This is a genomic window from Pseudomonas sp. JY-Q (genome assembly GCF_001655295.1).
Classification (GTDB): domain Bacteria; phylum Pseudomonadota; class Gammaproteobacteria; order Pseudomonadales; family Pseudomonadaceae; genus Aquipseudomonas; species Aquipseudomonas alloputida.
This window is the reverse complement of record NZ_CP011525.1, coordinates 282,913-398,255: the sequence shown is the minus strand read 5'-3', so window position 1 is coordinate 398,255 and position 115,343 is coordinate 282,913. Positions and strand designations below refer to the sequence as shown.

The 115,343-nt window shown below is 62.5% G+C and carries 94 protein-coding genes and 3 pseudogenes (2 of these 97 only partly in view); 48 read left to right on the top strand and 49 right to left on the bottom strand.

What is annotated here, in order from left to right; all coding sequences use genetic code 11:
• Window positions 1–1,020, bottom strand: partial view of a tRNA uracil 4-sulfurtransferase ThiI gene (gene thiI / locus AA098_RS01750; protein ID WP_003249221.1) — the 5' portion only. It extends 435 nt beyond the left edge of the window; only the first 1,020 of its 1,455 coding nucleotides appear in the window; its start codon is at window positions 1,018–1,020; the stop codon falls past the left edge of the window.
• 450 nt (window positions 1,021–1,470) lie between these two features.
• Here thiI and glnA point away from each other — a divergent pair, with 450 nt between their 5' ends.
• The 3 genes from glnA to ntrC all read left to right on the top strand — a co-directional run bounded on the left by glnA (window position 1,471) and on the right by ntrC (window position 5,761).
• Window positions 1,471–2,877 (top strand): type I glutamate--ammonia ligase, encoded by a 1,407-nt coding sequence (glnA, locus tag AA098_RS01745; protein WP_003249219.1) that lies wholly within the window; start codon window positions 1,471–1,473, stop codon window positions 2,875–2,877.
• Window positions 2,878–3,242: 365 nt separating this feature from the next.
• Entirely contained in the window at window positions 3,243–4,328 is a 1,086-nt protein-coding gene (glnL, locus tag AA098_RS01740; protein WP_003249215.1) for a nitrogen regulation protein NR(II), read from the top strand.
• Window positions 4,325–5,761, top strand: coding sequence for a nitrogen regulation protein NR(I) (gene ntrC / locus AA098_RS01735; RefSeq protein ID WP_003249213.1), 1,437 nt, complete (start codon window positions 4,325–4,327; stop codon window positions 5,759–5,761). Before glnL ends, ntrC begins: the two co-directional genes overlap by 4 nt.
• Window positions 5,762–6,351: 590 nt before the next feature.
• On the opposite strand, the gene AA098_RS01730 is transcribed toward ntrC, so the two are convergent.
• Window positions 6,352–6,789 carry a hypothetical protein gene (locus tag AA098_RS01730; RefSeq protein ID WP_064613764.1) on the bottom strand — a complete coding sequence of 146 codons (438 nt, stop codon included), beginning with the start codon at window positions 6,787–6,789 and terminating at the stop codon, window positions 6,352–6,354.
• On the opposite strand from AA098_RS01730, the gene trmL reads away from it, so the two are divergent.
• Window positions 6,788–7,249: a tRNA (uridine(34)/cytosine(34)/5-carboxymethylaminomethyluridine(34)-2'-O)-methyltransferase TrmL gene (gene trmL, locus AA098_RS01725; RefSeq protein WP_003249209.1), complete on the top strand. Its 462-nt coding sequence runs from the start codon at window positions 6,788–6,790 to the stop codon at window positions 7,247–7,249. The two genes, AA098_RS01730 and trmL, sit on opposite strands and share 2 nt — an antisense overlap.
• Window positions 7,250–7,404: 155 nt before the next feature.
• On the opposite strand, the gene secB is transcribed toward trmL, so the two are convergent.
• From secB to AA098_RS01710, 3 genes are read right to left on the bottom strand one after another with little or no spacing between them, the layout of a single operon-like run.
• Entirely contained in the window at window positions 7,405–7,890 is a 486-nt protein-coding gene (gene secB, locus AA098_RS01720) for a protein-export chaperone SecB (protein WP_003249206.1), read from the bottom strand.
• A gap of 39 nt (window positions 7,891–7,929) precedes the next feature.
• A complete protein-coding gene (grxC, locus tag AA098_RS01715; RefSeq protein WP_003249204.1) occupies window positions 7,930–8,184 on the bottom strand; it encodes a glutaredoxin 3 in 255 nt (84 codons plus the stop codon).
• A 1-nt stretch (window position 8,185) separates the two neighbouring features.
• Entirely contained in the window at window positions 8,186–8,599 is a 414-nt protein-coding gene (locus tag AA098_RS01710; protein ID WP_003249200.1) for a rhodanese-like domain-containing protein, read from the bottom strand.
• A 207-nt stretch (window positions 8,600–8,806) separates the two neighbouring features.
• Between AA098_RS01710 and gpmI the strand changes: the two genes are divergently transcribed.
• The 4 genes from gpmI (at window position 8,807) to AA098_RS01690 (ending at window position 13,979) form a co-directional block, all read left to right on the top strand.
• Window positions 8,807–10,342: a 2,3-bisphosphoglycerate-independent phosphoglycerate mutase gene (gene gpmI, locus AA098_RS01705; RefSeq protein WP_060544918.1), complete on the top strand. Its 1,536-nt coding sequence runs from the start codon at window positions 8,807–8,809 to the stop codon at window positions 10,340–10,342.
• 140 nt (window positions 10,343–10,482) lie between these two features.
• Window positions 10,483–11,808 (top strand): murein hydrolase activator EnvC, encoded by a 1,326-nt coding sequence (locus AA098_RS01700; RefSeq protein ID WP_064613763.1) that lies wholly within the window; start codon window positions 10,483–10,485, stop codon window positions 11,806–11,808.
• A 78-nt stretch (window positions 11,809–11,886) separates the two neighbouring features.
• Complete coding sequence (locus AA098_RS01695) at window positions 11,887–13,203, top strand: S41 family peptidase (RefSeq protein ID WP_003249193.1); 1,317 nt, start codon at window positions 11,887–11,889, stop codon at window positions 13,201–13,203.
• A gap of 8 nt (window positions 13,204–13,211) precedes the next feature.
• Entirely contained in the window at window positions 13,212–13,979 is a 768-nt protein-coding gene (locus AA098_RS01690) for a divergent polysaccharide deacetylase family protein (RefSeq protein WP_003249191.1), read from the top strand.
• 39 nt (window positions 13,980–14,018) lie between these two features.
• Here the strand turns inward: AA098_RS01690 and AA098_RS01685 are convergent, their stop codons facing one another.
• From AA098_RS01685 to AA098_RS01680, 3 genes and pseudogenes are all read right to left on the bottom strand, one after another.
• Window positions 14,019–18,704 carry a dermonecrotic toxin domain-containing protein gene (locus tag AA098_RS01685; RefSeq protein ID WP_064613762.1) on the bottom strand — a complete coding sequence of 1,562 codons (4,686 nt, stop codon included), beginning with the start codon at window positions 18,702–18,704 and terminating at the stop codon, window positions 14,019–14,021.
• 117 nt (window positions 18,705–18,821) lie between these two features.
• Entirely contained in the window at window positions 18,822–19,286 is a 465-nt protein-coding gene (locus tag AA098_RS29420) for a hypothetical protein (RefSeq protein ID WP_177331254.1), read from the bottom strand.
• A pseudogene (locus AA098_RS01680) lies at window positions 19,234–20,774 on the bottom strand (BCCT family transporter). Before AA098_RS01680 ends, AA098_RS29420 begins: the two are co-directional and overlap by 53 nt.
• A 532-nt stretch (window positions 20,775–21,306) precedes the next feature.
• Between AA098_RS01680 and betI the strand changes: the two are divergent.
• The 3 genes from betI (at window position 21,307) to betA (ending at window position 25,250) form a co-directional block, all read left to right on the top strand.
• A complete protein-coding gene (betI, locus tag AA098_RS01675) occupies window positions 21,307–21,963 on the top strand; it encodes a transcriptional regulator BetI (protein WP_003249185.1) in 657 nt (218 codons plus the stop codon).
• A 39-nt stretch (window positions 21,964–22,002) separates the two neighbouring features.
• Complete coding sequence (gene betB, locus AA098_RS01670) at window positions 22,003–23,475, top strand: betaine-aldehyde dehydrogenase (RefSeq protein ID WP_003249182.1); 1,473 nt, start codon at window positions 22,003–22,005, stop codon at window positions 23,473–23,475.
• A 77-nt stretch (window positions 23,476–23,552) separates the two neighbouring features.
• Window positions 23,553–25,250 carry a choline dehydrogenase gene (gene betA / locus AA098_RS01665; RefSeq protein ID WP_047603594.1) on the top strand — a complete coding sequence of 566 codons (1,698 nt, stop codon included), beginning with the start codon at window positions 23,553–23,555 and terminating at the stop codon, window positions 25,248–25,250.
• A 42-nt stretch (window positions 25,251–25,292) separates the two neighbouring features.
• Here the strand turns inward: betA and AA098_RS01660 are convergent, their stop codons facing one another.
• A complete protein-coding gene (locus AA098_RS01660; RefSeq protein WP_064613760.1) occupies window positions 25,293–27,443 on the bottom strand; it encodes a dermonecrotic toxin domain-containing protein in 2,151 nt (716 codons plus the stop codon).
• A gap of 177 nt (window positions 27,444–27,620) precedes the next feature.
• On the opposite strand from AA098_RS01660, the gene AA098_RS01655 reads away from it, so the two are divergent.
• The 4 genes from AA098_RS01655 (at window position 27,621) to trxC (ending at window position 34,880) form a co-directional block, all read left to right on the top strand.
• Window positions 27,621–29,363 carry a potassium/proton antiporter gene (locus AA098_RS01655; RefSeq protein WP_003249176.1) on the top strand — a complete coding sequence of 581 codons (1,743 nt, stop codon included), beginning with the start codon at window positions 27,621–27,623 and terminating at the stop codon, window positions 29,361–29,363.
• A gap of 35 nt (window positions 29,364–29,398) precedes the next feature.
• Window positions 29,399–32,707 (top strand): mechanosensitive channel MscK, encoded by a 3,309-nt coding sequence (mscK, locus tag AA098_RS01650; RefSeq protein ID WP_060544915.1) that lies wholly within the window; start codon window positions 29,399–29,401, stop codon window positions 32,705–32,707.
• A gap of 162 nt (window positions 32,708–32,869) precedes the next feature.
• Window positions 32,870–34,330 (top strand): protein adenylyltransferase SelO, encoded by a 1,461-nt coding sequence (selO, locus tag AA098_RS01645; RefSeq protein WP_064613759.1) that lies wholly within the window; start codon window positions 32,870–32,872, stop codon window positions 34,328–34,330.
• A 115-nt stretch (window positions 34,331–34,445) separates the two neighbouring features.
• Window positions 34,446–34,880, top strand: coding sequence for a thioredoxin TrxC (gene trxC / locus AA098_RS01640; RefSeq protein WP_064613758.1), 435 nt, complete (start codon window positions 34,446–34,448; stop codon window positions 34,878–34,880).
• Here trxC and AA098_RS01635 read toward each other — a convergent pair.
• Together AA098_RS01635 and AA098_RS01630 are read right to left on the bottom strand one after the other, a co-directional pair.
• Complete coding sequence (locus tag AA098_RS01635) at window positions 34,877–35,650, bottom strand: ParA family protein (protein WP_003249168.1); 774 nt, start codon at window positions 35,648–35,650, stop codon at window positions 34,877–34,879. The two genes, trxC and AA098_RS01635, sit on opposite strands and share 4 nt — an antisense overlap.
• A gap of 77 nt (window positions 35,651–35,727) precedes the next feature.
• Complete coding sequence (locus tag AA098_RS01630) at window positions 35,728–36,627, bottom strand: LysR family transcriptional regulator (RefSeq protein WP_003249165.1); 900 nt, start codon at window positions 36,625–36,627, stop codon at window positions 35,728–35,730.
• Window positions 36,628–36,793: 166 nt separating this feature from the next.
• On the opposite strand from AA098_RS01630, the gene AA098_RS01625 reads away from it, so the two are divergent.
• Window positions 36,794–37,981: an MFS transporter gene (locus AA098_RS01625; RefSeq protein WP_227743112.1), complete on the top strand. Its 1,188-nt coding sequence runs from the start codon at window positions 36,794–36,796 to the stop codon at window positions 37,979–37,981.
• Between the two features lie 67 nt (window positions 37,982–38,048).
• On the opposite strand, the gene AA098_RS01620 is transcribed toward AA098_RS01625, so the two are convergent.
• The 11 genes from AA098_RS01620 to pilM form a co-directional block, all read right to left on the bottom strand.
• On the bottom strand, window positions 38,049–38,396 hold the full coding sequence (locus tag AA098_RS01620) for a YgiW/YdeI family stress tolerance OB fold protein (RefSeq protein ID WP_064613757.1): 348 nt from the start codon (window positions 38,394–38,396) through the stop codon (window positions 38,049–38,051).
• A 118-nt stretch (window positions 38,397–38,514) separates the two neighbouring features.
• A complete protein-coding gene (hemE, locus tag AA098_RS01615) occupies window positions 38,515–39,579 on the bottom strand; it encodes a uroporphyrinogen decarboxylase (protein ID WP_003249158.1) in 1,065 nt (354 codons plus the stop codon).
• 194 nt (window positions 39,580–39,773) lie between these two features.
• Window positions 39,774–41,192, bottom strand: coding sequence for an FAD-dependent oxidoreductase (locus AA098_RS01610; RefSeq protein WP_003249156.1), 1,419 nt, complete (start codon window positions 41,190–41,192; stop codon window positions 39,774–39,776).
• A 123-nt stretch (window positions 41,193–41,315) separates the two neighbouring features.
• Complete coding sequence (gene gltB / locus AA098_RS01605) at window positions 41,316–45,761, bottom strand: glutamate synthase large subunit (RefSeq protein ID WP_004575494.1); 4,446 nt, start codon at window positions 45,759–45,761, stop codon at window positions 41,316–41,318.
• A gap of 373 nt (window positions 45,762–46,134) precedes the next feature.
• Window positions 46,135–47,736, bottom strand: a complete 1,602-nt coding sequence (locus tag AA098_RS01600; protein WP_003249151.1) for an SPOR domain-containing protein — start codon at window positions 47,734–47,736, stop codon at window positions 46,135–46,137.
• A 15-nt stretch (window positions 47,737–47,751) separates the two neighbouring features.
• Window positions 47,752–48,849 (bottom strand): 3-dehydroquinate synthase, encoded by a 1,098-nt coding sequence (gene aroB, locus AA098_RS01595; protein WP_003249149.1) that lies wholly within the window; start codon window positions 48,847–48,849, stop codon window positions 47,752–47,754.
• Between the two features lie 96 nt (window positions 48,850–48,945).
• Window positions 48,946–49,464: a shikimate kinase AroK gene (aroK, locus tag AA098_RS01590; protein WP_003249147.1), complete on the bottom strand. Its 519-nt coding sequence runs from the start codon at window positions 49,462–49,464 to the stop codon at window positions 48,946–48,948.
• 4 nt (window positions 49,465–49,468) lie between these two features.
• Entirely contained in the window at window positions 49,469–50,731 is a 1,263-nt protein-coding gene (locus AA098_RS01585; protein ID WP_082423665.1) for a type IV pilus secretin PilQ, read from the bottom strand.
• A complete protein-coding gene (locus AA098_RS01580) occupies window positions 50,655–51,656 on the bottom strand; it encodes a pilus assembly protein PilP (RefSeq protein WP_004575491.1) in 1,002 nt (333 codons plus the stop codon). Before AA098_RS01580 ends, AA098_RS01585 begins: the two co-directional genes overlap by 77 nt.
• 11 nt (window positions 51,657–51,667) lie before the next feature.
• Entirely contained in the window at window positions 51,668–52,204 is a 537-nt protein-coding gene (locus tag AA098_RS01575) for a PilN domain-containing protein (protein WP_004575490.1), read from the bottom strand.
• The gene (pilM, locus tag AA098_RS01570; protein ID WP_064613756.1) at window positions 52,201–53,082 is read right to left on the bottom strand and encodes a type IV pilus biogenesis protein PilM; all 882 of its coding nucleotides are present in this window, start codon (window positions 53,080–53,082) and stop codon (window positions 52,201–52,203) included. The genes AA098_RS01575 and pilM overlap by 4 nt, the downstream gene beginning before the upstream one ends.
• A 206-nt stretch (window positions 53,083–53,288) precedes the next feature.
• Here pilM and AA098_RS01565 point away from each other — a divergent pair, with 206 nt between their 5' ends.
• Window positions 53,289–55,739, top strand: coding sequence for a penicillin-binding protein 1A (locus tag AA098_RS01565; protein WP_371914699.1), 2,451 nt, complete (start codon window positions 53,289–53,291; stop codon window positions 55,737–55,739).
• A gap of 164 nt (window positions 55,740–55,903) precedes the next feature.
• Window positions 55,904–56,032, top strand: a complete 129-nt coding sequence (locus AA098_RS29670; RefSeq protein ID WP_254913526.1) for a hypothetical protein — start codon at window positions 55,904–55,906, stop codon at window positions 56,030–56,032.
• A 111-nt stretch (window positions 56,033–56,143) separates the two neighbouring features.
• Here the strand turns inward: AA098_RS29670 and AA098_RS01560 are convergent, their stop codons facing one another.
• From AA098_RS01560 to rpmE, 3 genes are all read right to left on the bottom strand, one after another.
• Window positions 56,144–57,412, bottom strand: coding sequence for a malic enzyme-like NAD(P)-binding protein (locus AA098_RS01560; protein WP_004575488.1), 1,269 nt, complete (start codon window positions 57,410–57,412; stop codon window positions 56,144–56,146).
• A gap of 178 nt (window positions 57,413–57,590) precedes the next feature.
• The gene (locus AA098_RS01555) at window positions 57,591–58,412 is read right to left on the bottom strand and encodes a thermonuclease family protein (RefSeq protein WP_054888585.1); all 822 of its coding nucleotides are present in this window, start codon (window positions 58,410–58,412) and stop codon (window positions 57,591–57,593) included.
• Window positions 58,413–58,414: 2 nt separating this feature from the next.
• Window positions 58,415–58,630: a 50S ribosomal protein L31 gene (gene rpmE, locus AA098_RS01550; protein ID WP_003249127.1), complete on the bottom strand. Its 216-nt coding sequence runs from the start codon at window positions 58,628–58,630 to the stop codon at window positions 58,415–58,417.
• 167 nt (window positions 58,631–58,797) lie between these two features.
• Between rpmE and AA098_RS01545 the strand changes: the two genes are divergently transcribed.
• The 3 genes from AA098_RS01545 to AA098_RS01535 all read left to right on the top strand — a co-directional run bounded on the left by AA098_RS01545 (window position 58,798) and on the right by AA098_RS01535 (window position 63,641).
• Window positions 58,798–61,017 carry a primosomal protein N' gene (locus AA098_RS01545; protein WP_004575486.1) on the top strand — a complete coding sequence of 740 codons (2,220 nt, stop codon included), beginning with the start codon at window positions 58,798–58,800 and terminating at the stop codon, window positions 61,015–61,017.
• Between the two features lie 187 nt (window positions 61,018–61,204).
• Window positions 61,205–62,941, top strand: coding sequence for an arginine--tRNA ligase (gene argS / locus AA098_RS01540; protein ID WP_003249124.1), 1,737 nt, complete (start codon window positions 61,205–61,207; stop codon window positions 62,939–62,941).
• A gap of 1 nt (window position 62,942) precedes the next feature.
• Window positions 62,943–63,641 carry an SPOR domain-containing protein gene (locus tag AA098_RS01535; protein ID WP_003249122.1) on the top strand — a complete coding sequence of 233 codons (699 nt, stop codon included), beginning with the start codon at window positions 62,943–62,945 and terminating at the stop codon, window positions 63,639–63,641.
• A gap of 91 nt (window positions 63,642–63,732) precedes the next feature.
• Here the strand turns inward: AA098_RS01535 and AA098_RS01530 are convergent, their stop codons facing one another.
• Window positions 63,733–64,152 carry a TM2 domain-containing protein gene (locus AA098_RS01530; RefSeq protein ID WP_003249120.1) on the bottom strand — a complete coding sequence of 140 codons (420 nt, stop codon included), beginning with the start codon at window positions 64,150–64,152 and terminating at the stop codon, window positions 63,733–63,735.
• Window positions 64,153–64,318: 166 nt separating this feature from the next.
• Between AA098_RS01530 and AA098_RS01525 the strand changes: the two genes are divergently transcribed.
• The gene (locus AA098_RS01525; RefSeq protein ID WP_003249118.1) at window positions 64,319–64,945 is read left to right on the top strand and encodes a C40 family peptidase; all 627 of its coding nucleotides are present in this window, start codon (window positions 64,319–64,321) and stop codon (window positions 64,943–64,945) included.
• 127 nt (window positions 64,946–65,072) lie between these two features.
• On the opposite strand, the gene AA098_RS01520 is transcribed toward AA098_RS01525, so the two are convergent.
• On the bottom strand, window positions 65,073–66,071 hold the full coding sequence (locus tag AA098_RS01520; RefSeq protein ID WP_060538891.1) for a type IV pilus twitching motility protein PilT: 999 nt from the start codon (window positions 66,069–66,071) through the stop codon (window positions 65,073–65,075).
• 65 nt (window positions 66,072–66,136) lie between these two features.
• On the opposite strand from AA098_RS01520, the gene AA098_RS01515 reads away from it, so the two are divergent.
• From AA098_RS01515 to AA098_RS01475, 9 genes are all read left to right on the top strand, one after another.
• Window positions 66,137–66,823: a YggS family pyridoxal phosphate-dependent enzyme gene (locus AA098_RS01515; protein WP_004575484.1), complete on the top strand. Its 687-nt coding sequence runs from the start codon at window positions 66,137–66,139 to the stop codon at window positions 66,821–66,823.
• Between the two features lie 38 nt (window positions 66,824–66,861).
• Complete coding sequence (gene proC, locus AA098_RS01510) at window positions 66,862–67,680, top strand: pyrroline-5-carboxylate reductase (protein ID WP_004575483.1); 819 nt, start codon at window positions 66,862–66,864, stop codon at window positions 67,678–67,680.
• A gap of 10 nt (window positions 67,681–67,690) precedes the next feature.
• The gene (locus tag AA098_RS01505; RefSeq protein ID WP_012053960.1) at window positions 67,691–68,281 is read left to right on the top strand and encodes a YggT family protein; all 591 of its coding nucleotides are present in this window, start codon (window positions 67,691–67,693) and stop codon (window positions 68,279–68,281) included.
• Between the two features lie 99 nt (window positions 68,282–68,380).
• Complete coding sequence (locus tag AA098_RS01500; RefSeq protein ID WP_003249108.1) at window positions 68,381–69,520, top strand: homoserine O-acetyltransferase; 1,140 nt, start codon at window positions 68,381–68,383, stop codon at window positions 69,518–69,520.
• 7 nt (window positions 69,521–69,527) lie between these two features.
• A complete protein-coding gene (gene metW / locus AA098_RS01495) occupies window positions 69,528–70,148 on the top strand; it encodes a methionine biosynthesis protein MetW (protein WP_003249106.1) in 621 nt (206 codons plus the stop codon).
• A gap of 22 nt (window positions 70,149–70,170) precedes the next feature.
• Window positions 70,171–70,605: a DUF4426 domain-containing protein gene (locus AA098_RS01490; protein WP_064613754.1), complete on the top strand. Its 435-nt coding sequence runs from the start codon at window positions 70,171–70,173 to the stop codon at window positions 70,603–70,605.
• Window positions 70,602–71,198, top strand: a complete 597-nt coding sequence (gene rdgB / locus AA098_RS01485; RefSeq protein ID WP_003249101.1) for an RdgB/HAM1 family non-canonical purine NTP pyrophosphatase — start codon at window positions 70,602–70,604, stop codon at window positions 71,196–71,198. Before AA098_RS01490 ends, rdgB begins: the two co-directional genes overlap by 4 nt.
• The gene (gene hemW, locus AA098_RS01480; protein WP_003249098.1) at window positions 71,195–72,370 is read left to right on the top strand and encodes a radical SAM family heme chaperone HemW; all 1,176 of its coding nucleotides are present in this window, start codon (window positions 71,195–71,197) and stop codon (window positions 72,368–72,370) included. The genes rdgB and hemW overlap by 4 nt, the downstream gene beginning before the upstream one ends.
• A gap of 9 nt (window positions 72,371–72,379) precedes the next feature.
• Window positions 72,380–72,706, top strand: a complete 327-nt coding sequence (locus AA098_RS01475) for a DUF3392 domain-containing protein (protein ID WP_003249095.1) — start codon at window positions 72,380–72,382, stop codon at window positions 72,704–72,706.
• A 208-nt stretch (window positions 72,707–72,914) separates the two neighbouring features.
• Here the strand turns inward: AA098_RS01475 and trmB are convergent, their stop codons facing one another.
• The 4 genes from trmB to AA098_RS01455 form a co-directional block, all read right to left on the bottom strand.
• Entirely contained in the window at window positions 72,915–73,637 is a 723-nt protein-coding gene (trmB, locus tag AA098_RS01470) for a tRNA (guanosine(46)-N7)-methyltransferase TrmB (protein ID WP_004575478.1), read from the bottom strand.
• A gap of 9 nt (window positions 73,638–73,646) precedes the next feature.
• The gene (locus tag AA098_RS01465) at window positions 73,647–74,459 is read right to left on the bottom strand and encodes a thiazole synthase (protein WP_003249091.1); all 813 of its coding nucleotides are present in this window, start codon (window positions 74,457–74,459) and stop codon (window positions 73,647–73,649) included.
• A gap of 54 nt (window positions 74,460–74,513) precedes the next feature.
• Entirely contained in the window at window positions 74,514–74,714 is a 201-nt protein-coding gene (gene thiS / locus AA098_RS01460; RefSeq protein ID WP_003249090.1) for a sulfur carrier protein ThiS, read from the bottom strand.
• 102 nt (window positions 74,715–74,816) lie between these two features.
• Window positions 74,817–75,188, bottom strand: coding sequence for a DUF423 domain-containing protein (locus tag AA098_RS01455; RefSeq protein WP_010955645.1), 372 nt, complete (start codon window positions 75,186–75,188; stop codon window positions 74,817–74,819).
• A 29-nt stretch (window positions 75,189–75,217) separates the two neighbouring features.
• Here AA098_RS01455 and mtgA point away from each other — a divergent pair.
• Window positions 75,218–75,963 (top strand): annotated as a pseudogene (gene mtgA, locus AA098_RS01450) (monofunctional biosynthetic peptidoglycan transglycosylase).
• Between the two features lie 293 nt (window positions 75,964–76,256).
• Here the strand turns inward: mtgA and rpoH are convergent.
• The 4 genes from rpoH to ftsY all read right to left on the bottom strand — a co-directional run bounded on the left by rpoH (window position 76,257) and on the right by ftsY (window position 80,403).
• Window positions 76,257–77,111: an RNA polymerase sigma factor RpoH gene (gene rpoH / locus AA098_RS01445; protein ID WP_003249083.1), complete on the bottom strand. Its 855-nt coding sequence runs from the start codon at window positions 77,109–77,111 to the stop codon at window positions 76,257–76,259.
• A gap of 111 nt (window positions 77,112–77,222) precedes the next feature.
• Window positions 77,223–78,248, bottom strand: a complete 1,026-nt coding sequence (gene ftsX, locus AA098_RS01440; RefSeq protein ID WP_003249081.1) for a permease-like cell division protein FtsX — start codon at window positions 78,246–78,248, stop codon at window positions 77,223–77,225.
• The gene (gene ftsE, locus AA098_RS01435) at window positions 78,245–78,916 is read right to left on the bottom strand and encodes a cell division ATP-binding protein FtsE (protein WP_003249079.1); all 672 of its coding nucleotides are present in this window, start codon (window positions 78,914–78,916) and stop codon (window positions 78,245–78,247) included. Before ftsE ends, ftsX begins: the two co-directional genes overlap by 4 nt.
• A gap of 2 nt (window positions 78,917–78,918) precedes the next feature.
• On the bottom strand, window positions 78,919–80,403 hold the full coding sequence (gene ftsY / locus AA098_RS01430; protein WP_004575477.1) for a signal recognition particle-docking protein FtsY: 1,485 nt from the start codon (window positions 80,401–80,403) through the stop codon (window positions 78,919–78,921).
• A 231-nt stretch (window positions 80,404–80,634) separates the two neighbouring features.
• Between ftsY and AA098_RS01425 the strand changes: the two genes are divergently transcribed.
• The 4 genes and pseudogenes from AA098_RS01425 (at window position 80,635) to AA098_RS01410 (ending at window position 85,209) form a co-directional block, all read left to right on the top strand.
• Window positions 80,635–81,990 carry a pitrilysin family protein gene (locus AA098_RS01425; protein ID WP_064613753.1) on the top strand — a complete coding sequence of 452 codons (1,356 nt, stop codon included), beginning with the start codon at window positions 80,635–80,637 and terminating at the stop codon, window positions 81,988–81,990.
• 130 nt (window positions 81,991–82,120) lie between these two features.
• A pseudogene (locus AA098_RS01420) lies at window positions 82,121–83,473 on the top strand (M16 family metallopeptidase); the annotation flags it as partial.
• Complete coding sequence (gene rsmD / locus AA098_RS01415) at window positions 83,473–84,075, top strand: 16S rRNA (guanine(966)-N(2))-methyltransferase RsmD (protein WP_003249075.1); 603 nt, start codon at window positions 83,473–83,475, stop codon at window positions 84,073–84,075. The pseudogene AA098_RS01420 and the gene rsmD, both read left to right, overlap by 1 nt.
• Before the next feature lie 141 nt (window positions 84,076–84,216).
• Window positions 84,217–85,209 carry a hydrolase gene (locus AA098_RS01410; protein WP_003249073.1) on the top strand — a complete coding sequence of 331 codons (993 nt, stop codon included), beginning with the start codon at window positions 84,217–84,219 and terminating at the stop codon, window positions 85,207–85,209.
• A gap of 52 nt (window positions 85,210–85,261) precedes the next feature.
• Here the strand turns inward: AA098_RS01410 and AA098_RS01405 are convergent, their stop codons facing one another.
• Together AA098_RS01405 and AA098_RS01400 are read right to left on the bottom strand one after the other, a co-directional pair.
• Entirely contained in the window at window positions 85,262–86,116 is an 855-nt protein-coding gene (locus AA098_RS01405) for a sulfurtransferase (protein ID WP_054888582.1), read from the bottom strand.
• A gap of 35 nt (window positions 86,117–86,151) precedes the next feature.
• Window positions 86,152–86,817, bottom strand: a complete 666-nt coding sequence (locus tag AA098_RS01400) for a TetR/AcrR family transcriptional regulator (protein WP_003249070.1) — start codon at window positions 86,815–86,817, stop codon at window positions 86,152–86,154.
• 151 nt (window positions 86,818–86,968) lie between these two features.
• Between AA098_RS01400 and AA098_RS01395 the strand changes: the two genes are divergently transcribed.
• The 5 genes from AA098_RS01395 to AA098_RS01375 all read left to right on the top strand — a co-directional run bounded on the left by AA098_RS01395 (window position 86,969) and on the right by AA098_RS01375 (window position 91,465).
• Window positions 86,969–88,399: a coniferyl aldehyde dehydrogenase gene (locus AA098_RS01395; protein WP_004575474.1), complete on the top strand. Its 1,431-nt coding sequence runs from the start codon at window positions 86,969–86,971 to the stop codon at window positions 88,397–88,399.
• A gap of 10 nt (window positions 88,400–88,409) precedes the next feature.
• The gene (locus AA098_RS01390) at window positions 88,410–88,895 is read left to right on the top strand and encodes a hypothetical protein (RefSeq protein WP_003249068.1); all 486 of its coding nucleotides are present in this window, start codon (window positions 88,410–88,412) and stop codon (window positions 88,893–88,895) included.
• A 20-nt stretch (window positions 88,896–88,915) separates the two neighbouring features.
• The gene (locus AA098_RS01385) at window positions 88,916–90,514 is read left to right on the top strand and encodes a GMC family oxidoreductase (protein ID WP_060544908.1); all 1,599 of its coding nucleotides are present in this window, start codon (window positions 88,916–88,918) and stop codon (window positions 90,512–90,514) included.
• 112 nt (window positions 90,515–90,626) lie between these two features.
• Window positions 90,627–91,106: a pantetheine-phosphate adenylyltransferase gene (gene coaD / locus AA098_RS01380; protein WP_003249065.1), complete on the top strand. Its 480-nt coding sequence runs from the start codon at window positions 90,627–90,629 to the stop codon at window positions 91,104–91,106.
• Window positions 91,107–91,213: 107 nt separating this feature from the next.
• Window positions 91,214–91,465 (top strand): YfhL family 4Fe-4S dicluster ferredoxin, encoded by a 252-nt coding sequence (locus AA098_RS01375; RefSeq protein WP_003249063.1) that lies wholly within the window; start codon window positions 91,214–91,216, stop codon window positions 91,463–91,465.
• A 141-nt stretch (window positions 91,466–91,606) separates the two neighbouring features.
• On the opposite strand, the gene AA098_RS27750 is transcribed toward AA098_RS01375, so the two are convergent.
• The 3 genes from AA098_RS27750 to AA098_RS01355 all read right to left on the bottom strand — a co-directional run bounded on the left by AA098_RS27750 (window position 91,607) and on the right by AA098_RS01355 (window position 94,695).
• Window positions 91,607–92,961 (bottom strand): IS3 family transposase gene (locus AA098_RS27750; RefSeq protein ID WP_085983016.1). Its coding sequence is split into 2 segments (ribosomal slippage): window positions 91,607–92,485 and window positions 92,488–92,961, totalling 1,353 coding nucleotides; the frame shifts between segments, so codons are not numbered across the junction.
• 99 nt (window positions 92,962–93,060) lie between these two features.
• Complete coding sequence (gene mutM, locus AA098_RS01360; RefSeq protein WP_004575471.1) at window positions 93,061–93,873, bottom strand: bifunctional DNA-formamidopyrimidine glycosylase/DNA-(apurinic or apyrimidinic site) lyase; 813 nt, start codon at window positions 93,871–93,873, stop codon at window positions 93,061–93,063.
• 3 nt (window positions 93,874–93,876) lie between these two features.
• Entirely contained in the window at window positions 93,877–94,695 is an 819-nt protein-coding gene (locus tag AA098_RS01355; RefSeq protein ID WP_173881454.1) for an HDOD domain-containing protein, read from the bottom strand.
• 175 nt (window positions 94,696–94,870) lie between these two features.
• Between AA098_RS01355 and AA098_RS01350 the strand changes: the two genes are divergently transcribed.
• Together AA098_RS01350 and ilvD are read left to right on the top strand one after the other, a co-directional pair.
• Window positions 94,871–96,067, top strand: a complete 1,197-nt coding sequence (locus tag AA098_RS01350) for a class I SAM-dependent rRNA methyltransferase (RefSeq protein ID WP_004575470.1) — start codon at window positions 94,871–94,873, stop codon at window positions 96,065–96,067.
• Between the two features lie 270 nt (window positions 96,068–96,337).
• Window positions 96,338–98,179 (top strand): dihydroxy-acid dehydratase, encoded by a 1,842-nt coding sequence (gene ilvD, locus AA098_RS01345; protein ID WP_003249056.1) that lies wholly within the window; start codon window positions 96,338–96,340, stop codon window positions 98,177–98,179.
• Window positions 98,180–98,249: 70 nt separating this feature from the next.
• Here ilvD and AA098_RS01340 read toward each other — a convergent pair whose 3' ends face one another.
• Window positions 98,250–99,140 carry a LysR family transcriptional regulator gene (locus AA098_RS01340; protein ID WP_003249054.1) on the bottom strand — a complete coding sequence of 297 codons (891 nt, stop codon included), beginning with the start codon at window positions 99,138–99,140 and terminating at the stop codon, window positions 98,250–98,252.
• A 102-nt stretch (window positions 99,141–99,242) separates the two neighbouring features.
• Here AA098_RS01340 and AA098_RS01335 point away from each other — a divergent pair, with 102 nt between their 5' ends.
• Window positions 99,243–99,911, top strand: a complete 669-nt coding sequence (locus AA098_RS01335) for an FMN-dependent NADH-azoreductase (RefSeq protein WP_082916825.1) — start codon at window positions 99,243–99,245, stop codon at window positions 99,909–99,911.
• A gap of 8 nt (window positions 99,912–99,919) precedes the next feature.
• Here the strand turns inward: AA098_RS01335 and AA098_RS01330 are convergent, their stop codons facing one another.
• Window positions 99,920–100,975, bottom strand: coding sequence for a phosphorylcholine phosphatase (locus AA098_RS01330; protein ID WP_003249051.1), 1,056 nt, complete (start codon window positions 100,973–100,975; stop codon window positions 99,920–99,922).
• A gap of 244 nt (window positions 100,976–101,219) precedes the next feature.
• Between AA098_RS01330 and AA098_RS01325 the strand changes: the two genes are divergently transcribed.
• Entirely contained in the window at window positions 101,220–102,611 is a 1,392-nt protein-coding gene (locus AA098_RS01325; RefSeq protein WP_003249050.1) for an L-cystine transporter, read from the top strand.
• Between the two features lie 563 nt (window positions 102,612–103,174).
• Here AA098_RS01325 and AA098_RS01320 read toward each other — a convergent pair.
• Entirely contained in the window at window positions 103,175–103,690 is a 516-nt protein-coding gene (locus AA098_RS01320) for a dihydrofolate reductase (RefSeq protein ID WP_003249048.1), read from the bottom strand.
• Window positions 103,691–103,744: 54 nt separating this feature from the next.
• Here AA098_RS01320 and AA098_RS01315 point away from each other — a divergent pair, with 54 nt between their 5' ends.
• Both AA098_RS01315 and AA098_RS01310 read left to right on the top strand, forming a co-directional pair.
• A complete protein-coding gene (locus AA098_RS01315; protein ID WP_014861704.1) occupies window positions 103,745–105,136 on the top strand; it encodes a DUF2868 domain-containing protein in 1,392 nt (463 codons plus the stop codon).
• Window positions 105,129–106,493 carry a GTPase/DUF3482 domain-containing protein gene (locus AA098_RS01310; protein WP_004577212.1) on the top strand — a complete coding sequence of 455 codons (1,365 nt, stop codon included), beginning with the start codon at window positions 105,129–105,131 and terminating at the stop codon, window positions 106,491–106,493. The genes AA098_RS01315 and AA098_RS01310 overlap by 8 nt, the downstream gene beginning before the upstream one ends.
• 276 nt (window positions 106,494–106,769) lie before the next feature.
• On the opposite strand, the gene AA098_RS01305 is transcribed toward AA098_RS01310, so the two are convergent.
• The 5 genes from AA098_RS01305 to AA098_RS01285 all read right to left on the bottom strand — a co-directional run bounded on the left by AA098_RS01305 (window position 106,770) and on the right by AA098_RS01285 (window position 113,961).
• The gene (locus AA098_RS01305; RefSeq protein ID WP_064613751.1) at window positions 106,770–107,795 is read right to left on the bottom strand and encodes a putative 2-aminoethylphosphonate ABC transporter substrate-binding protein; all 1,026 of its coding nucleotides are present in this window, start codon (window positions 107,793–107,795) and stop codon (window positions 106,770–106,772) included.
• Between the two features lie 18 nt (window positions 107,796–107,813).
• On the bottom strand, window positions 107,814–109,538 hold the full coding sequence (locus tag AA098_RS01300) for a putative 2-aminoethylphosphonate ABC transporter permease subunit (protein WP_004575857.1): 1,725 nt from the start codon (window positions 109,536–109,538) through the stop codon (window positions 107,814–107,816).
• Between the two features lies 1 nt (window position 109,539).
• Window positions 109,540–110,598, bottom strand: a complete 1,059-nt coding sequence (locus tag AA098_RS01295) for a putative 2-aminoethylphosphonate ABC transporter ATP-binding protein (RefSeq protein WP_003249040.1) — start codon at window positions 110,596–110,598, stop codon at window positions 109,540–109,542.
• A 231-nt stretch (window positions 110,599–110,829) separates the two neighbouring features.
• A complete protein-coding gene (locus AA098_RS01290; RefSeq protein WP_003249038.1) occupies window positions 110,830–111,699 on the bottom strand; it encodes a LysR family transcriptional regulator in 870 nt (289 codons plus the stop codon).
• A 9-nt stretch (window positions 111,700–111,708) separates the two neighbouring features.
• Complete coding sequence (locus AA098_RS01285) at window positions 111,709–113,961, bottom strand: heavy metal translocating P-type ATPase (RefSeq protein ID WP_064613750.1); 2,253 nt, start codon at window positions 113,959–113,961, stop codon at window positions 111,709–111,711.
• Window positions 113,962–114,044: 83 nt separating this feature from the next.
• Between AA098_RS01285 and cadR the strand changes: the two genes are divergently transcribed.
• Window positions 114,045–114,488, top strand: a complete 444-nt coding sequence (gene cadR, locus AA098_RS01280; protein ID WP_003249034.1) for a cadmium resistance transcriptional regulator CadR — start codon at window positions 114,045–114,047, stop codon at window positions 114,486–114,488.
• Window positions 114,489–114,544: 56 nt separating this feature from the next.
• Here the strand turns inward: cadR and AA098_RS01275 are convergent, their stop codons facing one another.
• Window positions 114,545–115,343, bottom strand: partial view of a thymidylate synthase gene (locus tag AA098_RS01275; protein WP_003249029.1) — the 3' portion only. It continues 173 nt past the right edge of the window; only the last 799 of its 972 coding nucleotides appear in the window; the start codon falls outside the window, past its right edge; it ends in the stop codon at window positions 114,545–114,547.

Genomic DNA, 115,343 nt, shown 5'->3' with positions numbered 1-115,343 from the left:
CTTGGCAAAGTCCGCGGTGCCGATTTCGGTGGCCTGGTCGATGATGTCCTGCTTGTGGCTGGCCAGCAGCGGGCGCAGCACCAGCTTGTCGGTGGCCGAGTCGATGATCGACAGGTTCGGCAGGGTCTGGCTGGACACCTGGGAAATCGCTTCGCCAGTCACCAGCGCGTCGATCTGCAGGCGGTCGGCCATATGGGCGGCGCCGCGCAGCATCATGCGCTTGAGGGTCACGCCCATGTAGCTGTTGTCGACCTTGTTGAGGATCTCGCCAACCACTTCTTCGAACGGCACGCTGATGAACAGTACGCGCTGGCTGCTGCCGTATTTTTTCCACAGGTAATGGGCCACTTCCATTACGCCCAGCTCGTGGGCACGGCCGCCGAGGTTGAAGAAGCAGAAGTGGGTCATCAGGCCGCGGCGCATCATCTGGTAGGCCGCAACGGTGGAGTCGAAACCACCGGACATCAGCACCAGGGTCTGCTCCAGGGCACCCAGCGGATAACCGCCGATGCCGTTGTGCTGGTTGTGGATCACGTACAGGCGCTGGTCGCGGATTTCGATGCGCACCAGCACTTCAGGCTTTTTCAGCTCGATCCCGGCGGCGCCACACTGCTGGCGCAGCTGGCTGCCGACGTAACGGTCGACGTCCATCGAGGTGAAGTCATGGTGGCCACCGCGCTTGCAGCGCACGGCGAAGTGCTTGCCGGCCAGCAGGTGGCCGAAGTGGTGCTTGCACTTGGCGACGATGTCGTCGAAGTCACCCAGCGGGTATTCCTCTACCTGCAGGAAGTGGGTGATACCCGGGGTGCAGGTGAGGCGTTCGATCATCTCGCGCTGGACTTTTTCGTCTTCGACGCGGGTGACCACCTCGAGATTGTCCCAGACACCATCGACCGCGAGCTCAGGGTCGAGATCCTTGAGCACGTTGCGGATGTTCTTACCAAGCTGGCGGATGAAGCGCTTGCGCACCGGCCGGCTTTTGATGGTGATTTCTGGGAAGACTTTGACGATAAGTTTCATTGGTTAACAGCGCGCGCAGGGCCTGCCGAAAATGAGGGGCGCGAATTATATCGGAAATTGCTCAGGATTTGACCAACTTTTGATCAGAAGCTTTGAGATAAATGCAGAGGCCAGGTTTTGCAGTGCCTGTTCCGGCCCTTTCGCGGGTAAACCCGCCCGTAGGAGCGGGTTTACCCGCGAAGAGGCCCTAGAAGCTAGCACACTACTCACGCCACGCACCCAATTGGTGCGAGACGATCAAAAAACGCATCGTAAGGGTGCACTTTTACCCGCCAACCCAACGCCAAATGCCCGCAAACGCCCCCTTTTATCCCACCCTCGCCATTTTCGGGCACTGGCATGCAATTTGCTCCCTTGTGAGGCAGGTAAGCTTGGCCGACTATCCGCGCCCGGCAACACCCTTTTTCCAGGGCAGCGGCCCACCGCGCTCTAGACCATCCGGAGGACAACATGTCGAAGTCGGTTCAACTCATCAAAGATCATGACGTCAAGTGGATTGATCTGCGTTTCACGGACACCAAAGGCATTCAGCACCACGTGACCATGCCGTCGCGTGATGCGCTGGACGAAGACTTCTTCGAAGTCGGCAAGATGTTCGACGGTTCCTCCATCGCTGGCTGGAAAGGCATCGAAGCTTCCGACATGATCCTGATGCCGGTCGACGAAACCGCCGTTCTGGACCCGTTCACCGAAGAACCAACCCTGATCATCACCTGCGACATCGTCGACCCGTCGAGCATGCAGGGCTACGATCGCGACCCACGCGCCATCGCCAAGCGCGCTGAAGAGTACCTGAAGAGCACCGGCATCGGTGACACCGTATTCGCCGGCCCAGAGCCTGAGTTCTTCATCTTCGACGAAGTGAAGTTCCACTCGGACATCTCCGGTTCGATGTTCAAGATCTTCTCCGAGCAGGGCTCGTGGATGACCGGCGCTGACGTGGAAGGCGGCAACAAAGGCCACCGTCCAGGCGTGAAAGGCGGCTACTTCCCGGTTCCGCCGTTCGACCACGACCACGAAATCCGTACTGCCATGTGCAACGCCCTGGAAGAAATGGGCCAGACCGTTGAAGTTCACCACCACGAAGTGGCGACTGCCGGCCAGAACGAAATCGGCGTCAAGTTCAACACCCTGGTGAAGAAGGCTGACGAAGTACAGGCGCTGAAATACGTCGTGCACAACGTTGCCGACGCTTACGGCCGTACCGCCACCTTCATGCCGAAGCCACTGTACGGCGACAACGGCTCGGGCATGCACGTGCACATGTCGATCTGGAAAGACGGCAAGAACACCTTCTCGGGTGAAGGCTATGCCGGCCTGTCCGACACCGCCCTGTACTTCATCGGCGGTATCATCAAGCACGGTAAGGCCCTGAACGGCTTCACCAACCCGTCGACCAACTCGTACAAGCGTCTGGTCCCAGGCTTCGAAGCCCCGGTAATGCTGGCCTACTCGGCTCGCAACCGTTCCGCCTCGATCCGTATTCCTTACGTTGGCAGCCCGAAAGCCCGCCGTATCGAAGCACGCTTCCCGGACCCATCGGCCAACCCGTACCTGGCGTTCGCGGCCCTGCTGATGGCTGGCCTGGACGGCATCCAGAACAAGATCCACCCAGGCGACGCGGCCGACAAGAACCTGTACGACCTGCCGCCAGAAGAAGCCAAGAACATCCCGCAAGTGTGCGGCAGCCTGAAAGAAGCTCTGGAAGAGCTGGATAAAGGCCGTGCGTTCCTGACCAAGGGCGGCGTGTTCTCCGATGACTTCATCGACGCCTTCATCGAACTGAAGAGCGAAGAAGAAATCAAGGTCCGTACCTTCGTACACCCGCTGGAATACGAGCTGTACTACAGCTGCTGATCTGATTGGCGCCTCGCGCCGATGACATGATCACAACGGCCTCCCTCGGGAGGCCGTTTTTGTTTCTGCGCACCTTGCAGAAGCACCACTGATTCGCCTGCCACGCTATGCTCTATCTTGGTGCACTAATTCACGCCATGCCCTCAATTGCTCCCCAATCTGGTTCAGATTAAACGTTTCACCAAGACTTTCTGATCCGAATTTGCGCAGATTCAGGCCTTTATCGGTAAATCCCGCTTCTTTTCGGAGCTTTGGTTTGTTTCTTGCATTTTCTTATCCAGAGTCTCGCATCAGTGGATCCACCCCGCGTCCGGCCCTGACCAAAGCAGTGCCAGGCAAGCGCCAAACGAGGTCAACGACGCCTTATGACCATCAGCGATGCACAGCACCGTCTGCTTCTGGACAACCTGACCACCGCCACGTTGCTGCTCAACGCCGAGCTGCGCCTGGAGTACATGAACCCGGCCGCAGAAATGCTACTGGCCGTCAGCGGCCAGCGCAGCCATGGGCAGTTCATCAGCGAGCTGTTCACCGAATCGACCGAGGCGCTCAGTTCGCTGCGCCAGGCGGTCGAGCAGGCGCACCCGTTCACCAAGCGTGAAGCGCAGCTTACATCGCTGACCGGGCAGACCATCACCGTCGACTACGCGGTAACGCCGATACTGCATCAAGGCCAGACCCTGCTGTTGCTCGAGGTGCATCCGCGGGACCGTCTGCTGCGCATCACCAAGGAAGAGGCCCAACTGAGCAAGCAGGAAACCACCAAGATGCTGGTGCGCGGCCTGGCCCACGAAATCAAGAACCCCCTTGGCGGCATCCGCGGAGCGGCCCAGCTACTGGCCCGCGAACTGCCCGAGGAAGGGCTGCGCGACTACACCAATGTGATCATCGAAGAGGCCGACCGCTTGCGTAACCTGGTCGACCGCATGCTCGGCTCGAACAAGCTGCCGTCGCTGGCCATGACCAATATTCACGAAGTGCTGGAGCGGGTGTGCAGCCTGGTCGATGCCGAAAGCCAGGGGTGCATCACTTTGGTGCGCGATTACGACCCAAGCCTGCCGGACGTGCTGATCGACCGAGAACAGATGATTCAGGCCGTACTCAACATCGTGCGCAACGCCATGCAGGCGATCAGCTCGCAGAATGAGCTGCGCCTGGGTCGCATCACCTTGCGCAGCCGTGCCCTTCGCCAGTTCACCATCGGCCACGTGCGTCACCGCCTGGTAGCGCGGGTAGAAATCATCGACAACGGCCCGGGCATCCCGCCGGAACTGCAGGACACCCTCTTCTATCCCATGGTCAGTGGCCGCCCGGACGGTACCGGGCTGGGCCTGGCCATTACCCAGAACATCATCAGCCAGCACCAGGGCCTGATCGAGTGTGAAAGCCACGCTGGCCATACCGCCTTCTCGATTTACCTGCCTCTGGAACAAGGAGCCACCGCCTCATGAGCCGAAGTGAAACCGTATGGATCGTCGACGATGATCGTTCCATCCGCTGGGTCCTGGAAAAAGCCCTGCAACAGGAAGGCATGACCACCCAGAGCTTCGACAGCGCAGACGGTGTCATGGGACGCCTGGCACGCCAGCAACCCGACGTGATCATTTCCGACATTCGCATGCCTGGCACCAGCGGCCTCGACCTGCTGGCGCAGATCCGCGAGCAGCACCCGCGCCTGCCGGTCATCATCATGACCGCCCACTCCGACCTGGACAGCGCCGTGGCCTCGTACCAAGGCGGTGCCTTCGAGTACCTGCCCAAGCCATTCGACGTCGACGAAGCGGTATCACTGGTCAAGCGCGCCAACCAGCACGCCCAGGAGCAGCAAGGCCTGGATGTGCCACAGAACCTGGCGCGCACCCCGGAAATCATTGGTGAAGCCCCGGCGATGCAGGAGGTGTTCCGCGCCATCGGCCGCCTCAGCCACTCCAACATCACCGTGCTGATCAATGGCGAGTCCGGCACCGGCAAAGAACTGGTGGCCCACGCCCTGCACCGGCACAGCCCACGCGCAGCATCGCCGTTCATTGCCCTGAACATGGCCGCCATCCCCAAGGACTTGATGGAGTCGGAGCTGTTCGGCCATGAGAAAGGCGCCTTCACAGGTGCTGCCAACTTGCGTCGCGGCCGTTTCGAGCAGGCCGATGGTGGCACGCTGTTCCTCGACGAAATCGGGGACATGCCTGCCGACACCCAGACCCGCCTGCTGCGTGTGCTGGCCGATGGCGAGTTCTACCGCGTGGGCGGCCATGTGCCGGTCAAGGTCGACGTGCGCATCATCGCCGCCACCCACCAGAACCTGGAGTCACTGGTGCAGGCCGGCAAGTTTCGTGAGGACTTGTTCCACCGCCTGAACGTGATCCGCATCCATATTCCGCGCCTGGCCGACCGCCGCGAGGATATCCCCGCCCTCGCCCGCCACTTCCTTGCCCGGGCGGCCCAAGAGCTGGCAGTCGAGCCGAAGATCCTCAAGCCGGAGACTGAAGAGTTCATCCGCAACCTGCCATGGCCGGGCAATGTGCGGCAGATGGAGAACACCTGCCGCTGGATCACCGTGATGGCCTCCAGCCGCGAAGTGCTGATCGGCGACCTGCCACCCGAACTGCTGAACCTGCCACAAGACGCCGCGCCGGTAACCAACTGGGAGCAGGCCCTGCGCCAGTGGGCCGACCAGGCATTGGCGCGCGGGCAGACCAGCCTGCTGGACAGTGCAGTGCCGAGCTTTGAACGGATCATGATCGAAACGGCACTCAAGCACACCGCCGGCCGCCGTCGCGATGCCGCGCTGTTGCTGGGTTGGGGGCGCAATACCCTGACGCGCAAGATCAAGGAGCTGGGGATGAATGTGGCCGGGGGGGATGATGAGGAAGGTGATGACCACTGAGCTCTGAATTAGCTTTTTAGATTGCTGGGGCTGCTTTGCAGCCCATCGCGACACAAGGCCGCTCCCACAGGATCACCTCTGCCCCCAAGGCTGATGCGATGGACACACATCGCGGTCGTCGTAGGAGCGGGTTCACCCGCGAAGAGGCCGGGCCTGCTGGCCAATCTCCACCTGCCGTTCAGCGTTGCCACCACCACCGTATTCGCGGGTAAACCCGCTCCTACCACGATCCTGTGGGAGCGGCCTTGTGTCGCGATGGGGCGCAAAGCGGCCCCAGTCATTTCAGCCTTCTGAATGCACCGTTCCTGTGCCGGCTGCACCTCTCGAAGGCACAAATCCCCTCAAAATCCGGCCAAATCACCCGCAAAGCCCAGTATTCACGGCTTTTGCAAAACTGGCACGCCCCCTGCAATAAGCAATACATCTCCAGTTTCGGGGGCCCTGGTACAGGCAGGCCGGGTGAACCCCTCTTTTATTTGCAGCACCGCCGCTTTTGGGGACCTCGGTACAGGCAGGCCGGGACATCCCCCCTTTATACGCAGCACCCCTTTTGGGGACCCTGGTACAGGCAGGCCGGGATATCCCCTCTTTTATTCGTGCAGTTTCACTTGCACCCGCCAGCGTCCAGCGTCCTCTGCACCGGCCCATTCGCCGCGCAGGGGGCGCGCGGCCACCACCGTCAACAACAAACCTTCCTTGCTGTGCTGTACCCGCCAGCTCACCGGCTTGCCCTGCAGGCTGAGCTGCCCTTGCTGAGTCTTGCCCTGGGCCTGAAACAGCAACGCCACCGTCCCTTCCACGTTCTCGCCATGCAGCTTGGGCTCTTCGTTGAACCACAGCTCCAGGCCATCCTGCGTCGCTTGCACCTGCTGCAGCTCACGCTCGTCCGGCGTAGTCAGGCGACCGATCATCAGCCCTACCATCAAGCCAACGATCGCCAATGACAGCATCACCCGTGGGAAGGCCTTCGAACGCACGTCCGGTTCAGGGGTAGAATGCCCGTCATCTTCACGTTTGGAGCCGTGCATGTTTCACGTCATCCTTTTTCAACCAGAAATTCCGCCGAATACCGGCAACATCATTCGTCTATGCGCCAACAGCGGCTGTGCCCTGCACCTGATCGAACCCATCAGCTTCGAACTGGATGACAAGCGCCTGCGCCGCGCAGGGCTGGACTACCACGAGTATGCCACGCTCAAGCGCCACGAGAGCCTGGCCGGATGCCTGGAAAGCCTTGGCAACCCACGGTTGTTCGCCTTTACCACCAAGGGCTCGCACCCGTTCCACGAAGTGGCCTTCCAGCCGGGCGACGCCTTCCTGTTCGGGCCAGAGAGCCGCGGGTTGCCGGCCGAGGTGCTGGACAGCCTGCCGGCCGAGCATCGCCTGCGCCTGCCGATGCGGCCAGGGTGCCGTAGCCTGAACCTGTCCAATACCGTGGCGGTGACGGTGTATGAGGCGTGGCGACAGAACGGGTTTGCCGGCAGCTGATGTGTTGCCTGTACGGGCCTCTTCGCGGGTAAACCCGCTCCTACGCAGGCCGAGAGAACGGCGCAATCCCCTGTAGGCGCGGGTTTACCCGCGAAGAGGCCCGCGCCGGCAACAAAAAAGCGCCCCGAGAGGCGCTTTCTTGATACCGGCAGTAATTACTGCACAGTAGGCGCTTCACCCGCTTCCTGCATACGCTGCATTTCTTGCGCGTACAGGGCGTCGAAGTTGACCGGCGACAGCATCAGCGCCGGGAACGAACCGCGGGTCACCAGGCTGTCCAGGGCCTCACGGGCATAAGGGAACAGGATGTTCGGGCAGAACGCACCCAGGGTGTGGCTCATCGAAGGCGCATCGAGGTTGGCGATCAGGAAGATACCGGCCTGCTGCACTTCAGCAATGAAGGCCACTTCATCACCGTTCTTGACGGTAACCGACAGGGTCAGCACGACCTCGTGGAAGTCACCTTCCAGGGATTTCTGCTTGGTGTTCAGGTCCAGGGCAACGCTCGGTTCCCAGGTCTGACGGAAGATCTGTGGGCTTTTCGGGGCCTCGAACGACAGGTCGCGCACATAGATGCGCTGCAGGGAGAACTGAGGGCTGTTGTCTTCTGCAGCAGCGCCGTTGGTCTGTTGGTCAGTCATGTCAGATCCTTATCCTAATGTTTTTGAATGCAGTGCAAATCAGGCCGCCAGCAACGCGTCGAGCTTGCCCGCGCGCTCCAGGGCATAGAGGTCATCGCATCCACCGACATGGGTACTGCCGATCCAGATCTGCGGCACCGACGTACGGCCGGCTTTCTGACTCATCTCGGCGCGAACCTGCGGTTTGCCGTCGACCTTGATTTCCTCGAAGGCCACGCCCTTGCTCTCGAGCAGGTACTTGGCACGCATGCAGTAGGGGCAGTAGTCGCTGGAATAGACGATGACAGGCTTCATATCACTTCACCAGGGGCAGGTTATCGGCTTTCCAGCTGGAAACGCCACCGCTCAGTTTGGCGGCGTTGTAACCAGCTTTGAGCAGCTCGCGGCAAATGGTGCCGGACTGCTGGCCCATCGCGTCGACGACGATCAAGGTCTTTTCTTTATGCTTGTCCAGCTCGGTCATGCGGTTGGCCAGCTTGTCCTGCGGGATGTTCACCGCGCCGACGATGTGACCGGCGGAGTATTCCTTGGCCGGGCGAATATCGATCACCAGGGCCTTCTCGGCATTGACCAGGGCTGTCAGTTGGCCATTAGTCAGGCTCTGGCCACCACGACGGATTTCATTGACGAGCAGCAGGACCAGCAGAATGAGGAAGATCGCAACCAGGATGTAGTGATCTGTCGCGAATTGAATCAGGTGAGCAACCATCAGCGGTGTTCCAGGCGATTGAAAATGCCGGCCAGTATACACAGCCCCTTGGTGCCACCAAAGCCCGACGGGCCGGCCACAAAACCACCTTCATGTTGCTACCACAGGTGCGCCGGTCGGTGGAATGGGACGAATATTCGCCGCAGGTGGCGTATTTGCCCTAAAATGCGTGTCTTTATCATCTTTGAACAACCGTGAGTTTGATTGATGACGAGCACGCCCAAACCCCTGGTCCTGATTATCCTGGATGGCTTCGGCCATAGTGATATCCCCGAACACAACGCCATCTTTGCCGCCGATAAACCGGTCTATGACCGCCTGTGCGCCACCCAGCCGCATGGCCTCATTTCCGGCTCGGGCATGGATGTCGGCCTGCCGGACGGGCAGATGGGCAACTCCGAAGTCGGTCATATGAACCTCGGCGCAGGTCGTGTCGTCTATCAGGACTTCACCCGGGTGACCAAGGCCATCCGCGACGGCGAGTTCTTCGAAAACCCGGTACTGACAGGTGCTGTGGACAAGGCAGTCGGTGCTGGCAAGGCCGTGCACATCCTCGGCCTGCTGTCCGATGGTGGCGTACACAGCCACCAGGAGCACTTGGTGGCCATGGCCGAACTGGCCGCCCAGCGTGGCGCTGAAAAGATCTACCTGCACGCCTTCCTCGATGGCCGGGACACCCCGCCACGCAGCGCGCAGTCGCCCATCGAACTGCTCGACGCCACCTTCGCCAAACTGGGCAAGGGCCGCATTGCCAGCCTGATCGGCCGCTACTACGCCATGGACCGCGACAATCGCTGGGACCGCGTCAGCGCCGCCTACAACCTCATCGTCGACAGCACTGCCGAGTACACCGCTGACACGGCCCTGGCAGGCCTTGAAGCGGCTTACGCCCGCGACGAAAGCGACGAGTTCGTCAAGGCCACGCGCATTGGCGAAGCCGTCAAGGTCGAAGATGGCGATGCCGTGATTTTCATGAACTTCCGCGCCGACCGCGCTCGCGAACTGTCGCGTGCATTCGTAGAGCCAGACTTTACGGAATTCGCCCGTGCGCGCCTGCCGAAGATGGCGGCGTACATCGGCCTGACCCAGTATTCGGCGAAGATCCCGGCACCGGCAGCCTTTGCCCCGTCCAGCCTGAACAACGTGCTGGGCGAATACCTGGCGAAAAACGGCAAGACCCAGCTGCGCATCGCCGAAACCGAGAAATACGCCCACGTCACCTTCTTCTTCTCGGGTGGCCGTGAAGAGCCGTTCGAAGGCGAAGAACGCATCCTGATCCCGTCGCCGAAGGTCGCCACCTATGACCTGCAACCGGAAATGAGCGCACCAGAGGTGACCGATCGCATCGTCGAAGCCATCGAACAGCAGCGCTTCGACGTCATCGTGGTCAACTACGCCAACGGCGACATGGTCGGCCACACCGGCGTGTTCGAGGCGGCGGTCAAGGCCGTCGAAGCACTGGATACCTGTGTAGGGCGCATTGTCGATGCACTGGACAAGGTCGGCGGCGAGGCCCTGATCACCGCTGACCACGGCAACGTCGAGCAAATGGAAGACGAGTGCACCGGCCAGGCGCACACCGCGCACACGACCGAGCCGGTACCGTTCATCTATGTGGGCAAGCGCAACGTGAAAGTGCGTGAAGGCGGCGTGCTGGCAGACGTGGCGCCGACCATGCTGAAGCTGCTTGGGCTGGAAAAGCCGGTGGAAATGACCGGTACCTCGATTCTGGTCGACGCCTGAATGTCGAAAGGGGCTGCGTTGCAGCCCCAATTGCACATGAATTCCAGACAAACGCCCCCCTGCATCCGCAGCGAGGCGTTTTTTTTGCCTGCCCAGGCGGGCATACTAGGCCAGTCTCCATCCTTGGTACGCCAAACCCCATGCTTCGCGCCCTGATCCTCCTAGCCCTGTCTTGCCTGCTCAGCCCGGCCTTCGCCGATGAGCGTGCGCAGACCCAGCAGCAACTGGACGCCACCCGCCAGGACATTGCCGAGCTCAAGAAAACGCTGAGCAAGCTCCAGGAAGAAAAGGCCGGTGTGCAAAAAGACCTCAAAGCCACCGAAACCGACATCGGCAACCTCGAAAAGCAGGTGGAGGCCCTGCAGCAAGAACTAAAAAAGACTGAAGGCGAGCTGGAGCGCCTTGATACCGAGAAAAAAAAACTCCAGAGCGCCCGCGTTGAACAACAACGACTGATCGCCATTCAGGCCCGTTCGGCCTACCAGAACAACGGTCGCGAGGAATACCTCAAGCTGCTGCTCAACCAGCAGAACCCCGAGAAATTCGCCCGCACCCTCACCTATTACGACTACCTGAGCAAGGCGCGCCTGGAGCAATTGCGCACCTTCAACGAGACCTTGCGCCAACTGGCCAACGTCGAACAGGCAATTTCCAGCCAGCAACAACAACTGCTGGCCCAGCGCACCGACCTCGATAGCCGCCGCCAGGCCCTGGAAACCGAGCGCGCCAAGCGCCAGCAGGTACTGGCAAAGCTCAACAGCGATGTAAAAGACCGCGATCAGAAGCTGCAAGCGCGCGAACAGGACCAGGCCGACCTGGCCAAAGTCCTGAAGACCATCGAGGAAACCCTCGCCCGCCAGGCGCGTGAAGCTGAAGAGGCACGCAAGAAGGCCCTGCTGGCACAGCAGGAAGCAGAAAAACGCCGCCAGCAGGAAGCGCTGGCCGCCGCCGCTGCCCGCGACCGGGCCCGTGAGCCCGCAGAGCCCGCAGAGCCAGTGGAACCGCCGAAAAAGGCCCGCACCACCCTCGGGCCGATGGTTTCCAGCGATGGCGCGAACTACGGCGGCGCATTTTCTGCTGCGCGGGGCAAACTTCCATGGCCAGTCAATGGTCGATTGCTGGCACGCTTCGGTGATGCCCGCGGTAGCGACGCTCGTGCCAAGTGGGACGGGGTTATGATCAGCGCCAACCCAGGCACCCAGGTACGTGCCGTACACGGCGGGCGTGTGGTATTCGCGGACTGGTTGCGCGGCGCCGGGCTTCTGGTCATTCTCGACCATGGCAACGGTTACCTGAGCCTGTACGGCCACAACCAGAGCCTGCTCAAGAATGCCGGTGATATCGTCAAGGCCGGTGAAGCCATTTCCACCGTTGGCGACAGCGGTGGCCAGGACGCGGCAGGCTTGTATTTCGCTATCCGCCAGCAAGGCCGGCCTGCCGACCCTTCGCAGTGGTGCCGTGGCTAGTCAAATTTCTACGGCGCAGCCTGAGTGCTGCGCCGATGCTCCCCAGGGAGCGCTTACAGGATCAGGAGTTCGTTCGACATGCTGCACTCGCCTCGTCTCACCCAGCTGGCCCTGTCCATCGCCCTGGCGGTCGGCGCGCCCCTGGCCACCGCCGCAGAGCCGGCCAAGGCCGCCGCAGTGCCAGCCACCGAGGTGACCGCCAAGGCGCCACTGCCGCTGGAAGAACTGCGCACCTTCGCCGAGGTCCTGGACCGCATCAAGGCCGCCTACGTCGAACCGGTTGACGACAAGACTCTGCTGGAAAACGCCATCAAGGGCATGCTCAGCAACCTTGACCCGCATTCGGCCTACCTTGGCCCCGAGGACTTCCAGGAGCTGCAGGAAAGCACCAGCGGCGAGTTCGGCGGGCTGGGTATTGAAGTAGGCCAGGAAGACGGCTTCATCAAGGTGGTTTCGCCAATCGACGACACCCCAGCCTCGCGGGCCGGCGTGCAGGCCGGTGACTTGATCGTCAAGATCAACGGCGCCCCGACCCGCGGCCAGACCATGACCGAAGCGGTCGACAAGATGCGCGGCAAGGTCGGCGAGAAAATCACCCTGACCTTGGTGCGCGACGGCGGCAACCCGTTCGACGTGAACCTGACCCGTGCAGTCATTCAGGTCAAGAGCGTGAAGAGCCAGCTGCTGGAGAACGATTACGGCTACATCCGTATCACCCAGTTCCAGGTCAAGACCGGAGACGAAGTGGGCAAGGCCCTGGCCAAGCTGCGCAAGGACAACGGCAAGAAGCTGCGCGGGGTGGTGCTGGACCTGCGCAACAACCCAGGCGGCGTGTTGCAGTCGGCAGTGGAAGTGGCCGACCACTTCCTGACCAAAGGTCTGATCGTCTACACCAAGGGCCGCATCGCCAACTCCGAGCTGCGTTTCTCGGCCGACCCGGCCGATGCCAGCGCAGGCGTGCCGCTGGTGGTACTGATCAACGGTGGCAGTGCATCGGCATCGGAAATTGTCGCCGGCGCCCTGCAGGACCAGAAGCGCGCCGTGCTGATGGGCACCGACAGCTTCGGCAAAGGCTCGGTGCAGACCGTGCTGCCACTGGCCAACGACCGCGCCCTGAAGCTCACCACTGCGCTGTACTACACCCCCAACGGCCGCTCGATCCAGGCGCAGGGCATCGTCCCGGACATCGAGGTGCGTCCGGCCAAGCTCACCGCCGAAGCCGACACCGACAACTTCAAGGAAGCCGACCTGCAGGGCCACCTGGGCAACGGCAACGGCGGCGCCGACCGCCCGACCGGCAGCAGCAAGCGCAAGGAGCGACCGCAGGATGACGACTTCCAGCTGAGCCAGGCACTGAGCCTGCTCAAGGGCCTGAACATCACCAAGGGCGACTGATCCACCCTATGCGTTATCTGCTGTGTCTGTTGTTTTGCCTGATGGCCGGAATCGCGCAAGCGGCGCCGGCCAACAAGGCCTACATGAGCATCATCATCGACGACCTGGGCCAGAGCCCCGAGCGTGACAGCCGTACCCTGGCCCTGCCCGGGCCGGTGACCATGGCGATCATGCCCGACACTCCACATGCCACCGACTTTGCCCGCCAGGCGCACAAGGCCGGCAAGACGGTGATCCTGCACATGCCCATGGACCCGGCCACCGGGCCCTATGCCTGGCACCCGGGCATCGCCATCGAAGAGCTGGCGCGGCGCCTGGACGCGGCATTGGTCAAGGTGCCCTACGCTGCCGGCATCAACAACCACATGGGCAGCCGCATGACCGCACAGCGTGAACCCATGGCGTGGTTGATGGGCGAGCTGCAGCGGCGCCATCTGTTCTTTGTCGACAGCCGCACCAGTGCCGCCACGGTCGCCGCAGCCGAGGCTCAAGCACATGATGTCGCGCATGTGTCACGGGATGTATTTCTGGATGACGTGCGCACGCCGGAAGCCATCGACGCTCAGCTGCAACAGGGTATTGCACTGGCCCGCAAGCAAGGCTCGGCCGTACTGATCGGCCACCCCTACCCGCAGACGCTAGCGGTACTGGAAAGTCAAATTCCACGGCTCAAGCAATTGGGGATCGAACTGGTCACGTTGCAACAGATGATCGCCACACGTGGCAACCAGGCCATGCCTGCACACGGCAAGCATGGCCGTTACAGCAACCGCTAACATTCGCTGATCGCGGCGCTGGGCCACCCGGGCGAAGGTTCAGAGGTTGAACGGAATGACATCCTTGGCCTGTGCGTAGGTCAGGTTACCCCGATAAATGCTCAGTACCTGCCCCTCGCTCGCCGCCTTCATTTGCTCGCGATACCCCATCTTTCGCTGGCTCCACAGCTTGAGATGGCCTTTGCCAAACGCCGTCGGCGCCGCCTGCGAGTCGGCAAAATGGAAATGTGCGGCCCACAAGGGTTTACCTCGACCCTCACCGGGAGCACGCAACAGGCTGATCCGGTACTCGTCCAGATAGCCATCGGAGACCACCTGCCGAGGCCCGACATATTCCACGGCGAGCAACCCCTGTTGATGGAGAAAATTGAGCCCTCTGGAACCTGGATAGCGCGTCTTGCTGTAAAGCGCTACCAAACAGTCGCGGCGGGCCTGACGCAACTGAATCAACGCATCGTCCATGCCCGCCAGCAGCGCGTGCTCGGCGTCGGCATCGCTGAGCTGTTCACGCAGCTCGGCCACTTCGTTGATCTGGCCATCCAGCATCGACATCAGGCCCATGTCGTCAGCATCCTTGGCAACCAGGGCTCTGGCTTGAGCGATGACATTTTCGTTCTGTGCCAGCATGGCCTCGGCCAGCTCCCGGTTGTTCCTTTCGGACTCCGGCGTAGAAGTCCGCGATGGCTGTTCCGGTTCGCCCGAGGCTACCTCTTCAACCCAGGTGTTTCCCTGTTTCTGGAAGCGATGCAGCGCGCTCTTGTTGAAAGCCGCTACAACTTGCAGCACAGCCTGCCCCTCGACCACCGATTCGCTGCCAATGACTATCTGACCAGCCCGCGTATGGGCCACCTGCAGGCTCTTTCGTGAATAAACCGCACGACGTGTGCCACGGACCTGCCCGTCCGCCTGCTCGCGCATGGCCTCGACCAACGCCTCACCGGCCATGGTTTTCAGTTCCACCATCTGTTGCTTGTAGGCCTCAAGGCGCTGGACATCGATGAGCTTGCTGCCGAGTGTCTTGATCCGTTCGGCGTTGAGAATCGCCGCGAGGTATTCGTCCCACGCACTTTGCAGCACCTCGATTCGTTCGGCGACAGGCAAGTCACAGAACATCAGCAGATGATGCGTTTGTGCGGCCACCCGCAGACGCTGACTGGCGAGCGCATGGCGGAAGATCATGTAGTGCTGGGTAGGCGTGCCTTTGTGCCACTGCAGGGCCAGCTCGACCAGGCCCATGGCCTGGAAAAACCGGATGTTGATCGTGGTCGTCTTACGGCTCGCGATAATGCTCGAGACGGTCAGCGTGGAATTGATGTAAGGCACTTGCATGTCGATATCGGTGATGGCCAACAGGCGATCCAGCTGGCTGGAGACATTGATGATCCTGGGCTGCTCTTCAAGCAACTTCTCCAACATCGTCCGGAACCTGACATACAACTCGGCCTGTTTCTCTGGCGGTGCGTCATTGAGCGCATTGGTGAGTTGGTCGTATTCCCTGAACCCACCCAAGGCCAGGAGCTCATCAATGAAGAACATGCCAAAGCTGATCAGGTTCTTGCGGACCTGGCCCAAGAGTATCCGTTGATCTCTCACGCTGCCGACGTGCGTCGAGGCGCTCGACTTGTCAAGCACGTAGGTAATGTTGCGTTCGGCCTCGAGATAACCAAGGAACAATCTCTCGTTCAAGGGCAGGCGCTGGTTGCGCAGCGTATTCGTCTGCTCTTGCAACTGCTGGAACTTGAGCTTGAACAACGCGGTAGCCTGCTCGAATTGCGCACGTTCGTCTGGGTCGGTGGGTGGCGCCTTTTGCAACCGATCCTCGACTTTTCTTACCGGATCACGCAAACCGACAATCTGCTCGCTCAACGCGTTGAAATCCTTCGTGGCAGCCTCCGCGGTCAAGATAAGCCGCTCTATCTCGGCCTGAGCCTTGGCAATCGGCCCGCCAAGCTTCTTGCGCAGTCGCTCGCGGGCCAACTCGCCGGAGCGATCATTGCCACCGTACAAGCGCGAATTATTGAGGTGCCAGACATCGCCGTCGCGCATCAGGTATGGCCCAACCGTGCCGTCCGGACCGATGATGCGAAACGCTGCGTTATCAAGGCTGACTCGGTAGACATTACCGCCCAGAGACACATAGAAATCATCCCCAATCCGCACCAGCCCCGCAGCCACGCCCTGCGTCTGCGGTTCACGCCCCTCCAGCGAAACGCTGGCCGCCAACGCCCGCATTTGGCCGCGCTGGGCACTCGACAGGCCGTTGAGCCCCCCAGCCCCACGCCAGGAAAAGTCGAGGTGGGTGTTGGCCATCGCCTGCAGGCTGTCGACCGAGACGCTGGGCTCCCGCGTCGCGGTGGAAAGGTTCGCCAACTCGATCCCATTGCCTGCAGCAGGCCCCTGGAGCAGCGATGGCGGCAGGTCGCCAGAGACGGGCGGCGCTGCCAGTTTCGGCGTCTGCAGGTGTATCAGTGCCAGCAAGGTGTTGTTCAGCACATCGACCATCGCCTGGATGCGCTCGTCGAAATGCGAACTGGCCAGGCCATGCACATCGTTGATCAAGCTGCGCATGCCGATGTAGAGCCAGGCAACCGAGGTGAGCGGCCCCGGTAACACTGGAAACACGACATTCAGCAGTTCCCAGGAAAATGCCGTGACCAGCCGCCAGCGCACCTCGCTGTTGCTCATGGCGCTGCGATCCGCCAGCTCCAGCAACATCCGGCCCTTGGCTTCGAACATCTGCCGATCCACGTCCCGCGCCCAGAATTGCAGCGCCAACTGAACAGGCTGCGGTTTCTCCGGGAGGGTGTAAGGGTCGAGCAGCCATTGGGGCAGGTGCGGCTCCCGGAAGCCGCCATTATCGTAGACTGCGCGCTGAGCTTGCTCGATCCACAGCAGCACGCTGTCCTGCAGCGCCCCCGGGCGGCTGATCGCATCCAACAGTGCCTGAGCGCTGCCGAACTGAATCAGCGCCTTTTCGGTGTACAGCGGGCAGTACAACAGATAAACACCCAACTCGATGATTTCGATCACGTAGAAACCATGCGCCACGTCGACCCTCTCTGATGTCGGCGAGCGTTTGAACGCCAGCGGTGCAATCCGCACAGCGGCTGCACCTTCTTGGCCGCTACGGCAGAATTCTGCCAGGGCGCCGTAGGCGAACTTGTCGAGCCGTTTGACGGCACGCGCCCGCGCAGCATCGAACATCAGGGTGATACGCCAGCGTATGGCAAATGCCGAGATGTGTTCGGCCCGGCTCGCTGAGCGATCGATCATCGACTGTACATGACGTGGATAACTGCCGCCGATGTCGACTCGCTGTACCAGCTCACGGACGTAATCAATGGTCATCCACTTCATGATCAGCTGGTTTTCACGGTGCGCGATGTGTGTCACCACCCCTCCTGCGGTGGCATCCAGGCGGCCGATCGCCAACTGCGTCAAAGTCAGCTTCTTGTCGCCGGTCTTCTGGCCGAAGCCCAGCCCGTGACCGTCACTGACAAAGGTCTCGACAGTGAGGATAAGGTCATCAGGAAAGTAATTGGCGTCTACCGGGTGGTCATGCAGCATCTCCTCGCGCAGGCGCGTCGCCGCATAGGTGTGCAAGTCCGGCAGACCGTCCTGAATGCCCTGGGCTGGGGTGCGCTGTTGCAGTAGCGACAAGTCGAGCATGGCTTGCAGGTAGGCGGTCTGGCTATCCGTATCGGCTCGCGACAGGCCCTTGGGGAGCGCCAAGCCCAGCCCACCGGAGCCATAGTCACTGAACTCGGCAAAAAAGGACGCGGGGTCGCAGGCCAAATGGCAGTAATGCTCCAGTTGGTCGACGCTGTCGATCGCACTCCAGCGCAGGCGGGCCACGCGCTCGAGCAAGATTTCCAGCAACAAGGCGCTGTACAGGGCGAAAGCGTCGCCCTCCACCGTCAGGCCTTGCCAGCTCAACTCATCAAACCGGTAACGTCCCGCCATCTGCATTTGCAACGCCGCGCCGAACGCAGCCTGGGCGTCGAAACTGCGGACCAGGCCTTCGGGAGAACACCAGAGTGTCAGTTCGCGAACTTCACTGGAGGCGGTAATCAGCAAACCGGGCAACAGTTCATGGAACGTGTCTTCGCCCTCACGTAACGCTACCCGCACCAGCTGCACATCGAGCCCGGTACGGTTGCCCATCATCAGGTCACGCAGCAGCTTGCGTTGTTCGTCGTCCAGCGCTTCGTCCTTCAGGCCATCGAGCAGGTTGGCGCGCAACAACTGCTGCAACCACAGGTCCCGGTCGATCGTGGCGTCGCCGTTCCAATAGCCGATCTGCGCTTGCTGGAAGTGCCAAAGCAGTATCGGCAGCAACGCGTTGAGGCCATCGGTCAGGCGCGCGGGCTCGATCAAATCGCCCTCAGCAGTTTCGAAGCTCGACTCGATGGCGAAAAAGCGCCGAGGCGGGTTCAGGCTAAGGCGGTAGTCACTTGCTGGGGTGAGGTCCAGTGGTTTAGCCGCAAGCAGGGCCTGCAGCACAACATCCACCAGCGGCTGAGGGTGCCAGACACCATCCGGCTGCAGGGACATCAGGTATAGCGGTGCAGCCGAGGTCATTTCAGGGCGATGCACGCCAACCAGAGGATAGTGCTCCAGAATCACCTTCATGATCTGTTCACCTGCGACCTGCCGGAATGTAGGACGGCTGGCGAACTGGGCAGCGACTGCGTGATTGAGGTTGTGCGCGTGAGTGGCGGGCATGACCAGGACTCGTTGTGGAATGAACCACAAAGCGTCCTGGAGATGTTATCGAATGAGGTGCTACATATTGCTGCTGGCAAGCCGCCACACCTGGCAGTGCGGCGGCCTGCCGGGAAGTCAGCTATAGACGCGGCCAAGCACCTGGCGATGGCTCTCGAACTGATCGAGCACATCACGCACGATCTGGTCTGGGGCAAAGCCCATCAGGTCGTACTCCTGACTGCCGTCATGCAGGTAGACCTCGGCGCGGTAAAAGCGCTGGCGCAGTTCAGGCTCACCCTCGACCGGCGGCTCGCTCGACGCGGCCATATAGCCGTCAAGGCTCACTTCGTAGACGAAAGGGTTGCCTTCTTCCATCATCACCCGCAAGCCCATCAGGTTGCGCGACTGGCCAACGCGGGTTTCCACCTCGAAGCCCTGCGTCTGCAGCTGTGCAGCGGCTTCTTTCAACGCCGGGCTGACCTGCTTGTCCATGAAGCGCTGTACCACGGCCTGGGTCGGCTGCAGTTCCAGCTGGGTCAGGCGCTCGCTAAAGCCGCGACGGCCACGGGCGGCCAGTTCGGCGCGCTCCTGCTCGATCACCACGTCCTGCTTCATGGCCTTGTACAGGCCGAACATGAACAGCACCAGCACCAGCACCACCGAGAATGGCAGGCCCGCCAGCACGACCATGGTCTGCATGGCTTCGAAGTTACCGGCAAACAGCAGGCCGATCGTGACCAGGGTGATCACCACGGACCAGAACACCACCATCCAGTGCGGGGCATCCTCGTCGACCTTGCCGCCTGTGCACGACAGGTTGGCCATCATCACCGCGCCGGAGTCGGCCGGTGTGAGGAACAGCACGAAACCGACGAACACTGCCACACCAATGACGATCTTGGCTGCCGGGAAGTATTCCAGCAGCTGGTAGATCGACATCGATGGCTGTTCCAGCGCAGTCTTGCCCAGCTCCACGGCGCCCTGGTTGATCACCAGGTCCAGTGCGGTGTTGCCGAAGATCGACAGCCAGGCCAGGGTGAAGCCCAGCGGGATCAGCAGCACACCCATCACCAGTTGGCGCACGGTGCGGCCCTTGGAAATACGCGCAATGAACATGCCGACGAACGGGCCCCAGGAGATCCACCAGGCCCAGTAGAACACGGTCCACAGGCCCAGCCAGCGCTCCGACTTGCCGGCTTCGCCTTCATACACATAGAGGTCGAAGGTTTTCAGCACGATGCCGTTGAGGTAGTCGCCGACGTTCTGCACGAAGCCGTTGAGCAGGTGCAGGGTTTCGCCGCCCAGCAGCACGAAGATCAACAGGCCACTGAACAGCATGATGTTCAGGTTGGACAGGCGGCGAATGCCGTTTTCCACACCCGATACCGCTGCCACGGTAGCCACGCCAGCCATGACCAGGATCACCACCAGCAGGTTGGTCTTGCTGTGGTCCATGCCGAACAGGTATTCCAGGCCGGACGACACCTGCATCGAGCCGATGCCCAAGTTGGTCACCAGGCCCAGCAGGGTGACGAACATGCCGAAGATGTCGACGGCGTTGCCGGCAGCGCCCTTGACCCAACGCTCGCCCACCAGCGGGTACAGCGCCGAACGCAGTGCCAGCGGCTGGTTGTGGCGGTAAGCGAAGTAACCCACGGCCAGGCCGACCAGGGCATAGATCGCCCAGCCGTGCAGGCCCCAGTGCAGGAAGGTCAGCTGCAGGCCCTGGCGCGCGGCCTCGAGGCTGGCCGGGGTGCCCTCCGGTGGGTTGAAGTAGTGGTCCAGGGGCTCGGAGGCGCCGAAGTACAGCAGCGAAATACCGATACCGGACGAGAACAGCATGCCGGCCCAGGCGCCGTAGCTGAAGTCAGGCTGGTCGTCCTTGCCACCCAGCTTGAGGCTGCCGTAGTCGGAGAAAGCCAGGTAGACGACGAACAGCAGGTATCCGCAGATGACCAGCATGTAGTACCAGCCAAAGGTGCGCGTCAGCCACTTCTGGGCCACGCCCAGCACCTGGCCGGCAGTTTCGGGTACAGCGATCAGCAAGGCAGTCAGAACAAGGATCATCAGCGCGGAGGTGAAGAACACCACGCGGTTGACCCGTACCCTCTCGGCGGGGGGCTTGGTAAGTGAGGCAGAACTCATTGCACGAATGCTCCGGGCAGTGCGGCTGTGGAGGCTAATCAGTCTTTCCCGAGCAATTGGTGGAATATCCCCACTGCATCAGGTGTTATAAAAGAACCCTGGAAACCGTGATCCCGAATCGATACGTTGCCAAAAACAGACAGGTGGCCTGCTGAAAATGCCACGCCTCAACGGAGGTGTGCGCATTCGTCACAGGTCACCCCGCCCGCTCCAAGGGCCTGTCGCAGGGCCAATGGCCGTACGGCAGAATCTGCATTTCGCATCGCTCATGCCCGTCAACACCTTGTATTCCGGGGGTTACGCGATTTCCTGGGGTGTCAATCCGTGCCGTCTCGACCGCCTGAAAAACTGTCAATGGCACAAATTGTCGCAGAGCTTATTCTTTATTGATTGAACGTTCAATCAAAACAAAATAGACTGGCCTTCGCCGAGTCAGCCGCCTGTCGTCTGCTCGCAGGCCTGAGGAGATAGCAAGATGCCCAAGGTCGGTATGCAACCCATCCGGCGCCAGCAGTTGATCGAAGCCACATTGCAGGCGGTCGATCAGGTCGGACTGGGGGACGCCAGCATTGCGCTGATTGCCCGTTTGGCCGGTGTGTCGAACGGCATCATCAGTCACTACTTTCGGGACAAGAACGGCCTGATCGCAGCGACGATGGGTTACATCATGAGCATGCTCAACGAAGGCGTCAGAGCACGTCGCCAGGCCCTGAAAGACGACAGCCCGCGCGCTCACCTGAAAGTGATCATCGAGGGCAACTTCGATGCCAGCCAGGTAAACGGCCCGGCAATGAAAACCTGGTTGGCCTTCTGGGCTTCCAGCATGCACCAGCCCGATTTGCACAGGTTGCAGCGGATCAACGACCACCGCTTGTATTCCAACCTGTGCTGCCAGTTCCGCCGCGCCCTGCCGCTTTACCATGCGCGCAAGGCAGCCCGCGGCCTGGCAGCCCTGATCGACGGTTTGTGGCTGCGTGGTGCCCTGTCGGGTGATGCATTCGACACCGACCAGGCGATACGGATTGCTTACGAATACATGGATCTACAACTGGCTAAGCAGCACACCCTGGGCACCAACGACCAGGCCGCTGAACAAGCGCGCACGGCACTTGCCAACCCGGCAGGAGCGTGACGCGCAAGCCAAACCACACACTGCACTTGCGAGGACACTATGGCCCGTTTCGGAACGCAAAAACTCTACATTGATGGCGCTTACGTCGACGCTGGCAGCGATGCCACTTTCGAGGCCATCAACCCGGCCACCGGCGAAGTCCTCGCCCACGTGCAACGTGCTACCGAGGCTGACGTCGAGAAGGCCGTGGAAAGCGCCGAGCGTGGCCAGAAAGTCTGGGCTGCGATGACTGCCATGCAGCGTTCGCGCATCCTGCGCCGCGCCGTCGACATCCTGCGCGAGCGCAACGACGAGCTGGCCATGCTGGAAACCCTGGACACCGGCAAGTCGTACTCCGAAACCCGCTACGTCGACATCGTCACCGGCGCCGACGTCCTGGAATACTACGCAGGCCTGGTACCGGCCATCGAAGGCGAGCAGATCCCGCTGCGCGAATCGTCCTTCGTTTACACCCGCCGCGAGCCGCTGGGCGTAACCGTGGGTATCGGTGCCTGGAACTACCCGATCCAGATCGCCCTGTGGAAATCTGCCCCGGCCCTGGCCGCTGGCAACGCGATGATCTTCAAACCGTCGGAAGTCACTTCGCTGACCACCCTGAAACTGGCCGAGATCTACACCGAAGCCGGCCTGCCAAACGGCGTGTTCAACGTTCTGACCGGCAGCGGCCGCGAAGTCGGCACCTGGCTGACCGAGCACCCGCGCATCGAAAAAGTGTCTTTCACCGGCGGCACCACCACCGGCAAGAAAGTCATGGCCAGCGCCTCCAGCTCTTCGCTGAAGGAAGTGACCATGGAACTGGGCGGCAAGTCGCCTCTGATCATCTGTGCCGACGCCGATCTGGACAAGGCCGCTGATATCGCCATGATGGCCAACTTCTACAGCTCGGGCCAGGTGTGCACCAACGGCACCCGCGTGTTCATCCCGGCTGAAATGAAGGCGGCCTTCGAAGCCAAGATCGCCGAGCGCGTTGCCCGCATCCGCGTTGGCAACCCGGAAGACGAAAACACCAACTTCGGCCCGCTGGTCAGCTTCCAGCACATGGAAAGCGTGCTGGGCTACATCGCCAAGGGCAAGGAAGAAGGTGCCCGCGTGCTGTGCGGTGGCGAGCGCCTGACTGCCGGTGACTTCGCCAAAGGTGCCTTCGTTGCGCCGACCGTGTTCACCGACTGCACCGACGACATGACCATCGTCAAGGAAGAGATCTTCGGCCCGGTGATGAGCATCCTCACCTACGAAACCGAAGAAGAAGTGATCCGCCGTGCCAACGACACCGACTACGGCCTGGCCGCCGGCGTCTGCACCAACGACATCACCCGCGCCCACCGCATCATCCACAAGCTCGAAGCCGGTATCTGCTGGATCAACGCCTGGGGTGAATCGCCAGCCGAAATGCCGGTAGGTGGCTACAAGCAGTCGGGCGTCGGCCGTGAAAACGGCGTCAGCTCGCTGGCTCAATACACTCGCATCAAGTCGGTCCAGGTCGAGCTGGGCGGCTACAACTCGGTTTTCTAAACCCTGTCTAGCCCCGCCCGTGCCACCGCGCACGGGCGTACCCGCTCCCCGATCACCGCCAACACGAGGGTACTTTCATGTCCCAAGAATTCGATTACATCATCGTCGGTGCCGGCTCGGCCGGTAACACCCTGGCGACCCGCCTGACCGAAGATGCCGGCGTCACCGTATTGCTGCTGGAAGCCGGTGGTCCCGACTACCGCTTCGACTTCCGCACCCAGATGCCAGCCGCCCTGGCCTTCCCGCTGCAAGGCCGCCGCTACAACTGGGCCTACGAGACCGACCCGGAGCCGTACATGGACGGCCGCCGCATGGAATGTGGCCGTGGCAAGGGCCTGGGTGGCTCGTCGCTGATCAACGGCATGTGCTACATCCGCGGCAACGCCATGGACTTCGACGGCTGGGCAGAACTGCCAGGCCTGGACGACTGGACCTACCTCGACTGCCTGCCGTACTTCCGCAAAGCCGAAACCCGTGATATCGGCCCTAACGACTACCACGGTGGTGACGGCCCGGTCAGTGTGGCCACGCCAAAGGCTGGCAACAACCCGCTGTTCCACGCCATGGTTGAAGCAGGTGTGCAAGCCGGTTACCCGCGTACCGAAGACCTCAACGGCTACCAACAGGAAGGCTTCGGCCCGATGGACCGTTCGGTGACCAAGAACGGCCGCCGCTCCAGCACCGCCCGTGGCTACCTGGACCAGGCCAAGAAACGCCCGAACCTGACCATCGTCACCCACGCCCTGACCGACCGCGTGCTGTTCGACGGCAAGCGCGCCGTAGGCGTAACCTACCTGGTCGGCGACAGCGAAGAACGCGTTGAAGCCCGCGCCCGCAAGGAAGTGATCGTCAGCTCTGGCGCCATCGCTTCGCCGCAGCTGCTGCAGCGCTCCGGCGTCGGCCCGCGCGCCCTGCTGGAAAGCCTCGACATCCCGGTTGTGCACGACCTTCCGGGCGTTGGTGAAAACCTTCAGGACCACCTGGAGCTGTACCTGCAGTACGCCTGCACCCAGCCGGTATCGCTGTACCCATCGCTGCTGTGGTGGAACCAGCCGGCCATCGGTGCCGAGTGGTTGTTCAATGGCACCGGCATCGGCGCCAGCAACCAGTTCGAGGCCGGTGGTTTCATTCGTACCCGCCCGGAGTTCAAGTGGCCGAACATCCAGTACCACTTCCTGCCGGTTGCGATTAACTACAACGGCTCCAATGGCGTGAAGGAACATGGCTTCCAGGCGCACATGGGCTCCATGCGCTCGCCTGCCCGTGGCCGCATCCAGGCCAAGTCGAAAGACCCGCGCCAGCACCCGAGCATCCTGTTCAACTACATGTCCACCGAGCAGGACTGGCAGGAATTCCGTGACGGCATTCGCCTGACCCGTGAAATCATGGCCCAGCCGGCGCTGGACCCGTACCGTGGCCGCGAAATCAGCCCGGGCGCCGACGTGCAAACCGACGAGCAGTTGGACAAGTTCATCCGCGAGCACGCCGAAACTGCCTTCCACCCGTCCTGCTCGTGCAAGATGGGTACCGACGACATGGCAGTGGTCGATGGCGAAGGCCGCGTGCACGGCATGAAGGGCCTGCGTGTGGTCGATGCGTCGATCATGCCACTGATCATCACCGGCAACCTCAATGCCACCACGATCATGATTGCCGAAAAGATTTCGGACAAAATCCGTGGTCGCAAGCCACTGCCGCGCAGCACTGCCAAGTACTACGTGGCGGGCGATGCGCCAGTGAAAGGCAAGCCGATGCGTGAAGTGAAGCAGGGCTGAGGCCTTGATCAGGGGCCGCTCAGCGGCCCCTTTCACGTGCGCTCAGGAGGGCAGCGCAAAGAATGTGCGCATCAACGAATCATCCTCCGTGCCCAGCCGCATCGCCAGTGCCTGGCGATCGAACAGCTTGCCTGTGCGCATATCACGCACTGCCTTCCCGCTTGGCGCCTGCGCCAGCGCCTTCAGGCACACCTCGGTAAAGCGATAATTGTGCCCTTGAACGGCCGTCACCTTTTCCACTTGCAGGTAGCGCCCGGGCATCATCAAAGACTCCGCCTCATCCGGTCGCCTTGAGAAGGGCCCGATAGGCGTCGCCTGCATATCCTCGCCCGGCTCCAACACATAAACCAACGCGTTTTCATCAAAAACATCCCTGCCACTGATTTGAGCCTGCGGGTCGTTGAAAACCTCCCAGAGGGCATAGGGGTTTTCAGTGAATGACGTGAAGTCGGTGGTCACCAGCACGTCACCCACTTCAACGGCGCCCTCACCAACTGCCTGAAAACCCGTGCCCCGCAGGCTGGAGGCAGCCCGATACAGCCTCACTTGATTAGTCACGCCGATTTGCCCAAGTGCGTGAGAAAGCGCATGGCTGCGCTGGATATGCGCGGCGCGCGTGCCCTCTAGCGGCATACCCCGCCACAGGTTGTTGTAACGCTCCGGCGAGCTGGTGTACTCGGCAATGGCGGGCGAGCCAAAGCCGTGCTCATCGCGAAACACGGGGTAGGGTTCACTGAAGGCATCCAGATACTCGCCATTGGGCCCCAAGGCATCGAGATCAGCCCACGGTACCGCGCCCAACAGAGCTTGCTGGCGGGCCAGCGCCTGATCCGACAACGCCAGCAATTCATCCGCCGCCGGGGCCATGTAAAGCCCCCAGTCGACCTTGGCGGCAGAGGCTTGCGCCTGACCAGCCACCCGCGGGGGGACGTGACCATCGGTAAACAGCTCGCTGGCTCGCAGCATGGCTATATCAAGCAGGATGAACAGGATATCCGTCAGTACTGACCACCATGCTGCTGTGCGCCAGCCCTGCTTGCCATTGATTGCCCGGTCCAGATGCAGCGCCAGGCTGGCGGTGCCTAGACCGAGCGATGCCAATATCACTGGCCAGCCAAACGGCGCCATCGGTGCTATCACGAAGCTCGCCGCTTGCACGCCCGCCAGCCACTCGGCCTTTCGCAGCTGGGCATTGGTGGTCAGCCGTTCGTGAGCGTCGCGGGTCAGATCATCCATCACCGCATCACGTAGACGAACGAACAGGTCCCCTTCAATGGACTGCCCCAAGATGGCGGTGTCACCTCGCGACTGTGCGAGCAACTTGAAGTAATTGCGTAGTCGCGGGCGTAGCGACTGCGCCAGTACCCCGTCCCCGACGAACAGCCTGACCAGCCGCTCTCGCCCCACCGTCGTGGCGGCCTGGTCAGCCATCCACTCCTGAAACGCATGACGATCGTCGAACACCTGCACCACAGCCTGAACATCGGCAAGGTAGAGGCACAACCTGCCAGTCTTCAGCTTGCGCAAGAACATCAGCTTGGCGCTGATACCGCCGATGACAAGCGCGTTCCACCCAGATTGAGCACTCGCTTGCCGGGCGAGTCGCAAGGCTTTTACGGTAGTCGGCAGTGCGGGTGCAGCGAGCGTCACCCCCATTAGCTCCTGGCGCTCATGTTCGCTCAACCCAGATTGGCCCACAGCAGCCATGAAGCGGGCACGGGCCAGCACACAGTAGTCTTCGCCATGCCGTGCTCGAAACGTGCCCAGCGCCTCGGTGTAGCGCCCTGCAAAGTCCAACCGCCAGAACGCCGTCAGTACTTGCTGAGGGTCGAGCCGCACTTCGTTGCGTTCGTCGTAAACTGCGTGGCTGGCATCCACCCGGTAGAAGCCACCATAAATACTCAACTCGTCAGCACTGGCCTGCTGCTGCGGGCTAAATCGCTGGATGACCAGTTCGGTAAGGCTCAAAGAGCGTCGTGGCGGCCCACTGTGGCGCCAGCCGGTGAAGCTCAACGAACTGCTGGCCGCCGACTGGAACTCGTGCCAATAGAGCCCGTCCGGATCCAGCCAGTACCCCAGTTGGCGGCGAAGCACATGGCCCGCCGCCTGGCGCGCCAAACTGTGCAAATCAGGAAATTGCCCGAGCAGGCGCTGGGCCACCTGGGCGAGAGAAATGGTTTCTTTGACATTCATGTCACTTGGCTGCCTGACAGTGGGCAAACCATTACAGCCGCAAGCCGCAGCGACGATGCGGTATCGCTTTACAGCCTGCGTCGGCCTCAGGTTAGAATCGATTGGCACGCGACCTGCTAGCTTTTGCTGGAAAATGCGCTACCACGTCCCTTCCCCGCTGTCTCGGAGTACCTGCCTTTGGATGCAAGCACCATCAACAGCCTGTTCCTGATCGGCGCATTGCTGGTGGGTGCAAGTATCCTGGTCAGCTCGCTATCGTCGCGCCTGGGCATCCCTATTCTGGTCATCATCCTCGCCGTCGGCATGGTCGCCGGTGTCGATGGTGGCGGCATCATCTTCAACAATTACCCAACCGCCTACCTGGTGGGCAACCTGGCACTGGCCGTCATCCTGCTTGACGGTGGCCTGCGTACGCGGGTGGCAAGCTTCCGCGTGGCGCTGTGGCCGGCGCTGTCGCTGGCCACGGTCGGGGTGATGATCACCACCGCCCTCACCGGCCTGGTTGCCGCCTGGCTGTTCAACCTGAGCCTGATTCAGGGCTTGCTGATCGGTGCGATCGTCGGCTCCACCGACGCCGCTGCAGTGTTCTCGCTGCTCGGCGGCAAAGGCCTGAACGAGCGGGTTACGGCTACCCTCGAGATCGAGTCGGGCAGCAACGACCCGATGGCGGTGTTCCTCACTGTCACCTTGATCGACATGATTGCCAGCGGCCAGACCGGGCTGCACTGGGGCCTGCTGGGCCACTTGTTGCGTGAGTTCGGTATCGGCGGGCTGCTGGGCTTGGGCGGTGGCTGGCTGATGCTGCAACTGGTCAACCGCATCAACCTGGCCGGCGGCCTTTACCCCATTCTGGTAGTGGCCGGCGGCCTGGTGGTGTTCTCGCTGACCAACGCCCTGCATGGTAGCGGCTTCCTCGCCGTTTACCTGTGCGGCCTGGTGCTGGGCAACAAGCCTATCCGCAGCCGCCACGGCATCCTGCACATGCTCGACGGCATGGCCTGGCTGGCGCAGATCGGCATGTTCCTGGTGCTGGGGTTGCTGGTCACGCCGCACGACCTGCTGCCCATCGCCCTGCCGGCACTGGGCCTGGCGCTGTGGATGATCCTGGTGGCGCGGCCACTGTCGGTGGTCGCGGCCCTGCTGCCGTTCAAGGCTTTTCACGGCCGCGAAAAGGGCTTCATTTCGTGGGTCGGCCTGCGCGGCGCGGTACCGATCATTCTGGCGGTGTTCCCGCTGATGGCGGGCCTGCCAGACGCCCAGCTGTTCTTCAACCTGGCGTTCTTCATCGTGCTGGTGTCACTGCTGGTGCAGGGCACCAGCCTGCCGTGGATGGCCAAGCTGCTGAAAGTGACCGTACCGCCAGACCCGGCGCCGATTTCCCGCTCCGCCCTGGAAGTGCACATCACCAGCGAGTGGGAAATGTTCGTCTACCGCCTGGGCGCCGAAAAGTGGTGCATCGGTGCCGCCCTGCGCGAGCTGAAAATGCCCGAAGGCACACGGATTGCCGCGCTGTTCCGTGGCGAGCAACTGCTGCACCCGTCGGGCAGCACCGTGCTGGAAGTGGGCGACATGCTCTGCGTGATCGGCCACGAGCACAACCTGCCGGCCCTCGGCAAATTGTTCAGCCAAGCGCCACAGCGTGGCCTGGACCTGCGTTTCTTCGGCGACTTCGTGCTCGAAGGCGATGCCGAACTGGGGGCGGTGGCAGCGTTGTATGGCCTGAAGCTCGATGGCCTCGACGCGAAAATGCCGCTGGCGCAGTTCATCCGACAGAAGGTCGGAGGCGCTCCAGTAGTGGGGGACCAGGTCGAATGGCATGGCACGATCTGGACCGTGGCGACCATGGACGGGAACAAGATCCAGAAAGTAGGCGTCAGATTCCCCGAAGGAACGCGACCCGGACCAGGATTGTTCCTCTAAACTTCGTTTCAGCCGGATCCACAAGTAGTCTGCCTATGTCCCTGCGCGTGTACCTTCGCACAGCCCTGCTCGGGTTGTGCTTGTCCCTTTCTTTTGCCGCTAGCGCGGCAGAAGCCCCGACCACCGCCAGTATCCAGAACAGCCTCGACAAGATCGCCGAGCGCAAGCTGCCCGAGGCAGACCAGAAGGCGCTGCAGCAGGTGCTCGAACAAACGTTGAGCCTGCTTGCTGCCAAGGAAGACAACGAAAAGAAACTGGCTGCACTCAAGCAGCAGCTGAGCAGTGCCCCCAAGGAGACCAGCGACAGCCAGAAGGAGTTGGCCAGGCTCAAGGAAACCAGGGCACAACCGGTGGCACAGCGCTACGCCAACCTCACCGTGCCACAGCTTGAACAGATGCTCAGCGAACGCAACACGCTGCAGGGCGAGCTGCAAAAGGCGTTGTCTGAAGCCAACAGCCTGATCATCAACTCGCAAACCCGCCCCGAGCGTGCCCAGGCGGAGATCAGCAGCAGCCAGACCCGCACCCAGCAGATCAACAACATACTCAAAACCGGCAAGGACGGTGGCAAAGCCATCAATGCCGACCAGCGCAATCAGCTCAACGCCGAGTTGGCCTCGCTCAACGCGCTGACCCTGCTGCGCCGCCAGGAACTGGCCGGCAACAGCCTGCTGCAAGACCTCGGCAATGCGCGTCACGACCTGCTGGTCGAGCGCGCTGCGCGCCTGGAGCAGGAAATCCAGGACCTGCAGACGCTGATCAACGCCAAACGCCTGGCCCAGTCCCAGGAAGCCGTCACCCAGCAGTCGATTGAGGCTCAGAAGGCCGGCGGCAGCAGCCTGCTGGCCACTGAAAGCGCGATCAACCTCAAGCTTTCCGACTACCTGCTCAAGAGCACCGACCGCCTTAACGAACTGACCCAGCAGAACCTGCGCACCAAGCAGCAACTCGACAGCCTGACCCAGGCCGACCAGGCGCTTGACGAGCAGATCAACGTGCTCAAGGGAAGCCTGCTGCTGTCGAAGATTCTCTACAAGCAGAAGCAGACCCTGCCGCACCTGAAGGTCGACCGCGACCTGGCCGACCAGATCGCCGACACCCGCCTGTACCAGTTCGAAGTCAACCAGCAGCGCGAGCAGATGAGCAGCCCGGTCACCTACGTCGACAAGCTGCTGGCGGCGCAACCGCAGGAAGATGTGACCCCGCAGCTGCGCAAGGCCCTGCTGGAAGTGGCCATCACCCGCAGCGACCTGTTGGAGCGGCTGAACCGCGAGCTGTCGGCGCTGCTCAACGAATCGATCACCCTGCAGCTCAACCAGAAGCAGCTACTGGGCACCGCGCAGAGCCTGCGCACCACCCTCGACGAGCAAATGTTCTGGATCCCCAGCAACAAGCCGCTGGACTGGGACTGGCTGCAATACGTGCCGGAGCGCCTGGCCGACCAGGTCGCCAACCTGCCGTGGGGCTCCAGCCTGAAAGAGCTGGCCGATGGCCTGAGCCAGCGCCCGTTGCTGTTCCTGCCGCTGCTGTTGGTGATCGGCGCGCTGTTGTGGCGGCGCAAATACCTTTACCAACGATTAGGCAAAGTGCACCAGGATATCGGCCACTTCCGCCGTGACAGCCAATGGCACACGCCCCAGGCAATCCTAATCAACATTCTGCTGGCGATGCCGGTCAGCCTTGGTCTGGCGCTGTGCAGCTACGCCCTGCAGATCGACGCCCGCGGGCAGAATGCCAACCTGGGCGCCGCACTCTGGCAGCTGGCCCAGGCCTGGCTGGTGTTCTATACCGCCTACCGTATCCTCGCACCCGGTGGCGTGGCGGAAGTCCACTTCCGCTGGCACAAACCGCAGGTCGAGTTCCTGCGCGGCTGGGTTCGCCGCCTGGGCACCGTGGTGCTGGCACTGGTCGGCGTGGTGGCGGTGGCCGAGCACCAGCCTTCGGCATTGGCAGACGACGTGTTGGGCATCGGCGTGGTGCTGACCTGCTATGCGCTGATGGCCTGGCTGCTCAGCCGCCTGCTGCTCAGCAGCCCGGCACACCGTGACACCTCGCTGTTCCGCAGGGCGGTGGGGGTAGCGTTCACCGCCCTGCCCATCGCCCTGTTCGTCGCCGTGTGCTTCGGCTACTACTACACGGCACTGAAGCTTACCGACCGACTCATCTACACCCTGTACCTGCTGCTGTTCTGGCTGGTGATCGAGGCCGCCTTCGTGCGCGGCCTGTCGGTGGCTGCACGACGCCTGGCCTACCAGCGTGCGTTGACCAAGCGTGCGGCAGCCAAGGAAGGGCTGGATGGCGAAGTCATCACCGAAGAGCCAACGCTGGATATCGAACAGGTCAACCAGCAGTCGCTGCGCCTGATCCGCCTGGCCCTGCTCGGCGGCTTCATCGCCGGCCTGTACTGGGTATGGGCCGACCTGATCTCGGTGTTCGCCTACCTCAACAATTTCGTCCTCTACGAATACACCAGCGGCACCGGCGCCGCCGCCAGCATGGTACCGATCAGCCTCGGCGACCTGCTCGGCGCGCTGGTGATCGTCGGCATCACTTTCGCCCTGGCCGGCAACTTGCCAGGCTTGCTGGAAGTACTGGTGCTGTCTCGCCTGAACCTGGCCCAGGGCAGTGCCTACGCCACCACCACGCTGTTGTCGTACACCATCGTCGGCATCGGCATCGTCAGCACCCTGTCGACCCTGGGGGTGAGCTGGGACAAGCTGCAATGGCTGGTGGCTGCGCTGTCAGTAGGGCTGGGCTTCGGCATGCAGGAAATCTTCGCCAACTTCATCTCCGGCATCATGATCCTGTTCGAGCGCCCGGTACGGATTGGCGACACCATCACCATCGGCAACCTGTCGGGCACGGTAAGCAAGATCCGCATCCGTGCCACCACCATCACCGACTTCGACCGCAAGGACATCATCGTCCCCAACAAGACCTTCATCACTGGCCAACTGATCAACTGGTCGCTGACCGATACGGTCACCCGGGTGACGCTGAAGCTGGGCATCGACTATGGCTCAGACCTCGACCTGGTGCGCGACCTGCTGCTCAAGGGCGCGCATGAGAACCCACGCGTGCTCAAGGATCCGGAACCGATCGTGTACTTCCTCAACTTCGGCGAGAGCTCGCTGGACCACGAACTGCGCATGCACGTGCGTGACCTGGGCGACCGCAACCCGACGCTGGACGAGATCAACCGCTACATCAACCGCGAGTTCAAGGCCCACAACATCAAGATCTCGGTACGCCAGGTAGAGGTATTCCTGATGGACGCCAAGGGCAGCAAACAGCAATTGATTCCGATGGAACAGCCGAAATCGGATGGCACTGCTTCGGCCTGAATAGGCTCGAATACTTTATTGTGTGCAAAATGGCTACGAGGGCTTCGCCCTCGTTCGCGGGTAAACCCGCTCCTACATCGGGCGCTGGCCGCTGTGGGGGCGGGTTCACCCGCGAAAGGCCGCCAAGCGGCCCCATTGGCACCGATTCCAAGGAGCAGTCCCGTGAAAGCCCTCGACCAACTCACCTTCGACAACCGCTTCGCCCGCCTGGGCGATGCGTTCTCCACCCAGGTGCTGCCCGAGCCCATTGCAGACCCGCGCCTGGTGGTAGCGAGCGAGTCGGCCATGGCCTTGCTCGACCTCGACCCCGCCCAGGCCGAGCTGCCGGTGTTCGCCGAACTGTTCAGCGGCCACAAACTGTGGGAAGAGGCCGACCCTCGGGCGATGGTTTATTCCGGCCACCAGTTCGGCTCGTACAACCCACGTCTGGGCGACGGCCGTGGCCTGCTACTGGCCGAAGTGCTCAACGACGCAGGCGAACACTGGGACCTGCACCTCAAGGGCGCCGGCCAGACACCCTACTCCCGCATGGGTGACGGCCGCGCCGTGCTGCGCTCGTCGATTCGCGAGTTCCTCGCCTCCGAAGCCCTGCACGCCCTGGGTATCGCTACCAGCCGGGCACTGTGCGTGATCGGTTCCAGCACCCCGGTGTGGCGCGAAACCCGTGAAAGCGCGGCCATGCTGACGCGCCTGGCGCAGAGCCATGTGCGTTTCGGTCATTTCGAGTACTTCTACTACACCAAGCAGCCCGAGCAGCAGCGCGTGTTGATCGACCATGTGCTGGAACAGCACTATCCCGAATGCCGTGACGCCGAGCAGCCTTACCTGGCCATGTTCCGCACCATCGTCGAGCGCAATGCCGAACTGATCGCCCGCTGGCAGGCGTATGGCTTCTGCCACGGCGTGATGAACACCGATAACATGTCGATCCTCGGCATCACCTTCGATTTTGGCCCCTATGCGTTCCTGGATGACTTCGACGCCAACTTCATCTGCAACCACTCCGACGATCGAGGCCGCTACAGCTACGCCAACCAAGTGCCCATCGCCCACTGGAACCTCAGCGCGCTGGCCCAGGCACTGACCACCGTGATCGAAGTTGAGCCACTGAAGGAAGCGTTGGGCCTGTTCCTGCCGCTGTACCAGGCCCATTACCTGGACCTGATGCGCCGGCGCCTGGGGCTGACCACCGCCGAAGATGATGACATGGCGCTGGTCGAGCGCCTGCTGCAGTGCATGCAACGCGGTGGCGTGGACTACAGCCTGTTCTTCCGCAAACTGGGTGAGCAGCCGGTGGCCGAGGCGCTGAAGGTGGCGCGCGATGACTTTATCGACCTGGCCGGCTTCGATGCCTGGGGCGCAGACTACCTGGCCCGCTGTGGGCGTGAACCCGGCAATGCCGAAGGCCGCCGTGAGCGGATGCATGCGGTAAACCCGCTGTACGTGCTGCGCAACTACCTGGCGCAGAAAGCCATCGAAGCGGCCGAGGCGGGGGATTACAGTGAAGTTCGACGGCTGCACCAAGTCCTGACCAGGCCGTTCGAGGAACAGCCCGGGATGCAGGCCTACGCCGAGCGACCGCCGGAGTGGGGCAAGCACCTGGAAATCAGCTGCTCTTCCTGATTAGCGCCGAATCCTGAGCGGTTTTACCGGCGAAGCCGGTGCCATGCACCGCGTCGCATTCTTCGCGGGTGAACCCGCTCCTACAGGGAACCGCGATAGACCTACTGGAGATGAAATGACCGACCCACTGGTAATCCCCTGCCCCCACTGCAACGGCCTCAACCGCCTGCCCGCCGAGCGCCTGGGCGATGCGCCGAAATGCGGTCGCTGCAAACAGGACGTGCTGTTGAGCACCCCTTTCGAGCTCACCGAAGCCAGCTATGCCAGCCAGATCAAAGGCGACCTGCCGCTGCTGGTCGACATCTGGGCCGACTGGTGCGGCCCGTGCAAGTCATTTGCCCCCACCTTCGAAGAGGCCGCCCGGAAGCTTGCAGGCCGCTGCCGCCTGGCCAAGCTCGACAGCGAAGCCAACCGTAACCTCGCTGGGCAACTGGGCATACGCTCGATCCCCAGCCTGCTGCTGTTCAAGAACGGCCGCGAAGTCAGCCGGCAGACCGGGGCGTTTCCACTCCAGTCCCTGCTGGAGTGGCTGCGTAACCACGGGGTTTAAGCATTCTCCTCAAGCAGCGAATGCAGCTCGACAAACTGCAGAGTCAGCTTGTGCCGCGGCTCCAGGTGAATCAGCGGCAGGCTGGCGTGGTGCGATTCGCGCATTTTCACCGAGCTGCCCAAGTACACCGGCAGCACCGGTAACCCTTCGGCCAACAGCTCGTCGAGCATCTGCTGTGGCAGGCTGGCACGTGACTGGAACTGGTTGACCACGATGCCTTCGACCACCAGGTCTTCGTTGTGGTCTTCCTTGAGGTCTTCGATCTCGGCCAGCAGGCCATACAGGGCCTGGCGCGAAAAGCTGTCGCAGTCGAAGGGAATCAGCACGCGATCGGCAGCGATCAGCGCAGAAACCGCATAGAAATTAAGCGCCGGCGGGGTATCGATGTAAATACGCTCGTAATCCTCGTCCAGCTCGTCGAGCAACTTGCGCAGCTTGTTGATCTTGTGTTTTGCCTCCAGCTTTGGCTGCAGGTCGGCCAGCTCGGCAGTGGCGGTGACCACATGCAGGTTGTCGAATGGGGTTTCGTAGATATCGACCTTGTTCTTCTTGCTGAACGGCCCGCTGGAAAGGCTTTGCTTGAAGAAGTCGGCGATGCCCATGGGGATGTCCTCGCCGGTCAGGCCGGTGAGGTATTGGGTCGAGTTCGCCTGGGCATCCAGGTCGATCAACAAGGTCCGGTAGCCTTCATTGGCACTGACCGCCGCCAGGTTGCAGGCAATGCTCGACTTGCCCACGCCACCTTTCTGATTGAACACCACGCGCCGCATGATTGACCTCCGTGTATCAACGAATGCCCGAGTATGTGGCGGCAGTGGGGCAATGACCAGTGCCAATTGCCCCGGCATCACGCCTGACCGACCACCTGCCCTGTCAACAACTCGGCAAATGCCTTGGCCATGACCGAATGGCCGCGCTCACGCTGCACCAGCCACACCGCCGACATCGCCTCTTCATCGAGCAAGGTGCGGTACACCACCCCTTCTATACGCATGCGCTGGAACGACGCCGGCAGCACCGACACCCCCAGCCCCGCCGAGACCAGGCCGATGATGGTCATCGCTTCCCCTGCCTCTTGCGCAAAATGGGGGCTGAAACCCGCATGCCGCGCCAGGCTCAGCAATTGTGCATGCAAGCCGCTGCCATAACTGCGCGGAAAGAACACGAAGGGCTCAGGGGCCAACGCCGCCATGTAGACGCCTTGCTCAGTGCCCTCAGCCAGCGGATGCGAAGCATTGATCACCGCCACCAACGGTTCTCGGAACAACTCGGTGGCCACCAACCCCTCCGGCAGCGGCATCGGCCGCATCAACCCCACCTCGATGGACTCGTCGAATACCCCTTCGGCAACATCACGGCTGCTCATTTCCTTGAGGTTCAGGTGCACCGCCGGAAAGCGCTGACGGAAAGCATGAATCGCCTTGGGGATTTTCGAGGTGAACGGGGCCGAGGAAGTGAAACCGATTTTCATCTCGCCCAGCTCGCCCAACTGCGCACGCCGGGCTACATCCGCGGCCTTCTCCACCTGCGCCAATACCTGGCGCGCTTCCTCGAGGAACAATCGCCCGGCCTCGCTCAGTTCGACACGACGATTGGTACGGTCGAACAACCGGGCCCCCAACTCCTGCTCCAGAGCCTGGATCTGCTGACTCAAGGGCGGCTGGGAAATACCCAGCTGCTGGGCGGCGCGGCCAAAGTGCAGCTCTTCGGCCACAGCAATGAAGTAACGCAGATGACGCAATTCCATGATCCGCTCCAAACAAGTCGCCAAACATCTCAAATAGGTCGAACAATATATTGGATCTAATCGTTAGCCAGCTATATGCTTTTTTTCATTGCGCCAGAGGTACCCGCCCGTGAAAACTGCAGTAGCCCCCCTCCTCCTTGAGCCACAACCTGCCATCCTGACCGAAATGTGGATCGAAAAAGGCACACCCGCTTTCATGAAAACCGTGCTGGCCTTGTTCAGCGGCGGTTTCGCCACCTTCGCCTTGCTGTACTGCGTACAGCCAATGATGCCTCTGCTATCCAACGAGTTTTCCATCAACGCGGCGCAGAGCAGCCTGGTGCTGTCGGTGTCCACCGCCATGCTGGCGTTCGGCCTGCTGATCACCGGCCCCATTTCTGACCGCATCGGGCGCAAACCCGTGATGGTGTTCGCGCTGGTCTGCGCCGCCCTGTCCACCTTGGCCAGCGCAGTGATGCCCAGCTGGGAGCTGGTACTGGCCACCCGCGCCTTGGTCGGCCTGTCGCTGAGCGGCCTGGCGGCAGTGGCGATGACCTACCTGAGCGAAGAGATTCACCCGCAACACATTGGCCTGGCCATGGGCCTGTACATCGGCGGCAACGCGATTGGCGGCATGAGCGGGCGGCTCATCACTGGCGTACTGATCGACTTCGTCAGCTGGCACACGGCGATGCTGACCATTGGCGGCCTGGCCCTGGTGGCCGCGCTGGTGTTCTGGAAGGTGCTGCCGGAATCACGCAATTTCCGCGCACAGACGATGAACCCACGCAGCCTGCTGGACGGTTTTGTCATGCACTTCAAAGATGCAGGCCTGCCCTGGCTGTTTCTTGAAGCCTTCTTGCTGATGGGCGCCTTCGTCACCCTGTTCAACTACATCGGCTACCGCCTGCTGGCCGAGCCCTACCACATGAACCAGGCGCTGGTCGGCTTGCTGTCGGTGGTTTACCTGTCGGGTATCTACAGTTCGGCACAGGTCGGCGCGCTGGCGGACAAACTGGGCCGGCGCAAGGTGTTCTGGGCCAGTATCGTGGTAATGGCGGGTGGCTTGCTGATGACACTGGCCAGTCCGCTGGTGATGGTGATCGTGGGCATGCTGGTGTTCACCTTCGGCTTCTTTGGTGCGCACTCGGTGGCCAGCAGCTGGATCGGCCGCCGGGCGCTGAAGGCCAAGGGGCAGGCGTCGTCGCTGTACCTGTTCTGCTACTACGCTGGCTCCAGCGTGGCCGGTACGGCGGGCGGGGTGTTCTGGCACCAGTGGGGCTGGAACGGGATCGGGCTGTTCATTGGCAGCTTGCTGGCGGTGGCATTGCTGGTGGCATTGCACCTGAGCAAGTTACCACCCAAAACGGTGTGAGGCATTCGTGGGCACGCCTGCACCCACAACCTGTGGGAGCGGGCGTGACCACGAAGAGTCCATCAGATCAGTTGATGATCTCGACAATATCCACATCCACTTCCCGGCTCATCAGGTGCTTTTCCACCTCACCGGTCAGCTTCACCTTGGTCTTGTCGTTGAACGGCGTCGGCGGCAGGTCCTCATCGTCGATCTCGACAGTGATGGTGCCGGTGTTGTCCTTGAACTCGTACTTGTCGTCGTTGTTGATCTTCTTGGTCACGAAGCCCTGCAGCATGACGGGGGTGTCATCGGCGGCGTCGTTCGCGGCGGCAACCGTGGTTACCGACTGGGCGCCAGGGCCGGTGTAGCCAGCGGCAAATGCGCCAGCGCTGAACAAGGGGGCGAGGATGAGGGCAAGATAACGGATTTTCATGAGGATCGGGTCCTGTTTCGGTTTCGATGGGACCAGATTAACGACGATCGCTGAATTAAAACTTAATGCAAAATAAAAGCCCGGCACATGACCGGGCTTATGGTTTCCGCGTGTCACCTCACTGGTGATACTGCGCCGACAGCTCGTGAACGGCATTGATGAATACGCCGGCATGCTCCGGGTCGACTTCCGGGGTAATGCCGTGGCCCAGGTTGAACACATGGCCAGTGCCGTGGCCATAGCTGGCCAGGATGCGCGCCACTTCCTTGCGAATGGCCTCGGGCTTGGCGTACAGCACGGTCGGATCCATGTTGCCTTGCAAGGCTACTTTGTCACCCACGCGGCGGCGGGCGTCGCCGATCTCGCAGGTCCAGTCCAGGCCCAGTGCGTCGGCACCTGCGTCGGCGATGCTTTCCAGCCACAAACCACCATTCTTGGTGAACAGGATCACCGGCACCTTGCGCCCCTCGTGCTCGCGGATCAGGCCGCTGACGATCTTGCGCATGTAGGCCAGTGAGAACTCCTGGTAGGCCGCCGCCGACAGGTTGCCGCCCCAGGTGTCGAAGATCTGCACAGCCTGGGCGCCGGCCAGGATCTGGCCGTTAAGGTAGCTGGTGACCGACTGGGCCAGCTTGTCCAGCAGCAGGTGCAGGGCTTGCGGATTGTCGTAGGCCATGGCCTTGGTCTTGCGGAAGTCCTTCGACGAGCCGCCTTCGACCATGTAGGTGGCCAGGGTCCACGGGCTGCCGGAGAAGCCGATCAACGGCACACGGCCATTGAGCTCACGGCGAATGGTGCTGACCGCGTCCATCACGTAGCCGAGGTCTTTCTGTGGGTCCGGGACTGGCAGCGCTTCGATGTCAGCGGGGGTGCTGATGACCTTCTTGAAACGCGGGCCTTCGCCGGTTTCGAAGTACAGGCCCAGGCCCATGGCATCGGGAATGGTAAGGATGTCCGAGAACAGGATCGCTGCGTCCAGCGGGTAGCGGTCCAGCGGCTGCAGGGTGACCTCGCAGGCGAACTGCGGGTTCATGCACAGGCTCATGAAGTCACCGGCCTTGGCGCGGCTGGCGCGGTACTCCGGCAGGTAGCGGCCGGCCTGGCGCATCATCCACACCGGGGTGACGTCTACGGGTTGCTTGAGCAGTGCACGCAGGAAACGATCGTTCTTCAGGGCAGTCATGTCGGCATCCGGAAAAATAGTGCGGGCATTTTCTCAGACACCAGCGCAAAAGGCACGGCCATGACCATGTGTTTTGTCTATTGGATGCCACAGATCAAGCGTTTTTGTATACAAAAGCTTCGCGGGCATGCCCGCTACCACGGGTTCTAAGCTTAACCCTGTGGGAGCGGGCATGCCCGCGAGCAGGCCGAAAATCAGACTTCGAGGTAGTCCAGGATACCCTCGGCGGCCGTACGCCCTTCGAAGATCGCAGTCACCACCAGGTCCGAACCGCGCACCATGTCGCCACCGGCAAACACTTTCGGGTTGCTGGTCTGGTGCTTGAACTTGCCCTTCTCCGGGGCAACCACACGGCCCTGGCTGTCCAGCTGAATGCCATGCTGCTCAAACCACGGCGCCGGGCTCGGGCGGAAGCCGAAGGCGATTACCACGGCGTCTGCCGGCAGGATCTCTTCGGAGCCCGGGATTGGCTCAGGACTGCGGCGCCCACGGGCATCAGGCTCGCCCAGGCGAGTCTCGACCACTTTGACGCCTTCGACCTTGTCCTCACCCACAATGGCGATGGGCTGGCGGTTGTAGAGGAACTTCACACCCTCTTCCTTGGCGTTCTTCACCTCTTTGCGCGAACCCGGCATGTTGGCTTCGTCACGACGATAAGCACAGGTCACCGCCTTGGCACCCTGACGGATCGAGGTACGGTTGCAGTCCATCGCGGTGTCACCACCACCCAGCACCACCACTTTCTTGCCCTGCATGTCGACGAAGTCTTCCGGCGACTTCTCGAAGCCCAGGTTGCGGTTGACGTTGGCGATCAGGAAGTCCAGTGCGTCATGCACGCCCGGCAGGTCTTCACCCGGGAAGCCGCCCTTCATGTAGGTGTAGGTACCCATGCCCATGAACACCGCGTCGTACTCGGCGAGCAGCTGTTCCATGGTCACGTCCTTGCCCACCTCGGTGTTCAGGCGGAACTCGATGCCCATGCCGGTGAACACTTCACGGCGGTTGCTGAGCACGGTCTTTTCCAGCTTGAACTCGGGGATACCGAAAGTCAGCAGGCCACCGATCTCAGGGTTTTTGTCGAACACCACCGGGGTTACCCCGGCGCGCACCAGCACATCGGCGCAGCCCAGGCCAGCCGGGCCTGCGCCGATGATGGCGACGCGCTTGCCGGTGGGCTTGACCTTGGACATGTCCGGGCGCCAGCCCATGGCGAAGGCGGTGTCGGTGATGTACTTCTCCACCGAGCCGATGGTCACCGCGCCGAAACCGTCGTTCAGGGTGCAGGCACCCTCGCACAGGCGGTCTTGCGGGCAAACACGGCCGCATACTTCCGGCAGGGTGTTGGTCTGGTGCGACAGTTCCGCCGCGGCCAGGATGTTGCCTTCGGAGACCAGCTTCAACCAGTTGGGGATGAAGTTGTGTACCGGGCACTTCCACTCGCAATACGGGTTACCGCAGCCCAGGCAGCGGTGCGCCTGCTCCACGGACTGCTGCGGCTTGAACGGTTCGTAGATTTCCACGAACTCCTTCTTGCGCTGGCGCAACAGCTTTTTTTTCGGGTCCTTTCGGCCCACTTCGATGAACTGGAAGTCGTTGTTCAGACGTTCAGCCATTTTTCAAAACCTCTTTACAGCAGCTGCAAGCTACACGCTGCAAGCCGCAAGACGATCACTTAAGCCGGGCAAACCTCTCACTGCCATTACGTGCAGCTTGAGGCTTGCCACTTGCAGCTGTTTTTACTGCGGGTTGGCACGGGTGCTGGACAGCAGCTGCTTCAGGTTGGCTGCCTTCGGCTTGACCAGCCAGAAGCGCCGCACGTAGTCGTCCAGGTTCTCCGAGAGCTCACGCCCCCACTCGCTGCCGGTCTCATCCACATACTCGGCAAGGACACGCGCCAGGTGGCTACGGTAGGCCTCCATCGCTTCACCACTGATACGCTGGATTTCCACCAGCTCGTGGTTGAGCTTGTCGACGAAGCTATTGTCCATGTCGAGCACGTAGGCAAAGCCGCCAGTCATGCCAGAACCGAAGTTGTAACCGGTCTTGCCCAGAACGCAGACAAAGCCGCCGGTCATGTATTCACAGCAGTGATCGCCAGTGCCCTCGACAACAGCATGGGCGCCGGAGTTACGCACAGCGAAGCGCTCGCCCGCAGTACCTGCGGCAAACAGCTTGCCGCCAGTGGCACCGTACAGGCAGGTGTTGCCGACGATGGCGCTGTGCTGGGTTTCGAACGGGCTGCCGGCTGGCGGCACGATGGTGACCTTACCACCGGTCATGCCTTTGCCGACGTAATCGTTGGCGTCGCCTTCCAGGTGCAGGTTAAGGCCACCAGCGTTCCACACGCCAAAGCTCTGGCCCGCAGTCCCCTTGAAGCGGAAGGTGATCGGCGCCGCGGCCATGCCCTGGTTGCCGTGCAGGCGGGCGATTTCGCCCGACACACGCGCACCAATGGAGCGGTCGCAGTTGCAGATGTCGAGGCTGAACTCGCCACCCGCCTGGTCGCGGATGGCCGGCATGGCCATATCAACCATCTTCTCGGCCAACTCGCCCAGGTCGAACGGCGGGTTCTTGTCGACTTCGCAGAACTGCGGTTTGTCCGCCGGAATGTGCGAGCTGCCCAGCAGCGGCGACAGGTCCAGGTACTGCTGGCGTTCGGTGTCACCTGGCAGCACTTCGAGCAGGTCGGTACGGCCGATCAACTCGCCAAGGCTGCGCACACCCAGCTTGGCCAACCACTCGCGGGTTTCTTCGGCGACAAAGGTGAAGAAGTTGATCACCATGTCGACGGTGCCGATGTAGTGGTCCTTGCGCAGCTTGTCGTTCTGGGTGGCCACGCCGGTGGCGCAGTTGTTCAGGTGGCAGATGCGCAGGTACTTGCAGCCCAGGGCAATCATTGGCGCGGTACCAAAGCCGAAGCTTTCGGCGCCGAGAATGGCCGCCTTGATCACATCCAGGCCAGTTTTCAGACCACCATCAGTCTGCACCCGCACCTTGCCACGCAGGTCGTTGCCGCGCAGGGTCTGGTGGGTTTCCGCAAGGCCCAGCTCCCAAGGGGCGCCGGCGTATTTGATCGAGGTCAGCGGCGAAGCACCGGTACCACCGTCGTAACCGGAGATGGTGATCAGGTCGGCATAGGCCTTGGCCACACCTGCGGCGATGGTGCCCACGCCCGCTTCGGCTACCAGCTTGACCGATACCAGCGCCTGCGGGTTGACCTGCTTGAGGTCGTAGATCAGCTGCGCCAGATCTTCGATCGAGTAGATGTCATGGTGGGGCGGTGGCGAGATCAGGGTCACGCCCGGTACCGCATAACGCAGCTTGGCGATCAGGCCGTTGACCTTTCCGCCCGGCAACTGGCCGCCCTCACCCGGCTTGGCGCCTTGGGCAACCTTGATCTGCAGCACTTCGGCGTTGACCAGATACTCCGGGGTCACACCAAAACGGCCGGTGGCCACCTGCTTGATCTTCGAACTCTTGATGGTGCCATAGCGCGACGGGTCTTCGCCGCCTTCACCCGAGTTGGAGCGTGCGCCCAGGCGGTTCATGGCCTCGGCCAGCGCTTCGTGGGCTTCCGGCGACAGTGCACCCAGCGAGATACCCGCCGAGTCGAAACGCTTGAGAATCGCCTCCAGCGGCTCGATCTGCTCCAGCGCCAGCGGCTGGTCGGCCACTTTCACCTTGAGCAAGTCACGAATCATCGACACCGGGCGCTGGTCCACCAGCGTGGTGTATTCCTTGAACTTGGCGTAGTCGCCCTGCTGTACAGCCGCTTGCAGGGTGTTGACCACATCCGGGTTGTAGGCGTGGTATTCGCCACCGTGGACGAACTTCAGCAGGCCACCTTGCTGGATCGGCTTACGCGCGCTCCAGGCTTCGGCCGCCAGCAGCTTCTGGTCGTTCTCCAGGTCTTCGAAGCGCGCACCCTTGATGCGGCTGGACACGCCCTTGAAGCTCAGGCCGACCACTTCCTCGGCCAGGCCAATGGCTTCGAACAGCTGTGCACCGCGGTACGAGGCGATGGTGGAGATACCCATCTTCGACAGGATCTTCAGCAGGCCCTTGGAGATACCTTTGCGGTAGTACTTGAACACTTCGTCCAGGTCGCCCAGCACTTCACCGGTACGGATCAGGTCAGCCAGTACTTCATACGCCAGGTACGGGTAAACGGCCGAGGCACCGAAGCCCAGCAGCACGGCGAAGTGATGCGGATCACGGGCGGTAGCGGTTTCCACCAGGATGTTGCTGTCGCAGCGCAGGCCCTGTTCGGTCAGCCGGTGGTGCACTGCACCAACGGCCAGCGAAGCATGCACCGGCAGCTTGCCCGGGGCGATATAACGGTCGCTCAGCACCAGCTGGGTCTTGCCCCCACGCACAGCTTCTTCGGCCTGGTCGGCAATGTTGCGGATGGCCGCTTCCAGGCCGACGCCCTGCTCATAGTTGAGGTCGATCAGCTGGCGGTCGAAGCCTTCGCGCTCCAGGTTCATCAGCGAACGCCACTTGGCGGGCGAGATGACCGGCGAGCTGAGGATGACCCGCGAAGCGTGCTCCGGGGACTCCTGGAAGATGTTGCGCTCGGCACCCAGGCAGATTTCCAGCGACATCACGATCGCTTCGCGCAGCGGGTCGATCGGCGGGTTGGTTACCTGAGCGAACTGCTGGCGGAAGAAGTCGTACGGCGAACGCACGCGCTGCGACAGCACGGCCATCGGCGTGTCGTCACCCATCGAGCCAACGGCTTCCTGGCCCTGCTCACCCAACGGGCGCAGTACCTGGTCACGCTCTTCGAAGGTGACCTGGAACATCTTCATGTATTGCTTGAGCTGGTCAGCGTCGTAGCTGGCCACACCCTGGTCGTCGGTCAGCGTCGCCTGGATACGCGTAGCGTGCTGGCGCAACCAGCGCTTGTACGGGTGCCGCGACTTCAGGCGGTTGTCGATGGCGTCGGTGTCGAGGATCTGGCCGGTTTCGGTGTCCACGGCAAGGATCTGGCCCGGGCCGACACGGCCCTTGGCCAGCACTTCCTCAGGCTGATAGCCCCATACGCCGATTTCCGAGGCAATGGTGATGTAACCATTGGTGGTGGTCACCCAGCGCGCCGGGCGCAGACCGTTTCGGTCGAGCAGGCACACCGCGTGGCGGCCTTCGGTCATGACGATACCGGCCGGGCCATCCCACGGCTCCATGTGCATGGAGTTGTATTCGTAGAAGGCGCGCAGGTCGGCGTCCATGGTCTCGACGTTCTGCCACGCTGGCGGTACCAGCATGCGCACGCCGCGGAACAGATCGATGCCACCGGTGACCATCAGTTCCAGCATGTTGTCCATGCTCGACGAGTCGGAGCCGACGCGATTGACCAGCGGGCCGAGCTCTTCGAGGTCGGGGATCTGGTCATTGGCGAACTTGGTGCGACGAGCAACGGCCCAGTTACGGTTGCCGGTGATGGTGTTGATCTCGCCGTTATGGGCGAGGAAGCGGAACGGCTGCGCCAGCGGCCATTTCGGCAGGGTGTTGGTGGAGAAGCGCTGGTGGAACACGCAGATCGCGGTTTGCAGGCGCTCGTCACCCAGGTCTGGATAAAACGCCGCGAGATCGCGCGGCATCATCAGGCCTTTGTAGATGATGGTCTTGTGCGAGAAGCTGCAGATGTAGTGGTCGGCGTCGTGGGCGTTGGCCACCGACGAACGACGACGGGCACTGAACAGCTTGATGGCAAATTCCTGGTCGCTCAGGCCTTCACCGCCAATGAACACCTGCTCGATCTGCGGCAGGCGCTCGAGGGCCAGGCGGCCGAGTACGCTGGTGTCGATCGGCACCTTGCGCCAGCCAACCAGTTTCAGGCCAGCGGCGACGATCTCGCGGTCCATGTTGGCGCGGGCAGCTTCGGCTTTGACCGGGTCCTGGTTGAAGAACACCATGCCGACGGCGTACTGCTTGGGCAGCTCGACAGCGAAGTGCTCCTGGGCCATGGCACGCAGGAATTGATCGGGCTTCTGCATGAGCAGACCGCAACCGTCACCAGTCTTGCCGTCGGCATTGATGCCACCGCGGTGGGTCATGCACGTCAGCGCCTGCATGGCGGTTTGCAGAAGGTGGTGGCTCGGCACACCCGTCATATGGGCGATCAGGCCAAAACCACAGTTGTCCTTGAATTCTTCGGGATGGTACAGACCTGTTTTCATAGACACATTCTCACCAGGTTCACCTCTCAACGGAGGTAAATCTCTTTTTTAACAACCACTTACCATCCACGCCGATCAAACGCCAGCTTTTTTGCGGTGGTCATGGAAAACCATTGTTGCACAGCGACAGCGACGCCCACAAATTTTCATGTCTCATCATTGAAAATTTATGTCGCAATTTTGAATGTTTTTGCGCCATGCGCCGTGATAGCGGCTTGGCTCGAGTCTGAAGCGTTTCAGCCATGACTGCAACTAGGGGCTTGTGGCCGGCAGTCCGGGACAGAAAAGCCTGCCGCGCTCGGGCGCAGCAGGCTAGTCGAAAGCTAGAATTCGCTTAGCTACTGGGCGGCAGGGTGATGCCGCCCGGAAGGTATCAGCGGGCCGTGGCCAGCTCTTGTTGGACGCTGCCGACGGTACGTGGCCAAGGTTTACCAGCCTGGACCTTCGCTGGCAAGTTCTTGATTGCCGCTACCGCTGCGTCGCGGTTGGCGAAACTGCCGTAAGTCACGACGTACAAGGGCTTGCCCTGCAGGTTTTTCTTGAAGTAGCGATAGTCGCCACCCTGGGCCTTGACGTAAGCCTGGGCCGACGCCTCGGAGCTGGTACCGAGGATCTGCACCACGTAATTGCCCGGCTTCTGTCCGGCATACCAGCCGCTGTTGCCAGCGCTAGCGGGGGCTGGTTTTTCAGCTGGTTTTTCGGCAGCTTTGGCGGCCGGCTTGGCCACGGCGACCTGGGTCGGCGCTGGTGCTGGCTTGGCCGGCGCAACCGGTTTCGCGGGCTGGGTTGCAACAGGCTTGGGCGCAGGCGCAACCGACTGAACTGGCTGGGCCGGCGCAGGCGCCGGGCCAGCTGGCACACCTTGTGGCGGAGCGATGGTGGTCACGGTGGGTGGCGGGTTGCCAGGCTGCAGCGCGGTGTCGACAGCCGGGCCTCCCTCTTCACCCTCGCCCATGCCTGCGGCTTGGGCCAGCGGCTCGCGCATCACCGGCTGCGACTGGCCAACCAGTGGCAGCGGCATTGGCTGGGACGAGCCAGAGAACTCGATGGCAGCACCCTGCTTGCCGTCACCCAGCGGCAACTGGGCCTGGGCGGCCGGCGCTTCGGCAGGGGCCTTGTCGCCTTTCTTGGGCATCAATACCGCGGCCGCAACGGCAACCACGACCACAGCGGACAGTGCGAGCACATGTTTTTTAGGCATCTTGAACCCCATGGTTGGTCGCTTGGCCGTCGAGCGGCTGGCGATCATGGCTTCGATCAAAGTGTCACGGGCGACCTGATTGATGTTGCCAGGCCAGCCGTCGGAGTTTTCATGGATATCGGCGATCTGTTCACGGCTGAACACCTCGATGCCCCGACCAGCCCCTTCCAGGCGCTGTTCCAGGTACTCGCGGGTTTCTTCTTCACTGTAGGGCGCAAGCTCGATGATGTGGAAACGTTCTTCCTCGACATTGAGCTCATCCAGCCCGGCAATCAGCGATGGCTCACCGAACAGAAACACGTGCGGACGCCCTTCAGGAACCCCCGCCGCCAACTCCAGCAACGCTTGGAGTGCCGACTCGTCGAGTTGTTCCGCATCGTCCACCAGCAAATACACTTCCTGCCCGGTCAGTGCCAGCTGCACCACCTTCGACAGGATCGCCTGCACCTCGGGCTGGGCCACACCCAGCTCCTGCGCGACCTGCGCGAGCATACTGGAGGCGTCGCTGGCGCTGCGGGCCGACACCACCACACTTTGCACAGTCTGCTTGTTGGTGCTGGCCACCAGGGCCTGGCGAAGTAGCGACTTGCCGCTGCCCAACGGGCCGCTGACCACCAGCATCAACTGGCTATAGCGCGCCAGGTGGTGCAGTTGGCCAAGCACCGGTTTGCGCTGGGCCGGGAAGAACTTGAAGCCAGGTACGCGGGGCGCGAACGGATCATGGCTCAACTGGTAATGGTCGAGAAAGGCCTCATCGGCATGCAAACTTGTCATTGCGCTGTCACAACCTCAAAGCTGGGCCACGATCGCGCGGTAATCCGCCGACAGCGTGGCCTGAAGAATCTCTTTCGAATAGTCGTCGGTCACCACGGCCTCGCCCATCTGGCGCAGCAGCACCAAACGCAAACGACCGTCGAGCACCTTCTTGTCGACCGCCATGTGCTCCATGAAGTGCGCCGGGGTCATTTCCTGTGGTGGCACCACCGGCAAACCTGCGTCCTGCAACAGGCGGATTCCACGATCGCGCTCAGCCTGGTCGATCCAGCCAAGGCGCATGGACATTTCCAGGGCCATCACTGTGCCCGCCGCGACAGCCTCGCCGTGCAGCCACACGCCATAGCCCATGTGGGTTTCGATAGCATGCCCGAAGGTATGCCCCAGGTTCAGCGTGGCCCGTACGCCCGACTCGCGCTCGTCAGCACCCACCACTGCGGCCTTGGCCGCGCAAGAGCGGCGGATGGCCTCGGTCAGGGCTGCCGAATCGAGGGCACGCAGTGCCTGCATATTGTCTTCGAGCCAGGCGAGGAACGGCTTGTCGCAAATCAGGCCGTACTTGATCACTTCGGCCAGACCTGCGGACAGCTCGCGCGCTGGCAGGGTCTTGAGGCTGGTGGTATCGATCAGCACCGCATTGGGCTGATAGAACGCACCGACCATGTTCTTGCCCAGCGGATGATTGATGCCGGTCTTGCCACCCACGGAAGAGTCGACCTGGGACAACAGGGTAGTCGGCACCTGGATGAAGTCGACGCCGCGCTGGTAGCAGGCGGCTGCGAAACCAGCCATGTCACCAATCACGCCACCACCAAGCGCGACCACAGTAGTACGACGATCATGCCGAGCTGTCAGCAGGCCATCGAAGATCAACTGCAATGTTTCCCAGTTCTTGTGGGCTTCCCCATCGGGCAACACCACGGGCAGTACCGAGTAGGCACCAAGGGCCTTGCTCAGGCGTTCGAGATACAGCGGCGCGACGGTCTCGTTGGAAACGATGGCTACCTGCCGACCCGCAATGTGCGGCGCCAGCAGCTCAGGCTGGTCCAGCAGGCCTTCGCCAATGTAGATCGGGTAGCTACGCTCGCCCAGGTCGACCTTTAGTGTCTGCATGTATCCCCACAATGTACTTGGGCGCGGCGCCATCCGGCGACCTGCGCGGTAACGTTGAGCCTCGCCTCGGCGCTGGAGGCCGAGAATAGTCCCGGGTTAACGGGGCGGCAACTGCTGCAAGCGCTCGAGAATATCGATCACCACCATGCGTGGTGGCCGCTCGTCGGTTTCAACCACCACGTCGGCGATCTCGCGGTAGAGCGGGTCGCGGGTTTCCAGCAAGGTGCGCAAGGTCGCCTCCGGATTGGCTGTGCGCAGCAGCGGGCGATTGCGGTCGCGCGCGGTGCGACCGACTTGCTGCTCGACCGAAGCATGCAGGTAGATCACCCGGCCACCCTGATGCAGCGCCTGCCGGTTGGCTTCGCGCATCACCGCGCCACCACCGGTGGCCAGCACCACACCGTCGAGCGCGCACAACTCGGCAATCATCGCTTGCTCGCGATCACGGAAACCCGGCTCGCCTTCCTTGTCGAATATCCACGGGATGTTTGCGCCGCATCGCAGTTCGATTTCCTTGTCGGAATCCTTGAACAGCAGGCGCAGCTCTTTGGCCAACAGGCGTCCGATGGTGCTTTTACCAGCGCCCATGGGCCCCACAAGTATCAAATTTCGCACAGAATCAACGACTCACAGCAATCGCCTGGTCACTCATGATACGCGGAGTCAGGAAGACCAGCAGCTCGGATTTTTTCTCTTGTAATGCATCGCGTCGAAACAGCCGCCCAACATACGGCAGATCGCCGAAAAATGGCACCTTGTCGACCACATTGTTTTGCGAAGTCGAGTAGACGCCACCGATCACGATCGTTTCGCCGTCAGCCACACGAACCTTGGCATTGACCTCGTTCTTGCGGATCGGCGGTACGTTGTTCAAGGCATTGACGTAATCCGGCTCGTCCTTGGTCACCCGGACGGTCATGATCACCTTGTTGTCCGGAGTGATCTGTGGCGTTACTTCCAGCGACAGCGAGGCTTCGCGAAACGATACCGAGGTAGCGCCGCTTTGGCTGGTTTCCTGGTAAGGCACCTCGGTACCCTTGAGGATCCTCGCCGTTTCCTTGTCAGCCGTGACCACCTTGGGCTGCGAAATGATCTCGCCGTTGCCGCTTTTTTCCATGGCACTGAGTTCCAGATCCAGCAACACGTCACCGCGCAACAAACCCAGGCCGATACTGCTGCCGGCTCGCTCCAGACCGAGGTCGACGAACAGCTCCTTGCCGGGCCGCAGTTTCTCGCCGTACAGCGGCCCACCCCAGCGTACCCCCAGGCTTTTCTCATAATCGACGTTGGCCTCGACGATACGCGCCTCGATTGCTACCTGACGCACCGGCACGTCCAACTGCGCCACCAACTGGCGCATCTCGGCCAGGCGGTCAGCGGGCAGGTACACCACCAGCGTATTGGTGCGCTCATCGACACTCAGGCTACCCGTGGAGATGCCGCCACCCTCCAGACTTGCCAGCAGCAACTGCGCCAAATCGGCGGCCTTGGCGTGGTGAATGGTCAGCAGTTCCCGACGCAATGGCTGCAGCTGCGCGCCCAGCACTTGGCTCACCCGGGCGTCTGCCGATTGCGCGGCAAACTCGGCCGCAGGCGCCACCAACAGCACATTGCCCTCCTGGCGCCGGGACAGGCCCTTGCTGCGCAGCACCAGGTCAAGTGCCTGATCCCACGGCACGTCCTGCAAACGCAAAGTGACGCTGCCTTGTACCGCATCACTGGCGACCAGGTTGACGCCGGCGTAGTCAGCCAGCACCTGCAGCACCGCACGCACCTCTACATCCTGGAAGTTCAGCGACAGGGGTTCACCCTGGTAAGGCGTCGCCGAAGCCAGCGGGATCGACAGCAGGGTTGCCAGCAGGTATTTCATCCACGTTTTCATTCGGGTCCGAGGCCTCCTTGCCCAGGCGCTTGGCGAGGGTGATGAACGCCGTGCGCTCGTGCCATACCCCCGCCATGAACAGCCGCTCACGCACTTCGACCTGACGTTGGTCTATATGCATCACTACCCCCTGATCACGCCCTACCCGGTCGCCCGGGCGTACGCGATAGAGCTTGCCAGCCGCCATCAGCAGTGCCTCGCGTGCCGCCCCGCGCGCCAGGCTGCCGACCATTTCCAGCTGCGCCAACGGCACGCCGACCAGCCCGGCACTGGCCACTCGCGCAGCAGCCGGCGCAAACGGGTCCACTTCAGGTGCAACCATTGCGGCCCTTGCCGGCAGGTCCGCCAGCATTGCAGGTGCCTTCAGGGGCGTAGCCGCGTGATAGGCATCAACCCGCAACTGCAGGCGCAACAGTCCAGGCTGGCGATCAACGGTTGCCAGGCTCATGTCACCGCTGCGCAGAATCCGCGCCTGCCCCAACCAGTCGCCCAGCCACAGCCGCAAGGCCGAGTAACGCCCTACCACTTGCACCACCAGCGGTACCTTACTGAATCCGGCCTGTTGCTCGCCCTCACCTACATCGAGGCGCTCGACAAGCAAGCCGTGCGCATGCCCCGACACTGCCAGACGCTCAAGCAGGTCGCTCATGCTCTCCCCGGCGGCCAGGTACCAGTGCGCCGCTTGCAACCGCTGTTCGGCAATCACCGTTAGAGCCTTCAGCCGCTCCAGTTCGGCCAACTGCGATGCACTGGCTGCCTGCAGCTGGCTCAACTCGACATGCCTGGCATCCTCCCGCGCCTGCTGCTGCAACAGGGCGGGCAGGCGCATCGCGCAGCCCAGGCTGAACAACACAACAGCCACCAGCACTGGCGCCAGCCGTCGGAAGCGCCCTGAGCCCTCGACCACCGCCAGCCAAGCGAGCATCTGCGCAGTACTCACGACCAGAACGCCGCAACGCGAGCGGTCAGCAGAAACTCATCGCCGTCCGGCAGGCTCTTGATGCGTTTGAGTTCCAGATCGAGCAAAACGCTCGAGCGGTTCAAGTCGCGCATGAACTGAGCAACCACAGCACCGGACGCAGCCACCCCTGTCATCTGCAAGCGGCCACTATCAAGGCTCAGGTCAAGTAACTGCACACCTTCAGGCAACGCCCCTTCAAGGTCGGCGAAGACACCGGCCAATACACCCTGATGGGCGCGCAGGCCTTCCAGGGCCACCGCACGGGCAAGTAGCGCTTCATGCTGCGCACGCACGTCGGCCAGCGACTGCAACTGCTCATCCTGTGCATCAAGGGTCGCTTGGCGCTGGGTATTGGCCAGCACCTGCTGATGCCCGCGTTGGCGGGCCAGCTGATCGACCAGCATCACGGCGCACAAAGCCAAGAGTGCACCACCCACCAGCTGGCCTCGAAAGCGCCGCAGCGCCGCCTGACGCTGCCGTTCGCGCCAGGGTAGAAGGTTCAGTCGCATCATGGGCGCAAACCTCCCAAGGCCAAGGCGCAGGCCAGGAGCATCGCCCCATCAACATGCTCAAGCCCTGCCAGCCCAGGCAGGTACGTGCACCGCACATTCAGCCGGCTGCCAAGGCCTTGCAGCCAGCCCGGATTGATCGATGAGCTGCTGGCAACCCACAACCCCGCAGGCAGGCTCTGCCTGGCAAGTAAAGCCTGCAGGCGCTCTGACCATTGCCCGTTCATATCCGGGCCAGTCGTTTGTAGTTCACAGCGCTGGCACACCCTGCCTGGCTGCCAGTCATGAAGCGTTACACTGCGGGTTTCGACACGCAGCAGCGCTGCTCCCTCAAGGCCACCCTGTGGCAACATGCGGCACAAGGCAATGGTGTCGACCTCGACGGCTTCCAACTGCAAGCCCGCCTCCTCGACGACGGCTTCGAGTGACGCCAGCGCACTCTGTCGACAGGCAGCAACCATTACCTCTGAGCAACCTGGCTGGTCATGGGAAGCCCCCATGACCTGAAAATCCAAGGCCAGGTCTTCCAGCGGAAACGGAAACAGCCGCTCTGCATCGGCAAGCAGTTGTGCCTCCAACTGCGCCCCGCTCTGCTCCACCGGCAGATAGCACAACTTGCAGATAACCTGACTGGCCGGCAGTGCCAGCGCTACCCGGCGTTGCCTGAGGCCGCTGTGCCGGTAAGCGCGCTGCAGCGCAGCCACCACCCCGCCAGGCGCCTCAGCCCAGTCATCGGCCAGCGGCGCCTTAAACAGCTCTTGTGCCGACCCCATCACACGCCAGCGTCGATTGCGCTGCTGCAGTTGCATTATCCGAACGGCGTCGGGCGTGATTTCCACCCCCACCAGTGAACCGGCATCCTTGCCGAAGCGTCCAAACATCGCGACTCCTTTGCTGTCTGTTGCAGCTGCCAAGCGCAGCCACCTGTCGCAACCCCGCGGCAACACTGAGCCGGGGCTACTCATCGAGTCGACGGGTAGCCTGGCCGGTCACCCGGAGAGGCGAAAAATGCTTATAATGCCCAGCGTTTTTTGGTCCACCGGACCTGCGTGCAATCCACTCCCAACCTGGACACCGAAAAGCCTTGATACGTCTGCTGAAGTTCTTCTGGTGGTCTTCCGTCGCAGTCATCTGCGCGCTCGTACTCGGTGTGAGCGGTGCGTTTCTGTATCTTAGCCCCAGCCTGCCCTCGGTCGAGTCCCTCAGAAGCATCCAGTTGCAGATCCCCCTCCGGGTGTACAGCAGCGATGGCAAGCTGATTGCCGAATTCGGCGAAATGCGCCGCTCGCCGATCCGCTTCGCGGAAATTCCCCCACAATTCATTCAGGCGCTGCTGTCAGCCGAGGACGACAATTTCCTCAACCACTACGGTGTCGACCCCAGCAGCCTGATGCGCGCCGCGACCCAGCTGGTGAAAACCGGTCATATCCAGACCGGCGGCAGCACCATCACCATGCAGGTGGCGAAGAACTTCTTCCTCACCAGCGAACGCAGCTTCTCACGCAAGACCAACGAAATCCTGCTGGCCCTGCAGATCGAGCGTGAGCTGACCAAGGACGAAATCCTTGAGCTGTACGTGAACAAGATCTACCTGGGCAACCGCGCCTACGGTATCGATGCAGCAGCACAGGTGTATTACGGCAAGTCCATCCGTGACGTGAGCCTGGCGCAGATGGCGATGATCGCCGGCCTGCCCAAGGCACCGTCGCGCTTCAACCCGCTGGCCAACCCGGTGCGCGCCAAAGAGCGCCGCGACTGGATCCTTGGGCGCATGTACAAGCTGGGCAAGATCGACCAGGCCAGCTACGAGGCCGCCCTGGCCGAGCCGCTCAACGCCAGCTATCACGTGCCGACGCCTGAGGTGAATGCCCCGTACATCGCCGAAATGGCCCGCGCGGAAATGGTCGGCCGCTACGGCAGCGACGCCTACACCGAAGGCTTCCGCGTCACGACCACCGTGCCTAGCGACATGCAGGAAATGGCCAACAAGGCCGTCCTCAAGGGCCTCTCCGATTACGATGAGCGCCACGGCTACCGTGGCCCTGAAGCACGCTTCCCGGGCCGCACCCACGCAGCCTGGCTGCAGGAGCTGGGCAAGCAACGCACCCTTGGCGGCCTGGAGCCAGCCATTGTCACCCAGGTGGAACACACCGGCCTCAAGGTGCTGACCCGTGACGGCCAAGAGGCGCAGGTTGCCTGGGACACCATGAAATGGGCGCGCCCGTTCATCAACAACAACGCCCAGGGCCGTTCACCGCAATTGCCGGCCGACGTGGCCCAGGTCGGTGACCTGGTGCGCCTGCAACGCCTTGACGATGGCACATTGAAGTTCAGCCAGGTGCCCGTTGCGCAGAGTGCCCTGGTCACCCTCGACCCGAACAACGGCGCCATCCGCGCCCTGGTCGGCGGTTTCTCGTTCGAACAGAGCAATTACAACCGCGCCGTGCAGGCCAAGCGCCAACCGGGCTCGAGTTTCAAACCATTCATCTACAGCGCCGCGCTGGACAGCGGCTACACCGCTTCCAGCCTGGTCAACGATGCGCCGATCGTGTTCGTTGACGAGTCGGTGGATAAAGTGTGGCGACCGAAGAACGATACCAACACCTTCCTCGGCCCTATCCGCATGCGTGAGGCGCTGTACAAGTCACGTAACCTGGTGTCGATCCGCCTGCTGCAAGCCATGGGCGTGGACCGCACCATCGACTACATCGCCAAGTTTGGCTTCAACAAGCAGGACCTGCCGCGCAACCTGTCGCTGGCCCTGGGCACCGCCACCCTGACCCCGATGGAAATCGCCACCGGCTGGAGCACCTTTGCCAACGGTGGGTACAAGATCACCCCGTACCTGATCGAGCGCATCGAGAGCCGCAGCGGCGAGACACTGTTCACCGCCAACCCGGCCCGCGTACCGCAAGGTGCCCAAGACCAGGCGGGCCTGGCCGCACCCGAGCAGCCAATCAGCACTGCGGCCATGCCGGGCGAAGCACCTTCTGCTTTGAGCCAGGTGGCCGCGGCACCGCAAGCGCCGGCAGTGGCCGAACAGATCATCGACGGGCGTACCACCTACATCCTCACCAGCATGCTGCAGGACGTGATCAAGCGCGGCACCGGCCGCCGGGCGCTGGCCTTGGGCCGCACCGACCTGGCGGGCAAGACGGGTACGACCAACGAATCCAAGGACGCCTGGTTCTCCGGTTACAACGCCGATTACGTGACTACCGTTTGGGTCGGCTTCGACCAACCGGAAACCCTCGGCCGCCGCGAATATGGCGGGACTGCGGCACTGCCGATCTGGATGAACTTCATGGGCGCGGCGCTCAAGGACAAGCCTGCGCATGCCCCGGCAGAGCCGGAGGGCATTCTCAGCTTGCGCGTCGACCCGGTCAGCGGGCGCGCGGCATCGCCGGGCACACCGAATGCCTACTTCGAGCTGTTCAAAGCCGAAGATTCGCCGCCGTCGGTGGACGAGCTGGGCAATGGCGCGGCACCGGGCAGCCCGCTGCCAGCCGATGAAGCGACGCCGATGGATCTGTTCTAAGGCAGGGCGCCTGACTCAGGTTTTGCGTGGGCGCGTGAATCGAGCGCCGCCCGCGCGGCGCATCGCGACGCAAGGCCGCTCCCATATCTGCTGCAACGTGCCGAACCTGCCAAGCCATGGTTGCCCGCCTGGGTGCATGCCTTGAGACAGGCGGGGCGGCATCAATGCCCACCTCCAAATCCAGTCATGCCAGCAAGGCTGACAACCATGGCCGCACAGGCATGGCCACGTTGCAACAAATGTGGGAGCGGCCTTTGCGTCGCGATGCGCCGCGCGGGCGGCGCTCGATCTGATAGGCGCCACAAGTGCCCTGACGAACACCTTGCAGCCCTGACACATTCCCAAGCCCCAACAAAAAGCCCCGGCTCATGCGAGCCGGGGCTTTTTTATGTCGCTTGCGGCAATCAGCCGTTGAACACTTCATCCACGCTGGTCAGCGGGTAGTGCTTCGGATATGGCAGGGTAGCCACGCCGGATTCGATGGCAGCCTTGGCCACAGCATCGGAAACGACGGTGATCAAGCGTGCATCCAGCGGCTTCGGAATGATGTACTCACGGCCGAACTCCAGGCCTTCAACGCCATAGGCTTCGCAAACTTCCTTCGGCACTGGCAGCTTGGCCAGGTCTTTCAGGGCGATAGCGGCAGCGATCTTCATCTCTTCGTTGATACGCTTGGCGCGAACGTCCAGAGCACCACGGAAGATGAACGGGAAGCCCAGTACGTTGTTGACCTGGTTCGGGTAGTCGGAACGACCGGTCGCCATGATCACGTCGTTGCGAGTGGCGTGCGCCAGCTCTGGCGAGATTTCCGGGTCCGGGTTCGAGCAGGCGAACACGATCGGGTTGGCAGCCATCGACTTCAGGCCTTCTGGGCTCAGCAGGTTCGGGCCAGACAGACCTACGAACACGTCGGCACCGTCAAGGGCGTCGGCCAGAGTACGCTTGTCGGTCGCGTGGGCGAACTGCGCCTTGTACTGGTTCAGGTCGTCACGGCCAGCGTGGATCACGCCACTACGGTCGATCATGAAGATGTTCTCGACCTTCGCACCCATGCTTACCAGCAGCTTCATGCAGGAAATGGCAGCAGCGCCGGCGCCCAGGCAGACGATCTTGGCTTCTTCCAGTTTCTTGCCAGCGATTTCCAGGGCGTTGATCATGCCGGCGGCAGTCACGATGGCAGTACCGTGCTGGTCATCGTGGAACACCGGGATGTCGCACTGTTCGATCAGGGTACGTTCGATTTCAAAGCACTCAGGCGCCTTGATGTCTTCAAGGTTGATGCCACCGAAGGTGATCGAAATGCGGCGAACGGTGTCGATGAACGCTTGCGGGCTTTCCGATTCGACTTCGATGTCGAACACATCGATACCGGCGAAACGCTTGAACAGAACACCCTTGCCTTCCATGACCGGCTTGGAAGCCAGTGGGCCGAGGTCACCCAGACCGAGGATGGCAGTGCCATCGGAAATCACCGCAACCAGGTTGCCTTTGCCGGTGTATTTGTAAGCCAGCTCTGGATCACGGCCAATTTCGCGCACCGGCTCTGCAACACCTGGGCTGTAGGCCAGGGCGAGGTCACGGGCGGTGGCAGTGGGCTTGGAGAGTTCAACGCTCAGTTTCCCCGGACGAGGTTGAGCGTGATATTCGAGAGCGGCGGTTTTCAGGTCTGACATGGTGGGCATTCCGCTATTTACTGTTCTGACGGACCGCCGAGGATACGCAAAGAGCCGGGGAGCCACAAGACTGGCCGGTCACTTGTGTCAAGGCCTTTAGCCTACGACTTTACGCTACAACCCACGGGGGCATACGACCAACAGTGTGTACAATCTCGTAGCGAAATGTCTACATCTTTTAACCTGAAATGCGCTCCAACATGCTTGGATCGGTCAATGGCAACACCCAACGTCGCTGCCCGGGCTTGAGGCCACCCCTGCGGGAACGATCCAGCACCCAGCCGCGCGCTTCGACCTGGCGTCCCTTGAGATTATCGAAGAAGCTGGCGGGGAAGTTGCGCTGCAGACGAGCGGGAACCTGCAGTACCAGGGTACCGCCCAGGGTAAGCCAGACCCCACCACGATTTTGCTCGATGCCTTCGATACGACCACGCACAACAGCGAAACCTGACTGCCTGACATCGCTTGCAGCCACTACGGGCGAACGCCGCCACAGGCCAACGCCAGCCTGGCGCGCTACTTGTTCGGCAAGCTGCTGGCAACCACTGAAACGCACATTAGGGGCAATGGCCACGCGGTAGCCCAAGCCCTCGCTAAGCAATTGTGCTTCCAGATTGTCGCCATTGCGGCTGTAGATGTGCGCCAGTGTGCGACCGTACTTGTCCTTACCTTCAACACCAGGCACCAGCCCGACACGATCGTCATTGGCCTTTACCAAGGCCTGCAATCGCCGCCTGGCAGCTTCGGCATAGGGCTCACTGGTACGCCCCTTGCGGCCTATTTCCGGGGCATTGATACCGATCAGCCGCACACTGCGGCCATCGACCAGACGCAAGGTGTCGCCATCAACCACCTGTCGTACCGCTACCCATTGGGGCTTATCCGGCTGTGGGCAGAACGCCAGGACCGGGAAATGCCAGATAACGCCCACAAAAAAGGCGCCCACAAGGGACGCCTTCTTCAGCAACAATGCGAAGCCCGAAGGATTCGCCCTGCGCATGATTACTTCTTGGCACCGAACATGCCGAAGCGATCGGCGAACTTCTGTACGCGACCACCGGTGTCCAGAACTTTCTGCTTACCGGTGTAGAACGGGTGGCACAGGTTGCAAACGTCGATCGACAGGACGTTGCCCAGGGTCGAACGAGTTTCGAACTTGTTACCGCAGCTGCAGGTGACTGCAACTACTTCGTAGTTCGGGTGGATACCTTCTTTCATGGTCACTTCCTCGAGCTGCGTGCCGCCACCCAACACCAATTGTTGAATACCGCACGTAATTAGGCGGCGAATAATACCAGAGCACACCGTCAGCGCAAGATGTCGCTTGCACCGACCGTCGTCTGCTAGGCTCGCCAGTCCTTGTAACGCCCTCCGAGACTTTCCGCGTGTCCGACGTCATCCTGCGCCTTGCCCTGCCCTCTCCGCTGCGGCGCCTGTTCGACTACAAGGCGCCGGCGAGCATGGCGCGCCAGACCTTGACCCCTGGCATGCGCATCCGCGTGCCCTTTGGCCGCCGCGAAATGATCGGTGTGCTGATAGAGGTGTGCACGCAGAGCGAAGTGCCCGCCGACAAACTGAAGCCGGCCACTGCCCTGCTCGACCCGGTGTCCCCCATCCCCGCGTCGCTGTTCAAGCTGTGCCTGTGGACCGCCCAGTACTACCAGCACAGCCTGGGCGATACCCTGAGCTGGGCGCTGCCCACGCTACTGCGCCAGGGCGAAGCTGCCGAAATGCGCCAGGAACGCTTCTGGCACATAGCCCCTGGCGCCCGCCTGGAGGACCCGCGCATCGCCCGCGCGCCGCGCCAGCGCGACGCCCTCAAGACCCTGGCCCAGCACCCGCACGGCGTGGCCCACAGCCTGCTGGCCAAACTCAACCTGAACAAGGACAGCCTCGACCTGCTGCTGGCCAAGGATCTGGTGCAGATCGAGACGCGCCGCCACTTGCCGGCCCTGCGCCATGAGCACTGGCTGGCACAGCCAGAACTCCCCCTCAACGAAGAGCAACGCGATGCCTTCGACGCCGTGTGCGAGGGCTTTGGCGGTTTCGGCGCGTTCTTGCTGGCCGGCGTCACCGGCAGTGGCAAGACCGAGGTCTACCTGCAACTGATCCGCGAAACCCTGGAAGCCGGCAAGCAGGCGCTGGTGCTGATCCCGGAGATCAACCTCGGCCCGCAAACCCTGGCGCGCTTCGAGCAACGCTTCAACGCGCGCATTGCCCTGCTGCACTCTGCGGTGAACGACCGCGAACGCCTGGATGCCTGGCTGGCGGCACGGGACGGCGAGGCCGATATCATCATCGGCACCCGCTCGGCATTGTTCACGCCGATGAAAAACCCCGGCCTGATCATCATCGACGAAGAGCACGACGGCTCCTATAAACAGCAGGAAGGCCTGCGGTACCACGCCCGCGACCTGGCACTGGTACGCGCTCACCAGGAGAACATCCCGATCCTGCTCGGCTCCGCCACACCGTCGCTGGAAACCCTGCACAACGCCCTGACCGGCCGCTACCGCCTGCTGCGTATGAACCAACGCGCCGGGGGGGCACGCCCGCCGCGCATGCTGCGCCTTGATGTGAAGAGCCTGCCACTGGACAGCGGCATCAGTGGCCCGCTGCAGCAGGCTATCCGACAGACCCTGGAAGCTGGCCAACAAGTGCTGGTGTTCCTCAACCGCCGCGGCTTTGCCCCAACCTTGCTGTGCCACGATTGCGGCTGGCTGTCCGAATGCCCACGCTGCGATGCGCGCATGACCGTGCACCAGCGCTCCGGCGTGCTGCGCTGCCACCACTGTGGCTATGACGAACGCCTGCCGCACCAGTGCCCGCAATGCAACCACGTCGACCTGCGCCCGGTCGGTGCCGGTACCGAGCGCGCCGAAGAGCGCCTGAAGGTGCTGTTCCCGGATTACCCGATCCTTCGCGTGGACCGCGACAGCACGGCGCGCAAGGACGCCATGCACAACCTGTTCAGCACCATCCAGCGCGGCCAGCCAAGCATCCTCGTCGGCACCCAGATGCTCGCCAAGGGCCACCACTTCCCGCGGGTGACCCTGGTGGCCATCCTTGATGCCGATGGCGGGCTGTTTTCCGGTGACTTCCGCGCCAGCGAGCGCATGGCACAACTTATCGTACAGGTGGCCGGGCGGGCCGGGCGGGCCGAAGAACCCGGCAAGGTCATCATCCAGACCCACCTGGCCGACCACCCACTGCTGGTCCAGCTAACCGAGCAAGGCTACTTCGCCTTCGCCGAACAGGCCCTGGACGAACGCCGAGCCGCCGGGCTGCCGCCCTACTCGCACCTGGCCTTGCTGCGTGCCGAAGCACACAAGCCGGGGCAGGCCGAAGGTTTCCTCGACGAAGCCTGTGCCGCCGCCGAGCGCCTGGTGGCCGAACAGCACCTGCCGGGCATCGAACTGCTGGGCCCGGTACCGGCGCCCATGGAGCGCCGCGCCGGACGATTCCGCGCACAATTGTTGATACAGGCCAATACCCGGGCGCCGTTGCATCGACTGATCAGCGCCTGGTTGCTAGTGTTGGAACAGTTGCCGAGCGGGCGCCAGGTGCGCTGGTCGCTGGATGTCGACCCGGTAGACCTGTATTGAGCTGCAAGCTGCGAGTGACCAGCGGCAAGCAAGCGCCGGGCGGGTGCGATGCCGCTTTTTCTTGCCGCTTGTGGCCCCCAGCTTGCCGCCCAAAGGTTGGCAACCTGCTCCCGGCAACGGATAATGCCCAGTTTTTCCACCTGCGCATCCAGGCGCTCACCGCGCTTGCGGTCGAAAAGAGATCCCCATGAAAGACACCATTCGCCAGCTGATCCAGCAAGCCCTCACCCAACTCGTCACCGACGGTGTGCTGCCTGAAGGGCTGTCGCCGGCGATCCAGGTGGAAAACGCCCGGGACAAGACCCACGGCGACTTCGCCAGCAACATCGCCATGATGCTGGCCAAGCCGGCCGGCATGAAGCCGCGCGACCTCGCCGAAAAACTGATCAACGCCCTGCCGGCCAGCGCCGACATCAGCAAGGTCGAGATTGCAGGCCCCGGCTTCCTCAACTTCTTCCAGAACACCGACGCCCTGGCCAACCGCCTGGATGCCGCTCTGGCCGACGCCCACCTGGGTGCACGCAAAGCCGGCCCGGCGCAAAAGGTGGTGATCGACATGTCGGCGCCCAACCTGGCCAAGGAAATGCACGTCGGCCACCTGCGCTCGACCATCATCGGCGACAGCGTTGCGCGCGTGCTGGAGTTCCTGGGCGACAACGTCATCCGCCAGAACCACGTCGGCGACTGGGGTACCCAGTTCGGCATGCTGATGGCCTACCTGCAGGAAAACCCGATCACCAGCGACGAGCTGTCGGACCTGGAAAACTTCTACCGCGCGGCGAAGAAACGCTTCGATGAATCGGAAGAGTTCGCCACTCGCGCCCGCGGCCTGGTGGTCAAGCTGCAAGCCGGTGACCCCGAGTGCCTGGCCCTTTGGACACGCTTCAAGGACATCTCGCTGTCGCACTGCCAGAAGACCTACGAGCTGCTCAACGTCAAACTGACCATGGCCGACGTGATGGGCGAAAGCGCCTACAACGACGACTTGGCCAATGTGGTGGCCGACCTCAAGGCCAAGGGCCTGCTGGTCGAAGACCAGGGCGCCCAATGCGTGTTCCTCGACGAGTTCAAGAACAGCGAAGGCGACCCCCTGCCGGTGATCGTGCAGAAGGCTGACGGCGGCTATCTGTACGCCACCACCGACCTGGCTGCCGTGCGTTACCGCAGCAACGTGTTGAAGGCTGACCGCGCACTGTACTTCGTCGACCAGCGCCAGGCCCTGCACTTCAATCAGGTGTTCGAAGTGGCCCGCCGCGCTGGCTTCGTCGGCCACCCGATGCAAATGGAGCACATGGGCTTCGGCACCATGAACGGCGCCGACGGCCGCCCGTTCAAGACCCGTGACGGCGGCACCGTGAAGCTGATCGACCTGCTCACCGAGGCCAAGGAGCGCGCCTACGCGCTGGTCAAGGAAAAGAACCCGAGCCTGGCCGACGACGAACTGCGCCACATCGGCGAGGTGGTGGGCATTGGCGCGGTGAAATACGCCGACCTGTCCAAGCACCGCACCAGTGACTACAGCTTCAACTTCGAGCTGATGCTCAACTTCGAAGGCAACACCGCCCCTTACCTGCTGTACGCTTACACCCGCGTAGCCGGCGTGTTCCGCAAGCTGGGCAAAGGCTTTGACGAAGTCGACGGCAAAATCGTGCTGCACGCAGCCCACGAGCAGGACTTGGCCGCGCGCCTGGCGCAGTTTGGCGAAATCCTCAACAACGTCGCCGAAAAAGGCACGCCGCACGTATTGTGCAGCTACCTGTACGACTTGGCCGGCCTGTTCTCGAGCTTCTACGAGAACTGCCCGATCCTCGCTGCCGAAACCCCTTCGCAGCAGCAGAGCCGGCTGCGCCTGGCCGCCCTGACCGGCCGCACCCTCAAACAAGGTCTGGAACTGCTCGGCCTGGAAACCCTGGAGCGCATGTAAGTTGGCTGCCAAGAAAAAACCTGCCCCGAAACGCGGCGCCAGCCGCCAGACGGCACCGGCCAAACAGCCGATCCCCGGCTGGGTATGGCTGGCGGTCGGCCTGACCGTAGGCGCGTTCATCGTGTTCCTGATGAAGCTCGAACCCGGTGGCGATGACATCAAGCGCACCAAGCCCGAGCAGGAGAAACCGGCGAAAACGGCCGAAGCCGGCAAGCCCGCGCAAGCTACCCCGCAACAGCCGGTGAAGCCGAAGTACGACTTCTACACCCTGCTGCCGGAGTCTGAGGTGATCGTGCCGCCGGAAGCCGTACCGGAGAAAACGCCACCGGTGCCGGCCCAGCCGGTAACCCCGGTGACACCAGCAGAAGCGGCAAAAATCGACACGGCGAGGGCCCAGGCAGCGCTGCTCGGCCAGACCCCGCCGCCGCCACCGCCTGTGATCAAGCCGGCGGCGACCACGCAGTACTTCCTTCAGGCCGGCTCGTTCCGCAAGCAGGCCGATGCTGACAAGGTACGGGCACAGATCATCCTGCTGGGCCAGTCCGTGAAAGTGGAGTCGGGCACGGTCAAGGATGAAACCTGGTACCGCGTGCTGGTCGGGCCGTTCAGCAACCGCGAGCAGTTGACCGGGGCACAGAAGCAGCTGGCTGGGGCCGGATTCAGCAACCTGTTGCTGCAACAGCGGCAGACCCGCCAGTAACAAAGAAGGCCTTGCCGCGGCGGCGCGACAAGGCCTTTTTCATGGGGGACGGGCTTGCCCCTGAATGGGCTCTAAAACAGCCCCGGTACCGTCAGCCCCGCCCCGCATTCCTCTCGGACACCTGGCTGTTCAACGTCCAGAAGTCATATAGCACCCCCACCAGGAACAACCCGCCGGTAAAGAAGTAGATGATCGCGGTGATCCATTTGCCCTGATACAGCCGGTGCAGGCCAAACACCCCCAGGAAGGTCAGCAGAATCCAGGCGATGTTGTAGTCGATACGCCCGGACTGAAACCTCAGGTCGGCTTCACGGTCCATGGACGGGATCAGGAACAGGTCGATCAACCAACCAATGCCCAGCAAGCCGAAGGTGAAGAACCAGATGGTCCCGGTAATCGGCCTGCCGTAATAGAAACGATGGGACCCGGTGAAGCCGAAAATCCACAGCAGGTAGCCAATGGTTTTGCTGTGGGTGTCGTGAAAGGGCACCCCCTGTTGATAACTGTTCATTCATAGCCCCCGTGGGTTATCCGAAAATTTTCTAAGAAAAAATGTGACTTTCTCGTCGCTACCCGACATACGGCGCCTAGGCAATCGACCAACGGATCAATAACTGATCAAAAAGCTGTTATAAAGTTGCGCGCCCAACACATAACTATTCATAAGAGCTTCATCTATGCCGCCTTTGATCAAGACATGGCTGACCCTCTGCCTATTATTGCCCCTGGCCGCCCACGCCACCAATCGTGAGCAACGTCTTCCCAATGGTTTCACCGGCTACACGACCAACGCGTCGGTGAAACACGCACCCGCCAAGCAGACCGCGCTGCGCGCCCGCCCAAGCAATGCCGTCAGCAACCGCGGTGCGAATGTCGCCGCCATGTCGCCGAAGCAAAGCAGCGATGTGCTGAGCCGTGCGGTAAATGTGCTAGGTACCCCTTATGTTTGGGGCGGCAGCAGCCCGAAAAAAGGCTTTGACTGCAGCGGGCTGGTCAAATACGCCTTCAACGACGTCGCCGACGTCGATCTGCCGCGCACCTCCAATGCCATGGCCCAGGGCCATGGGGTGAAGGTGGCCAAGGGTGATCTGAAGCCTGGCGACCTGATCTTCTTCAACATCAAGAGCCGTCGGGTCAATCACGTCGCCATCTACCTGGGTAACGACCGCTTCATCCACGCGCCACGCCGTGGCAAGCGGGTGAGTATCGACACCTTGAGCAAGCCTTACTGGCAGAAGCACTACGTGGTGGCCAAACGGGTGCTGCCGAAAGAGCAGCAGCAGCTGAGTCTGGCCAAGCGTTAATCTGATCGGCGCTATCCGGTACCGGCCCCTTCGCGGGCACGCCCGCTCCCACAGCTACCGCGTCGCTCTCGCGGGCAGCGCCACACCTGTGGGAGCGGGCGCGCCCGCCAAAGGGCCTTTGCAGGTACTACAAGCCTTTGATCAACCCTCGCTCCCTCAGCCTCCGCAACGCCCCCTCCATCGTCAGCATCCCCTCCGCCGCCCCGCCCTGCATCACCGAAGACAACTGCGCCAACCGCCCCTCCCGAATCAGGTTACGCACCGCCGGCGTCGCCACCAGCACTTCCCGCGCAGCCACCCGCCCACCCCCCACGCGCCTGACCAGCACCTGCGCGACCACCAGGCGCAGCGACTCGGCCAGCATCGCCCGCACCAACGGCTTTTCCTCGGCAGCAAATACCTCCACCAACCTGTCGATGCTGCTGGTCGCCGAACGCGCATGCACGGTTGCCAGCACCAGGTGCCCGGTTTCGGCCGCGCGCAGGGCCAGACGAATGGTTTCCAGGTCGCGCAACTCGCCGATCATGATCACGTCCGGGTCCTGGCGCAGCGCACTGCGCAGCCCCTGAGCAAAGCCGCGACTATGGCGCCCCATCTCACGTTGGTTGACCAGGCTGCGCTGGCTGGCATGGATGACCTCGACAGGGTCTTCCAGGGTGATGATGTGCAGCGCTTGCTCGCGGTTCAGCTGGTCGAGTAGCGTTGCCAGGGTACTGGACTTGCCACTGCCGGTCGGCCCGCCCACGAGGATCAAGCCATCCCGACATTGCGCAACAGCTTGAAACACATCCGCAAGGTCCAGCTCACTCACCGTCGCAATGCGCCCCGGAATCAACCGAAAGGTAACCGCCGGGCCATTCAACTGGCGAAACAGGTTCAGCCGAAAGCGCCCAAGCGCCGGCAACTCCAGCGCAAGGTCCATTTCATCGCCTTGGGCCCACTGCCGGCGCTGGTCGTCATCCAGCACGCTCGCCATGCCCTCGTTCAAAGCACCCTGGCTCAAGGGCGGCAAGCCCATACGCTGCAACTCGCCATCCAGGCGCAGCATCGGAATCTGGCCCGTCGCCAGGTGCAGGTCTGAAGCCCCCGCATCCACAGCTCGGGCCAACAGGTCGGTCACATCCATGAGACTCCCCAAAGGCCTTCAAGCAGGTAGAATGCCGCAGACCCTACAGCTGCCGGCATCGATCCATGTCCACCCTAGCAGACAACCTTTCCGCGATTTCCGCCCGTATCGCCAGTGCTGCCCAGGCAGTCGGGCGTGATCCGGCCAGCGTCCAGTTGCTGGCCGTGAGCAAGACCAAGCCCGCCAGCGCTATCCGCGAGATCCATGCCGCCGGTGTGCGCGACTTCGGGGAGAATTACCTACAGGAAGCACTGACAAAGCAGCAGGCCCTCAGCGACTTGCCCTTGATCTGGCACTTCATCGGCCCCATTCAGTCGAACAAGACCAAAGCCATCGCCGAGCATTTCGACTGGGTGCATTCCGTGGACCGCCTGAAAATTGCCCAACGCCTGTCGGAACAGCGCCCTGCCGGGTTGGCGCCGCTGAACATCTGCCTGCAGGTAAACGTCAGCGGCGAAGACAGTAAATCCGGCTGCACCCCGGCCGACCTACCCGCGTTGGCCAAAGCCGTAGCCGCACTGCCCAACCTGCGCCTGCGCGGGCTGATGGCAATCCCGGAACCCACCGAAGACCGCGCCACCCAGGAGGCCGCCTTCGCCAGCCTGCGCAAGTTGCAGGAAGGCCTGGGGTTTGGCCTGGACACCCTGTCCATGGGCATGAGCCACGACCTGGAAGCGGCTATCGCCCAGGGCGCGACGTGGGTACGAATTGGCACGGCCCTGTTCGGCGCCCGCGACTACGGCAACACCTGATTCCATGCTTCACTCACTCTTTTCCACAAGGACCTGACATGAGCAAGACACGTATTGCCTTTATCGGCGCCGGCAACATGGCCGCCAGCCTGATCGGTGGTCTGCGTGCCCAGGGCCTGGACGCCTCGCAGATCCGCGCCAGCGACCCGGGCGCCGAGACCCGCAGTCGCATCCAGGCCGAGCACGGCATTGAAGCCTTCGAGGACAACGCCCAGGCCATCGATGGCGCTGACGTCATCGTGCTGGCGGTCAAGCCACAAGTCATGAAAACCGTATGTCAGGCACTGCAACCCAACCTGCAGGATGGCCAGCTGATCGTTTCAATCGCCGCCGGCATCACGTGCGCCAGCCTGCAAAGCTGGGTGGGCGCTCGCCCGGTGGTGCGCTGCATGCCCAACACCCCGGCATTGCTGCGCCAAGGCGTGAGCGGCCTGTACGCCACCGCTGAAGTGTCCGGCGAACAGCGTCAGCAGGCCGAACAACTGCTGTCGGCCGTGGGCACCGCCCTGTGGCTGGAGCAGGAACAGCAACTGGACGCCGTGACAGCTGTGTCCGGCAGTGGCCCGGCGTACTTCTTCCTGCTGATCGAGGCCATGACCGCGGCAGGCGAAAAACTCGGCCTGCCACGCGAAACGGCCTCCCAACTGACCTTGCAGACGGCCCTGGGCGCCGCGCGCATGGCAGTTGCAAGCGATGTCGATGCCGCTGAACTGCGCCGCCGCGTCACTTCGCCCGCCGGCACCACGGAAGCGGCGATCAAGTCGTTCCAGGCCAGCGGCTTCGAAGCCATCGTCGAGCAGGCGCTGCAGGCTGCAGCCACGCGCTCCGCCGAGCTGGCCGAACAACTGGGCAAATAAGGAGCTTTAGATGAATGCACTGTCAGGCGCCGCGATTTTCGTGGTGCAAACCCTGGTCAGCCTTTACCTGGTCATCGTCCTGCTGCGCTTCGTGCTGCAACTGGTCAAGGCCAACTTCTACAACCCGCTGTGCCAGTTCGCCGTTCGTGCCACCCAACCGCTGCTCAAGCCGATCCGCCGGATCATCCCTAGCGTTGGCGGGCTGGATACCTCGTCGCTACTGCTGGCGGTGGTCATCCAGGCCTTGCTGATGGGCTTTGTGCTGATGGTCACCTACGGTACCTTCGGCGACGTCCTGCACCTGCTGATGTGGGCGATCATCGGCATCACCTCGCTGTTCCTGAAGATTTTCTGGGTGGCGATGATCGTCATGGTGATCGTTTCCTGGGTTGCCCCCAACAGCCACAACCCGGCGGCCGAACTGGCCTACCAGATCAGCGAGCCCGTGCTGGCGCCGTTCCGCCGCCTGGTGCCAAACCTGGGCGGCATGGACATCTCGCCGATCTTCGCCTTCCTGGCGATCCAGGTGATCCAGTCGTTTGTCATGCCTCCGCTGGCCGCCTACGCGGGCATGCCTCAAGAGCTGTGGCGAATGATCTGAGGCTCGCCAGAGCCAGCGTGCCCCCAGTCGCAAGCCTTTGCTTGCCGCTGGGGGTAGCGCTCTTTAGACTTACGCCTCCGTCAAGCGTGAGCAGGGTCGATGTCAACTGTCTTTCCCGAAGATTCCGTCGGTCTGGTAGTACCGCAAACCGCCCGGTTCGATGAACCGCTGGCACTGGCCTGTGGCCGTTCACTGGCCAGTTACGAACTGGTCTACGAGACCTATGGCACCCTGAACGCCAGCGCGAGCAACGCCGTGCTGATCTGCCATGCCCTGTCCGGCCACCACCATGCCGCTGGCTACCATGCCGCCACCGACCGCAAGCCGGGCTGGTGGGACAGCTGCATCGGCCCCGGAAAACCGATCGATACCAACCGCTTCTTCGTGGTCAGCCTGAACAACCTCGGCGGCTGCAACGGCAGCACCGGCCCCAGCAGTGTCAACCCGGCCACCGGCAAGCCATATGGCGCCGAGTTCCCGGTATTGACCGTGGAAGACTGGGTGCACAGCCAGGCACGGCTGGCCGACCGCCTGGGCATCCAGCAGTGGGCAGCTATCGTCGGCGGTAGCCTGGGGGGCATGCAGGCGCTGCAATGGACGATGACCTACCCCGAGCGCGTACGCCACTGCGTCGACATTGCCTCGGCACCCAAGCTGTCGGCGCAGAACATCGCCTTCAACGAGGTGGCGCGTCAGGCCATTCTTACCGACCCCGAGTTCCATGGAGGCTCGTTCCAGGACCAGGGCGTGATCCCCAAGCGCGGCCTGATGCTGGCACGCATGGTCGGCCACATTACCTATCTGTCCGATGATTCGATGGGTGAAAAATTCGGCCGAGAGCTGAAAAGCGACAAGCTCAACTACGACTTCCACAGCGTCGAGTTCCAGGTCGAAAGCTATCTGCGCTATCAGGGCGAGGAGTTTTCCGGCCGTTTCGACGCCAACACCTACCTGCTGATGACCAAGGCACTGGACTATTTCGACCCGGCCGCCACGCACGGTGGTGATCTGGCCGCCACCCTGGCCCACGTCAAGGCAGACTACTGCATCATGTCGTTCACCACCGACTGGCGCTTTTCTCCGGCCCGTTCGCGCGAGATCGTCGACGCGCTGATGGCCGCGCGCAAGAACGTCTGCTACCTGGAGATCGATTCGCCCTACGGGCACGATGCCTTCCTGATCCCCACACCTCGCTACATGCAGGGTTTCTCGAACTACATGAACCGCATTGCCATCTGAGGACAGCATGAGAGCCGATCTGGAAATCATCCACGACTGGATCCCCGCCGGCAGCCGGGTACTCGACCTGGGCTGCGGTAGCGGCGAACTGCTGGCCTCGCTGCGTGACCGCAAACAGGTCACCGGCTACGGCCTGGAAATCGACGCCGACAATATCGCCGCCTGCGTGGCCAAAGGCGTCAACGTCATCGAACAAGACCTGGACAAAGGCCTGGGCAACTTCGCCAGCAACAGCTTCGACGTGGTGATCATGACCCAAGCCCTGCAGGCCGTGGAATACCCCGACCGCATCCTCGACGAAATGCTGCGAGTGGGCCGTCAGTGCATCATCACCTTCCCGAACTTCGGCCACTGGCGCTGCCGCTGGTACCTGGCGACCAAAGGCCGCATGCCGGTATCGGACTTCATGCCGTATACCTGGTACAACACGCCGAACATCCACTTCTGCACCTTCGCCGACTTCGAAGAACTTGTGCACGAACGCCGAGCCAAGGTACTCGACCGCCTGGCGGTCGACCACTTGCACCGCAACGGGTGGGGTGGCCGGCTATGGCCTAATCTTCTAGGTGAGATCGGCATCTACCGCGTCAGCAGTCCGGGCCTGCAAGAGCATCAGCTCGCGGTCTGACGCCCACCGGAGGAATCGCACCATGCGTCGCCTAGCCCTGTTCCTGATCAGCCTGTGCCTGGCCCTGCCAGTATTGGCTGCCGATGCCGCACGCCCCGAGCGCAAGGAGGTATTTGGCGACGTGACGGTGCACTACAGCGCATTCACCTCGAGCATGCTCACACCCGAGGTGGCCGCGGCCACCGGCCTGGTGCGCAGCAAGAACCAGGGCGTGCTCAACATTACCGTCCTCAAGGCCAGCAAACCTGCAACAGCGGTGATCAGCGGCACGGTCAAGGACCTGACCGGGCGCAGCAGCCCGCTGTCGTTCAAGCAGATTACCGAACAGGGCGCGGTGTATTACATCGCCCAGTTCAAGATCGACCAGCCAGAAACCGTCACCTTCGACTTGAACATCGAAACCGGCGGCATCAGCAACTCTCTCAGCTTCAACCAGGAAGTGTTCCCAGGCGAATGATGAATTTCCAGCAACTCGTATTGGCCAGCCACAATGCCGGCAAACTGAAGGAACTCCAGGCCATGCTCGGCCATTCCGTGCAGCTGCACTCGATTGGTGAGTTCAGCCAAGTGGAGCCGGAAGAAACCGGCCTGTCGTTCGTCGAGAACGCCATCCTCAAGGCGCGCAACGCCGCCCGCATTTCCGGCCTGCCGGCCCTGGCCGATGACTCTGGCCTGGCAGTGGACTTCCTCGGCGGCGCGCCGGGCATCTACTCGGCGCGCTATGCCGATGGCAAAGGTGACGCGGCAAACAATGCCAAGCTGCTCGAAGCCTTGAAAGACGTGCCTGAAGCTGAGCGCAGTGCACAGTTCGTCTGCGTTCTGGCGCTGGTGCGCCACGCCGACGACCCATTGCCGATCCTGTGCGAAGGCCTGTGGCACGGGCGCATCCTGTTCGAGGCCAGCGGCGAGCAGGGCTTTGGCTACGACCCGCTGTTCTGGGTACCGGAGCGCAACTGCTCCAGCGCCGATCTAGCCCCAGCAGACAAGAACCAGCTCAGCCACCGCGCCCGTGCCATGGCCCTGCTGCGCAAACGTCTGGGCCTGGCATGATCGAAATGCTGTCGCCCCCCGGCGCGGCAGGCTTTAGCAGCCTGCCGCCGCTGGCGCTGTACATCCACATTCCGTGGTGCGTACGCAAATGCCCTTATTGCGACTTCAACTCCCACGCAGCCGGGCCTGAACTACCGGAAGATGCCTACGTCACAGCCCTGCTCGACGACCTCGACCAGGAACTGGCTGCCGTACAAGGTCGCCCGATCAGCTCGATCTTCTTCGGTGGCGGTACGCCAAGCCTGTTCAGTGCCAACGCCCTTGGCCGGCTACTGCGTGGCATAGAGCAACGTATTCCGTTCGCGCCAGACATCGAGATCACCCTCGAAGCCAACCCGGGCACCTTCGAGCAGGACAAGTTCAAGGCCTACCGGCAGACCGGTATCAACCGTCTTTCGATCGGCGTGCAGAGCTTCCAGCCAGCCAAGCTGGAGGCACTGGGGCGCATCCACAATGGCGACGAAGCGGTGCGGGCCGCCGACATGGCGCGCGCGGCCGGTTTCGACAATTTCAACATGGACCTGATGCACGGCCTGCCCGACCAGTCGCTGGACGACGCGCTGGGTGACCTGCGCCAGGCCATCGATCTGGGGCCGACACACCTGTCGTGGTATCAGCTGACCGTGGAGCCGAACACGGTGTTCTGGAACCAGCCGCCAGAGCTGCCCGAAGACGATATCCTCTGGGATATTCAGGAAGCCGGCCAAGCGCTGATGGCCGAGCACGGCTACCGCCAGTACGAGGTATCGGCCTACGCCCAGGCAGGCCGCGCCGCCCGCCACAACCTCAACTACTGGCGCTTCGGTGACTTCATCGGCATTGGCGCTGGCGCTCACGGCAAGCTCACCTTTGCCGACGGGCGCATCCTGCGTACCTGGAAGACCCGCCTGCCCAAGGATTACCTGAACCTGGCCAAGCCGTTCAAGGCCGGCGAGAAGCTGCTGCCAGTCGATGAACTGCCGTTCGAGTTCCTGATGAACGCCCTGCGCCTGACCGATGGCGTGGAAGCCGAACTGTTCACCCAACGCACCGGCTTGCCACTGTCACAGCTGCAGGAAGCACGCCGCGCCGCCGAACAAAAGGGCCTTTTGCAGGTCGAACCGGATCGACTGGTAGCCACGCCGAGGGGCCAGTTGTTCCTCAATGACCTGCTGCAGTATTTCTTGACCTAAGGATGACCCATGGATCTGGTACTTGATCTGCTCGCGACGGTTTCCCGCTGGAGCCGCAGCAACCTGTCGGAGATTTCACTGGCCTTGGTAGGCTGCCTGCTGGTGCTGTTCGGCACCGATGTCAAAGCCTGGGCCGAGCAGCGCCTGGGCGGCCTCGCGGGCGCCCTGCGCGTGCCGTTCATGGCGCTGATGGTCATGATCGGCAGCGGTGCTGCGCTGATCTATGCCACACCGTGGGTGGTGAAGGGGCTCAGCCAGTTCAACAACTATGCGTTGGCGCCTGTGTTGCTGGTGGTGCTGGTATTGATTGGCGTGGTGGCGGATCGCCGAGGCTGAGCCAATGGCCCCGGGCCCTTGTAGGAGCGGGTTCACCCGCGAAAGGGCCAGCCGTGCTGGCCAATCTCCACCCGCCGTTCACCGTTGCCGCCACTACCGTATTCGCGGGTGAACCCGCTCCTACAAAGAAAAAACCGCCCTTCTCAAGGCGGTTTTTTCGCCTGCATTCCTGCAGGCATCGGCACATCGAGAAGCCCGTATCAGCCGCTCAATCGACCTTCTCGAACTTCAAGTCCCACACCCCGTGCCCCAGCCGCTCACCGCGGCGTTCGAACTTGGTGATCGGGCGCTCTTCGGGGCGCGGCACATAGGTGCCGTCTGCCGCACGGTTGCGATAGCCAGGAGCTGCGCTCATCACTTCCAGCATGTACTCGGCATACGGCTCCCAATCGGTGGCCATGTGGAACACACCACCAGGCTTGAGCTTGCGACGTACCAGCTCGGCGAACTCCAGCTGGACGATGCGGCGCTTGTGGTGACGCGCCTTGTGCCATGGGTCTGGGAAGAACAGCATCAGGCGATCAAGGCTGTTATCCGCCACGCAGCGGTTCAGCACTTCGATAGCATCGCAGTCATACACCCGCAGGTTTTTCAGCCCCTGGGTCAGCACGCCATTGAGCAGCGCGCCAACACCCGGGCGGTGCACTTCCACACCGATGAAATCCTGCTCAGGTGCGGCAGCGGCCATTTCCAGCAGGGAATGGCCCATGCCGAAGCCGATCTCCAAGGTGCGCGGGGCCGAACGGCCGAACACCTGGTCGTAGTCCACCGGGCTGTCAGCCAGTGGCAGGATGTACAGCGGGCCGCCTTGGTCCAGGCCGCGTTGCTGGCCTTCGGTCATGCGCCCGGCACGCATCACGAAGCTCTTGATGCGGCGGTGTGGGCGGGCTTCGCCGTCGGGGGTGATCGGCGTATCGTGCGATTCAGTCATCAGTTGCTCTTACTTGATCAGACCATCCAGCGGCGAAGAGGCGCTGGCATAGAGTTTCTTCGGCATACGGCCGGCCAGGTAGGCCATGCGACCCGCGACAATGGCGTGTTTCATGGCCTCAGCCATCAACACCGGCTGCTGGGCGTGGGCGATGGCCGAGTTCATCAGCACTGCCTCACAGCCCATTTCCATGGCGATGGTGGCGTCGGATGCGGTACCCACGCCAGCATCGACCAGCACCGGCACCTTGGATTCTTCCAGGATGATCTGCAGGTTGTAGGGGTTGCAGATACCCAGGCCGGTGCCAATCAGGCCAGCCAACGGCATGACCGCAATACAGCCGACTTCGGCCAGCTGACGGGCGATGATCGGGTCGTCGCTGGTGTAGACCATGACATCGAAACCTTCCTTGACCAGCACTTCGGCGGCCTTGAGGGTTTCGATCACGTTGGGGAACAGGGTTTTCTGGTCGGCCAGCACTTCCAGCTTCACCAGCGTCCGGGACTCGTGCGATTTGCGCCCATCGAGCAGTTCGCGGGCCAGACGGCAAGTGCGTACCGCTTCCACCGCGTCAAAGCAGCCTGCAGTGTTCGGCAGGATGGTGTACTTGTCGGGCGACAGTACATCGAGCAGGTTCGGCTCGCCCGCGTTCTGGCCAAGGTTGGTGCGGCGCACAGCGACAGTGACGATTTCGGCACCCGAGGCCTCGGTGGCCAGGCGGGTTTCTTCCATGTCACGGTACTTGCCGGTACCGACCAGCAGGCGCGACTGGAAAGTACGCCCGGCCAGGGTGAAGGGCTTGTCGCTACGAACGTTGCTCATCGTTGTTCCTCGGGAAAAGGTTGCAGGGCTTGCTTGTGAACCGCCGGGCTGCTGTCAGCCGCCACCGATGGCGTGGACCACTTCGACCTGGTCGCCGTCATTCAGCAGCGTGCTGTCGTGCTGGCTACGCGGCACGATATCCAGGTTCAGTTCCACTGCAACACGGCGCCCGGTCAGTTCCAGGCGCGCCAGCAGGGCTGCAACGCTTTCGCCGGCAGGCAGTTCGTAAGGTTCACCGTTCAATTTAATGCGCATGCGCACGGCCACCATTGTTCTTTGGGGCCAGCATTCTAGCGCCGAACCGCCCTGCAACCCAAGGGCGGTGCGCGCCATTAGTCGTGATTGTGGACCACTCGGTCAGCCCAGCCGCCAGGCTGCCAGGCCCAGGCACAGCCAGCCGACAAGGAAGCACAAGCCACCAATCGGGGTGATGATGCCAAGCTTGCCAAGGCCACTGAGGGTCAGCAGGTACAGGCTGCCGGAGAACAGCACGATGCCCAACGCAAACAGGCCGCCAGCCCACCCGACCAGGCGCCCGGGCAGGTGCGCCGAGAGCACCGCAACGCCGAAGATCGCCAAGGCATGGACCAGTTGGTAAGTCACGCCGGTATGGAAGATTGCCAGGTAGTCAGCCGTCAGCCGGTTTTTCAGGCCATGAGCGGCGAAGGCGCCCAGGGCGACACCGGTAAAGCCAAAAAAGGCGGCAAGCATCAGGAAGCTGCGAAGCATGGGACGACTCCTTGTATCGGGTCTGTATAATGGCCCCTTCCACCCTTAGGGCCAAGCCATCGACATGCTGTCAACGCTTATCCGTCGCCTCTCCCGCGCCCTGCTCTGGTTCGTTGCCGGCAGCATCGTGCTGGTGCTGGTGTTCCGCTGGGTACCACCGCCCGGCACGGCGCTGATGGTCGAGCGCAAGGTACAGTCTTGGGTGAATGGTGAACCGATCGACCTGCAGCGCGACTGGGAGCCATGGGAGAACATCTCCGATGAGCTCAAGGTTGCAGTCATTGCTGGCGAGGACCAGAAGTTCGCCAACCACTGGGGCTTCGACCTCCCGGCCATTCAGGCGGCGTTGGCCCACAACGAGCGCGGTGGCAACATTCGCGGCGCCAGCACCCTGACCCAACAAGTGGCCAAAAACCTGTTTCTGTGGTCAGGCCGCAGCTGGTTTCGCAAGGGGCTGGAGGCCTGGTTCACCGCACTGATTGAGCTGTTCTGGTCGAAGGAGCGGATTCTCGAGGTCTATTTGAACAGCGCCGAGTGGGGCAAGGGCGTGTTTGGTGCCCAGGCGGCGGCGCGTTATCACTTTGGTGTCGACGCCAGCCGGCTCAGCCGCCAGCAGGCGGCGCAGCTGGCTGCGGTGCTGCCTAGCCCCATCAAATGGAGTGCCAGCCGGCCGAGTGCCTACGTGGCCAGCCGGGCCGGCTGGATTCGCCGGCAGATGAGCCAGCTGGGCGGGCCCAGCTACCTGATGCAGCTGGACTCATCCAGAAAGCTTTGAATGCAGGCCCGGCCCTTTCGCGGGTAAACCCGCTCCTACGGGCAACCGCGTGCCCGGCCTCCTCGCGGGCAAACCCGCGCCTACGGGCAACCGCATCCCCGGCCTCCTCGCGGGCAAACCCGCGCCTACGGGCAACCGCATCCCCGGCCTCCTCGCGGGCAGACCCGCGCCTACAGGCAACCGCATCCCCTGTAGGAGCGGGTTTACCCGCGAAGAGGCCGGCAAAGCCAGCACAAACAAAAAAGCCGCTCACCCGATAGGGCCAGCGGCTTTTCTTTACAACCCAGACTCGATCAGGCAGCGATCAGTGCCTTGACCTTGTTCATCGCATTCTTCTCCAGCTGGCGAATACGCTCAGCCGATACGCTGTACTTGTCTGCCAGTTCATGCAGCGTGGCCTTCTCTTCCGCCAGCCAACGCTGATAGAGAATGTCGCGGCTACGCTCGTCCAGACCTTGCAGCGCTTCGTGCAGGTTGCTGGTGGAATTGTCACTCCAGTCGGCATCCTCCAACTGCACCGCCGGATCGTAACGGTGGTCTTCCAGGTAATGCGCAGGCGACTGGAAGGCGCTGTCGTCGTCAGCTTCCGCTGCCGGATCGAAGGCCATGTCCTGGCCGCTGAGGCGGCTTTCCATCTCGCGCACTTCGCGCGGCTCGACGCCAAGGCTTTCCGCCACGCGATGCACTTCGTCGTTGTTCAGCCACGCCAGGCGCTTCTTCTGGCTACGCAGGTTGAAGAACAGCTTGCGCTGAGCCTTGGTGGTAGCCACTTTGACGATGCGCCAGTTGCGCAGAATGAACTCGTGGATCTCTGCCTTGATCCAGTGCACAGCGAACGACACCAGGCGCACGCCCATTTCAGGGTTGAAGCGCTTGACGGCTTTCATCAGGCCGACATTGCCTTCCTGGATCAGGTCAGCCTGGGCCAACCCGTAGCCGGCGTAACTACGGGCGATATGTACGACGAAACGCAGGTGGGCCATCACCATCTGACGAGCGGCCTCGACATCCTGCTCATAATAGAGACGCTCGCCCAGATCACGCTCCTGCTCGACCGTCAGCAGCGGGATGCTGTTGACCGTGTGCACATAGGCTTCCAGGTTTGCACCGGGTACCAGGGCATAGGCAGGTTGCAACGATGTGGTCATTCAAGAACCTCCGACTTACAAAACTCGCACCTTGTGGGCGCTGCCAACATTGACCTGGAACGACGGTACAAGTTCCGCAGTGAAGAAAATGTCAATGCTGGCACGTAAACACTATCGCGGCGCCAGCTCGTTCAAGTGGCGGGCGACTGCAATCCATGCACCGATATACCCCAACAACACTGCTCCGATCAAGAGCGACAGACCATCGGAAGCCGGAACGCCGCCCAGGGCGAAGTCACTGCCATACAGCCCGGAAAGCCCTACCACCGCCTCGTTCAGCCAGTTCAGGCCAAACGCCAGGATACCCCACGCCAGCAGGCCTGCGCCCAGGCCATACAGGGCGCCCATGTACAGGAACGGCCGGCGCACGTAGGCGTCAGTGCCGCCGACCAGCTTGATCACTTCGATCTCGATACGACGGTTTTCAATGTGTAGACGAATTGTGTTACCGATTACTAACAGCAGGGCAGAAATCAGCATCACGGCCAGGCCGAAGACGAAGCGATCACCCAGCTTGAGGATGGCTGCCAGGCGCTCGACCCAGACCAGGTCCAGTTGCGCCACGTCCACCCGCGGCAGCTCCGCCAGGCGCTGACGCAAGGCGTCCAGGGCCGGCTTGTCGACCTCGGTCGGGGTTACCACCACCACACCCGGCAGTGGGTTGTCTGGCAGTTCGCGCAAGGCCTCGCCCAGGCCGGACTGCTGCTGGAACTCCTCCAGGGCCTGCTCGCGGCTGACATACTGGGCGTCCGCCACGCCAGGCATGCCCTTGATCTCGTCGCGCAGCGCTTCGCCATCGCGGCTGCCGGCATCAAGCTTGAGGTACAGCGAAATCTGCGCAGCGCGCTGCCACGAACCGCCCAGCTGCTCGACGTTCTTCAGCAACAAGGACAGGCCCATCGGCATGCTCAGCGCCACTGCCATGACCAGGCAAGTGAAGAAGCTGCCGATCGGCTGCTTGCCCAGGCGGCGCAGGCTGTCGGCCAAGCTGGCACGGTGGCTTTCCAGCCAGGCATGCAGCAGGGTGCGGAAGTCCGGGCCATCATCGTCTTCACCGCGCTTTTTCTTCGCAGGTTGCGGATCGGCCGGTTTCGGTGCGACCCGCTCGGAAACCTTCGGCGTGCGTGTAGTGTTCATTGCCCGGCCTCCCCATCGCCGATCAAGCGGCCGCGTTGCAAGGTCAGCATGCGGTGGCGCATGCGCGCGATCAGTGCCAGGTCGTGGCTGGCGATCAATACCGTCGTGCCCAGGCGGTTGATGTCCTCGAACACGCCCATGATCTCTGCAGCCAGGCGCGGGTCGAGGTTACCGGTGGGTTCGTCGGCCAGCAGCAGAGCCGGCTGGTGAACGATGGCGCGGGCGATACCCACCCGCTGTTGCTGCCCGGTGGAAAGGTCGGCCGGGAACAGCTCGCCCTTGTCGGACAGCGACACGCGCTCCAGCGCCGAGTCCACGCGCTTGGCGATCTCGACCTTGGACAGGCCGAGAATCTGCAACGGCAAGGCAATGTTGTTGAACACGGTGCGGTCGAACAACAACTGGTGGTTCTGGAACACCACGCCGATTTGCCGGCGCAGGAACGGGATTTGCGCATTGCTGATCTGGCCCAGGTCCTGCCCTGCCAGCATCAGCTTGCCGCTGGTCGGGCGCTCCATGGCCAGCAACAGGCGCAGCAGGGTGCTCTTGCCTGCGCCCGAGTGGCCGGTGACGAACAGGAATTCGCCCCGGCGCGCCCGGAAACTCAGCTCATGCAACCCCACATGACCGTTGGGATAGCGCTTGGCAACCTGCTCGAATCGGATCATGGTCAATCTCGCTCGGCGAACAGAGCCTTGACGAACGGCTCGGCTTCGAAGGTACGCAGGTCGTCGATGCCTTCACCGACGCCGATGAAACGGATCGGGATGTTGAACTGCTTGGCCAGGGCGAAGATCACCCCGCCCTTGGCCGTGCCGTCCAGCTTGGTCAGGGCCAGGCCGGTCAGCTCGACGCTCTGGTTGAAGTACTTGGCCTGACTGATGGCGTTCTGGCCGGTGCCGGCGTCAAGCACCAGCAGCACCTCGTGCGGCGCCTCAACGTCGAGCTTGCCGATGACCCGGCGGACCTTCTTCAGCTCTTCCATCAGGTTGTCTTTGGTGTGCAGGCGGCCGGCAGTGTCGGCGATCAGCACGTCGACGCCACGGGCCTTGGCGGCCTGCACGGCATCGAAGATGACCGAAGCAGAGTCGGCACCCGTGTGCTGGGCGATCACCGGAATCTGGTTACGCTCACCCCACACCTGCAACTGCTCGACCGCGGCGGCGCGGAAGGTATCACCGGCAGCCAGCATGACCTTCTTGCCTTCCAGTTGCAGCTTTTTCGCCAGCTTGCCAATGGTGGTGGTCTTGCCGGCGCCGTTCACGCCAACCACAAGAATCACATAGGGTTTGTTCTGGGCCTGTACGTTCAACGGCTGCTCGACCGGGCGCAGCAGCGCAGCCAGTTCTTCCTGCAACGATTTGTACAGGGCATCGGCATCGGCCAACTGCTTGCGCGCGACCTTCTGGGTCAGGTTCTGGACAATGGCCGAGGTAGCCTCCACACCCACGTCGGCAGTCAGCAGGCGCGTCTCGATTTCGTCGAGCAGGTCGTCGTCGATGACCTTCTTGCCGAGGAACAGGCTGGCCATGCCCTCGCCGATGCTGGCACTGGTCTTGGACAGGCCTTGCTTGAGGCGCGCGAAGAAGCCGGGCTTGGCCTGTTCGACGGGTGCAGCAACAGGGGCGGGTGCCGCGCGTTCCGGGATTGCGGGCGGTGCCTTCGGCTCCAGGTCCGGCACCAGGGCCACGGGCTCTTCGGCAACCGGTAGCACCAGGTTGCTGACCGGCGCTGCGGCCTCGACAGGGGCAGACTCGACAGGGGCCGCCTGCAAGGGCATGGACGCAACCGGCTGCGGTGCAGGTGCCACCAGCGGCTGGGATGCGACCGGCTCTGGCTCAGGCGCCTGCAACGGCTGCGACGCAACCGGTTCAGGGACGGGGGCCTCGACTACCGGGGGCCGGGCCGGTGCGGCGACCGGCTGCGGCTCAGCCAGCTGTGGGGCAGCAGGGGCCTGAACGGGTTCGGGGGCCTGTGGCGCTTCGGCGGCAGATCCCTCGACCGGAGCGGCTGCAGACTGCTCGACAACGGGGGGCTCATGCGCGGGCACGCCCGCTCCCGCAGGTGGCTGCGGCTTCTTGCGAAACCAGCTGAACAGGCCTTTCTTCTCACCAGCCTCGGCCGGCGCTTTTTTGTCGTCGTTGGAACCAAACATGGAAGACGGCTATCTCAGGGTAGCGATAGGCCAGCTATGGCCAATCGGGAATTCTCTCTACGCAGAACAGACTATCTTGAAGCCGGCTGGTTCATGCGCAACGTTTTGACTTAGTGTCCTGTGGGCCAGAACGGCGACAGGCATGGTCGCCAGGCAACCGGATCAGTATCCTAGCACCTCCTGGCCCGCCGACGCTAAACCCAGCGGGCCGCCGAACAGGTTAAACACCGTATGAACGCTCTAGCCCGCCGCGCCGCTGGCCTGTTGCTCGGCACGCTCTGCCTGCCGCTCGCGGCCTTTGCCGCCGATGTGCAACCCACCCACGAATTCATCCTCGACAATGGCCTGAAGGTCGTGGTCCGCGAAGACCATCGCGCCCCGGTGGTGGTCTCGCAGATTTGGTACAAGGTCGGCTCCAGCTACGAGACCCCGGGCCAGACCGGCTTGTCCCATGCGCTGGAACACATGATGTTCAAGGGCAGCGCCAAGGTCGGCCCCGGCGAGGCCTCGCGCATTCTGCGTGACCTCGGCGCCGATGAAAACGCCTTCACCAGCGACGACTACACCGCCTATTACCAAGTGCTGGCCCGCGACCGCCTGCCAGTAGCCCTGGAACTGGAGGCGGACCGCCTTGCCAGCCTGCGCCTGCCTGCCGACGAGTTCAGCCGCGAAATCGAGGTCATCAAGGAAGAACGCCGCCTGCGCACCGACGACCAGCCCAATGCCAAGGCATTCGAGCTGTTCCGCGCCATGGCCTACCCGGCCAGCGGCTACCACACGCCGACCATTGGCTGGATGGCCGACCTGGAGCGCATGAAAGTTGAGGAACTGCGCCACTGGTACGAGTCCTGGTACGCCCCCAACAACGCCACCCTGGTGGTGGTCGGTGATGTCACCGCCGCCGAGGTCAAAGGCCTGGCGCAGAAGTATTTCGGCAATATTCCCAAACGCGCCGTACCGCCAGCCAAGCTGCCTCTGGAGCTGGCCGAACCTGGTTGGCGCCAGTTGACCCTGCACGTGCGAACCCAGCTGCCAAGCCTGATCTACGGCTTCAACGTGCCCGGTCTGCCCACCGCCAAGGACCCTCGGACGGTACATGCCCTGCGTCTGATCTCGGCACTGCTCGACGGCGGCTACAGCGCCCGCATGCCGGCCCGCCTGGAGCGTGGCCAGGAACTGGTGGCCGGCGCGTCGTCCAGCTACAACGCCTTCACCCGCGGCGACAGCCTGTTCCTGATCTCGGCGACGCCGAATGTGCAGAAGCAGAAAACCCTCGCCGACGTCGAGAAAGGCATCTGGCAGCTGCTTGAAGAACTCAAGAGCACGCCGCCCAGCGCCGAAGAGCTGGAACGCGTACGCGCCCAGGTCATCGCCGGCCTGGTCTACGACCGCGACTCCATCAGCAGCCAGGCCACCACCATCGGCCAGCTGGAAACCGTCGGCCTGTCCTGGAAGCTGATCGACAGCGAACTGGACGAGCTCAAGCGCGTCACCCCGCAGGACATCCAGAACGCCGCGCGCACCTACTTCACCCGCGAACGCCTGAGCGTTGCCCATGTACTGCCCGAGGAGTCCGCCCATGAGTGATCGCCGCGCACCACGCCCAACCCTGCTGGCCACGGGCATTCGTGCCATGGCGCTGGCGGCAGTGCTGGCCGCTCCGGCCATGGCCGATAACGCTGCCAAGGCCGACAGCAGCGCAGCCCGCCCGGCCAACACCTTGCAGTCGCTGGCCGAACTGAATGGCAAGGCACCCAGTCGGCGTCAGCTGAACATCCAGCACTGGAACACCGCCGAAGGTGCCCGGGTGCTGTTCGTCGAGGCCCGCGAACTGCCCATGTTCGACCTGCGCGTCACCTTCGCTGCCGGCAGCAGCCAGGACGGCGGCACGCCAGGCCTGGCCGCTCTGACCAACGCCATGCTCAACGAGGGCGTGGCCGGCAAGGACGTCACCGCCATCGCCGAGGGCTTCGAAGGCCTGGGCGCAGACTTTGGCAACGGTTCCTACCGCGACATGGCCGTCGCATCGCTGCGCAGCCTCAGTACCAAGGACAAGCGCGAACCGGCCCTCAAACTGTTTACAGAGGTGGCGGGCAAGCCAACATTCCCCGAGGATGCCCTCAAGCGCATCAAGAACCAGATGCTGGCTGGCTTCGAATATGAGAAGCAAAACCCCGGCAAGATCGCCGGCAAGGCCCTTTTCGGCAAGCTCTATGGCGACCACCCCTACGCCCACCCAAGCGACGGCACCGCAGAGAGCATCACGGGCATAAGCCTTGCCCAGCTGCGCGCGTTCCACGCCAAGGCCTATACCGGCGGCAATGCGGTAATCGCCCTGGTCGGCGACCTCAGCCGTGCAGAGGCCGAAGCCATCGCCGCCCAGGTGTCGGCTGGCCTGCCCAAGGGCCCTGCGCTGGCCGCACCGGCCCAACCCACAGACGCCAAGGCCGGAATGACCCACATCGACTTCCCGTCCAAGCAGACCCACCTGATGCTGGCCGAACTGGGGATCGACCGCCAGGACTCGGACTGGCCTGCCCTGTCGCTGGGCAACCAGATCCTTGGGGGTGGCGCCTTCGGTACCCGGCTGATGAGCGAGGTGCGAGAGAAGCGTGGCCTGACCTACGGCGTTTACTCGGTATTCAGCCCGATGCAGGTACGCGGCCCGTTCATGATCAACCTGCAAACCCGAGCCGAGCTCAGCGAAGGTACGCTCAAGCTGGTGCAAGGCATTCTCGCCGACTACCTGAAGACGGGCCCTACCCAACAGGAACTGGACGATGCCAAGCGCGAGCTGGCCGGCAGCTTCCCGCTGTCCAATGCCAGCAATGCCAGCATCGTCGGCCAATTGGGCGCGATCGGCTTCTACAACTTGCCACTGACCTGGCTAGAGGACTTCATGCAACAGTCCCAGGCCCTTACCGTCGAACAGGTCAAGGCAGCCATGAACAAACACCTGTCAGCCGATAAACTGGTGATCGTCACCGTTGGCCCGAAAGTGCCACAAAAACCGCTGCCAGCACCCACTGACAAGCCCTCCGAGCAACCGCTCGGGGTACCGGAGCACTAATGCCAAGATCCACCCCTCCCGCCCGCCCGCAAGCGGGCCAAAGCAAGGGCCAGGGCCACCTGCGCATCATCGCCGGCGAGTGGCGCAGCCGCCGCCTGGCGGTGCCGGAAGGCGAAGGCCTGCGGCCAACGCCTGACCGCGTACGGGAAACCGTATTCAACTGGCTGGCACCCTACATCGAGGGCGCCCGCGTGTTGGACGCCTTCACCGGCAGCGGTGCCTTGGTGCTCGAAGCCCTGTCCCGTGGGGCCGAGGATGCCGTGGCGCTGGACAGCAACCCTGCGGCCATCGCCAACCTGAAGAACAACCTCGAAATCCTGCGCTGTCCCCGCGGGCAAATTCTGCAAACCGACGCCCTGCGCTACCTGCAAGGCCCGGCCAAGCAGCAGTTCGATGTCGTGTTCCTCGACCCGCCGTTCCACCAGGACCTGCTGGCCAACACCTGCAACATGCTGGAGCAGCATCAGTGGCTGAGCGAGCAGGCTTGGGTCTACACCGAAAGCGAAGCGGCACCCTCGACCTTGCAACTGCCAGGCAACTGGCGCCTGCACCGCGAGAAGAAGACCGGCCAGGTGCACTACGCACTCTGGCAGCGGGGCTGATTACCCGCCGGGTGGGGTGTAATGGGTTGCCACACCCCACCTGTGCCATGCTTGGAGCTGCACCTTCACTCCCACCAATGGCGCAGGTACTGTGGCGCTGTTTCGTGGCAAGCTAGCAAGGCACATCATGAGCCACCCAGCATGCCCAGCCCCAACGCCACATTCCGTCCGGCCATCGGCCTGTCCAATCCCCACCTGCAGACCTTGTGGGGGCCACTCTGGCGCAAGCTGCCTGAGCTGCAGCGTGACCGCGAACGACTGTGGCTGGCTGACGGCGACTTCATCGACCTGGACTGGCATGGCCCGCACCAACCCCATGCGCCACTGGTACTGGTGCTGCATGGGCTGACCGGCTCGTCTCACTCGCCCTACGTGAAAGGCTTGCAGCAAGCGCTGCAAGGTCGCGGCTGGGCCAGCGTGGCAGTGAACTGGCGGGGTTGTTCAGGCGAGCCCAACCTGTTGCCGCGCAGCTACCATTCCGGCGCCAGCGAAGACCTGGCGGAAATTGTCAGCCATCTTCGCGCCCAGCGCCCGCTGGCGCCGCTGTATGCAGTGGGTTATTCGCTGGGTGGCAATGTATTGTTGAAGTACTTGGGTGAGAGCGGCGTCGCCAGCCAACTGGAGGCAGCGGCTGCAGTTTCGGTGCCCTTTCGCCTGGACCACTGTGCCGACCGTATCGGCCAAGGGTTCTCCAAGGTGTATCAGGCGCATTTCATGCGCGAGATGCTGGCGTATGTTCAGCTCAAGCAGCGGCACTTCCACGACCAGGGCCAGCATGAACAGCTGGCGACACTGGAGCGCCTGGGCCAACTCACCAACTTGCGCACATTCTGGGACTTCGACGGTAAAGTCACTGCACCGCTCAATGGCTTTCGCGATGCGCACGACTACTATCGTCGCTCATCCAGCCACTTCTTCCTTGGCCAGAACCGCACGCCAACGCTGATCATCCATTCCAGCGATGACCCCTTCGTGTCCAGCCACAGCCTGCCGACGGCCCGTGAACTGTCACCACAAACCCGCTTCGAACTGCATGACCGCGGTGGGCATGTGGGCTTTGTCGATGGCAGCCTGCGAAATCCGGGGTACTACCTGGAACGACGGATTCCGCAGTGGCTGGTGGACGGCAGCTAGCGCTCGAATGCGTAAAGGCTGCACGATCCCACAGAGATTTAACCCGATCTGCTTACTCGCCGGTGGCCACAGCATGCTGCGGGTTGTTGATCCACTCGCTCCACGACCCCGCATACAGCTTGCCCAGCGGATACCCCGCCAGGGCCATTGCAAACAGGTTATGGCAAGCGGTTACCCCAGACCCGCAATAAGACACCAACTGCTCCGGCGTCCGTCCACCCAGCTTTTCGGCAAAACGCTGCTTTAGCTGATCCGCCGGCAAAAAACGCCCGTCAGCCCCCAGGTTGTCGGTAAACGCCGCGCACTGGGCCCCGGGAATATGCCCTGCCACCGGGTCGATCGGCTCCACTTCACCGCGAAAACGCGGCAAGGCACGCGCATCGATCAAGGTCAGGTCTGCACTACCAAGGCGCTTGCCCAGATGGTCGGCATCGATCAGCAGCTTCGCGTCAGGTTCACCACTGAAAGTGCCCTCACGTTTGGGCGGCGGGTCCAGGCTCAACGGCAGGTGCGCCGCGTGCCAGGCCTTCAGGCCACCGTCCAGAATCGCCACACCGCTGCGCTTGCCCAGCCAGACCAGCAGCCACCAGGCGCGAGCGGCAAAGGCGCCGGGGCCGTCGTCGTACAGCACCACCTCGCTGTCGTTGTTCAGCCCCCACTCTCGCAGGCGCTCGACCAGCCGCTGGGCATCGGGCAACGGGTGGCGCCCGGTGCGCCCCTTGCTCACCGGCCCGCTGAGATCCCGGTCCAGGTCGGCAAAATGCGCCCCCTCAATATGCCCCTGGGCATAGCTGCGCTGGCCATAGTCCACATCCTCGAGGGCAAAGCGGCAGTCGAGGATCACCAACTTGGGCGAGCCCAGACGCTCGGCCAACTGCTGCGGGGTGATCAATTGCGCAAGGGGCATGACAATCTCCTGATCGATGGCACTAGGGCCCTGGGCTAATGCTCCAGGGCCTGGTTGAACGGTACATGGAATTCCTGACACAGCGCGTCCACGGCAGGACGGGCATTGTCGGTGACGAAACCGAGCTCCAGCACCAACACCTGATAGACGCCGCGCTTGAAGGCTTCTTCACCCAAGTGCGCGGAATGTTCACGCGTGGTGCTGAGAAAACGTACCCATGATGTCAGCACGATCCAGGCATTGATGGTCAGCGATTCGATCTGCGCCGGCACCATGGCCAGGATCCCTGCCTCGACAAAGCCGCGGTAGATCGCCTGGCCCTGGCGCAGGCAGCGTTCGGAAAAACGCCGGTAACGGGCGGCCAGTTCGGCGTCGCTGTCCAGCAGATGCTCCAGGTCACGGTGCAGGAAGCGGTAGTTCCACATCGCCGCCAGCAAGGCCTTGAGGTAGAAGCGCTTGTCTTCCACGGTTGCCGCGCGGCCCTGCGGCGGGCGCAGAAAGCTGTCCACCAGCGCTTCGTACTGGCTGAACAACAGGGCAATGATCGCCTGCTTGTTGGGGAAGTGGTAATACAGGTTGCCGGGCGAGATTTCCATGTGCGCGGCAATGTGGTTGGTACTGACGCTGCGTTCGCCCTGCTGGTTGAACAGCTCCAGGCTGTTCTGCACGATGCGCTCTCGGGTCTTCATGCGCGGGGCCATGCTCAGCTCCCAGTCTGCGGGCTTTCATCAAAGGTTTATCTTACGGCGTATTACAGATGGAATGCACCGTTGAGCGGCATGGAAAAATTCGCACCATGGTACAAATTAGAGTATAGGCTCTAGGCAACCCCGGCCCGGACTCGACACCACCATGAACTCGCCCAGTGCCTTGCCCCCTCTGCAATTCGACCTCGACCTCGCAACGACGTTCGCGGCCCAGCGCCAGGCCTTTGCCGGTAACCCGCTGCCACCAGCGGCGCAGCGACGCCAGTGGCTGAAAAGCCTGCGTGAAGCCTTGCTGAGCAGCCAGGCAGAACTGATCGAAGCCATCAGCCAGGATTTTGCCGGGCGCAGCGCCGATGAGACCTTGCTGGCCGAACTGCTACCGTCGGTACAGGGCCTGCGCCACGCCGAAAAGCACTTGCAAAGCTGGATGCGCACCCGCCGACGCCGCGTCGGCCTGGCGTTCCAGCCGGCCAGCGCACAGGTGCGCTATCAACCCTTGGGCGTGGTCGGCATCATGGTGCCGTGGAACTACCCGCTGTTCCTCGCCATCGGCCCGTTGACCTGCGCCCTGGCCGCCGGCAACCGGGTCATGCTCAAGCTTAGCGAGGCCACGCCCGCGACTGGCCTGGCCCTACAGCAACTGCTCGAGCGTGTGTTCCCCACAGACCTGGTCAGCGTTGTGCTCGGTGAGGTCGAGGTGGGCCAGGCCTTCGCCCGCCTGCCGTTCGATCACCTGCTGTTCACCGGTGCCACCAGTGTGGGCCGCCAGGTGATGCAGGCTGCCGCACACAACCTGACCCCGGTCACCCTGGAGCTGGGTGGCAAATCCCCCGCTATTGTTTCTGAGGATGTGCCGCTGGACAGCGCCGCCGAGCGCATCGCCTTCGGCAAGACCCTCAACGCCGGCCAAACCTGTGTCGCCCCCGACTACGTACTGGTGCCGCGCGAACGGCTGCCCGCCTTCAGCGACGCCTACCAGCGCGCCGTGCACCGCCTGTACCCGCGTATTGCCGACAACCCCGACTACACCGCCATCATCAACCCGCGCCAGTTGCAGCGTTTGCAGCACCTGCTGGACGATGCCCGCGCCAAAGGCGCGCAAGTACTCGACTTGTACCCAGGCGAAGCCCCTCAGGGCCGGCGCCTGCCACCACACTTGCTGCTGGACGTGAACGACAGCATGCAGGTGATGCAAGACGAAATCTTCGGCCCGCTATTGCCGTTAGTGCCTTATGACGGCCTCGACCAGGCCTTGGCCTACATCAACCAGCGCCCACGCCCACTGGCGCTGTACTTCTTTGGCTATGACCGCCGCACCCAGGAGCATGTGCTGCGTCACACCCACTCCGGCGGTGTGTGCCTGAACGACACCTTGCTGCATGTTGCCCAGGACGATCTGCCCTTCGGCGGCATCGGCCCTTCAGGCATGGGCCACTACCATGGTCATGACGGCTTCCTCACCTTCAGCAAGGCCAAGGCGGTACTTGCCAAACAACGCTTCAACGCCGCACGGCTGATCTACCCGCCTTATGGCAAAGCCTTGCAGCGCCTGGTCTACAAACTGTTCATCCGCTGAGGATCGCACCATGCACCGCCGCGACCTGCTGCGTTTCAGCCTCGGCGCCAGTGCTTTTCTGGCGGGTGCCAGCCTGGTGGGGTGCAGCGTGCAAACCGCCGCGACCGGCTATCAGGTACTCCGTGACGACGACCTGCCACTGCTGCGTGCGCTGATCCCGGTGGTCCTGGCCGGTACACAGGCCACCGAGGCGCCGGTGTTGCGCAGCCTCGACAACAAGCTGGCGGCGTTGTCGCCGGAAATGCTCAAGCTCACCCGGCAATTATTCGACGTGCTCAGCCTGCCGCTGACTCGCGGCCCGCTGACCGGCGTCTGGGGCAGCTGGGGCCAAGCTGGCGCCACACAGGTCACGGCGTTCCTGCAGCGTTGGCAGGACAGCTCGCTGAACCTGCTACGCATGGGGCACGCCTCGTTGCTGCAACTGCTGCAAATGGCCTGGTACGAACGCCCTGAATCCTGGGCAGACTGCGGTTACCCAGGCCCACCGAAAATCTGAAAACAACAAGAGCATCGCCAATGCCTGTCCCCGACCCGTTTCGCCAAGGCCTCGAACGCGGCTGGATCACCCACGACGCCTCGCGCCTGGAGCACGACCTGTTTCTGGAGGCCGACATTGCCGTGATCGGCAGCGGTGCCGGCGGCGCCACCAGCGCGCAGATGCTCAGCGCTGCCGGTTTCAAGGTACTGCTGATCGAAGAAGGCCCCCTGAAAACCAGTGGCGATTTCCACCTGCTGGAGAGTGAAGCCTACGCAAGCCTGTACCAGGAAGGCCTGGGACGCATGAGCAAGGATGGCGCCATTACCATCCTGCAGGGCCGCGCCGTGGGCGGCACTACGCTGGTGAACTGGACCTCGAGCTTTCGTACCCCGCCGCAAACCCTGGCGCACTGGGCCTCGGTCCATGGCGTGAACGGTTTGGGCGAGGATGCACTGCGCCCCTGGTTCGAGCGCATGGAGCAGGAACTGGGCATCAGCCCTTGGGCCTTGCCGCCGAATGCCAACAACGAGGTGCTGCGCCGGGGTTGCGAACAGCTGGGTTACCGCTGGGGGGTGATCCCGCGCAATGTGCGCGGCTGCTGGAACCTGGGCTACTGCGGCATGGGCTGCCCGGTGAATGCCAAACAATCGATGCTGGTGACCCGTATACCTGCCACCCTCGAGCAAGGCGGCGAACTGCTGTACCTGGCGCGGGCCGAGCGCTTCACCCACAACGGCGAACGCATTCAGAGCCTGACATGCCAGGCCCTGGACGCCCAGGGCATACACCCTACTGGCCGGCAGGTCGGCGTGCGGGCACGTCATTACCTCCTGGCCGGTGGCGGTATCAACAGCCCGGCCCTGCTGCTGCGCTCTGCCGCGCCCGACCCGCATGGTCGCCTGGGCAAGCGAACCTTCCTGCACCTGGTCAACTTCAGTGCGGCACGCTTCAGCGAGCGTATCGACCCCTACCATGGCGCCCCGCAATCGATCTACAGCGATCACTTTCAGTGGCAAGGCGGCGTAGACGGCCCGGTTGGCTACAAGCTGGAAGTACCGCCGCTGCATCCTGCCCTGGCCAGCACCCTGCTGGGCGGGTACGGCCACGAGAGTGCCCAGCGCATGGCCGAGCTGCCACATACCCATGTGATGCTGGCGCTGCTACGCGATGGTTTTCACCCCGAAAGCCAGGGCGGGACCGTGGAACTGCGCGGCGATGGTTCACCCGTGCTCGATTACCCGGTCACCGACTACCTGCGGGATGGCCTGCGGCGCGCCTACCGCAGCATGGCGCACATACAGTTCGCCGCTGGCGCCACCCAGGTAACCCCAGTGCACAGCGACGCCAGCGCCGCCTCTCGCCTGGAACAGGCCCTGACCATGATCGACAAACTGCGCCTGGAGCCCTTCCGCACGCGCTTGGGCAGTGCCCATGTGATGGGCGGCTGCGCCCTCGGCGAAGATCCGCGTCAGGCGGTGTGCGACAGCCTGGGACGCCATCACCAGCTGGAAAACCTGTCGATTCACGACGGCTCGCTGTTCCCCACCAGCATCGGCGCCAACCCGCAATTATCGGTGTATGCCATCAGCGCCAGGCTCAGCGAAGCACTGGTCAGCCGCCTGGCACACAGCGCATGACAACGAACATGGCCCCTGTCTATAGTGCCATCAGTCGGCCGCATGACTTGGCCGGGGCGCCGTCGCTGCGCTACCATCCGACTCCCCAACGCACTCCAGCCAGGATGACGCGATGAACCGAGTGTTGTACCCGGGTACTTTCGACCCCATTACCAAAGGCCATGGCGATCTGGTCGAGCGCGCTTCGCGGCTATTCGACCACGTGATCATCGCGGTGGCGGCCAGCCCCAAGAAAAACCCCTTGTTCCCCCTGGAGCAACGGGTTGAGCTCGCCCGTGAGGTCACCAAGCACCTGCCCAATGTCGAAGTCATCGGCTTCTCTTCCCTGTTGGCGCATTTCGCCAAGGAACAGGGCGCCAACGTCTTCCTGCGTGGCCTGCGTGCGGTGTCCGACTTCGAGTACGAGTTCCAGCTGGCGAACATGAACCGGCAACTGGCACCCGATGTCGAGAGCCTGTTCCTGACGCCGTCGGAGCGCTATTCGTTCATTTCCTCGACCCTGGTCCGGGAGATTGCTGCGCTGGGCGGTGATATCAGCAAGTTCGTCCACCCGGTGGTGGCCGACGCACTGACTGAACGCTTCAAGAAGTAAGCCTGACGCCTGATTGTCGCGCCCGCGTGCACTGCGGGCGCGAATGCGGCACAATTGTGCCCATTGCGTTGAACATGCCCGGGCTGTGAGCCCCGGCCGGAGTCCCCATGTCCCTGATCATCACCGACGATTGCATCAATTGCGACGTCTGCGAACCCGAGTGCCCGAACGAGGCTATCTCCCAAGGCGAAGAGATCTACGTGATCGACCCTAACCTGTGCACCCAGTGCGTAGGCCATTACGACGAGCCGCAGTGCCAGCAGGTCTGCCCGGTCGACTGCATCCCGCTGGATGAAGCGCACCCGGAAACCGAAGAACAGCTGATGGCCAAGTATCGCCGGATCACTGGCAAGGGCTGATCACTGCCCTTCGCTGCACGGTCCCTGTGGGAGCGGGCATGCCGCGAACACCGGCGTAGCCGGTGCCATTCATCGCGTCGCCTGCTTCGCAGGCTTGCCCGCTCCCACAGTTATGGACTGCCCCCCAAAAGTTGGACAGTTTTAAGCTGCAGCCTGAGCCCTGTACTCCACAGGGCTCAGGCCATTGAGCCTCAGCTTGATGCGATCATGGTTGTAGTAGTGAATGTACTCATCCAGACCCGCTCTCAGCTCATCAATGCTCTCGAAACGCTTCAGGTAGAAAAACTCAGACTTGAGCGTGCCGAAGAAGCTTTCCATGGCCGCGTTGTCCAGGCAATTGCCTTTTCGAGACATGCTCTGCTTTACCCCGCATTCGCTTAGCTTACGGCGGTATTGCGCCTGCTGGTAATGCCATCCCTGATCCGAATGCAGCACGAGCTTCGGTTTCTCTCCCAGGCAATCGAGCGCTTTGCCAAGCATGTTCCCAACCAGGCTATAGCACGGGCGACTGGCCATTTCGTAGGCCACGATTTCGCCGTTGTACAAATCCATCACGGGCGACAGATAGAGCTTCTGTTGAGCTACTTTGAACTCGGTTACGTCAGTCACCCACTTCTGGTTTGGGCGTTGAGCGATAAAATTTCGCTCCAGTACATTCGCTGCCACTTTACCGACGGTACCTCGATAGGAGCGATATTTCTTGGGGCGCACTACTGATTTCAATCCCTGCTCAGCCATCAGCCGTTCAATGACCTTCTTGTTCACCCGCTTTTCCTTCCTGATTACGAGTGCGATACGGCGATAACCATAAAGCCCTTTCTGCTCGTGGTAGACGCGATGCACCAATGCCTTGAGCTCAGCATGCCGATCTGGCTTCTGCTGAGCTTTGAGCTGGTAGTAGAAGGTGCTGCGCGCCAGCTCGACCAGTTGAAGGAGGTCAGGCAAAGGAAATCTGCGCTTGAGTTTGGAAACGATCAGGACTTTTTCCCGCGTGTTCGTTCCTTTTCCTCGCGCAGAGCCTTGAGCTCCTTTAGGACAGCATTCTCCATGCGCAGGTACTCAAGTTCAGCCATCAGCTGATCTCGAGACTTCTGATCATCATTGGTATCGGTGGGTTTGGCAGGCTTGATCTTCTTCGACACGTCGATTGGCTTTCTTGGCTTGATGGCAGTAGAGGGTGCAGGACTGCCACTGTAGTACTGCCGCTGCCAAATGCCTATCTGAGAGGACTGCCCAAGACCAAAGTGTGCAGCGGTCTGGCGCAGCGAAAGCCGATGCTCGTGCATATAGCTAAGCACCTGCTGTTTGAAATCACTGGTATAGCGCCGCCCATGCGAGCCTGGACCAATGCCATTATTGGCCTGATAACTGGCCACCCAGCGTCGAAGCAGGCTGAAATCGATACCTAAGTGTTGAGCCACCTTTCGGAAACCGTTGCTGCCATCCAGGTAGGCTGTGATCGCTGTGAGCTTGAATTGCTCGGTGTACTTACCCATAGATCCCCCAAGGGTTGGATTAGTGTCCAACTTCTTGGGGGCAGTCCAGTTACCGCGCCAACGTTCAGGTTTTGCTTCAACAGGTTTGCAGCGAACGTTTTATCGTTGGCAGCGCGGGCAGTACACGCTCGCCCTCTGCCCCAGCTTCACTTCGCGCAACTCAGTGCCGCATACCTTGCACGGCTGCCCGCCACGCCCGTACACAAACAGTTCCTGCTGGAAGTACCCCGGCTGCCCGTCGCCACCGATAAAGTCGCGCAGGGTGGTACCGCCCTGCTCGATGGCCGCCGCCAGCACCCGTTTGATCTCGGTCGCCAGCTTCAGGTAGCGCGCCCGGGAAATCCCGCCCGCCTCCCGGCGTGGGTCGATACCGGCGGCAAACAACGCCTCGGTGGCGTAGATGTTGCCCACCCCTACCACCACCGCGTTGTCCATGATGAACGGCTTGACCGCCATCGACCGCCCGCGGGACAGCTGGAACAGCCGTTCACCATCGAACAGGTCGGTCAGCGGCTCAGGCCCCAGGCGCAGCAGTAGCTCATGGTTCAGAGGGTCCAGGCTCCACAGCATGGCACCAAAGCGGCGTGGGTCGGTGTAGCGCAGCATCAGCCCGGACTCCAGCTCGATGTCGACATGCTCATGCTTGGCCGCCGGCAAGCCCAGCTCGACCAGCCGCAGGTTGCCCGACATGCCCAAGTGGCTGATCAGCGTACCCACTTCGGCATTGATCAACAGGTACTTGGCACGTCGCTCCACGCTGACGATGCGCTGCCCTGACAGGCGCACATCGAGGTCTTCCGGAATCGGCCAGCGCAGACGCCGGTCGCGTACCACCACACGGCTGACGCGCTGGCCTTCCAGGTGTGGCGCAATACCGCGCCGGGTGGTTTCTACTTCTGGCAATTCCGGCATGTGTCAGTGTCCGCCCAACTCGCGAATGTTCTGCTTGAGGTTTTCGAAATCGTATTCCGACAAACCAATGTAATCGAGCACCAAAGGGCCGACCACATTCCATTCGTGGTCCACCGCCTGGTTGCCCAGCACCCGGTAGGACGCGCAGATATGCTCAGCCATCTTCAGCACCGCCAGCAGGTTTTTCAGCTGGCTCTGGGTATTGCGCGAGGTATCGTCGCGGAACACGGCCAAGGCATTGTGGTGGTTGGCGATGGCCGCACTGAGGTGCTCGGGCAAGCGCCAGGATTTGGCTGTGAAGTAGCCAACCACTGAATGGTTGGTGTTGAACGTGCGGTTTTCGGTATCGACCACGCGTGTTTCTTCGTCGGCCTTGGCGTATGCCTCTTCCAGCACGTCCATGTAATTGGGGAAGCGCTTGAGCATCAACGGCACGCCACAGTCATGGAAGAGGCCAAGGGTATAGGCCTCGTCCGCCGCCTGTATGCCGGTACGCTTGGCCAGCGTCAGGCAGGTCATCGCGACGTCCTGGGCGGTATCCCAGAAGCGGTTGAGGGTAACGATGGTCTCGTCACTCATCTCGCCCTTGATCGACTGGGCGTTGATCAGGTTGATGATCGAACGGCTCCCCAGCAGGTTTACCGCACGCTGGATCGAACCGATCTTGTTGGACAACCCGAAGTGCGGAGAGTTGACCAGCTTGAGCAAGGCGCCAGAGAGGCCCGGGTCCTGGGAAATCAGCTTGGCGATGGTTTCCAGGTCCGGGTCAGGCATGTACTGCTCGAACTGCAGATCGACCATGATCTGCGGTTGAGGCGGGATGGTGATGCCTTGCAAGGCTTGCTGGATCTGTTCGGCGCTGAGTTCTTGGGACATACGTACACACTCGTTTAGGACGGGGGATTTTAACCCTCTAAGCGCCCCCGGGCACCACACCTGTAAAAGCTAAAGCACTGCAGACACGCTATAATCCCGCTCTTTTTCCCGGAGCGACGTCATGTCCCTGCCCAGCCTTCGCCTCAAAGCCAATGCCGACCGCCGCCTGCGCGCCGGCCACCTGTGGGTCTACAGCAACGAAGTCGATGTCAGCGCGACCCCTTTGCAAGGCTTCCAGGCGGGTCAGCAGGCCATTCTCGAGGCAGCCAACGGCAAGCCGCTGGGCATCGTCGCACTGAGCCCGAACAACCTGATCTGCGCCCGCCTGCTGTCACGCGACATCAAGCTGCCGCTGGACAAGTCGCTGCTGGTACACCGCCTGAACGTCGCCCTGTCGCTGCGCGAGCGCCTGTTCGACCAGCCGTGCTACCGTCTGGTCTACGGTGACTCCGACCTGCTCCCAGGCCTGGTGGTCGACCGTTTCTTCGATATCCTCGTGGTGCAGTTGGCCTCGGCCACCATGGAAGCGCACAAGGATGACGTGATCGCCGCACTGGTGCAGGTGCTCAAGCCCAGCGGCATCCTGTTCAAGAACGATTCGGCCGCGCGCGACGCCGAAGGCCTGCAGCGCTATGTCGAGACCGTCTACGGCGAAGTACCGGACTGGGTGCCGCTGGAAGAGAACGGCGTCAAGTTCGAAGCCCCGGTGCGCGAAGGCCAGAAGACGGGCTGGTTCTACGACCACCGCATGAACCGCGCCCGCCTGGCACCGTACGTGAAGGGCAAGCGTGTACTCGACCTGTTCAGCTATATCGGTGGCTGGGGCGTACAGGCCGGTGCCTTCGGCGCCAGCGAAGTGTTCTGTGTCGATGCCTCGGGCTTTGCCCTGGACGGCGTGGAGCGTAACGCTGCACTGAACGGCATCAGCGAGAAGCTGACCTGCATCGAAGGCGACGTGTTCGAAGCCCTGCGCGAACTCAAGGCGGCCGAAGAACGCTTCGACGTGATCATTGCCGACCCACCTGCCTTCATCAAGCGCAAAAAAGACCTGAAAAACGGCGAAGCGGCCTACCGCCGCCTGAACGAACAGGCCATGCGCATGTTGAACAAAGACGGCATCCTCGTCAGCGCCTCGTGCTCGATGCACCTGCCCGAGGACGACCTGAACAACATCCTGCTGACCAGCGCCCGCCACCTGGACCGCAACATGCAGCTGCTCGAGCGAGGCGGTCAGGGCCCGGATCACCCGGTACACCCGGCCATCGCCGAAACCCGCTACATCAAAAGCATCACCTGCCGGTTACTGCCAAACAGCTGATATCTGCCAAAAAGGGCCGCCCAGCGGCCCTTTCCTGCCGCAATCCCCCCGCCAACCATCCACATCTGCATTCCCTCACCGCGCCAGCGGTGTAGAATCGGCCTATTCATCGCCAGTCATCCCCGGCGGGTTTATGAGCTCTGGTCAAGCACGCGGCGATCCCGCGCGGTCTTGGCCCCATCCGTGCCAGTGGCAACCGGCCTGCGGCGCAAAGGACAAGAGAAGCTCACTCCCCTATTTGTGACCTGATTAAGCCGCCAGGAGTGTTTCATGCCTGATTATCGTTCCAAGACTTCCACCCAAGGCCGCAACATGGCCGGCGCCCGTGCCCTTTGGCGCGCCACCGGGATGAAGGACGAAGACTTCAAGAAACCGATCATCGCCATCGCCAACTCGTTCACCCAGTTCGTACCGGGCCATGTGCACCTGAAGGACCTGGGCCAGCTGGTGGCTCGCGAAATCGAACGCGCCGGTGGCGTGGCCAAGGAATTCAACACCATCGCGGTCGATGACGGCATCGCCATGGGCCACGACGGCATGCTGTACTCGCTGCCAAGCCGCGAAATCATTGCCGACGCGGTGGAGTACATGGTCAATGCGCACTGCGCTGACGCCATCGTCTGCATCTCCAACTGCGACAAGATCACCCCCGGCATGCTGATGGCCGCCCTGCGCCTGAACATCCCGGTGATCTTCGTTTCCGGCGGCCCGATGGAAGCCGGCAAGACCAAGCTGGCCAGCCACGGCCTGGACCTGGTCGATGCCATGGTCATCGCGGCCGACTCCACGGCCTCCGACGAAAAAGTCGCCGAATACGAGCGCAGCGCCTGCCCGACCTGCGGTTCGTGCTCCGGCATGTTCACCGCCAACTCGATGAACTGCCTGACCGAAGCCCTGGGCCTGGCCCTGCCGGGCAACGGTTCGACCCTGGCCACCCACTCCGACCGCGAGCAGCTGTTCCTCACGGCCGGCCGCACCATCGTCGAGCTGTGCAAGCGCTACTACGGCGAGAATGACGAGTCGGTCCTGCCACGCAGCATCGCCAACTTCAAAGCGTTCGAAAACGCCATGATGCTGGACATCGCCATGGGCGGCTCGACCAACACCATCCTGCACCTGCTGGCCGCAGCACAGGAAGGTGAAGTGGCGTTCGACCTGCGCGACATCGACCGCCTGTCACGCAAAGTGCCGCAGCTGTGCAAAGTGGCGCCAAACATCCAGAAGTACCACATGGAAGACGTCCACCGCGCCGGCGGCATCTTCAGCATCCTCGGTTCGCTGGCCCGTGGTGGCCTGCTGCACACCGACCTGCCGACCGTGCACAGCCGCAGCATGGAAGAAGCCATCGCCAAATGGGACATCACCCAGACCGATGACGAAGCGGTGCACACCTTCTTCAAGGCCGGCCCGGCCGGTATCCCGACCCAGACCGCATTCAGCCAGTCGACCCGTTGGGAAACCCTCGACGACGACCGTGAAAACGGCTGCATCCGCAGCTTCGAACACGCCTACTCGCAAGAGGGCGGCCTGGCCGTGCTGTACGGCAACATCGCACTGGATGGCTGCGTGGTCAAAACGGCCGGTGTGGACGAATCGATCCACGTGTTCGAGGGCACCGCGAAGATCTTCGAAAGCCAGGACAGCGCCGTGCGCGGCATCCTCGCCGACGAGGTGAAAGCCGGCGACATCGTCATCATCCGCTACGAAGGCCCGAAAGGCGGCCCGGGCATGCAAGAAATGCTCTACCCGACCTCGTACCTCAAGTCCAAAGGCCTGGGCAAGGCCTGCGCCCTGCTCACCGACGGTCGCTTCTCGGGCGGTACCTCGGGCCTGTCGATCGGCCACGCCTCGCCAGAGGCCGCGGCGGGCGGCGCCATCGGCCTGGTGCGCGACGGCGACAAGGTACTGATCGACATCCCTAACCGTTCGATCAACCTGCTGGTCAGCGATGAAGAGCTGGCGGAACGCCGTGTCGAACAGGACAAGAAGGGCTGGAAGCCAGCCGAGGTCCGTCCACGCAAGGTGACCACCGCGCTCAAGGCCTATGCCCTGCTGGCCACCAGTGCCGACAAAGGCGCAGTGCGTAACAAGGCAATGCTCGAAGGGCTGTAAGGGCTTTTCTGGCATTTGCACAACCGGCGTCTCGTACGCCGGTTTTTTTTGCCTGTGGATAAAGGCCGGATCAAAGCTCTCCCTTCGCGACACATTGGCGTAATTGCGCCAGCAGCAGGGCAGCCGAGCGCTTCGGTGTCGCCGCCGACGTCAGCACGAACTGCGCTTGAGGCAAGGTTGGCAACGTCGACACTTCCACCAGGCCGGCAGCCAGAGCAGACGATCGTGTGACAGGCGTTACCCCAAGCCCGCCACTTACGGCGGTCATCAGCCCGCCGACACTCGGGCTCTGGCAAACGATGCGCCATTGCCGCCCGGCGCGTACCAAGGCCTCGATAGCTGCGGCCCGATAAGGGCATTGATCAGAAAATACCGCCAAGGGCACAGGCGTGGTGACCTCATCGCTGCCCAGCGCAATCGGCCCTCTCGCCCACACCAATGGCTCGGACCAAAGCACCTCGCCCCGTTCTTCATCGCTGCAGCGGCTGCCCAATACGATATCCAGCCCACCCGAGTGGACGAGCGAGAGCAACTCCCCAGTCAGGCCGACGGTCAGGGACACCTCTGCATCGGGATGTGCCACCGAAAAACGACGCATGCAGTCGATGATCGGGGCTTTCACCATTTCCTCGCTCAACCCCACGTACACCGTGCCTGACACCCGCCGCCCTGCTCCAAGGCTTGCGCGGGCATCATCGTGCAACGCCAGGATGGTGCGGGCATAGCCTGCCAACCGAGCGCCTGCAGGTGTCAGGCTGACCGAGCGGGTCGTACGCTCCAGCAATTTTTGTCCAGCTTCGCGTTCAAGCCGCCGAATATGAGCGCTGATCGCCGACTGCGTAAGGTGCAGCCTGTGCGCAGCGCGGGTGAAACCACCGGTGTCGGCAACGGCAATCAAGCTCCGCAAAAGCACAGTATCGAACACAGATTCATCACCTATCTCACTCAATCTCGCGAGCATACGTCATTTCTATAATGAATCGCCCTGAATCAGACTGTGCGCCGAACGCCTGGGCGGTGAAGCGTCAGGCAAGGCTCATCAACACTACCTGGGAGAAGCCCCGTGGTTGAACGTATCTTGTATGTCTGCGCCTCACCCAGAGGAGAGCGGTCCGTTTCCGCTCAGATTACCGACGCATTCCTGGCGGCATTGGCCGAGCGCAAAGCGGTGGAAATCGACCACCTGAATCCTTGGGAATGCGACCTGCCTGAAGTAGATGGCGCCTTGCTCGCGGCGAAATACGCAGGGCTTGGCGATGCCCCGCTGTCAACCGCACAGGCCGCTGCATGGGATCGGATCAAGACCCTCGCTCAACGGTTCCACCGGGCGGATACCTTGGTGTTCAGCGTACCGTTGTGGAATTTCGGCATTCCGTACAAGCTCAAGCACCTGATCGACGCAATTTCACACAAAGACGTGCTGTTCACCTTCGATGAACACGGGTTGAACGGCATGCTTGGCGGGCGTCGAGCGGTTGCCATCTACACCCGTGGTTTGGGGTACGGGCCCACCTCACAGACACCCGACCAGTTTTTTGGCCTGGAAAAAACCTTCATCGACACATGGTTTCGCTTCGTTGGGATTAACCAGGCGCACAGTGTAGTGGTCGAACAGACCCTCGGCCCTGAGGGCGCCAGGATTCGTGAAAATGCCATTGAACAAGCGACCCTGTTGGCACAGAACATTGACCAGAAAGCGGCCCAGACCCTCATTGTGGGCCGCGATGGTTGATATTCCCGTTACTGGATCTGCTCCGGCGTGACGATCACCCAGTTCTTGTCTGCCGTCACCGGCAACCCTTCCTTGGCCTGCGCCGCTGCATTTTTGGCAATCATCCCGTTGAGCTGGTCCATGTACTTGGCCTTGCGGTTTATCCACAGGTGGATACCACCTTTGCCTACATCCACCCCGTGGAACTGCATGTAGCCATCGCTGGTCGGCGTGTCGCCGCCCACCAGCACCGGTTTCTTCCACTCATCGATGTAGGTAAGGATCGCCGCCTGCTTGCCCGCCATCCAGGTGGCCGGGGTCCACAGGTAAGGGGTCAGCTCCAGGCCCTCGTTAGCCTTGGCATCGTAGTGCCCGGCGCTGATCTGCTTACGCGCAGTGGTCAGCTGGCCGCTGGCGCGGTCCTTGAGCAGCAGGCTCACGCCAATCACGTTCTGGGGCTTCACGTTGTAACCATACTTGGGGTCCGAGGCGACCATGCGCACCAGCTCCTCGGAGGCCGCCGAAATCACATAGACCTCGATGCCGTTCTCCATCAGCTTGTTGTACAGCTCGGCCTGGCCCTTGAAGACCTTGGGCGGCTGAACCTCGATGGCCTTGACCTGGTCGCCTTCGTAATAGGTGCTGGGGATCGGCTTGGTCGAAGCCATCAGCTCATCCACCTGCACCTTCAGCTCCTGCAAGGTAAAGCCGGAGAACACCTGGGCTACCCACGGGTAGCAGACCATGTCATCGATTTCACACAGCCGGTAGTAGTAACTGAACAGGCTTTCCTTGTGCTCGGCAGTGTCCTTGAACGGCATCAGCTTCAACGAAGGGTCGAGCTTGTCGCGGCTTAGCAGGCCCTTGTTTTCCATGAACGGAAGCAAGGCTTCTTCCAGGTCATAGCGGTAACTGGTGTTGTCCATGTCGAATACCGCGTAGTTACCCTTGTTGGCATTGGCGGCGATCATACTGTCGAGCTGTTTGGCCGCGTCGGCGGGCCAGTGTTTGAGCTCCGTGGCGAAGGTTTCGATACTGAACAGCAGGGACAGGCCAATGGCGGCGGCTTTCACAGCGACTTTCATGTACGAATCTCCTGAAATGACCCAGAAACGCTAGTGCAACATTCCCCACTGCAAGCCCCCGATAACGACCTCCAGGCAGCCGCAAACGCCTTGTTCATTGCAATCTGCGACATCCCGTTATTCCATAAACGACTATGCAAATTCCATTTGGGTATAAATTCGTTTGTTTTCAGGCTGTTAGCATTTCCGTTCGCAATCGCTCACAGAGGCGATGCCACTTCTGCTTTTTTCTGCTGGAGCTTCAATGAACCTGCCGCTGTCACTCAACCTGCTGGCGTTCCTGGCCCTTTTGCTGGGCCTGGCACAAACCCGCCGCACCGACTGGAGCCTGGCCAAGAAGGTACTGCTTGGCCTGGTGCTGGGCGTGGTCTTCGGCCTTGTGCTGCACACGATCTATGGCGCTGGCCACCCCGTGCTCAAGGCAACCATCGCCTGGCTCGATCTGGTCGGCAACGGCTATGTCGGCCTGCTGCAGATGATCGTCATGCCGCTGATCTTCGCCTCGATCCTCAGTGCCGTGGCACGTTTGCACACTGCCTCTTCGCTGGGCCGCATCAGCGTGCTGAGCATCGGCACCCTGCTGCTGACCACGGCCATTGCCGCCCTGATCGGCATTGTGTTGACCAACCTGTTCGGCCTCAGCGCCGAGGGCCTGGTGGCCGGCGCCCAGGAAAGCGCACGCATGCAGGTTATCCACAGTGACTACGCGGGCAAGGTTGCCGACCTCAACATCCCGCAACTGCTGCTGTCGTTCATCCCCAGCAACCCGGTAGGCGACCTGGCGCGGGCCAAGCCGACCTCGATCATCAGCGTGGTGATCTTTGCCGTGTTCCTCGGCCTGGCCGCGCTCCAGTTGATCAAGGACGACGCCGAGAAGGGCGAGCGCGCCCTGTCGGCCATCGACACCCTGCAGGCCTGGGTAATGCGCCTGGTGCGGGTCGTGATGAAGCTGACCCCCTATGGCGTGCTGGCGTTGATGACCAAAGTAGTGGCCAGTTCCAACACAGAGGACATCCTCAAGCTGGGCAGCTTCGTGGTGGTGTCGTACCTGGGCCTGGGGTTGATGTTCGTGGTGCACGGCATCATCCTCGCCGCCACCGGCGTGAGCCCGCTGCGCTTCTTCCGCAAGGTGTGGCCGGTGCTGACCTTCGCCTTCACCAGCCGCTCCAGCGCCGCCAGCATTCCGCTGAACATCGAAGCACAAACCCGCCGTCTGGGCGTGCCGCAATCGATCGCCAGCTTCAGCGCATCGTTCGGCACCACCATTGGCCAGAACGGCTGTGCCGGGCTCTATCCTGCCATGCTGGCGGTGATGGTCGCGCCAGCGGTGGGCATCGACACCTTCGACCCACTGTGGATCGCCACCCTGGTGGCCATCGTCACGCTGAGTTCGGCAGGGGTTGCCGGCGTGGGCGGCGGTGCCACCTTTGCCGCGCTGATCGTGCTGCCAGCCATGGGCTTGCCGGTGGAACTGGTGGCGTTGCTGATTTCGGTGGAGCCGCTGATCGACATGGGTCGAACGGCGTTGAACGTGAACGGTTCGATGACGGCGGGCGTTGTCACCAGCCAGCTGTTGAAAGAGACTGACAAGGAAGTGCTGGCCGGTGATGAACATGCCGAGCTGAGCCACACCTGATAGATTGCCGGGGGCGCGTTGCGCCCCTTTCGCAACAAGGCCGCTTGTATCTTGCTCAAAATCTGAACACCCTGCGGTCCCCCGTAGGAGCGGGTTTACCCGCGAAAGGGCCAGGCCTGCTGGCCAATTTTTACCCGCCGTTCACCGTTGCCGCCGCTACCGTATTCGCGGGTAAACCCGCTCCTACAGGGTGGTGGATGCACATCGGGGGTCGGACACAGGCCGCTGTAGGAGCGGGTTCACCCGCGAAAGGGCCAGGCCTGCTGGCCAATTTTCACCCGCCGTTCACCGTTGCCGCCGCGATCGTATTCGCGGGTAAACCCGCTCCTACAGGGTGGTGGATACACATCGGGGTCGGACACAGGCCGTTGTAGGAGCGGGTTCACCCGCGAAAGGGCCAGGCCTGCTGGCCAATTTTCACCCGCCGTCCACCGTTGCTGCCGCTATCGTATTCGCGGGTAAACCCGCTCCTACAGGGTGGTGGATACACATCGGGGGTCGGACACAGGCCGCTGTAGGAGCGGGTTCACCCGCGAAGGGCTGCAGAGCAGCCCCCAACAATCTCACCCCTTATCCCAAACCTCGAAGTGATACACCGGCTTACCTTCCTCAGCCTGTGCCTCGCTAGAAGTCAGCCTCCACTGCCCTTCATCAAACGCCGGGAACCACGCATCCCCCTCTGGCGCCAACTCAACCCGCGTCAGGTACATGCGGCTGACCAGCCCCTTCTCCAGCGCCTGCCCATACAGCTGCGCCCCACCAATCAGCATCAGCTCACCGACGCCCTGCTCGCGCGCCCACTGCTCGGCCCGCACCAACGCCTCTTCAAGCGAGGCGAACACTTCGGCACCTGCAAGCTCAAGCCCCGGCTGGCGGCTGACCACGATGTTCAACCGCCCAGGCAGCGGCCGCCCCAGCGAGTCCCAGGTCTTGCGCCCCATGATGATCGGCTTGCCCAGGGTGGTGGCCTTGAAGTACTTGAAGTCCCCCGGCAAATGCCAGGGCATGGAGTTGTCGATGCCGATCACGCGGTTCTCGGCATAAGCCGCGATCAGGCTGAGGGGGAGTGATGTATTCATGCCAGCGAGGATAGCACCGGGCGTGTGGGTTATGCTTCTGCCTTGACCTGTGCAATGGAAGACCTTGTGACTGCACCCACGCCACTGGACAAGCGCTGGCTCACCGAAGCGGTACGCCTGCGCGAAGAACATGCCGGCCCGCTGGAAGACCAGGAAGCCAACCGCTACGCCCGCCAGCTAGGTGGCGACCTGGCCACGCGCATCGAAACACGTGCGCTGTTCCTGGCCGAGCGCGATGACATGACCGGCGCCCTGCGCCATTGGAAGCAGGGCGCGCGCCTGGCGCTGCTGGCCTTGTTGCTGATGGCCGTGCTCAGCGGCGCGGGCCTGGGGCTGGCCGCCCTCGGTGACGGGCAGCGCCCGGTGAATGTGTTCTGGGCGCTGGGCAGCCTGCTCGGGCTGAACCTGCTGATGCTACTTGGCTGGGGCATGGGTTTTGCCCTGAGCGGCGAGCATGGCGCAGGGCTGGGCCGCTTGTGGCTGTGGCTAAGCGAACGCTTCGCCCGCGATGCCAAGGCCGCGCACCTGGCGCCAGCGCTGCTGGTGCTGCTGCAACGTCAACGCCTCAACCGGTGGCTGCTCGGCCTGTTGGTACACGGCCTGTGGCTGCTGGCGATGCTCACCGCGCTGGGCATGCTGCTGGTCTTGCTGGCGACCCGGCGCTATGGCTTTGTCTGGGAAACCACCTTGCTCGCCGCCGACCCATTCATTCACCTGACCCAAGCGCTGGGCGCCCTCCCCTCGTTGCTGGGCTTCGCCGTGCCCGACGAAGCCATGATCCGCGCCAGCGGCGACAGCCTGCCAGCCCTGGACGTGGCCCGCCAGGCCTGGGCCAGCTGGCTGCTCGGCGTGGTGCTGGTATACGGCCTGCTGCCCCGCCTGCTGCTGGCCGGGTTATGCCTGTGGCGCTGGCGCCAGGGCCGTGAACGCCTGACGCTGGACCTGGGGTTGCCCGGCTACGCGCAACTGCGCGAGGCACTGATGCCGCGCAGCGAACGCATGGGCGTGCAGGATGCTGCCCCGCAAGCCTTGCCGCAGTTTGCCGCCGGGCAGCTGGAAAGCGGCAGCAGCGGTGCCCTGCTGGTGGGCCTGGAGCTGGACGACCAGCGCCCCTGGCCACCCGCCCTGCCGAAAAGCGTGACCGATGCCGGCGTGCTCGACAGCCGCGAATCACGCAACCGGCTGTTGGAACAGCTCAGCCGCTTCCCACCGGCACGCCTGGCCATCGCCTGCGACCCACGTCGCTCGCCGGACCGCGGCAGTTTGGCGCTGCTCGCCGAACTGGCGCGCAATGCCGGCGCAACCCGTATCTGGCTGCTGCAGGCTGCACCAGGCCAGCCCCTCGATGCCGAGCGCCTGGGCGATTGGCACGAAGCCCTTGACCGCCTTGGCCTGCAACATGCCGACACCTCACCGCTGACCTGGCTGGAGCATGGCCATGACTGAGCCACTGAAACTGGCCGTGGTCGGCCATACCAATGTTGGCAAAACCTCGCTACTGCGCACCCTGACCCGCGACGTCGGTTTTGGCGAAGTGTCCCACCGCCCCAGCACTACCCGCCATGTGGAAGGTGCGCGGCTGTCTGTGGACGGTGAACCCTTGCTGGAGCTGTACGACACGCCGGGCCTGGAAGATGCCATCGCCCTGCTCGACTACCTTGAACGTCTGGAACGCCCGGGCGAGCGCCTGGACGGCCCGGCCCGGCTGGAGCGTTTTCTGCAGGGCAGCGAAGCGCGCCAACGTTTCGAGCAGGAGGCCAAGGTATTGCGCCAATTGCTGGCCAGTAATGCCGGGCTGTATGTGATTGATGCGCGCGAGCCGGTGCTGGCCAAGTACCGCGACGAACTGGAAGTACTGGCCAACTGCGGCAAGCCGTTGCTGCCGGTGCTCAACTTCGTCGCCAGCAGCCAGCACCGCGAGCCGGAATGGCGTGAAGCCCTTGCCCGGCTTGGGCTTCACGCATTGGTCCGGTTCGACAGCGTGGCCCCGCCAGAGGATGGCGAGCGCCGTTTGTATGAAAGCCTGGCGCTGCTGCTGGAAAACGCCCGCCCGGCGCTGCAACGGCTGATCGACGACCAGCAGGCGCAGCGCTTGGCACGCCGGCACAGCGGCAAGCGCCTGATCGCCGAACTGCTGCTCGATTGCGCTGCATGCCGGCGCAGTGTCGAGGCCGAACCAGCGGCAGAAGCTCGGGCCATCGAAGCGCTGCGCCAGGACATACGCCAACGAGAACAACGCTGCGTCGAAGCCTTGCTCAAGCTGTATGCCTTCCGCCGCGAGGACGCCCATGCCAGCGACCTGCCGTTGCTGGACGGCCGCTGGGGCGATGACTTGTTCAATCCGGAGACGTTGAAACTGCTGGGCGTGCGCCTGGGCAGCGGCGTGGCGGCGGGGGCGGCAGCGGGGGCCGGGGTCGATTTGCTGGTTGGTGGCCTTACCCTCGGCGCGGCGGCGCTGGCCGGGGCGATTGCCGGTGGCGCGCTGCAGACGGCGCGCAACTATGGGGCACGGTTGATGGGCAAGCTCAAGGGCAAGCGCGAGCTGACCGTGGACGACACTGTATTGCGTTTGCTGGCCTTGCGTCAGCAGCAGTTGATGGTGGCGCTGGATAACCGCGGGCATGCGGCGCAGGACAGCATCAGGCTGGGTGAGCTGGATGAAAAGGCCTGGCGTGAGGGCAAGTTGCCGGAGGCGCTGGTCAAGGCGCGGGCGCACCCGCAATGGTCCACCCTGAATCCCGGGGCGAAGCTGAATCAGGCTGAGCGGCAGGAACAGCTGGAGGCGCTGGTTTCACAGATTTGAGCCAGCAGGGTCGGCCCTTTCGCGGGTAAACCCGCTCCTACGGGCGGCCTGTGTAGTGTGCCCACCCCCAATCTGCGTAGGAGCGGGTTAACCCGCGAATACGGTGGCGGCGGCAACGGTGAACGGCGGGTGGAGATTGGCCAGCAGGGCCGGCCTCTTCGCGGGTGAACCCGCTCCTACACGGCGGCCTGTGTCCAACCCCCGATGTGTGCCCACCACCAATCTGTGTAGGAGCGGGTTTACCCGCGAAGAGGCCGGCCCTGCAATAGTGAAGCGTTACTGCTGGGCCACCTTCTCCGACTTGCCGTCATAGCGCTTGCGCCATTCGGCCAGAATCTGGTCACGGTTTTTAGAAGCCCAGACAAAGTCGTTCTTGATCAACCGCTGCTCATAATCCGCCGGCAGCTCGGTTTGCGGCTTGGCGATGCCCGGCGCGGCCAGTACGGCGAAGTTTTCCTTGTACAGCTCCATGGCCGCCGGGCTGGCCGAGAAATCGGCCAGGCGCTTGGCCGCATCGGCCTTGGGCGAGCCTTTGATCACTGCGGTTGCCTCGATCTCCCAGCCCAAACCCTCCTTTGGCAACACGATGTCCAACGGCGCGCCTTGGCGCTTGAGCTGAACGGCCGGGTATTCGAACGAAATACCGATCGGGAACTCGCCCGCCGCCGCCAACTTGCACGGTTTGGAGCCGGAATGGACGTACTGCCCGATGTTCTGGTGCAGCGCATCCATGTAGGCCCAACCCTGCGGCTCGCCAAAGGTCTGCAACCAGGCACTGACATCCAGGAAGCCGGTGCCGGACGAGGCCGGGTTGGGCATGACAATCTTGCCTTTGAACTCAGGCTTGGTCAGGTCCTGCCAGCTCACCGGTTTGCTCAGGCCCTGTTTCTCGGCCTCGATGGTGTTGAAGCAAATGGTGGCGGCCCACACGTCCATGCCGACCCAGGCTGGCGGGTTGGCGGCGTCACGATAATTGCCGGAAATCTTGCCCAGGTCCTTGGGCGCATAAGCTTCGAGCATGCCGTTCTGATCGAGGATGGCCAGGCTCGATGCCGCCAGCCCCCACACAGCGTCGGCTTGCGGGCGCTCTTTCTCCGCCAGCAGCTTGGCAGTGATGATGCCGGTGGAATCACGCACCCACTTGATCTCGATATCCGGGTTGGCTTTCTCGAAGGCCTGTTTGTAGGTTTTCAGCTGCTCGGCTTCCAGAGCGGTGTAGACCGTCAGCTGGGTAGCAGCGGCCGAAGCCTGCAGGCTGAACACGGCGGAAACGGCAGCGGCAAGGGCAAGGAGCTTGTGCATGGGTAGGTTCCTTTCAGGTCAGACGGTCGCGGCGCGTTGGCGCCAGGCTTGGGAGCGGCGCAGCAGGCCGCGCGAGGCTGCAGCCAGCAACAGTGAAGCGCCGGCACTGGTCAGCAGAATCAAGGTGGACATGGCGGCAGCACCGCCAACGTTGCCGGCGTCGTCCATGTTCAGCACGGCAACGGCAGCCAGGAGGGTGTCGGGGCTGTACAGAAAGATCGCTGCCGACACGGTGGTCATTGCCGATACGAACAGGTAGCGGATGATATCCAGCAGTGCCGGCAGGCAGATCGGCACGGTCACGCGCAGGAAGTGCCTGTACAGCGGCGCTTTCAGCGACATCGCGGCAGCCTCGAACTCGCCGTCGAGCTGGCGCAGGGCGGTGGTCGCGGTCATCTGCGCGGTGGTCAGGTAATGGGCAATGGTGCACACCACCAGCAACCCCATGCCGCCGTACAGCACATGCAGCGGGTTACCGTTCAGGTTGAAGAAGAATACGTAGCCCAGGCCCAGCACCAGGCCCGGCACGGCCATGGGGATGAAGCTGAGCAGGCGCAGCGCATGGTTGAGCAGGCGTTGGCCCTGGGTCTTCTCCATCAGGTAGGCACCGGTGAAGATCACGATGCTGCCGATCAGTGCGGTGCCAATGGCCATGGTCACGCTATTGCGGTAGGCCAGCCAGCCGCCACCGGCAGTGTCTTCGAACAGGTAGTGGCGCAGCGACAACGACAGGTTGTAGGGCCAGAAAGTGACCAGCGAGGAGTACACCGCCATACCGATCACCACCAGCAACGCCGCGCACACCAGCAGCACAATGGTCAGGAAGCAGGCATCACGACCGCGTGATGGCTTGGGTTCGAACACCTGCGCACGGCCACCCATGGCCTCGCCCTGGCGTCTACGCAGCCAGGCGTCGACGGTAAAGCTGAACAGGGCCGGCAACAGCAGCACCATGCCGATCAGCGCACCACGGCCGAACTGTTGCTGGCCCACCACCGCCTTGTAAGCTTCCAGCGCCAGCACTTGATAATCGCCCCCCACCACGACCGGTACACCGAAGTCTGTGATAGTCAGCGTGAATACCAGGCAGAACGCCGCGAATACTGCCTGGCGCGAGGCTGGCCAGGTGATGCTGGTGAACGCCCGCCACGAGCCTGCCCCCATGCTGGAGGCCGCATCGAACAGGCGAGCATCGGCCAGTGACAGTGCCGACAGCAGAATCATCAGCGCATGCGGGAAGGTGTAGATGGCCTCGCCCAGCACGATGCCCCAGAAGCCGTAGATATTGTCGCTGAGCAACCCACGCAGCAGGCCCTGATTGCCAAACAGGTAGACCAGGGCGATCGCCGGCAGCATCGACGGTGCCAGCAATGGCAGCAGCGAAATCCCCCGCCACAGGCCCTTGGCCGGGATCAACGTGCGTTGCAGGGCAAAGGCGAACAAATAGGCCAGCGGTACCACAATGGCCGCGACAGTGAAGGCCACCGACAGGCTGTTGCCAAGCAACCAATGGAAGCTGGCGCTGGTGAACAATTCACGGGCCGCCAGCAAGCCACCGCCCTGGCCCGCTTCACCGCTGAAACCACGCCAGAAGATCGCCAGCAACGGCATCAGCACGGCCAGCACCAACAGAATCAGCAGCAGGCTCTTGCCGCCGATGACGAACAGCCGGTCACCCAGGGCGATGCCAGCACGCGGCGCGACGTTGGCCTGGCTCAACGGCAGGGGCATTGGCGCGGCCATCTCAGGCAAACACCTGCAGGCTCTGCGGCGGCAATGCCACCCAGATGTCCTGCGAACCCAGGCGCGGCATGGCCTCGGGTGCCAGTTCGGCCAGCAGGGCATGGCCTGGCAGGGCCTTGAGTTCAAAGCTCATGCGGCAGCGGTTACCGAGAAAGGTGATTTCGCGGACCATGGCCGGGAACAGGTTTTCTTCGTGCACCACCGGGTTGACCGTGATCGCCTCCGGGCGGCAGAACAGCCGGCCACTGCTGGCCTGGGCTGAACCCGGCGCCAGGCGCATGTTCATGTCGCCGACCAGGGCATGGCTGTCGCTGCGGCGCTGGAACGGCAGCCAGTTGCCCTGGCCAACGAACTCGGCCACGAACGGCGTGGCCGGGTGGTCGTAGATTTCCTGCGGGGTGGCGTACTGCTCGACCTGACCGTTGTTCATCACCGCAATGCGGTCGGCCATCAACATCGCCTCGTCCTGGTTGTGGGTAACCATCAACGTGGTGATGCCCAGTTGGCGCTGCAGCTGACGCAGTTCGGTGCACAAGTGCTCGCGCACCCGGGCGTCCAGCGCCGACATCGGCTCATCGAGCAGCAGCAGCGATGGCGACGGTGCCAGCGCGCGGGCCAGGGCCACACGTTGCTGCTGGCCACCGGAGAGCTGGCCTGGGTACTTCTTCTCGCTGCCAGACAGGCCAACCAGTTCGAGCATTTCGGCCACCCGCTGACGGGCCTGCTCGCGACCACTGCCCGTCAGGCCATAGGCGATATTGGCTTCGACGGTAAGGTTGGGAAACAGCGCATAGGACTGGAACAGGATGCCGTAGTCCCGCGCCTGGGGTGACAGCTTGGAGATATCGCGTTCGCCGATGTACAGCGTACCGCGGTCCTGGCGCTCCAGGCCGGCAATGCAGCGCAGCAGCGTGGTCTTGCCACAACCGGACGGGCCGAGCAGGCACACCAGTTCGCCCGCGGCGATGTCCAGCGAGACATCGTTGAGCGCCGTAAAGGCACCGAAGCGCTTGTGGATGTTGCACACTTTTATCTGTGCGCCGGGGGTGGTGTGGTTCATGGCATGGCCTCATCGAAGAGATGGGGCCATGCTAGGCAGGCTGTGCGAAGGTTCTGTGGCTTTAAGGCAAAAGCCGGTGATAGTGGTATAGGCAGATTTAGTAGTGGCCTGTGCCGGCCTCTTCGCGGGTAAACCCGCTCCTACAACGGCATGCATGTTCGCGGAAAATGCAGGCACGCGGGTACGCTGAAATGTAGGAGCGGGTTTACCCGCGAAGAAGCCAGCAAAAATCTAGAACTGCGAACCGGCCACTTCCTGCGCCACCCCCAGGAATGCCGCCGGCAACCGGGCCTGGCGCCGCTCCTTCAGGCAATACAGGTACTCGTGCATCACCGGCGCATTCTCCAGCGCCAGCACCCGGAGTTCGGGGTTGTGCGGCACCTCATGACGGGCAATCACGCTGATGCCGATATTGCGCAGCACCGCTTCGCGGATCGACTCGCGACTGCCGATCTCCATCAGGGCGCCGGCCTTGACCCCGGCCTCCTGCATCATCTGCTCGGTCAGCTTGCGTGTGGTCGAGCCCTTCTCGCGCATCAGCAGGCAATGCCCCGACACCACCTCGATCGACACCGTCTGGCGTTGGGCCAGAGGGTGGTTGCGGTGCACCGCCACCACCAAGGGGTCAGTGCCCAGTATCCGCCGCACCAACCGCGCGTCCTCCACCCATTGCGACGACGCGGCAATATCCACCCGGTAATCCTCGAGCATTTCCAGCACCTGCTGCGAGTTGCCGATCTCCACCGCCACTTCAACCTGCGGCAAGCGTTCGCGATAGATCTTGACCAGGTCGAGGATGTAGTAAGGCGCAGTGGCCGCAATGCGCAGGCTGCCCTGGGCCTGACCACTGTTGCGCAGCTCGAACTCGATGTCGGCTTCCTGCTGCAGCAGCGCCTTGACCATCGGCAGCAGGCGTAAGCCCTCCTCGCTCAACACCAGGCGCCGCCCGCCGCGGTAGAACAACTCCACGGCGTACTGGCCTTCCAGGCTGCGGATCTGCGTGGTCACCGTGGGCTGGCTGAGGCCTAGCTTCTTCGCCGCCTGGGTAATGCTGCCCAGACGGGCCACCATGTAGAAGGCCTTCAGCTCGGAACTCAGCATGCACGTCCTCTATTTGCGCAAAAGGCGCAAGCCGTTGAACACCACCAGCAAGCTCACGCCCATATCAGCGAACACCGCCATCCACATCGTGGCCATGCCGGCAAAGGTGATCGCCAGAAATATCGCCTTGATGCCCAACGCCAGAACGATGTTCTGCATGAGGATCGCCGCACTTTGGCGCGACAGCCTGACGAAGGCCGGGATTTTGCGCAAGTCATCGTCCATCAGTGCCACATCAGCCGTCTCGATGGCGGTGTCGGTGCCGGCAGCAGCCATGGCAAAACCGATTTCGGCGCGGGCCAGCGCCGGGGCGTCGTTGATGCCGTCACCGACCATGCCTACCCGATGGCCTTGGGCGTACAACGCCTCAATGGTTTTCAGCTTGTCGGCCGGCAACAGGTTGCCCTCGGCGCGGTCGATCCCCACCACGGCGGCAATGGCCTGCGCAGTATGCGGATTGTCACCGGTCAGCATGACAGTCTTGATACCCAGTTGATGCAATTCGGCGATCGCCTGACGGCTGCTGTCCTTGACCGTGTCGGCCACGGCGAACAGTGCCAGAGGGCCGGATCGGTCGAGCAGCAGGACCACGGTCTTGCCCTGGCGCTCCAGCGCGTCAAGCTGGGCCTCCAGCGCTGGCGAACACAGCCCCAGTTCCTCGACCAGGCGATGGTTGCCCAAGTGGTAGACCTCACCGGCGATGACACCACGCACGCCACGCCCGGCCAGGGCGGCGAAGTCACTGACCTCGCTCAAGGCCAGGCCTTGCTGCTTGCCGAACTCGGCAATGGCGCGGGACACCGGGTGGTCCGAACGCTCGCCCAGGCTGGCCGCCAAGGCTTGCGCACGGTCTTCGAACAGCGGCGCCAGCACCTTGGCGTCGGTTTGCACCGGCTTGCCATGGGTGATGGTGCCGGTCTTGTCCAGGGCCAGGAAATCCAGGTGGCGGCCACCCTCCAGGTACACGCCACCCTTGATCAGGATGCCTTTGCGCGCAGCGGCGGCCAGGCCACTGACGATGGTCACCGGGGTCGAGATCACCAGCGCGCAGGGGCAGGCCACCACCAGCAGCACCAAGGCGCGGTAAACCCAGTCGAACCAGGCGCCAGCCATGAACAGCGGGGGTAACAGCGCCACGGCCAGGGCAATGGCGAATACCACCGGGGTGTAGATACGCGAGAAACGGTCGACGAAGCGTTGGGTAGGCGCCCGCGCGCCCTGCGCTTCCTCCACAGCCTTGATGATCCGCGCCAGGGTCGACTGCCCGGCAGCGGCGGTGACGCGAAACTCCAGCGCCCCCGCCTGGTTGATGGTGCCAGCGAACAGCTTGTCGCCCACCCCCTTCTCCACAGGCAGGCTTTCGCCGGTAATCGGCGCCTGATCGACGCTGGATTGCCCGCTGGTCACTTCACCGTCCAGGCCGATGCGCTCACCGGGGCGCACCCGCACCAGTGCGCCGATGGCCACCTCACGCACGTCCAGCTCGCGCCACTGGCCATCGGCCTGCTGCACCGTAGCCATGTCCGGGGTCAGCTGCATCAACCCGCCGATGGCATTGCGCGCACGGTCCAGCGAGCGCGCTTCGATCAGTTCGGCAACGGTGAACAGCACCATCACCATAGCCGCTTCCGGCCACTGGCCGATCAATACGGCCCCCGTCACGGCGATACTCATCAGCGCATTGATGTTGAGGTTACGGTTTTTCAGGGCAATCCAGCCCTTCTTGTAGGTACCCAGGCCGCAACCGAGGATCGCGGCAAGCGCCAGTCCCGCTACCACCCACTCAGGGGCCAGTGCAGCAAAGTGCACGATTTCGGCGGCGATCGCGGCGACGCCCGACAATGCCAGTGGCCACCAGCGGGCCTTGGCCGGTTGTGGCACGCTGGCGCTGCCGTCGTCCTGGGCGGCAATCGGCTCGGCCTTCATGCCCAGGCTGTCGATAGCCCGCTCGATATCGGCGGTGCCGTCCAAGGTATGGCGCACGCCAAGCACGCGGTTGATCAGGTTGAATTCCAGCTGTTCGATACCGGCCAGCTTGCTCAGTTTGTCCTGAATCAGGGTCTGCTCGGTGGGGCAGTCCATGGCATCGATGCGGAAACGGCTGAGTTGTGCCTGGGCACTGGCCGTTTCGCTCAGTTGCACCAGCGGCGGCGCGGTTTTGGCGCCGCAGCAGCTGTGGCCGTGGGCAGCATGGCCATGGTCGTCATCACCATGAGCGTGATCGTGCGGGTGCTTGTGTTCGTGGCTGACAGGCTGGTTCATGGGGTCATCCTTAAATTGAGCCTGTTGCCAAGTGAACACCCTGTAGCCACTATAGGGTCAAGCCACTTGCTGGAGATTTCGTGATGAAGATCGGAGAACTGGCCAAAGCCACCGACTGCGCGGTGGAAACCATCCGCTACTACGAGCGTGAAAACCTGCTGCCAGAGCCGGCGCGCAGCGAGGGCAACTACCGGTTGTACACCCAGGCCCATGTGGAGCGGCTGACCTTCATCCGCAACTGCCGCACGCTGGACATGACCCTGGACGAAATTCGCAGCCTGCTACGCCTGCGCGACAGCCCCGACGACGCGTGCGGCAGCGTCAATGCGCTGATCGACGAGCATATCGAGCATGTTCAGGCGCGGATCGATGGCTTGGTGGCATTGCAAGAGCAGCTGGTGGAGCTGCGGCGGCGCTGCAACACGCAGGGGAGTGAATGCGCGATCTTGCAGCAACTGGAGACAAACGGGGCAGTATCGGTGCCGGATACCGAACATTCGCATGTGGGGCGGAGTCACGGGCATTGAGCCAAAAGCTTCGCGGGTGAACCCGCGAAGAGGCCAGTTCACACAATGGAGATCTATCAGACCGCCATCGGCGCTGTCATCGGCGCATGGTGCTCATAGCCTTCCAGCCAGAAATCACTCGGTTCGATCTTCTCTAGCCACTCCGGCTCGTATTTACCAGTCTCGGCAAACGACGGCACACGGTCGCTGATGACCAGCTTCGGCGCTTCCAGCGGCTCGCGCTTGAGCTGCTCGTTGAGCATGTCCAGGTGGTTTTCATACACATGGGCATCGCCGATGAAGTAGGTGAACCAGCGCGGTGTATAGCCGGTCAGGCGGCCAAACAGCGACAGCAGCGCCGCGCCTTCGGTGAGGTTGAACGGCGTGCCCAGCCCCAGGTCGTTCGAGCGGATGTAGAGGGTCAGGGAAATTTCCCTGGTCTCGACATTCGGGTGGAACTGGTACAGCAAGTGACACGGTGGCAGTGCCATTTCGTCCAGTTGCGCGCAGTTCCAGCCGTGGAACAGGATGCGGCGGCTACCCGGGTCGTTGGCGATGGTGTCCAGGCACTGGCGCACCTGGTCGATTGCCTTGTACAGGATGACGAACGCGACGCCGTCCTCTTCGTCCTGGGCAATACGGCGGAAACCGGCTTGCTCGGCCATTTCGATGGCCGCCGGGTTGCTCAGCGGGATGCGCTTGTAGCCCGGCCACTGGCGCCATTGCACGCCATAGATCTCGCCCAGGTCGTCATGGCCCTGACGGAACGGGTTGGCCAGCCACTGGGCGTTTTCGTTGGCGTTCTGGTCCCAGACCTTGCAACCCAGCTCGCGGAACTCACCGGCGTTCTTCACGCCACGCAGGAAACCGACCATT

What these genes read in the sequence shown, in the direction of transcription:
- betA (WP_047603594.1), top strand. Translation starts at nt 23,553, where the DNA reads ATGTCCCAAGAATTCGATTACATCATCGTCGGTGCCGGCTCGGCCGGT.
- rdgB (WP_003249101.1), top strand. Translation starts at nt 70,602, where the DNA reads ATGATGAATTTCCAGCAACTCGTATTGGCCAGCCACAATGCCGGCAAA.
- AA098_RS01515 (WP_004575484.1), top strand. Translation starts at nt 66,137, where the DNA reads ATGTCCACCCTAGCAGACAACCTTTCCGCGATTTCCGCCCGTATCGCC.
- proC (WP_004575483.1), top strand. Translation starts at nt 66,862, where the DNA reads ATGAGCAAGACACGTATTGCCTTTATCGGCGCCGGCAACATGGCCGCC.
- AA098_RS01295 (WP_003249040.1), bottom strand. Translation starts at nt 110,598, where the DNA reads ATGAACCACACCACCCCCGGCGCACAGATAAAAGTGTGCAACATCCAC.
- hemE (WP_003249158.1), bottom strand. Translation starts at nt 39,579, where the DNA reads ATGACTGCCCTGAAGAACGATCGTTTCCTGCGTGCACTGCTCAAGCAA.
- AA098_RS01580 (WP_004575491.1), bottom strand. Translation starts at nt 51,656, where the DNA reads ATGCTCGCTTGGCTGGCGGTGGTCGAGGGCTCAGGGCGCTTCCGACGG.
- AA098_RS01500 (WP_003249108.1), top strand. Translation starts at nt 68,381, where the DNA reads ATGTCAACTGTCTTTCCCGAAGATTCCGTCGGTCTGGTAGTACCGCAA.
- AA098_RS01620 (WP_064613757.1), bottom strand. Translation starts at nt 38,396, where the DNA reads ATGAAAATCCGTTATCTTGCCCTCATCCTCGCCCCCTTGTTCAGCGCT.
- pilM (WP_064613756.1), bottom strand. Translation starts at nt 53,082, where the DNA reads ATGTTTGGACGCTTCGGCAAGGATGCCGGTTCACTGGTGGGGGTGGAA.
- AA098_RS01730 (WP_064613764.1), bottom strand. Translation starts at nt 6,789, where the DNA reads ATGCACGGCTCCAAACGTGAAGATGACGGGCATTCTACCCCTGAACCG.
- AA098_RS01625 (WP_227743112.1), top strand. Translation starts at nt 36,794, where the DNA reads ATGTGGATCGAAAAAGGCACACCCGCTTTCATGAAAACCGTGCTGGCC.
- AA098_RS01325 (WP_003249050.1), top strand. Translation starts at nt 101,220, where the DNA reads ATGAACCTGCCGCTGTCACTCAACCTGCTGGCGTTCCTGGCCCTTTTG.
- AA098_RS01310 (WP_004577212.1), top strand. Translation starts at nt 105,129, where the DNA reads ATGACTGAGCCACTGAAACTGGCCGTGGTCGGCCATACCAATGTTGGC.
- glnA (WP_003249219.1), top strand. Translation starts at nt 1,471, where the DNA reads ATGTCGAAGTCGGTTCAACTCATCAAAGATCATGACGTCAAGTGGATT.
- betB (WP_003249182.1), top strand. Translation starts at nt 22,003, where the DNA reads ATGGCCCGTTTCGGAACGCAAAAACTCTACATTGATGGCGCTTACGTC.
- AA098_RS01555 (WP_054888585.1), bottom strand. Translation starts at nt 58,412, where the DNA reads ATGCGCAGGGCGAATCCTTCGGGCTTCGCATTGTTGCTGAAGAAGGCG.
- grxC (WP_003249204.1), bottom strand. Translation starts at nt 8,184, where the DNA reads ATGAAGCCTGTCATCGTCTATTCCAGCGACTACTGCCCCTACTGCATG.
- AA098_RS01300 (WP_004575857.1), bottom strand. Translation starts at nt 109,538, where the DNA reads ATGGCCGCGCCAATGCCCCTGCCGTTGAGCCAGGCCAACGTCGCGCCG.
- gltB (WP_004575494.1), bottom strand. Translation starts at nt 45,761, where the DNA reads ATGAAAACAGGTCTGTACCATCCCGAAGAATTCAAGGACAACTGTGGT.
- AA098_RS01465 (WP_003249091.1), bottom strand. Translation starts at nt 74,459, where the DNA reads ATGAGCAACGTTCGTAGCGACAAGCCCTTCACCCTGGCCGGGCGTACT.
- AA098_RS01520 (WP_060538891.1), bottom strand. Translation starts at nt 66,071, where the DNA reads ATGGATGTGACCGACCTGTTGGCCCGAGCTGTGGATGCGGGGGCTTCA.
- rpmE (WP_003249127.1), bottom strand. Translation starts at nt 58,630, where the DNA reads ATGAAAGAAGGTATCCACCCGAACTACGAAGTAGTTGCAGTCACCTGC.
- cadR (WP_003249034.1), top strand. Translation starts at nt 114,045, where the DNA reads ATGAAGATCGGAGAACTGGCCAAAGCCACCGACTGCGCGGTGGAAACC.
- AA098_RS01525 (WP_003249118.1), top strand. Translation starts at nt 64,319, where the DNA reads ATGCCGCCTTTGATCAAGACATGGCTGACCCTCTGCCTATTATTGCCC.
- AA098_RS01600 (WP_003249151.1), bottom strand. Translation starts at nt 47,736, where the DNA reads ATGACAAGTTTGCATGCCGATGAGGCCTTTCTCGACCATTACCAGTTG.
- AA098_RS01315 (WP_014861704.1), top strand. Translation starts at nt 103,745, where the DNA reads ATGGAAGACCTTGTGACTGCACCCACGCCACTGGACAAGCGCTGGCTC.
- AA098_RS01385 (WP_060544908.1), top strand. Translation starts at nt 88,916, where the DNA reads ATGCCTGTCCCCGACCCGTTTCGCCAAGGCCTCGAACGCGGCTGGATC.
- AA098_RS29670 (WP_254913526.1), top strand. Translation starts at nt 55,904, where the DNA reads ATGCCCACCTCCAAATCCAGTCATGCCAGCAAGGCTGACAACCATGGC.
- AA098_RS01695 (WP_003249193.1), top strand. Translation starts at nt 11,887, where the DNA reads ATGCTGCACTCGCCTCGTCTCACCCAGCTGGCCCTGTCCATCGCCCTG.
- AA098_RS01395 (WP_004575474.1), top strand. Translation starts at nt 86,969, where the DNA reads ATGAACTCGCCCAGTGCCTTGCCCCCTCTGCAATTCGACCTCGACCTC.
- AA098_RS01560 (WP_004575488.1), bottom strand. Translation starts at nt 57,412, where the DNA reads ATGTCAGACCTGAAAACCGCCGCTCTCGAATATCACGCTCAACCTCGT.
- ftsX (WP_003249081.1), bottom strand. Translation starts at nt 78,248, where the DNA reads ATGAACACTACACGCACGCCGAAGGTTTCCGAGCGGGTCGCACCGAAA.
- trmB (WP_004575478.1), bottom strand. Translation starts at nt 73,637, where the DNA reads ATGACTGAATCGCACGATACGCCGATCACCCCCGACGGCGAAGCCCGC.
- trmL (WP_003249209.1), top strand. Translation starts at nt 6,788, where the DNA reads ATGTTTCACGTCATCCTTTTTCAACCAGAAATTCCGCCGAATACCGGC.
- betI (WP_003249185.1), top strand. Translation starts at nt 21,307, where the DNA reads ATGCCCAAGGTCGGTATGCAACCCATCCGGCGCCAGCAGTTGATCGAA.
- AA098_RS01585 (WP_082423665.1), bottom strand. Translation starts at nt 50,731, where the DNA reads ATGAAAACGTGGATGAAATACCTGCTGGCAACCCTGCTGTCGATCCCG.
- aroB (WP_003249149.1), bottom strand. Translation starts at nt 48,849, where the DNA reads ATGCAGACACTAAAGGTCGACCTGGGCGAGCGTAGCTACCCGATCTAC.
- AA098_RS01425 (WP_064613753.1), top strand. Translation starts at nt 80,635, where the DNA reads ATGAACGCTCTAGCCCGCCGCGCCGCTGGCCTGTTGCTCGGCACGCTC.
- hemW (WP_003249098.1), top strand. Translation starts at nt 71,195, where the DNA reads ATGATCGAAATGCTGTCGCCCCCCGGCGCGGCAGGCTTTAGCAGCCTG.
- AA098_RS01530 (WP_003249120.1), bottom strand. Translation starts at nt 64,152, where the DNA reads ATGAACAGTTATCAACAGGGGGTGCCCTTTCACGACACCCACAGCAAA.
- mutM (WP_004575471.1), bottom strand. Translation starts at nt 93,873, where the DNA reads ATGCCGGAATTGCCAGAAGTAGAAACCACCCGGCGCGGTATTGCGCCA.
- AA098_RS01685 (WP_064613762.1), bottom strand. Translation starts at nt 18,704, where the DNA reads ATGCCCGCCACTCACGCGCACAACCTCAATCACGCAGTCGCTGCCCAG.
- thiS (WP_003249090.1), bottom strand. Translation starts at nt 74,714, where the DNA reads ATGCGCATTAAATTGAACGGTGAACCTTACGAACTGCCTGCCGGCGAA.
- glnL (WP_003249215.1), top strand. Translation starts at nt 3,243, where the DNA reads ATGACCATCAGCGATGCACAGCACCGTCTGCTTCTGGACAACCTGACC.
- rsmD (WP_003249075.1), top strand. Translation starts at nt 83,473, where the DNA reads ATGCCAAGATCCACCCCTCCCGCCCGCCCGCAAGCGGGCCAAAGCAAG.
- AA098_RS01320 (WP_003249048.1), bottom strand. Translation starts at nt 103,690, where the DNA reads ATGAATACATCACTCCCCCTCAGCCTGATCGCGGCTTATGCCGAGAAC.
- AA098_RS01660 (WP_064613760.1), bottom strand. Translation starts at nt 27,443, where the DNA reads ATGAATGTCAAAGAAACCATTTCTCTCGCCCAGGTGGCCCAGCGCCTG.
- AA098_RS01405 (WP_054888582.1), bottom strand. Translation starts at nt 86,116, where the DNA reads ATGCCCCTTGCGCAATTGATCACCCCGCAGCAGTTGGCCGAGCGTCTG.
- AA098_RS01700 (WP_064613763.1), top strand. Translation starts at nt 10,483, where the DNA reads ATGCTTCGCGCCCTGATCCTCCTAGCCCTGTCTTGCCTGCTCAGCCCG.
- AA098_RS01290 (WP_003249038.1), bottom strand. Translation starts at nt 111,699, where the DNA reads ATGCTGAGTTCCGAGCTGAAGGCCTTCTACATGGTGGCCCGTCTGGGC.
- AA098_RS01330 (WP_003249051.1), bottom strand. Translation starts at nt 100,975, where the DNA reads ATGAAAGTCGCTGTGAAAGCCGCCGCCATTGGCCTGTCCCTGCTGTTC.
- trxC (WP_064613758.1), top strand. Translation starts at nt 34,446, where the DNA reads ATGACCGACCCACTGGTAATCCCCTGCCCCCACTGCAACGGCCTCAAC.
- AA098_RS01690 (WP_003249191.1), top strand. Translation starts at nt 13,212, where the DNA reads ATGCGTTATCTGCTGTGTCTGTTGTTTTGCCTGATGGCCGGAATCGCG.
- AA098_RS01505 (WP_012053960.1), top strand. Translation starts at nt 67,691, where the DNA reads ATGAATGCACTGTCAGGCGCCGCGATTTTCGTGGTGCAAACCCTGGTC.
- AA098_RS01285 (WP_064613750.1), bottom strand. Translation starts at nt 113,961, where the DNA reads ATGAACCAGCCTGTCAGCCACGAACACAAGCACCCGCACGATCACGCT.
- secB (WP_003249206.1), bottom strand. Translation starts at nt 7,890, where the DNA reads ATGACTGACCAACAGACCAACGGCGCTGCTGCAGAAGACAACAGCCCT.
- ilvD (WP_003249056.1), top strand. Translation starts at nt 96,338, where the DNA reads ATGCCTGATTATCGTTCCAAGACTTCCACCCAAGGCCGCAACATGGCC.
- ftsY (WP_004575477.1), bottom strand. Translation starts at nt 80,403, where the DNA reads ATGTTTGGTTCCAACGACGACAAAAAAGCGCCGGCCGAGGCTGGTGAG.
- AA098_RS01610 (WP_003249156.1), bottom strand. Translation starts at nt 41,192, where the DNA reads ATGGCTGAACGTCTGAACAACGACTTCCAGTTCATCGAAGTGGGCCGA.
- AA098_RS01305 (WP_064613751.1), bottom strand. Translation starts at nt 107,795, where the DNA reads ATGCACAAGCTCCTTGCCCTTGCCGCTGCCGTTTCCGCCGTGTTCAGC.
- AA098_RS01375 (WP_003249063.1), top strand. Translation starts at nt 91,214, where the DNA reads ATGTCCCTGATCATCACCGACGATTGCATCAATTGCGACGTCTGCGAA.
- mscK (WP_060544915.1), top strand. Translation starts at nt 29,399, where the DNA reads ATGTCCCTGCGCGTGTACCTTCGCACAGCCCTGCTCGGGTTGTGCTTG.
- coaD (WP_003249065.1), top strand. Translation starts at nt 90,627, where the DNA reads ATGAACCGAGTGTTGTACCCGGGTACTTTCGACCCCATTACCAAAGGC.
- metW (WP_003249106.1), top strand. Translation starts at nt 69,528, where the DNA reads ATGAGAGCCGATCTGGAAATCATCCACGACTGGATCCCCGCCGGCAGC.
- ntrC (WP_003249213.1), top strand. Translation starts at nt 4,325, where the DNA reads ATGAGCCGAAGTGAAACCGTATGGATCGTCGACGATGATCGTTCCATC.
- AA098_RS01350 (WP_004575470.1), top strand. Translation starts at nt 94,871, where the DNA reads ATGTCCCTGCCCAGCCTTCGCCTCAAAGCCAATGCCGACCGCCGCCTG.
- rpoH (WP_003249083.1), bottom strand. Translation starts at nt 77,111, where the DNA reads ATGACCACATCGTTGCAACCTGCCTATGCCCTGGTACCCGGTGCAAAC.
- AA098_RS01475 (WP_003249095.1), top strand. Translation starts at nt 72,380, where the DNA reads ATGGATCTGGTACTTGATCTGCTCGCGACGGTTTCCCGCTGGAGCCGC.
- AA098_RS01575 (WP_004575490.1), bottom strand. Translation starts at nt 52,204, where the DNA reads ATGATGCGACTGAACCTTCTACCCTGGCGCGAACGGCAGCGTCAGGCG.
- AA098_RS01635 (WP_003249168.1), bottom strand. Translation starts at nt 35,650, where the DNA reads ATGCGGCGCGTGGTGTTCAATCAGAAAGGTGGCGTGGGCAAGTCGAGC.
- ftsE (WP_003249079.1), bottom strand. Translation starts at nt 78,916, where the DNA reads ATGATCCGATTCGAGCAGGTTGCCAAGCGCTATCCCAACGGTCATGTG.
- AA098_RS01340 (WP_003249054.1), bottom strand. Translation starts at nt 99,140, where the DNA reads ATGCTCGCGAGATTGAGTGAGATAGGTGATGAATCTGTGTTCGATACT.
- AA098_RS01455 (WP_010955645.1), bottom strand. Translation starts at nt 75,188, where the DNA reads ATGCTTCGCAGCTTCCTGATGCTTGCCGCCTTTTTTGGCTTTACCGGT.
- AA098_RS01410 (WP_003249073.1), top strand. Translation starts at nt 84,217, where the DNA reads ATGCCCAGCCCCAACGCCACATTCCGTCCGGCCATCGGCCTGTCCAAT.
- AA098_RS01630 (WP_003249165.1), bottom strand. Translation starts at nt 36,627, where the DNA reads ATGGAATTGCGTCATCTGCGTTACTTCATTGCTGTGGCCGAAGAGCTG.
- gpmI (WP_060544918.1), top strand. Translation starts at nt 8,807, where the DNA reads ATGACGAGCACGCCCAAACCCCTGGTCCTGATTATCCTGGATGGCTTC.
- AA098_RS01400 (WP_003249070.1), bottom strand. Translation starts at nt 86,817, where the DNA reads ATGGCCCCGCGCATGAAGACCCGAGAGCGCATCGTGCAGAACAGCCTG.
- AA098_RS01710 (WP_003249200.1), bottom strand. Translation starts at nt 8,599, where the DNA reads ATGGTTGCTCACCTGATTCAATTCGCGACAGATCACTACATCCTGGTT.
- AA098_RS01390 (WP_003249068.1), top strand. Translation starts at nt 88,410, where the DNA reads ATGCACCGCCGCGACCTGCTGCGTTTCAGCCTCGGCGCCAGTGCTTTT.
- AA098_RS01490 (WP_064613754.1), top strand. Translation starts at nt 70,171, where the DNA reads ATGCGTCGCCTAGCCCTGTTCCTGATCAGCCTGTGCCTGGCCCTGCCA.
- argS (WP_003249124.1), top strand. Translation starts at nt 61,205, where the DNA reads ATGAAAGACACCATTCGCCAGCTGATCCAGCAAGCCCTCACCCAACTC.